This is a genomic window from Staphylococcus nepalensis, from assembly GCF_002442935.1.
GTDB classification, from domain to species: domain Bacteria; phylum Bacillota; class Bacilli; order Staphylococcales; family Staphylococcaceae; genus Staphylococcus; species Staphylococcus nepalensis.
On record NZ_CP017466.1, the window covers coordinates 1,672,474 to 1,787,816 of the forward strand.

The following is a 115,343-nucleotide window of genomic DNA, read 5'->3' on the forward strand; positions in this document are numbered from 1 at the left end:
TCAAACAATGCTGCAACTGTTGCGCTTGCCACACCATGTTGTCCAGCACCAGTTTCTGCTACTAATTTATTTTTCCCCATTCTTTTAGCCAAAAGCGCTTGCCCAAGTGCGTTATTAATTTTATGCGCACCTGTATGGTTCAAGTCTTCTCTTTTTAAATAAATTTTTGCTCCACCAAGTGATTCTGTATAGGAAGCTGCGTAAGTGAGTGGTGTTTCTCTGCCTACATAATCTTTTAAATAACCATTAAGTTCATTTTGGAATGAAGGATCATTTTTAGCTTCTGTATAAGCTTGTTTCAGTTCTTGAATTGCTGGCATTAATGTTTCAGGAACATATTGACCGCCAAAATTACCAAAGAACCCAAATGCATCCACTTCAGTTTGTATATGCTTAACCATAATTAATTAACTCCTTTTACAAGTTCTATAATTTCGTTCATTTTTTTACTATCTTTGGTGCCGTCGGTTTCAATACCACTTGCGATATCATAACCGCTATGTTTTAAGTCGCGCTCTTGCACACTTTGTATATTTTTATAATTCATACCACCCGCTATTAAAAAATCTACATCTTTAATTGCATTGAGCATGTCCCAGTTGTATGATTTACCAGTACCGCCGTAAGAAGTTGACGGGGTGTCTATAATAAATTGATCTACAAAGTCTTTATAAAACTGGATAGCTTTTATCAATATTTCTGAATTTTTTGCTGGCAACGCTTTGATGATTTTAATACTTTTCTTTTTTTGACGAATAAATGCTATTGTCTCAAGTGATTCATTTCCATGTAATTGAATCGTTGTCATATCTGTACCATCAATAAGTTTTGATAAAGTTGGGTTGTTTGGATTTACTACAATTACTACTTTTTCTTTATCATTTGGTACAATCTTGGTAAGTGTTTGAATTTTTTCAATATCTACAAAACGTTTACTTTGTGGAAAATGGATAAACCCTATAGCATCGATATTTAAATCTTTAGCTTTGTTTACATCTTCGAGTGTTTTAAATCCACAAAATTTTAATTTCATACTTTCACCTTTTCTAATTTAAGTCCTGGTAAAAATTGGCTTAAGTCACCACACTTCATTAAAGATTCACCGATGAGCAAACCATCTATACCAGCATTCACAATATTCTCAACATCTTGCTGATTGCGTATACCACTTTCAGAAATATAATAATATCCATCTTTTTTATTTTCTAAAATTTCATTTGTATGCAAAACATCAGTTACAAATCTTTTTAAATCTCTATTATTAACGCCTATTAATTTAGGATTTAATTTATAAGCACGTTCTAGTTCTTCTTTATCGTGGACTTCTACTAATACTTCTAAATTTTGTGATGTCGCGTAGTTGTATAGCGTACTTAACTGTTCATCATCCAATACATTTACAATTAATAAAATGATTGAGGCACCAGCTTTTTTAGCAACATCAATTTGGATAGGGTCCACTACAAAATCTTTACATAACACTGGTAAATTCGTTAATTTTGTCAGCATTTGTAGACGTTCATAACTGCCACCAAAATAATGTTCATCGGTTAAAATTGAAACTGCGTTAGCACCATGAGCTTCATAATCTTTGACTTGCTGTGCTAAGTCTCTACCAGGAAGTTCATTTAATGTCGGACTTTTAGACTTAATTTCTGCAATAATGGCTAATTGATTCGATTGTTTTAATTGTGTTTCAAATGTTTGTTTATGAGATACATCTACCTCATTAAGTTCTGCTAATTTTGCTTTATAATACCCTTCACTTAATAAATCCTTTTTATATGCTACAATTTCATCCAATATAGTCATACGTTTTGCCTCCCATTTTATTATATTGTTTTAAAGCTTCGCCGTTTTCAATTAATACTCGAGCTTTATCAACACCTTTTTGAATTGTTGTCGCTTTATTTGCAACATACAAAGCAATACCTGTGTTTAATAAAACGACATCTCTTTTAGCACTGCGATCTTTGCCATTTAATATTTGTTTCGTAATTTCCAAATTGTCTTGTGGTGTGCCACCATACAAATCGCTATTAGGCGCATAATCTAAACCTAAATCTGTTGCATTCAATGTGTAAGATTGAATTGTTTTATCTTCTGTTACTTCATATATTATATTGTCTCCAGATAACGTGGCCTCATCCATACCATTTGCACCATGTAATACGATAGCTTTTTTTCTTCCTAAATCTGCTAATGTTTGAGCAATCTTACTTAAATTACTTGGTTCATATACACCCATAACTTGATAATCTAATTTAAATGGATTAATCAATGGACCAGTAATATTAAAAATAGTTGGATTGCTAATCGCTTTTCTCAGAGGTTGTATATTTTTCATTATTGGGTACGTTTCGGTTGCATTTAAAAATACTAATCCAACGTCTTTTAATTGCCCTTCTGTTTCCCTAACGCTGCGTGTCTCAATATTCATCTCATTTAATAAATCTGTGCTTCCTGATGAAGATGTCACGCTTTTATTACCATGCTTTATCACTGGTACACCTGCACTTGCTAACACAAATGAAACTGTGGTTGAAATATTAAAACTATTTGATTTATCTCCGCCTGTTCCACAAACACACATGCTATCAGGACAATAGGGTTGTTCTGAGTACATAGAGCTAATGAGACTATGCGAAATATAAGTCAATTCATCTTGAGTTAGCTCTCTTTCTGAAAATGCTTCTAATAATTCTAATTTAACTGCTTCTTCTAAATCGTTCGCAATCAATAGTTCTATAAATTCATTCATTTGAGTTTGATTAAGTGGTTTATACTGTTTTATATGACTTTGCAGACTCATTATAATTGACCTCCTTAATGATATTTAAAAAGTTTTTTATAATTTCTTCACCATATTCCGTTGCAAATGATTCAGGGTGGTACTGAATTCCATAATGCAAGCCATTTCTGTGTTCAAATGATTGAACGCAATCATTTGTTTTAGCAGTTATTTTTAATGGTTTAGGTAACGTCTCAGGGTCACTGATTAATGAATGGTACCTCATTATTTCTGAATATTCAGTAATATCTCTATATAATTTAGAGTCACTTACAATTTGCATCGTATCTTTTTTACCATGTTTTATTTTTTTATTTTGTATTACATCGCCACCGTAATAACATGTTAATGCCTGTGACCCTAAGCAAACACCTAATATTGGTTTCTCTTTATAATGCTCAATAATATCCATTAAAAGATTTGTATCAAGAGGGTGGCCTGGACCAGGAGATATAATTAATCCATCAATTTCTAAACCAAATATTTCAGGGTCATCTGGATATTTAATCACCATATCTTCTGTTTTGCCTATAATATTCACTAAGTTATACGTAAAAGAATCATAATTATCAACGACTAAGATCATGGTGACACCTCCAGTAAACTTTTCGCTTTAAGTTTCGTTTCTTCTAATTCTTTCTCAGGTATTGAATCATATACAACACCACAACCTGCTTCTACATTAATATATGTTTCATCGATCATCATTGTGCGTATGGCTAATGCAAAGTCTAAATCATGATTGCAATTGATGTATCCTATACCTCCGCTATACACACCGCGTTTTTGAGGTTGTGCTTCATAAATTCGTTGAATTGCCCTTAATTTCGGCGCACCTGATACTGTACCTGTTGGCAATAAACTTGCAATAACTGTCATTGGTGAATAGTTAGATTTTAGTTTTCCAGTTATTTCACTCACAATATGCATTACATGCTCATAACGTTCAATTGCCATTAACTTTTCAATTTTAGAACTAGCTATTTCACTTACTCTGTGAATATCGTTTCGGCCTAAATCAACAAGCATGCTATGTTCACTGATTTCTTTTTCATCGTTGATTAATTGTTGTTCATTTTTATAATCTTCTGCTTCAGTAGCACCTCTTTTTATCGTTCCAGCTATGGGATTAGTAACAACAGTTTGTCCTTTTACCTTCACAAAACTTTCTGGTGAACTACCTACGATAATCGGTTCGTCTAAATTTAAATAATACATATAAGGACTGGGATTCTGGCGTTTTAGGTTTTGATAAAGTTGGTAAGATAACGATTGTATATTTACACCAAACTGATGCTTATATTTATAAATAATTGAAGGGACAACTTGGAACATATCACCTTGTTGTATTAATGACTTCATATCGCTCACTGTTTTTATAAATTGTTCTGGTGCAATATTCGATTCAATTTGTTTTTCATTTATCTCATTCTTTATAGGAGAAGGGTAAATATTGATATCCTTTAATGCTTCAACACGATGATTTACACGTTGTGCTAACTGTTGTTCACTATCATTAGAAAATAAGTCTGTTGCTATGACATAGAGATGTTCTTTGTAATGGTCAAATACATAGACGTCTTCGACCATATAAAATTTTGCATCGTGCTGTGGATGGTCATCTAATGCAATCTGTTTCAATATTGGAAATTCATGTCTAACTAAGTCAAAACTACATGAACCTACAAACCCTGAAACAAATGGTAATAAAGCTAAATCTTCATCTTCTACATCAGCTTTATATTGGTCTATAAATGCTTTTAATTTATCATAGGGTTGCTCAGTTTCTATTAGCGTCTCTTTATCACTGTAATGTATCATCATATTTTCATTATCCAATGTAAGTGATCCATATACGTCAAATATCACAATTGAATAACGTCCTTTAAGTTTAGATTGGTCTGTGCTTTCTAAAATAATTTTGTGTTGTTTCAATCTTGCTAGTGCTTCTGGAGTTACTTCAGCATTTATTTTTTGATATTGCACCTTCATTTTATATTCCTCCTCATAAAAAAATCAGCGTCCTTAAATATTAATTAAGGACGCTGACGCGCGGTACCACCTAAATTAGTAGACATATGTCATAAACTATCTACCCACTCATTTGAATCTTCACTTGTAATCCAACAAAACCCAATTTCAGTATATGTAGGTGTTAGTTTTCATCAGCCACTAACTTTCTGTACGCTACCTTTCATAACTTACTTCATTTTGTTTTCTTTTTTAAATATAAAAAACACCACACTAACGCATGCTGTAAGGACGCGTTACCGTGGTGCCACCTTAGTTAACAAATTTATTGTTCACTTTAAATATATTAATCTGTATCAACATTTAAAAGCCCAATTCACAATATATGTTGTGCTAATTTTCATCGACCATTAGCTTTCTAATTGCTACAAATCACATACGCTACTCTATCTTTCAAATGACAACTTGTGTTTGTTGTAAAATGAATTAATTTAAATAATACAAGTATCATTTTCATTTGTCAACTTATAATTTAAAAACGCTCTTATTTTTAAAATAATATGCTGAGTTAACATTGTAACTAAACTGGTGTAATTAAATTTGTAAGTTTAACTTTAAATGGCAACTTAATCCAAATTATATTATAAAAATCATTCTAAATAAGCAATACTTGGATGTCACTCATAGTTGCTTATACTACGATGATTTAAACCGTTATTGAATAATCATTAACATAAATTCTCATAAATTTTTACTTATTTTAATAAAAAGTATTGAAAATAGCACATATTATTTTAAAATGAGAGTGAACGTTCTCTTTTAAAGGTGGGATATAATGACAAAATTAACTAAAAAACAGGAGCAATTAATCTACAGTGCCAATCAACTTTTTGATAAGCAAGGTTTTAGCGCAACAGGCATTGATCAGATTATCCAAGCATCAAATGTTGCAACGATGACTCTATATAGAAATTATAAATCTAAAGATGATTTAATCGTCGCGGTTTTAAAATATAGAGAAGATGTGTATATGAACTTCTTAGAAAATAACAATGATAAAAGCTTAAACCATATGATCGAACAGCATTTAGAATGGTTAAAGCGCAAAAATACAAACGGGTGTTTATTTTTAAAAGCTATGGAAGAATTTAGACATTCCAATCAAGATATTGTAGATATAGTCAGTCACCATAAAATAAAGGTGGCAAAATTAATAGAAGAAAAGTTAGAAAACGAAAATTATCGTAACATAAAAGATTTAGCTAAAAAGTTACTATTCATATTGGAAGGCAGTACATCAATGATAGAACATATGGATTTTGCAGATGTTAAATCTATTACGATGAGTCTTTCAAAAGGAGTGCTAAACAATGAATAATAAAATAATTATTTCTGGGACTTTAATGATTGCCGTTACTTACGGTTTAGCAAGGTTCGCTTTCGGACTATTATTACCCAATATTTCAAATGACCTCAAATTAGGTAGTGGTACTATGGGTATGATAAGTTCCGCAACTTATATTGCTTATTGTCTCGCTATTGCGATTTCTACTTACTATTCAAACCAAAAAGACCCAAAGATGTTTGTTAGTTTAGCTGGTTTAACTTCTATTTTAGGTATTTTTATCATATCCGTATCTCATGAAGCAGTTCTATTGTTCTTAGGTGTTTTTATTGCTGGTATGAGTACAGGATTTGGTTCACCTGCTTACGGTGAGGTGGTTCAAAATAATTTGGATAAAAACACGCAAAACAAAGCTAATACATGGATAAACGCCGGTACTGGTTTTGGTATCGTAATCTCTGGACCTATCGCTTATATATTGTCTGATAATTGGAGAATTGTTTATTTAATATTTGGAATTATAGCAATTATCGTTTTATTAATAAATTATCTTTATATACCTAAACATATTTCTTCTATAAAAAATTTTAAAACCCAAACACAGCCTTACAGTTTGAAACCATTACTACAAAAAAGCATGTCTATCAACATCGCTTCTTTGATTTTAGGTTGTGCGTCTGCTATTTATTGGACTTTCTCTAAAGATTATATTGCAACCGTACCTTCTAATTCAGATTTCATTACATCTTCTTTTTGGATATTGGTTGGAGTATCGGGCATCATCGATTGACTGCATTCGAGATGATTAACTATGTGATCATAATAACTATTATATATGTTTCAATGCCATAGATAATTAAACAGATAGTTTTGTTATCTATTTCATGTTTTAAAATCAAACACGTATTGCGAATTAGCTTCTCCTACTATACAATGTTACTATTCTGAAAATTTTGATAGAGGTGGTCAGCAAAATGCAACAAATACTTTTCGTAGGTTTAGGTTTAATCGGTGGTAGTCTTGCGAGTAATTTAAGATATTACCATAATGATATTGAAATCACTGCTTATGATGCAGATGCCTCCCAACTAGAAAAAGCGTTATCTATTGGGATTATTGATTATCAATCTACCGATTATAAAACTTGTGTGGAAAATGCAGATATTATTATTTATGCCACACCCGTACAACAAACAATTAAATATTTACAAGCACTACCAAACTATCAAACTAAAAGCAATGTGATTGTTACTGATACTGGCAGTACTAAATCAACTATATTACAATATGAGCAGTACCTTTTAAACCATGATATTCACTTGATTGGCGGTCATCCTATGGCTGGAAGTCATAAATCAGGCGTGCTTAACGCAAAAAAACATTTATTTGAAAATGCTTTTTACGTGTTAGTACATGATGAACCAGGCAATAACCAAGCATTTGATGAAATTAGATCATTACTGGATACAACAAAAGCAAAATTTATTGCAACAAATGCAAAAGAACATGACTTTGTTACAGGCATCGTCAGTCATGTCCCCCATATTATTGCTTCGAGCCTTGTGCATTTAAACGCAAACCATGTCAATCATTCTTCATTGGTGAAAACTCTGGCTGCTGGAGGGTTTAGAGACATCACAAGAATTGCTAGTGGCAGTCCAATTATGTGGCGCGACATCACCATCGAAAATAAAAATACTATTGTTGATATCCTGAAAGAATGGAAAACACAAATGGAACATGTCATAAGCCTTGTGGAAGAAAATGACCCTGAAGACTTATATCATTTTTATAATGATGCGAAATTATACAGAGATGAACTTCCACTAAAATCACAAGGTGCGCTATCTATAGAGTATGATTTATATGTTGATATTCCGGATAAACCAGGTATGATTAGCCAAGTTACACATATCTTGAGTTTACATAATATTTCTATAAGCAACTTAAGGATTTTAGAAGTGCGCGAAGATATATATGGAGCTTTACGCGTTAGCTTTAAAAACCCTGAAGACCGTAAAAAAGGTGCTGAAGCGCTAAGTGATTTTGATACTTATATTGAATAGTTAATCAAAAATTTTCTGATTTTAATTTAAGACATAAACGTTATTCAACGATTGACCAAATCATGTCATTTGGCCAATCGTTTTTATATACCTCAGCCTATTTAATCTTATACAGCTTTATTCATTACGTGATAGTAAAATACCAAGGACGCTTCTATCTATATCATAATATTGCGCCATATCACATCATATTTTTTCCCTATGAAATGCTTAGTTATACCAATAGTCACTTGGTTATGGTACATTCTTATATTGCGCTCACTTTGGTACATCCGTATAGAATATGTTTTGCATAGTTTCAATCATTCACATTTTATGCCCTGCCATAAGACCTAATCGACCATGTTTGGTGCCCGCGTCTGTATAAGATATTGCCTTAGATACACTACCTTTACCAAATTTCTGATGTAAAGCGTCGATTGTTTTAGCTAATTTTTCAGTTCTTTTACTTTCATACTCATCTATAAATAAATTTAACTGTTTATCTTTTTCATCTATAAATTGAGTAAGTGAAATACTTACTGTTCTATACAATACTGTGGGATCACATAGTTTATCTGCTAAGCGTTCTACCGCTTCAAAAATAATACGCTCTAAATTTGTGGGTTCTTGTAATGTATATTGTTTCTCCACGCCGCCTTGGTTACTATAACCAAAAGAAAAGTGAATCGTCTTAGCTAGTTTATTTCTTGCTCTAACACGGCTTGACACATCTTCAATTAATTCTTGCATCACAACTTTAACTTCATGATAATGGTAATCGCGCATTAATATTTGGCTTTTACAAATTGAAGGGTTCGTTACGTTATATTTATCTCTAATTTTACTTCGGTCAATTCCGTTTGCATGTAAATGTAAATCAACGCCAATAATACCAAAATCTCTTTTTAAATATTGATATGGATAATGTGCTAGATCTCCTATAGTAAAGATGCCTCGCTTATTCATTTTTGCTTCAGTCTTCTTACTAATTCCCCAAAAATCACTTAAAGGTGAAATAGGCCAAAGTTTATGAGGTATATCTTGATATCGCCACTCAGCAATTAAATGATCTGTATATTTGGCTTCTATGTCCATTGCTACTTTGCTCAGTAGCATATTCGACCCAATACCTATTGAACAATGTATACCCGTTTCTTCTAGAATTTCATATTGTAATTTTTGACAAAAAGAATGAACTGTACTGCTAAATCTACGATAACTTTCTGTGACATCCATAAAGAATTCATCAACACTATATTGATGCAAATCTTCTGGAGCGATATAACGTAATGCAATTTTAGATATTGCTACTGAAACTTCCAAATATTTTCTCATACTTGGATTAATAATATAAATATCGTTTCTATGCGGTATCTCGAATAACCTTGAACCTGTTTTAATACCTAACGCTTTTAATGGCCCTGTAGCAGCTAACACAACTGAACCTTGTTTCTTAGTATCTGCAACAACTGCCAACTTTTCTTTCATAGGGTCTAGCCCTTTTTGGATACAAGAAACGCTTGCAAAAAAACTTTTTTGATCAATACATAATATGACCCTTTCCTCTAACAGATTGTAATCATACATATGACACTCCCCCTTAGTCATTTTTATTATATAAGAACACGTGTTCTATTTCAATATTTTTAAGAACAATTGTTCCTTTAACTATTTTTATAGTTTTGAGGATTTTCATGATATAATATAAAAAATAGACATATTAGGAGGAACTTAAATGCCGATTGTAAATGTAAAACTATTAGAAGGACGTTCAGATGAACAACTTAAAAATTTAGTATCAGAAGTGACTAAAGCTGTAGAAAAAACAACAGACGCCAATAAAGAAGCTATACATGTAGTCATTGAAGAAATGAAAGCTTCTCACTACGGCGTTGCTGGTGTTAGAAAATCAGATCAATAATTTCTTATAGTATAGAAAAACAGGACAAAAATCACATTTTCATCCCATTCCTTACTTCCCGCATACTAGAAGAGACCGAGACATGATTAATGTCTCGGTCTCTTCTTTTTTAAATTTTAAATATATTATTATTCATTTAAAAACTTTTGTACTTCTTCCTTATTTTTCGCTTTATCTATTTCTAAAGCACTTCCATCCATCGGTGTTTGAATATCTTGGTATGTGTTTTGTAATGGCAACGTAATAGAATCAACATTTTTATCTCCACGTATACCAAAATTCAAACCAGTTTGAATCAGCGCAGAATCTGGCATATTAGTATTTAAGTAACCTCTTAGTATACCTGCAACACGAGGTAATTTAGGCAATGTATCTAGACTCGCTAATTCTTGTTTAAGTGATTGCATGACTTGTTGCTGACGTCTTACACGACCAAAGTCACCTTCTTCATCGTGTCTAAACCGAGCATAACCTAATAATTCTTTACCATTTAATCTATGGTGGCCTTTTTTAAGGGAAACACCAATATTTTTGGACATATCTTTTTCAACGTCAATTGGTACACCATTAGGTTCCAATTCATCAATCATTTTTTCAAATCCAGTAAAATCAAGAATGGCATAATATTCTGGGTCAACACCTAAATTTTTCTTTAATGTCTGTCGTAATAACTCAGGACCTCCAATAGAATATGCTGAATTAATTTTATGTTGCCCATTACCTGGTATATCCGCATAAATATCACGCATCACAGACATCATCTTCATTTTTTTATGAATATAATCATACTGTGCAATCATGATAGAATCAGTTCTAGAAATACCGCCTTGTTCTTTATCAGCACCTAAAACCATAATTGTAATCTTACCATCATTTTTTTTGGCACCGTTAAATTTGTGTTTTTTAAGTGTCTTACCGTGGTCTTCTGCATATTCAATCCCTGATTTATAACCATGAATAGAATATCCGACAATAATCGCTAAAATAATAATGATTATTAAAATAATAAATGGAAATTTTTTTAGCCGCTTCTTTTTGCTTCTACGCATTGTAGATTGTTTTTCTGTGTTTTCACTTTCTTTACTTCTCTGTTTATCCTCATTCATATGTAATCAACCTTATATCTTCAAAATTGCACTGCTATGTACTATAATTAACATATATTAAAGTTATATAAAAACTGCCTAAAAATCAAGTAATATCTTAATATTTGGTACTAAGGTCTAATATGGAAAGGATGTTAAGCATGAATATAAATAAAGCATACTTCGCTGGAGGTTGCTTTTGGTGTATGGTCAAACCTTTCGACACGTTTGAAGGCATTGAAAAGGTAACTTCTGGTTACATGGGAGGACATAAAGATAACCCCTCATATGAACAAGTTAAGACAGGTGACACCGGACATTATGAAACAGTCGAAATAGAATACGATGTTGCTCTGTTTTCATATAATAAATTATTAGAGATATTCTTTTCTGTAATAGATCCAACAGATGAAGGCGGTCAATTTCAAGATAGAGGTTCACAATACAAAACAGCTATCTTTTACACAAATGAAGACCAAAAAGCAGTAGCAGAAGATTATGTAGAAAAATTAAAACAAACAATAGATAAAGATAAAGCAATCGCTACAAAAATATTACCTGCTTCTACATTTTATGAAGCTGAAGCTGAGCATCAAGATTTTTACAAAAAAAATCCTGAGCGCTATGCGCAAGAGCAACAAGAACGCCAAAAATACAAATAAACAAATATTAAAAACCGGGTACATCTTAAATTTCAAAATGGCCCGGCTTTTATATATTTAAGATATAATTTACTGTTGACGTTTCATTTCTAAAGGGATTTTATGTTTTTTCTCTACCTTATTACCATTATATAAATCCATAATCGTCTTGATACTTTCTTCACCCATTAAATTAGGTTGTTGCGCAACTGTAGCAAATAATTTACCGCTTTCCACAGATTTAATAGCATCTTCATTACCATCAAAACCAATGACTTTGATATCTTTGTTTCCTATGGCTTCTACTGCACCTAAAGCCATTTCATCATTTTGTGCAAAAACGGCTTCCATATCAGGATGAGCTTGAATCATATTTTGTGTTACGTTTAACCCTTCAGTCCTGTTGAATTTAGCACTTTGTTTAGACACTACATCGAGTGATTTGTCAGCAATATTATGGAAACCTTTACCACGTTCTCGCGTAGCACTGGCGCCTGGAACACCTTCAAGTTCAGCTACTTTTGCGCCTTCGCCTAACTCATCCACAATCAACTCACCACCCATTTCACCCCCCTTGATGTTATCTGAAGCAATAAATGAAGCTACTTCGCCTTTTGCTACATCTCTATCTAATGTGATCACTGGTATGCTTTCATCATTCGCAATTTGAATACTACCAGATATTGCGTCTGAATCAGTTGGATTTACGATTAAATAATCAACTTTTTGTTGAATCAAATCATCTATATCATTAGCTTGCTTCGCCGCATCATCTTGTGCGTCAGCAAATTTAACTTTAACACCTTGTTTCTTAGCTTCTTTTTCAATACCGTCTTTAACTTTTACAAAAAAAGGATTATTTAGTGTAGAGATACTCACCCCAATAATGATATCCGATTTTTTCTTATCTGATTTACCGTTATCATTTTTTTCCAATGGTGATTCTAGTGAACAACCAGCTAAAAATAATACTAAAGCTAACGCGCTTATAAATAGTCTTTTCAATATCAGCACCCCCCCAATTACTTATTTTTTCTATCAATTAATACAGCAATAATAATAACGATACCTTTAACAACTTGTTGATAAAAAGAAGATACCCCTAACAAATTCAAACCGTTATTCAATACACCAATGATTAATACCCCTATTAACGTTCCAACAATACGACCTTTACCGCCTGTTAAAGAAGTACCACCTAGCACAACAGCTGCAATAGCATCCAATTCATAGGACATCCCTGCGGTTGGCTGCGCTGAATTTAAACGAGAAGTTAAAATAGCTCCCGCCATAGCTGACATTAACCCTGCTAAGCTATAAATCATTATTTTAATTTTGTTGACTTTGATACCGGAAATAAATGCAGCTTTTTCATTTCCTCCCATAGCATACGTTTGTCTACCAAATACTGTTTTATGTAACAATATATATAAGATAATAAAGGTGATAAACATGGTAACTGCTGGTACTGGTATACCTAGGAAATAGCCTCTACCAAACAATTGAAAAGCATAGCTGCCATTTAAATTCGTAACAGGATTACCATCTGTAATAACAAGGGTTAAACCTCTAAAGACAGTCATCGTCGCTAATGTTGCAATGAACGGCGCCATCTTGCCAATCGTTATTAATAATCCATTAATAGCACCTGATATAGCACCAAAAAGGCACCCGATTAACAGTGCTAAAATTGAGTCTATGCCAGTAACCATTAAAATCGCAACAACAGCACTAGATAATGCTAATGTTGAACCTACTGATAAATCAATACCTCCCGTTAAAATGACAAAGGTCATCCCAAACGCAATTAAACCATTGATTGAAACTTGTCTTAATAAATTAAATAGATTAGAAGGCTCTAAAAAAGCACTATTTAGTATACTTATAATAATAACCAATAAAATCAAACCAATAAAAGGTATGATTTTTTCTAAATACGAATAAGAAAATGATAATTTAGACTGTTTCATTATTTTCCCCTCCTGTAGCTAAAGTCATAATATGTTCTTCAGAGATAGACGCGCCCTCTAATATACCTGTAATTTTTCCTTCGTGTATCACTGCTACTCTATCGCTCATACCTATAATTTCTGGTAATTCTGATGAAATCATAATTATAGACATGCCACGGTCTGTTAGTTCGTTCATCAATTGATATATTTCGCGTTTAGCTCCTACGTCAATGCCTCGTGTTGGCTCATCTAAAATCAAAACATGTGGTGCTGTTGCAATCCATTTAGCTAAAACGACTTTTTGTTGATTACCACCTGATAAATTAACGCAAGCGTCCTCTTTTTTACCTTTAATATTCATGCGTGCAATCATTTGATCAGAATATTGTGCCATCGTACTTTTAGTTAAAAAACCTGTTTTTGAAAAACTTTTTAAAGCAGGTAACGTAATGTTTTCTAGAATTGAATCTTGTAGCACTAATCCTTCTTCTTTTCTATTCTCAGTGATAAAAGCAAGTCCTTGTGAAATAGATTGATTGGGGTTCTGAATTTGAATTTGTTTATCATTAAGTTTGACAGTCTTATTTCCCTTATCTAAGCCGAATAAGACACGCATAATTTCTGAACGACCAGCGCCCATCAAACCACTAAATCCGAGTATCTCTCCTTTGTGTAAATCAAAATGGATAGGCTTTAATTGATGCTCTACTGAACTTAAATCTTCTACAGAAAGGACAATATCTTCTTGGTGATAATGCCTATCAGGATACTGATTGTCTAGATCTCTTCCTATCATGGATTTTACGACTTCAGCATGAGTGGTGTCTTTTGTCTTTGTTGTTAAAATAGATTGGCCATCTCTCATAACAGTAATACCATCTGAAATACTAAATATTTCTTCCATTCTATGAGAAATATATATAAAAGAAACGCCTTCATTTTTCAAACGATTAATCTGTTCAAACAGAGTAGCTATTTCATTATTCGTTAAAGCAGCAGTAGGCTCATCCATAATGATAATTTTTGGCTTTTCCATCAACGCCTTACTAATTTCTAACATCTGTTGCATACCGACTGATAAAGTACCTGCCATTCTATTTAAATCAATATCAATATTTAATTTTTTGAAAACTGACAAAACACGTTGTTTCATCTTTTTATTATCTACAACACCTAAAAATTTGGTTTCCTCTTTTCCTAAAAATAAGTTTTCAAGCACAGTCAAATTTGGCCAAATATTTAATTCTTGTTGGATAAAGGATATACCATTTTGTTCAGCATCCATCGTATTTTTAAAATGAATCGGTTTCCCATCTTCTAATACGCTGCCACTATCAGCCTTATACACGCCGGTAAGTATTTTCATAAGCGTACTTTTACCAGCTCCATTTTCACCCATTAGTGCATGAATTTCAGCATCATTTATTTCAAAATCAACGCCGCTTAATACATTATTTTGCCCAAATGATTTGTATATTTGATTCATGTTTATCATAACTGCTCCCCCTTAAAATAAAACACCGCTTGTTAAAATTACATTGGCATAAGGTTTAGCTTCGCCCGTTCGGATAACTGCCTTAACCTCGTTACTTAACGTTTTTAAAGATGCATGCGATTCAGTTGTGATATCAATGTTCCAAGATAATAGCTTTACATATAATGCGCTGTTTTGTTTTATCATTTCATTAGCAATGATTAATTGTTCGATTTCCATGTGTTCTTTAATTAAATCGAATACTTCTTCGAATGAAGGTTTTCCAAATGTTAATGCTAAATCTATCTTTTTCACGCCTTCTGGCACCGGAAGACCACAATCAGCAATCATTATTTTGTCAGTATGTCCCAAATCACTCAATACTTTAGATATTTCACTGTTTAGAATACCTGTTTTATACATTTAATCTCCCATTCGTTATATAATATATTATGTAACGGGTTACATAATTGCAGTTAAAACCTTATGCTCCCCCTTCGTTTAGGTGATAATACAAGTTGCTTATCATAATCATTCGTTTTTAAATTCAATAATTTTGATACAGCTTTTTGGCCTAAGACATATGCAGATTGATCAATTGTTGAAATGTTTGGAAATGTCATTGTCGAAAATGGTATATTATCATAACCTACAATTTGAATATCTTCAGGTACTTTAAACTTAAATTGTTGAATAATCGCCATCGTTTCAATCGCTAAAATATCATTGCTACATATGATACTATCAATTTTCAAATTTTTAATTAACGAAATAAATGCCTGCTCATTTGTTAGCTGTTCAGATTCATAATAAAAATACTTCACATTATATTGCTTCAATATTGATTCAATACCGTTGATTCTTGACTTAAAGGTATTAATTTTTAAATCCAAATGGATAATCAATATATTTTGTGGTTTGCCTTCTAAAATAAGTTGCGCTTGTAATTCTCCTCCTTCGAAATGGTTTGCAGAAACGCCACTAATGACATCATTAACGCGATCTACAAATACACATGGCATATTTTGAGATTTTAATAATTTTTCAACTTGCTTATCAGCAAATGCTGTAGTAATCACTCCAACACAATTATAAGAATTAAAAGTAGAAAGATAATCTCTAGCTTTATTAGCATTATTATCACTATTACCAATTAATACTTGAAAGCCTTGTGATAATGCTATATCTTCAACGCCTCTCGCTATTAATGTAAAAAAAGGATTGCTAATATCTGGCAATAATAGACCAATCATTTTTGACTTACGTTTATACAACGTGCGTGCCGCTTCATTAGGTTGATAGTTAAGTTCACTGATGGCACATTCAATGCGCTTTTTCGTTTGTTCTTTTACATATCCATTATTATTTATGACTCTAGACACCGTTGCTACAGAACAACCTGCTAAATTTGCTACTTCTTTAATTGTCGTTATAAAAATCACCTCTATTTGTGTAACCGCTTTCATATTATCACAAATTTTTCTGTTTTGATAGTTTATTCTAGTGATTAATTATTATATTAATAAGAGATGATTTAAGTCATTGGTTATGAAATAAAATAAAAAGTTATGTCTAACATAGCATTATTTATACGCTATTTAATAGGATAAAGAAACTTGATTCACATTTTCTATAGCCTTAATTTGTCCGTTTGGATCAAAATATACTTTGACAGAGAATTGGTTAAACGGATTATCATCATATATCATCGTACCATTATTATAGTTTTTGTCTCTATTTCCATGCACTTGAGTAAACGCTTGAATATAAACATTGTTAGGAATAACAAAAAATCGTTGCACTTTATCGTTTTGATAATAAATTGCTATATTCCCATATTTTTGTGTTTTAAGGTTATTAATTTTTAAATGTTCTTCACTATTTCCATAATATCGTTCCACTTTACTTTTACTCATGCCTTTAGATATGTGCATATATTGATTTCTAACATCACGATTCATAAAATTTTCACTAAATGCTTGTGATAGCACATCAATTTGAGGAGAAGGATATTGTGAATTGTGTTTATTTTTAGTTTCATTATTTTGAGATGGTTGATTAACGCTTTGATAATTTATCTGCTTTGTCTCATATAATGATTTAATTGAAAGTACTAACGCTACTAAGAGAACTATTAATACCAAGCTAATTATAATTTTTTTCATTTTTTCACCCCACTGCACCCTTTGCAAATAATTAATATTTATATATTACTATATAACTTTAAAACCTTAAATGTATTTTCATAATTTTATAAATCATGGCTACAATAGTATGTTTTTAAATGTAAAAATACTATTTAAATTCAAAAAGAAATAAAGTAGATAAAATGTCAATTATTATTCAAATAATATCGAATCACACTGTTGAAAGCGTTTTCTGTTGATGCTATTATATATATACCTTAAACAGAGGGTAAAGAGAAATTCATATATAGTTAGGATCAAATGATATTTAGAAAGTAATATAGTTAGTTTATTAAAGTAGTTAATAACTTCTCCGGCGTTAACTACCAAAACCATTAAAAACTATAACTCCTAAAAACAACCAACCATCATTAACGGGATGCGTTGGTTGTTTTTATTTTATTCTTTTTTTCTAATTACACGCATAACTTTTATCATACTGAGCCATAGTGAATGTCTTTTACGATAGACTAAAAATCTCGGTTGCCAGCTAGGATTAAATTTCTCTTTATAACGTCTTAATCCTTGAAATCTATATAAACCATTAAAATGTTCAAAAATTCTGCCAGCCAGTCTTTCACCAAAGAATGAAAACGGAACTTTACCTACATTAGATAATGTGGCCATACCCATATTAAAATATTTATAATTATTGTTTTTAGACCACAACAACATATGAATATATAAACTATCCATCAAAGGCAATGTTACATCTGATTTCCAACGTATTAAATCAACAGAAAGCGTTGCGTTATAATTTGTAGGCATAAAAGTACAGAAGCCAAGTATAGCTCCGTCCATATCTTTAATCATTGCTATAGGTGCCTGGGAAAGATAATGCTCATCAAAATTACCAACAGAAAATTGCATTTCTGTTGATCCAACTAACCAATCGTCACTTATTTGTTTTAATTCATCTAAAAACGCTTGCGAAAATGGAGGATCTAGTATTTCAAATGTACAACCTGAGTCCTCTAACTTATTTAATGTAGCTCGTAAGCCACGCTTTTTTTTGCCTGAAATAGTAAAAGCTGATAAGTCTATGAGCGCTTCTTCACCTAATTTGAAAAATTGATTCCCAAAATCATGATAAATAGACATATATCTATCAGTAACTTGATAGAAAATGATATCATAGCCTAAATAGTGCGCTTCACTATATAATTTTTCAAGCAACTTATGAAACGATGTAGCATTTCCAATTGGGTCTCCTAAAACAATATATGTGTTGCGCTTACGCTGATACATCACGAACGCATCTTTAGTATCATTAAAGAAAAACTTTTTATCGCCGCTATATATGAGGTGACTTAAGTAATTACCGCCATAATTATCAATAATGGCTTTACATTGTGCTAAACCATCATCATTGCTTGAAGATTTAAACTTCGCTTCAAACCACCATACAATCACACTCACAATAATGACTACTGTGATAATCGTAAACCAAAAGTAATACCTTAATATTGATGAGTCCATTTCTAAGTGATAAATATCCAAAGTATAAAATGTACTTCTTATAATATTGTGATTCACAAATAAAACGAATGCCCCTATTAATAAACTGACCAATAACTTAGTATATCTAAATTGGCGTTTAATAACACGTGACCTTTTATAAAATACGACTAACATAATGAACATAGTTGTTAACCAACCTAGTAATATTAAAGAAGGATACGTATAAACCGTTACACAGAATATAATAATGATTGAAATAATAGAAAACAAAATGGCTCTTTTGGATAAATAGTAAACGCCTATAACGTTTAATAATAATAATAAACAAGCACATGTATGGATAGAGACAGTGATATAGTAAATGGCATGATAATCACTATATAGTCCATCATAAATAATTGTAATATTATTGAAGAAAAACAATAGACTTGTAAACGTAAGTAATATCGCAATCGAAAATGCTGGTATTCTTGCTAAAATATCTTTTTGATATGAAGCTAATAATGAAGACATATCTTTAATAGGAACCATCAATTTAGAATCATCCCAATAACGTTTAGCTGTATCTCGGAATTCAAAAGTTGCTAAAATTAATGCAATTAATACTGGAAACAGATAATACACTAATCTATAAAGTAATAACGCTAAGACAATTTTCTCTTCTGGAACGTTTAAACTTTTTAATCCTAATAATACGACCAAATCAAACGTACCAAACCCTCCAGGTATAAAACTGATTAGCCCTGACAGTGCGCTAATGACAAATATACCTATAAACACAGATAAGTTCACTTGAACACCAACAGTATATAATGACATATATAATACTAATGCCGCGATAATCCATTCAATGCTAGAGACAATTGTACAATATAAACCTATCAATTTATGCTTTTTGTTTACTGGTCTTATAATTGTAGAAATTATAAATATAGGTAAAAACAAGGCAGCAATATACATTACCCATTTAATCCAAGGAAACGGATTAAATATGTGCTTCACATCAAACACATGAAATACTACTAATATTGAGAGCATACTTAAACCGGTCAACATAGATATTAAAACAACAGAAATAGAATGCAATAACTCTTTTTTATCTTCAGCAGTATCTTTATACAAAATAAATCTTACACTAGCCCCGATAACACCACCAAACCCTAATACAGCATTTAAAGCATTGACAATATAGCCAATGCGAATAGCCTTAGGTAATGAAACCTTCAGATTTAATGATCTAGCTAAAATCACATCATACATAGATAATATAAGTATAGCCGTACCGCCACTCAAAAATAGCACGATCAACCAAACACTATTAAGATCTCTAATAGCGTATATCGTTTCTTTCAAATTGATATGAGCTAACTCTCTATATAAAGTAAATACAACAAAAATAAATAATGAAATTGCAAAGATTACTTTCAAAATAGACAATACTTTATTTCTTGATTGCTTTGACATGTGTTCACATCACTTTTCTATATTCATATATTATTTAAAATATAGCACGATTCTTATTTTTAATAAATAATTTATATAGCAAATACATATTACAATATTGTTAGTTTTAACATATATACTTATAGCAACACATCTTTAATAAAAGTACTTTGATACTGTGATTTAAAAACGATAAAACTGCATTGGAAATTGAGATTTCCAATGCAGTTCTTTTTCAAATATTTTCTTAATTTTAACTTAACGTATTTCTTCATCCGAAGTGATTTCGTACTCGCCTGCATCATCACCATAATATTTGTTATAGCGACGTTTATACATTGTATATAAATGAGATACAAGTACTTTTAATATTGCATACGCAGGTATACCTAAAATAACACCAACTATACCTAATAAATTACCTGCACTTAATAAGATAAAAATAATCGTAAGTGGATGAATTTTTAATGTTTTGCCCATAATATTTGGGGAAATAAAGTGACCTTCAATAAATTGAACTGCTGTCCATACAATTACTAATTTTAATAACATGAATGGTGACGTAATTAAAGCAATAATAATAGCTGGAGATATCGCAATCGTTGGGCCGATGTACGGTACTACACTTGTTACAGCAGCAATTGAAGCTAAAATTAAACTGTAATCTAAACCGATGATGCTATATCCAATAAATAATAAAATACCAATACAAAATGACACGATAATTTGACCTTGGATATAAGAACCAACTTGGATACTCATTTTATCTAATAAGTCATGAAAATCTTTTCTAAACTTAGGCGGCATTAAATTTGTTGAAAATTCTTTAAAGCGGTGACCGTCTTTTAACATAAAGAATAAAACAAAAGGTGTTGTTGCAATAACAACGCCAACATTAACTAAAGCCTCAGCAAAATTTTTAACTTTAGAACCAAAACCGTTAAAGTAATCAGAAACCATCGAAGGTAGCTTTTTAGCTAATGAATCTAACTGATCTTGTATTTGAACATAAAAATTAGAAATTAAAGAATACTTCGTTACACTATCAATAAATTTATTTACTTTATCAACATAATACGGAAAATTATTCCCAAAACTTTTAAACTGTGCTCCGATTACTGGTATTAATAAATTAATAGCTAGTGCAATAACACCAACAATAACTAAAAATAATATAATAACTCCCCAAAGCCTTGAAATATTATAGCGTTCCATTAAATTCACTAAGGGATTAAATAAGTAATATAAAATAATAGATACTATGATTGGTGCGATAATCGTATTAAAAACAATAATAAATGGTTTGAAAATATAAGAAACTTGGTCAAAAATAAAAATTGCACAACCGATAAATATTAATATAAGTAAGGCAAAGGCTAAATCTTTTCCACCTATAAATTTCATAAAACGCGATTCAGGAAAACTTAAATTCAATTTTCTTTTTTTTGAATGATTATCTTGCTTTAATTGCTCTTCATTCGACATAAAATCACCATACCTTAAATTTTTTCAAAATATACAAATCATTTAGAACATAATGATGAAACTATGTATCTTTATACCTCTATACATGTAGTTCCATATTTAAAATAACTAATTTTAATCATAACACAATGTACATTTTTCAAACATATATATTTTGTCACATTTGATTTACAACTAATCATATTCTTAATAAGCGTAAAAACTATAAAGTATTTTATAAACGCATTGCTTTATTTTAAATGATTGAGAAAAATAAGCAAATATTTAAGTATTCAAAAAAGCAGTAATACGAAATCATAAAGTACTACGGATTTCATATTACTGCTCATATATGGATAAAATTTCACAAACATACAATAAATGCATTAAGAAAATAGTTTTACGCACATTCAAATATGATACATGAATTATTTCTTTTTCATGCCCCAACTCTCGATGCCGAATAAATTAATTTCCAACTCTTCAGGTTTAAACACAGGTTTTTTGCCTGCTTTACGTTGACGTTGATAGTCGTTCATTACTGCGAAAGCTATATTAGACAAACCAATAATAGCAACTAAGTTGACAATTGCCATTAGACCCATAAACACATCTGCTGTACCCCATACAGTTTCAGTTTTAACCACTGATCCTACAAATACAAGTACTACCACTAAACATCTAAAAATGAATAACACCGATTTATTTTTCCATAAGAATTCCATATTAGATTGGCCATAATAATAGTTACCAATAACAGAAGAAAAAGCAAATAAAGTAATTGCAATTGTTAAGAAAATACCCCCTGCATTACCTAAATGTTCATTTAGTGCTGATTGTGTTACTGCCACACCTTGTGCTGCATTTTCACCAAATTCTAATCCTGTATATAGTAAAATCATAATTGCCGTAGCGGTACACACTAGCATAGTATCAAAGAATACACCTAATGATTGAATTAACCCTTGTTTAACTGGGTGAGGCGCAGCAGCTGTGGCAGCGGCGTTAGGTGCCGAACCCATACCAGCTTCGTTTGAGAACAAACCACGTTTAATACCTTGAAGAATTGCTGCACCAACAGCGCCTCCAGTTACTTGTTCAAATCCAAATGCACTTTTAATGATTGTTCCAATCATCGGGATAATTTGATCATAGTTAAGTATTAAAATGACAGCAACTAAACCAATATAAACAATTGCCATAACTGGCACAATGATTGATGATAATGTCGCGATACTTCTAACACCGCCAAATATAATAATCGCTGTAACAATAGCTAATATAATACCCGTCACTATAGGACTTATATTATATTGCGTTTTTAATGACTCAGCAATGGTATTAGATTGCACTGTATTAAACACAAATGCAAACGTTACAGTAATTAATACTGCAAAGACGATACCTAACCATTTTTGGTTGAGTCCTTTAGTTATGTAATATGCAGGCCCACCACGAAACCCGCCATCTTCATCAGGTACTTTATATACTTGTGCTAAGGTTGCTTCGATAAAGGCACTCGCTGCCCCAATAAATGCAATGACCCACATCCAAAACACAGCACCAGGTCCACCTAACACAATCGCAGTGGCAACACCTGCAATATTACCAGTACCAACACGAGAACCAGCACTTATTGCAAACGCTTGAAATGGCGCAATACCTTTTTTTCCATTATCTAATGTTTCAGGTTTTTCTCCAATCGCTCGAAACATTTCTGGTATCCATCTTAATTGTACGAATTTAGAACCAATAGTAAAAAATATACCAGCTGTAATTAAAAGTCCAATTAAATATTGTGACCAGATTAAATCATTTCCGACTTGAACAAACGTTTTGAACCAATCCGGAATCAAACTATCAAAATTGCTCAATTTAATCCCTCTCATCTATCAAATAAATTTTTATAATAAAATCAAGAGATTTATAGCATATGTTCTGTGCACAGAAAACGTTAAATTATTTATGTACACAGGAAAATGAATGAATAAGTTAAGTACAAATCGTAAAGCTTTGTGCAACACTATTTCACGTTACTATAAATCTCTTGTTTTATTTTTATGACAACTTAATGGTATTTTATCATTATATTGTTGTATTTACTAACAGAAATTTTAAAATTACCTTATTTGATGATTAAGTTTTCCACTTCACCAAATTCTTTTACATCGACGATAAAACTACCATTTGTATATTGTTCTGATAAATGAATGTCTTTGATATTGCCACTTTCTTCGTGTCGTTTAGAAATTATGGTATAAATCGTATCATCAGGATGAATTATATGAGCTGCGACGATACGATGTGGTGATTTTTTAAGTTCTTTTAAAAGTGTAATACCACGTTGTGCACGTTTCGCTTGTTGTAATACTTTAAATCCTATACGTTTTAATGATCCACGTTGCGTCGCCATTAATATAGAACTACGTTCATTAATAACTTGCGTTAACACGACATAATCTTCATCTTTAAGGTTGATAGATTTCACCCCAGCTGCTCTAAGACCAGTGTCTGATAACTCATCGCTATTATAAGTTAATGACATACCTTTATATGTTATAGCAGTAAGTATTTGGGCGTCTTCTATTCTCATTACGTCTATGATTTCATCATCACCTTTTAATTTCATGGACACTAACGGCTTATTATAACGTGATGTTTTGAACATAGAAACATTACTTTTCTTAATCATGCCATTGCGTGTAGCTAAAATATAAAATGCTTCGGGCTTGAAATCACTTTCGCAGAAAGCATCAATGACATGTTCGTCTTCGTCTATTGGGACGATTTGTGAAACGTGTTGCCCTAAATCTTTCCACTTAATTTCTGAAAGTTTATGCACTGGTATATAAAGGTATCTACCTTTATTAGTGAACACTAACGCGGTATCTAACGTGTTAGCTTCTTGATATTTAAGCATCATATCGCCATCTTTAACCCCAAGTTCTTCTACACCGCTGGCGTTAAAACTACGTAAAGAAGTTCGTTTAATATAACCATGTTTTGTAATGCTCACCATCACATTCTCACTTGGTACCATAACTTCTTTATCAATTTTAATTTCACTGATTTCTGCTTCAATTGAAGATAAGCGTTTTTGCTTATATTTATTCTTAATTTCATTTAATTCGTCTTTGATAACATTTAATAAAGCATCGTGATTATCTAATATATTTTTTAAATACGCTATTTTAGCCTTTAATTCATCATGTTCTTCTTGTAATTGCACGATATCCGTATTCGTCAAACGATATAATTGCAATGTTACAATTGCTTCAGCTTGTGCTTCTGTGAAATCAAATTCAGCTACTAAATTGTCTTTAGCGTCTTTTTTGTTTTTAGAATTTCTAATAAGTTTAATCACTTGGTCTAAAATAGATAGTGCTTTCATTAGACCTTCTACAATATGCATTCTACTTTCTGCATTATCTAACTCAAAACGCGTACGCTTCGTCACCACATCAATTTGATGATTAAGATAACTATCTATAAACTGACGTACACCCATAAGTACTGGTCTACCTTCACTAATTGCAACCATATTAAAGTTATATGAAACTTGTAAATCTGTATTTTTGTACAAATAATTCGCAACCGCTTCGCTGTTAACATCTTTCTTTAATTCAATAGCAATACGTAAACCAGTACGATCAGTTTCGTCACGGACTTCTACAATACCATCAACTTTTTTATCTGCACGTAACTCATCCATTTTTTTAACGAGCGCACTTTTATTAACTTCGTATGGTAACTCTGTGACAATTAATTCTTTTCTACCGTTTCGTAATTCTTCAACGTTTACTTTTGAACGAACTACAATTTTACCTTTTCCAGACTCATACGCTTTCTTAATACCATCTATCCCTTGAATAATACCACCTGTTGGAAAATCAGGGCCTTTAATATATTTCATTAATTGACTTACTGTGATATTAGGATTGTCAATAAATTTTAAAGTGGCTTGTATCACTTCAGCTAGGTTATGTGGCGGTATATCAGTAGCGTACCCTGAAGAAATACCTGTACTTCCATTGATTAACAAATGCGGCAAGCGTGCTGGTAAAACCATTGGTTCCATAGTTGTATCATCATAGTTCGGCATAAATGGCACTGTGTCTTTGTTGATGTCCCTTAATAATTCTTCAGAAATCCTGCTTAATTTCGCTTCAGTATAACGCATCGCTGCTGCTGGATCGTTATCTATACTACCATTATTACCTTGCATTTCTATCAATACATGGCGTAATTTCCAATCTTGACTCAGACGGACCATTGCATCGTAAACTGACGTGTCACCATGAGGGTGATATTGTCCGATAACGTCACCAACCGTTTTCGCACTTTTACGGAAGTTTTTATCAAATGTATTACCGCTGGAATACATTGCGTATAAAATACGTCTTTGAACAGGTTTGAGACCATCACGAACGTCTGGCAGTGCACGCTCTTGAATGATATATTTACTATATCTACCAAATCGATCGCCAATAACATCTTCTAGCGACAAATCTTGAATTATTTCACTCAATTTATTTCCTCCTCATCGGAATAATCCTGTTCTAGTATTTGAATTTCATTATTATCTAAAATACTTTGATCTTCTTGAAGTCCAAATTCAACATGTTTTTCAATCCATTCACGTCTAGGAGCTACTTTATCTCCCATTAATGTTGTTACACGTTTAGATGAACGCAATTCATCATCAACTTGAACTCGAATAAGCGTTCTTGTCTCTGGGTTCATTGTCGTTTCCCATAATTGATCCGCGTTCATTTCTCCTAAACCTTTATAACGCTGTAAACTAAATCCTTTACCTAATTTCTTTTGAAGTTTTTCTAATTCTTCATCTGTCCAAGCATACTCTATTTTTTTAGAAGCCCCTTTACCTTTTTCTAGTTTATATAACGGTGGTAAAGCTATAAACACTTTCCCAGCTTCTACTAAAGGTTTCATATATTTAAAGAAAAAAGTTAATAGTAATACTTGGATATGAGCGCCATCTGTATCGGCATCTGTCATAATAATAACTCTATTATAATTGCTATCTTCTATTTTAAATTCATTACCGACACCAGCGCCAATAGTATGAATAATTGTATTGATTTCTTCATTTTTAAATATATCTTCTAAACGTGCTTTCTCAGTATTAATCACTTTACCTCTAAGTGGTAAAATTGCTTGATATTTACGGTCACGACCTAATTTAGCAGAGCCACCAGCTGAATCCCCCTCTACCAAATAAAGTTCTTTTTTCTCTGTATTTTTACTTTGTGCTGGCGTTAACTTTCCTGATAACAATGTATCTTTACGCTTATTTTTTTTACCCGAACGTGCATCTTCCCTTGCTTTACGAGCTGCTTCTCTTGCTTGTTGGGCTTTCAATGCTTTTTTAACGAGGGTTTTAGATAATTGCCCCTTTTCTTCAAGGTAATATGGCAATTTTTCAGATACAACAGAATCTACAGCACTTCTTGCTTCTGGTGTACCCAATTTAGATTTAGTTTGACCTTCGAATTGTAACAACTCTTCTGGAATACGAATTGAAATAATAGCTGTCAAACCTTCTCTAATATCATTTCCATCTAAGTTTTTATCTTTTTCTTTTAATTCATTTATACGTCTTGCGTAGTCATTAAAGACACGTGTCATTGCTGTTTTGAAACCAACTTCGTGTGTACCACCATCTTTAGTACGTACATTGTTAACAAAGCTTAAAAGACTTTCTGAATATTGGTCATTATATTGAAATGCTACTTCTACTTCTATGTCATTCGCATTTCCCGCAAAATTGGCCACATCATGTAATACTTCTTTACCTTCATTGACATAGCTTACAAACTCTTTAATCCCATCTTCATAATGGAATACATCTTCTCTTTCTTTGCCCGCTCTTAAATCTTTAAGCGTTATTCTTAAATTTTTAAGTAAAAATGCAGATTCTTGTAAACGTTCACTAAGGACATCGTAGTTAAAAGATGTGGCTGACTTGAAAATCTCAGCGTCTGGTTTAAAAGTTACTTTAGTACCAGTTTTTTTAGTTTTTCCTAGTTTTTCCAGGCCTGTAGCTGGTAAGCCACCATGGCTAAATTTCTGCTTATAGATAGCGCCATCTCTATAAATTTCTACTTCCAGCCATTCACTTAATGCGTTTACTACTGATGCACCCACACCATGTAGCCCACCAGACGTTTTATATCCACCTTGTCCAAATTTTCCGCCTGCGTGAAGTATTGTAAATATAACTTGGACTGTAGGTTTCCCTGACGTATGAATACCTGTTGGCATACCACGTCCATCATCTTCTATAGTGATACTCTCATCTTTGTTTATCGTAACTAAAATTTCACTACCAAAGCCGTTTAATACTTCATCGACGGAATTATCGACAACTTCATATACTAAATGATGTAAACCACGTTTATCAGTAGACCCAATATACATACCGGGTCTCTTTCTTACGGCTTCTAACCCTTCAAGAACCTGAATGGAATCATCCGAATAATTATTTTGTTTATTCATTGCCAATCGTTTCGCCCTCCTACAAACGTACGTTCGTTTTTAAAACTATACATTAGTTATTCTTATATAAATCTTGATAAATTGCAAGTATCAAATTTATAATCGAACCGTGTTTTACTACTCTTATAAATTTTATTCGTCTAACTATGGTCTTATGTGGTAAAATAATTCTAATGTCATTAAAGGATGTGGATTATGTATGGTGATGATAATTATCATGTTAATACTAAGTTATCTCATTGGTGCTTTCCCAAGTGGCTATGTAATAGGTAAGTTATTTTTCAAAAAGGATATTAGACAATTCGGTAGTGGGAACACTGGAGCGACGAATAGCTTTAGAGTATTAGGTAAACCAGCAGGGTTCCTAGTTACTTTTTTAGATATATTTAAAGGGTTTATCGTTGTATTCTTCCCACTATGGCTTCCAGTTCATGCAGACGGTGCTATTAGTACATTTTTTACAAATGGACTCATCGTAGGAGCATTTGCGATTCTAGGTCATGTTTACCCGATTTATCTTGGGTTTAAAGGGGGAAAAGCAGTTGCAACCAGTGCCGGCGTTATACTTGGAATCAACCCTATCTTATTAATCATATTAGCAGCAATTTTCTTTGGTATATTATATTTAACGAAATATGTATCACTATCAAGTATTATCGCGTCAATCTGTTGCGTAATTGGTGCGTTACTTATTCGAGATTATATTCTCCTTGTGGTGAGTATGGCTGTGGGTGTGTTATTAATATTCAGACATCGCACAAATATTGTTAGAATTTTTAAAGGTGAAGAGCCTAAAATTAAATGGATGTAACTATTACACGTGTCACGAGCAATCAATAAGTAAATAGTAACAAAATATTACTTAGGCTGGGACATCAACCAATGTCTCAGTCTAAAAATATAATATTAATCAGAAACAACTCATTTGAAAATATGCTAATATCGCACTTTTTAAATTGAGAAGCCAATATCTGAGCGGAACAAGGAAGTCTTATGATGAGATTGGATTTTTGTTCCGCTCTTTTTTAAATCATCATTATAGCTGTAAATGCGTAATAATAAATCAATTTGTTTTAAAGAAAATTAAGATTAAATATGTTATACTACTTTTATTATTACTCAAAATTGGGTAATACAAATAATACTAATTTTTTAAATTAGTAACCAATTGTCACAAGCTATAACTTGTGAAATGAGAGGGGACTTTTATTATGGATATAAAACTTTCAGATAACGCTGTATCTTGGTTTAAAGATGAACTTGATTTACCTGAAGATAACAAAGTCTTACAATTTTTCGTTCGCTATGGTGGAGAATTCCAATTAAAACAAGGATTTAGCCCTGCATTCAGTGTTGATCAAAAAGACGATGTAGAAATTGGTTACGAAAATCATTTTGATGGTTTAGATGTAGTAATTGCAGAAAAGGATTTATGGTATTTTGAAGACCATGATTTATTCATAGACATCAGTGATAGCGTGGATGAAATTTCTTACAGTGCTAAATAATTTTAATAGCTAAAATAAACTCAACACAGTTTATTAATCATATATATGAATTATATACTTAAAAAAGAAGCGGAACAGAAATCATATTTGGGATTTCTGTTCCGCTTTTATATTTCAGCTCTAGCCGTCTACTGTCTATATAGTATGCGAGGTCAAGACGTTATCTATGTCCGGCCTCCTTTTTGTTGATTTGTATAAATTTTTTAGTGTTATAAGTATTAGTGTACATCCCCAAAATACACTCCCGTAAAATTTATGTATATTCATGCACAATTCATATACTTATTTTAACTATGATAAACCATTCACAACCTCTAAATCTTCTCCTGCTTTATTTCGCTTTTCCACTTCTGAATATACTGCATGCCATTCAGGAAAATACTTATCTAATCGAATAGGCTTAAAGTTATCTTTTCGTATACAAGTTAACACTGTAGAGCCAGTAGTAGCTAGTTCTCCATCATTATTATATACTTCATAATAATATATAGATCTTAAGCGTGTATATTTTTCGACCCACGTTTTAATCTTCACTGTTTCTGGATACTGAATTGTTTTAATGTACTTAATATTTAAATCTGTAACTGGTGAAATGATGCCTGAATCTTCCATATCTTTGTAACTAAAACCTAATTTTGAAATATAATCTGTTCGTGCTACTTCAAACCAAGTAGGATAATTACCGTGATATATCACACCCATTTGATCAGTTTCAGCATAGCGTGAAGGAATTTCTGTCATACTATAAATCATTATAAACGTCCTCTTTTCAATTGTTCATATCATACTATATAAATAATAACATAAAAAAGGGGTGGAACAGAAATCACATTTTCTAAAATGATTTCATTGCCCACCCGGTAAGAATGATTGGAAAAGAATATAAGCGCTTAGTCCTAGCATAAGAACTACGCATCCTTATAAACGACCAAATATTAATTTAATTGTTTCTCATCCCAACCATTTACTATTCAGTCATCCATGAAGCTAAACTATTTTATATACTAGCCTCACTTATTTATTTGAATCAATAGCAAATCATTTATTCGTTTGCTAATTTATTTCTTAATACCAGTTGTAAAATACCGCCGTGACGATAATAATCAATTTCTACATGTGAATCGAAACGCGCAATTGCTTCAAAATCAATGACTTCACCGTTTTCTTTTTTAGCAGTTACTTTTACTAAATCATGCGGTTTTACATTTTCATCGATATCTACAGAAATAATTTCTGTACCATCTAATCCTAAGCTCTCTGATGAATCACCATCTTTAAATTGTAATGGTAAGACACCCATCATAACTAAGTTCGAGCGGTGAATACGTTCATAGCTTTGAGCGATAACCGTTTTAACACCTAATAAATTTGTACCTTTAGCAGCCCAATCACGTGAAGAACCCATACCATAATCGTTACCAGCTAGCACTACTAATCCAGTACCATCTTCTTTATATTTCATAGCTGCATCATATATAGGCATTTGTTCACCAGTTGGCCAGTAAGTTGTAAAACCACCTTCAGTACCTGGTGCTAATTCGTTTTTAATACGAATATTCGCAAATGTACCACGTACCATTACTTCGTGGTTACCACGACGAGAACCGTATGAGTTAAATTGACGAATCGGTACGCCATGATCTAATAAATATTTACCTGCTGGCGTATCCTTACCGATAGCACCTGCTGGAGAAATGTGATCAGTCGTAACTGAGTCGCCAAATTTGCCCATAACACGTAAATTATTTAATGATTTAATCGCTTCTGGTTCTTTTGATAAATTTTGGAAGAATGACGGGTTCTGGATATATGTTGATTCTGGATCAAAGTCATATAACGGTTGATCTGTCACGTCAATTTCGTTCCACATTTCATTATTGTTGTAAACAGTTTCATACTCTTCTTTGAATAATTTAGGCGTAACGACACTATCTACAGTGTCAGCTACTTCTTTAATTGATGGCCAGATATCTTTTAAGTAGATATCTTCTCCGTCTTCACCTTTACCTAAAGGTTCATTTTGCAAATCAATATCAACCGTACCTGCAAGTGCGTAAGCAACTACTAATTGAGGAGAAGCAAGATAGTTCGCCTTAACTAGTGGATGAATACGTCCTTCAAAGTTACGGTTACCTGATAAAACAGAAGTTACAAGTAAGTCTTCTTCAGCAATCGCTTTTTCGATTTCTTCTAATAGCGGACCCGAGTTACCAATACACGTTGTACAACCATAACCTACTAAGTTAAACCCAAGTTCATCTAAATATGCTTGTAATCCAGAATCTCTTAAATACCCTGTAACAACTTTTGAACCAGGCGCTAATGAAGTCTTAACGTATTCAGGTACTTTCAAGCCTTTTTCAATTGCATTTTTCGCTACTAACCCAGCACCTAACATAACATATGGGTTTGATGTGTTCGTACAAGATGTAATCGCAGCAATTGCTAAATCACCAGTCGTCATTTGCGTTGTAGATCCATCTTTAAATTCAATGGTTGCTGTCTTATCAAATTCACTTTCGTCAAAACCATGCCCTTGGTTACCCGCTGGCGCAGTAACAGATTTTTCAAATTCTTCTTTCATATCACTTAAGAAGATTAAGTCTTGTGGACGTTTTGGACCTGATAGTGAAGCTTCAACTGTAGATAAATCTAATTCGACTACGTCAGAGTATTCTGGTTCATCTTTATCCGCAGTAAAGAACATGCTATTTTCTTCTAAATATTTTTTAACTAATTCAATTTGTTCTTCTGAACGACCAGTTAAGCGTAAATATTTTAAAGATTCTTCATCTACTGGGAAGAAACCGCAAGTTGCACCATACTCAGGGGCCATGTTTGCAATTGTTGCTCTATCAGCTAATGGTAAATGTTCTACACCTGGACCAAAGAATTCTACAAACTTGCCGACAACACCTTTTTTACGTAATTCTTGAGTAACACGTAATGCTAAATCAGTTGCAGTTGCCCCTTGTGGTAACGCATTAGATAATCTAACACCAATTACTTCAGGAATTGGGAAATAAGATGGTTGACCAAGCATTCCGGCTTCTGCTTCAATACCACCAACACCCCAACCTAATACGCCTAAGCCGTTAATCATAGTTGTGTGAGAGTCAGTTCCAACTAATGTATCAGGGAAAGCCACTATTTCACCGTCAACTTCACGTGCATGGACCACATTAGCAAGATACTCTAAGTTAACTTGGTGGACGATACCAGTTGCTGGTGGTACCGCACTGTAATTATCAAATGCTTTTGTAGCCCAATTTAAAAATTGATAACGTTCATAGTTTCTTTCAAATTCTAATTGCATGTTTCTTTCTAGTGCATCTGGATTTGCATAGCTATCGACTTGAACTGAATGGTCAATAACTAAATCTACTGGCACTTCTGGGTTAATCTTGTTTAAGTCTCCCCCAACATCATTCATAGCTTTACGTAATGACGCTAGGTCAACTACTGCAGGAACACCAGTGAAGTCTTGTAAAATAACACGCGATGGCTTAAAAGGTACTTCACCCTCTGTACCTTTATTGAATTCAGACAACGCTTTGATGTGTTCTTCAGAAATAACAAATCCATCTTCTTGTCTTAATTCAGATTCTAATAATACTCTAATCGAATATGGCAATTTTGATACTTTAGTTAACCCTTGTTCTTCTAAAGTATTTAAATCATAATATGTGTATGATTTTCCATTTAGCTCGAACGACTTTTTCGCTTGCTGTTTTAAATTAGAAGCCATATAAATCCCCCTTGAAATTTTTAGTAATTATATGCCGTTAATTAAATTGTATAATTATATGTAACTTAAAACAACTACCTACTATTATAAACATCTATAATTTAGATTTGAATTTACAATCAGTATGTATAAGTAAAACTTATCGTAAGTGTTTCGTGTAATAAGTTAATATTATTAAATGAGAATGATTATCATTGTTTTTAATAAGGACATTGTCTTGGTTTATAAACATATTTATAAAAGCAAAAAGTGGGACAGCAATCACATTTAAAAAAATGTTTTCTGTCCCACTTTCTTTAGATATAACTTTATTTCTTGGATTTTTCCGTATCTCTTAGAGGCGCTCTTCTATTAATCATTTCATCTTCAAAATCCTCTTGTTGATATTGTACATAGTCTTGAAGTCTATGCTTATTAGGCGTCAATGTTAAACCTAAGAATTTACGTTCTTTATTGGCATCTTTGTAGAATGAAGTCATCATCATTATTACTACAAAAGAGAATGGTAACGCACTAATAATGGCCGCACTTTGAATTGCATTTAATGCGTCAGCGCCATTGCCACCACCTGCAAATAGTAATACAAATGCAATTAGTGATTGCGCAATACCCCAAGTTACTTTAACAACATTTGATGGTTCTAATGAACCAAACGAGGTTTGCATACCTAACACAAACGTTGCAGAGTCTGCAGAAGTAATAAAAAATGAAGCGATTAAAACAAGCGCAATTAATGATAAAACAATGCCAAATGGTATCTCATTAAATACACCAAATAGTTGTGTTTCAGCTGTCATATTGAATAATTCAGGATTCTTTTTACCTGTTTCAATACCTAGAACACCAAATACACTAAACCATACAAAACTTACTAAAGCAGGTACTAAAAGTACACCTGCGATAAATTCACGCACTGAACGTCCTTTAGAAACACGTGCGATAAATATACCAACGAACGGACTCCAGCTTAACCACCAACCCCAATAGTAAAGCGTCCAACTAGACATCCACTCACGTTTTTGAGGGTTTTGGGCAGCCGTGTCAAATGTATTAAATAAGAATGAATTTAATAAGCTACCTGTTGAGCTTGTCATCATATTTAAAATCAAAATGGTTGGTCCAATGATTAAAGCTGCAATCATTAATATTGCACCTAAACTAATATTTAAGTTACTTAAATACTGAATACCTCGACTTAATCCAGACCATGCACTCATAATAAACAGTATTGTAACTACTACAATAATAATTGCTTGTACCCAAATAGTATTTGGAATACCGAATAAGTAATTTAAGCCACCGTTAATTTGTAGTGCGCCCATACCTAAGGACACAGCAACACCGACAACTGTAGCAAATACTGCTAACACATCGATTACTGTCCCAATTGGGCCTTCTACTTTATTACCTAAAATAGGGCGTAATGTTCTAGATATCAGTCCTGGTTCACCTTTCCTAAACTGTGCATATGCAAGCGCTAGGGCAACTACACCATAGATTGACCACGCATGAAAGCCCCAGTGGAAAAATGTTGAACGTAACGCTTCAGTATACGCGGCAGTAGTTTTAGGATCTGCATTTGGAGGCGCAGCAAAATCTGCCATAGGCTCAGCAGCACCATAGAATACAAGACCAATTCCCATACCGGCACTAAACAGCATCGCAAACCAAGACACTGTATTAAATTCCGGTTTATCATTTGGTTTACCTAGCTTTAACTTACCGATAGGACTAAATATTAGGAAAACACAGAAGAAAACAATAAATGTCGTAAGAATTAAATAATACCAACCTAATTTGTCAGTGATCCATAGTTTTATTGTATTTGTAACAGTGTCAAATTGTTCCGGAACTATTGCACCAATTAAAACAACTATACCAGTAATAATTGCGCTATAGATAAAAACAGGCGATATCTTCTTACCATTCGGTTGATTTTCAGAAGAATTCACAATAAATTACTCCCTTTCATATTATATTAAGTTTTTAAATCAAAAAAGAAAATTGGAAAAATTAATTACTTTTCTATAATTTAGTTTAATCATTCATAAGAATAACAAACATCTATGTTAATATCAAATTCACTTTCAAAAAGTATTTTCTTAATTTATTAAATATTGTATAATAACTTTTATATTAAATTAAGAGAGGTAATTAATATGCTACAAGAATTCAAAGAATTTGCGTTAAAAGGTAATGTTCTAGATTTAGCAGTAGCTGTAGTTATGGGGGCAGCTTTCAACAAAATTGTAACCGCTTTAGTTTCATACATTATTATGCCTTTAATTGGTTTAATATTTGGTACAGTTGACTTCGCCAAGAGTTGGTCTTTTATGGGGATTAAATATGGTATGTTCGTGCAATCAATTATAGACTTTATTATTATTGCCTTTGCATTATTTATTTTTGTTAAAATTGCGAACACTTTAATTAAACAAGAAGAAGAGGAAATCGAAGAAAACACAGTGTTACTAACAGAAATTCGCGATTTATTACGCGAAAAAAATTAATTTTACACAGCGATATTATTTAAATTTTAGAGTCAAAACATTTCAAATCCCTTATCCATTTTAGCAACAACACTATCATGGATAAGGGATTTTAATTAATTTAATGACATAAAACGCGCTGACGAGCCAGAGATTATCAGCTATTTTTTAAACATTTTATTGCTTTTTAAAGCGGGTTGTACTTTGATACTGTTCTGTTTTCACTTCTAAAATAAGCGGAATACGCTGTTTTAATTCACTCACATGAGATATAATACCCACCATTCTCCCAGAAGATTTCAGACTTAACAGCGTATCTAAAGCTGTTTCAAGTGTTTCTTGATCTAATGTACCGAATCCTTCATCAATAAACATAGAATCTAAAGCAATCCCCCCTGATTCTTGTTGTACTACTTCACTAAGCCCTAAAGCTAATGCAAGAGAAGCTTGGAACGTTTCCCCTCCTGATAAAGAAGTGATATGTCTTTTTTTATTAGAATGCGAGTCAAAAACATCTATTTCTAAACCACTGTATCCTTTGGAGGTTTGTTCCCTTCGTACCAATTGATATCTTTGTCCAGTCATTAATGATAATCTTTGGTTGGCGTGCGCTAATATACGCTCCAAATAATATATTAAAACAAAGTTTTCTAAAGTTAATTTTTGTTCATTTTTGCCTGATAAAATTTCTGCTAATTGGAAAATCTCTTGTTGTTCTTGGAGTTCTTTGTCCAGATTATCAATAATTTTATTGATTTGTTCTATTTTCTTTTGATTGAACTCTAATTTGTAATGATGTTGACTCAATATTGAACTTGCGTAGTCTAATTTATGCTTTGCTTGTTCATGTGATGATTTCAACTCTGAAATATCTTGCAATGCTTTGTTGTCAATTTCTGATTTTAGCTGTGCAATAATAATTTCAAGATGTTGTTTTTCTTGATTGTATTTATTTATTTCTAATTCGATTTTGGATTTGTTTGGCACTTCATTTATAGTATGCTCTACTTGCTTAAGTGATGAAAAGCCAATTCTGTTCATTTCTTCATCAATTTTGTTATTGGAATCTTCAATGTCCCTATTTAAACTCTCTAATGTCGTTTTAAGATGATCTTGATCATTTAGCTCTAACGATAATTTATTACTGTCTTTTTGAATCTGTTGTTCTAAGCATTCATATGTTTTTTGGTAATCATTTATTTCCCCTAATTCCTTTTCATAAGCCTTGATAAATGTGTCAACGTTTGTATATGCTGTGGCGCTTTCAAAATCATTGATAGCGGTTGTAAATTCATCTAATTCAAATTGCTTCGTTTTGAGATTTAGTTCAAATTCATGAATTTTTTGGTTTAATGTCATTACTTTGTCTTTAAGCTTTGTAATTGTTTCGTTTTCGGTTTCTAATTGTATTTTAGTTTTTGAAACTTCCCTCATACATTGTTCAAGTGCTTTATAATTGGTTTTTTCTAACTCGTCCAGATTAAATTTATTTAACTGCTCAAGTATATAATGGATTTCACTATCCAATTTAATTTTTTGTTCTTTTAAATCTGTATGTTTTTGTTCCAGTTCGGCTATTTTCTCATGTCTTGTTGTGAGTTCATCAAAATCTATATGTGTTTCTAATGTATGAACTTCATTTCCACAAACAGGACACGTGTCTCCTTGAGCAATTGCTGCTTGTATTTTCGAGATAATTTCTTGTTTATTATTTAAATCAATATTTGTTTTATCAATCTTTTGATATCCCTCTTCCACTGTGCTTAAGTTAACATCAATTTGTTTTTTTCTAGCTGTTTTGTCAGCTTTTTTTTCTTGTAATTTAAGATATTCATTTTTGTGTTGTTCATTTTGCTTATATGTTTTAATATCGTTATCCAATTTGTGTATTTTTTCATTGAGTTGTTCAATTTTTTTATAATCGGGTTCCCTCCCGTTTAATTGCGCTATATAAGTATTAAGCTGCTTCTTTTCTTTTTTATAATCATCTTCAAGTTTTGTATATTCATTTTTTAAACTTCCAATTTTTAAGTATGCAGTTTTATATTTATCATACTTGTTATAAAATAATTTGCAGTTTTCTATAAATATCTTAGATTTTTCTATAGATTGAGTTAAAGATTGGTGATTTTTGAATTGTTTTTTATTTTTTTCTAATTGTTCGTTTAAATTTGCTATGTAAGCCGCTTTTTTTGAAATATTTACTTTTATTTCGTCATGTTTTTTTAGTAATTTTTCTTTAGTATCAAATAAATTTGCTAAAGGTCTTACTTCATTAATCTCTTTTAACAGTTTCATTTGATTTTGGATATTATTTTCTTCTGATAACAATTTATTGTACTCTGTTTGTTTTTGTTCAAGGTTTGTCATCGCTTCTTGAAGTTTTAGATTGGTATTTAATTGGCGCTCAATCTTTTCAAATGTTTCTTTACATTTATCTCTTTTAGCAATTAAATCATTTTGAATAGTCTCACCTATTATTTTAAATTCTGGTAATACAGATTTAATTTTATTAGTCTGTCTTGCATTTATTGCTTTATATTCATTTAAAGTGTCCATATTAAACGTTTCTAAATCTTCCCAATCTGTCTCAAGCGCGTGATATCGCTTTTCAATTTGTATTCTTACTTTTTTTACGTCATCATTTAGCATTGCTTGTATTTCTTCGAATCTTTGACTATTAAAAAGCGTTCTTAATATTTCTTGCTTCTCTATACTTTTAGATAATAAAAATCGTTTAAACTCACCTTGAGGCAAGATAAACAATTGTCTAAACTGTTCAGTATTGACTCCCAATAATGCTTTAATAAATTGGTTACCAGCATTTACTTTGCTTTCTCGTAATTCAAATACATCTTCCAATTGGTATATAGCAAGTTGACCGAGCGTTTTATTTTTATTTCCTTCTTTTATAAATGAACCTTGGCGATTAATTTTAAAAATTGTGTTTCTTAATTTAAATTCGAATTCTACAGACATTGGTGTTTTACCGTCTGCAAAATGACTTCGTAAATCACTCTCACTTCTATCTTTAGTGGATGCTTCTCCGAACAATGCAAATACAATAGCATCAAATATCATTGTTTTCCCAGAACCCGTCTTCCCACTAATTAAAAACAACTGGTCGTCATTAACTTGTTGAAAATCAATAGTTTCATCCAAGAAAGGACCAAAGTTTTTTAGCTTTAATGTTAAAGGTCTCAATGAGTTTGGCCTCCTTCAAGTAATTCGTTTAATACTTTACCGATTTTTTTATTTTGAACACTAGTTAAAGTTTCATTCGTAATATTTTCATAAAATTTATTAATAATTGTTTCATCATCTAATTTTTGAATTTCAATGTTTTCGTGATGAATGGGTGTATTAAACTCAAAAGTTTTGTTTGTAAGCGCTAATGCATTAGGATAAATTTGTTTTAAATGCATCATTGGATCACTGACATGTGACATATGCTTCAGCTTGAAATGTAAGTAATTATATTTGTCTTTTATCTCTAGTTTTTCTTGGATTGCATCATCATAATTTCCTTCAACTACCTCCAATTGCCTTAAAGGGGTTAAAGGTCTAAATTTACTTTTAATTTCATTATCAATTATTTCAATTACTCTGTAACCTTTTGGTTGTGTAGATTCTGAAAAAGAATATTGTAATAATGAGCCACTGTAATGTACAAAATTAGAATTGATACTAAAAGGATGATGTAGATGACCTAACAATACTTGATCGAAACGTTGAAATGAACTTTCTTCAACTGATTCAACTGTACCAATTGTTAATGGTCTCTCAGATTCAGTTCTAATTCCGCCTTGGACAGTAAGGTGACCTACTAACATATTCGTCTTATCTCGATCCAAATGCTGCGTCATATATTCAATGGATTTCGATAAAGCTTGCTGATGCGTTTCAATCATTTTATCACCAAAGAAATAACTTGTTTCATTAACTGTAGAAAATGGTAAAGTATAAAAATCAATATTCCCTATTGAAACAGGACTTGCCATATCTTCAAGCGAAGTCCGAATATAAAGTTGAGATTTCTCAAACCATTTTGAACCATAATTGAGTCTTTCTTTACTGTCATGGTTGCCATTAATCATAATTAATGGCATATTCATTTCTAAATTTAATGTATTTATTGTACTTTCTAATAATTGAATTGCTTCTTTGTTAGGGTAACTTGTATCATATAAATCACCTGCAATTACAATCACATCAGGTTGTTCATCTACCATTGCTTTTATAAATGATTCTAATATATAAGATTGGTCTTCAAGCAATGATTTTCCATTCAAAATTTTGCCTAAGTGCCAATCTGCTGTATGTATCACTTTCATATTACCACTCCTGTAAGAACCTTTGTTCGCTTTTATATTACAATATGCCTCATTATCACACAAGTATAGTTTCATGATAAAAAAATAGGCTACTTAACCCCTACGAAACAAGGAAATTTAGCAGCCTCTTAATACCAAATATATTCAATTTCTGGGATGTAGTTATTTCAAACTCAATCTATTAAAGTTCTTTTAATTTTTTTATATTTATATAACATGGCTAATCTCCATGGTACAATCATGCAAAATGCAAGTAAGAAGAACATACCAGCAATTTCCCCTGGATCAATTTGATTACTAACAAATATTTTGATTATAGTTCTAATTAGTAATAGCGAAATTAAAATGATAGGAAAAGCTTTGGAACGCTTCATATATATTTCACTACCCTGTGTTTCAAATTTAGATGTCCATATCAATACTGTTGAAAAAAGAACACCTAATATAATACATTCTATGATTTCAATACCTGTTAATCTAAAGTAAGGTACCACATACATAAGTGCACCTGTTGCCATGAAGAAAGGAGGTAGAACGATTTTCTTTTCATTTACTGGGTATTCTTGTGCTTTCATTCTTACAAAAATAACGCCAATACCCATTAAAAAAGCTACTACTATAGAAAATACTAAATATAACATGCTTACACCTTCTTTAAGTTACTAGCTTAACTCTCACCTTGAATAGTATATCACTTAACCATTTAATATTCAGTATTTTTAAATTAAAACATCGCATGTTATATTTTATTGCATTCTTCAACATGTATGGATTGGCTCAAAACAATAAACAGAGCTGTTTATACATTAGTTATCTTAAAATAACATGCTCAATCACGGGAAGTATATTGGAAGATGAATCCAAAATAAAATAAGCCTTGTTAAAGACTTATCTTATCTTTCATTATTTAAATAGCGCGTGTACTATCGCATGCTGATAACGCATTTTCTAAAGTGTATCTAAGGTAGTTCATATCATGCATTTGCATTGCATTATGATATCGTTTGAATTCTTCATCGGTAGAAAAGTTAATATGCATATTTGCTAGTCGATCTAAAACTTCTTTATCTTCCATGTCATAAGCACTCTTCACTTATTTATACCTCCCTTATATATACAAATTATAACAAATTTGATTTTACAATCAAATATTTAAAAAATAAATATCATACTTTCACTATTTAAAGTAATTCATATTCATTTAAAAAAGTCTAAAAAGAGAGACCTAATATTAAAAAATAGACAAAGATTTAAAATAATATAAAATACTAACATGTGGTTATTAGACCCTTTTCATATACAAGCATATGGCATTTTTATAATCAGCCAAAATTTAACAAGGTTCAAAAATTGTGAAACAAAAGTCTATTTTCGTGGACTTACACATGAACAGCAAAAAAGTGAGCGAAATATAAAATAACGCATTTGAAACTACAAATGTGAATAAATGCTTTATGCTACCAAATTAAAAATAAGGGCTGATGACTACTTGTCGAAAGTAGTATTCAGCCCTTTTATGACGCACTATTTTTTCTTCTTGAATGCGTCGTCTTGATTTTTGTTCATCATTGTCATCATTTAACCCGAACATTAAAAAACGCTTCAAAATCAACGCTTTAAGTTTAAATACTTAAAACATTTGAAAACTGTTATGACAGGCTTTCAAAACTTATTTTAAAAGTTTTGTTGCCAATCTGTTGCCAATAATTGTTTGCCATATAACTTTTATGTGTTCGTATCAACAATTCTATAACGGAACAAACATTCCCTTCCTCCTTCAAAAATAACGTTATCCGTTAGGAATAATCAGTTGTTAACGATAAAATAAATACTACTATAAATGTTATTGTTGGTAATCCAAAAAAATATAATACCGGCAATAGCTTGCACTATATTATTATCTATTGCCGTAAGTGGCGCAACTGCATACATAACAGCAACCAAAATTATTGCAGAAATAATTATTGCCAATATCAAACTAATACCAATTTGTGATAATGCGCCACCCAAAACAAACAAAACATTCACTCCTTAATACTATGTAAAAAACAAAGGGCAATCCCTTAACAAGCTAAAATTACTTTACTACCATTATAATGGTAGAAACTAGTCACAAATGCAACTATAACATAAAAAAAGAGACAGTTTTTAACTGTCTCATTCCCTTAAAATTCTAATAAATTAATAATGTATATTAATCTGATTGAGCTATATAGGCAAAGTTAGGAGTACTTAAAACCTAATACAAATTTAACATATATATTTAAGAATTTAAATATGTTATGAAAACTTTTTAGTTATTATTAAAATAGATCAGTGAATTCAACTTATTTATTTGATATTATATACTTTAGGATATATTTAATGAGGTGTTTTATATCAAGTATTACATGACTTTAGTATCTGCACTATCAACTTTTGTAGCATACTTAATACCAATTTTATCTTTCAATAAGTTTTTTAACGGTACGTTATACCTTTTTAATGGACTTGTACTGCTGGGTATTATTATATTGATAAATATTTTATCTCTTATTCATGGGGATCGTTTAGTAAATGCTTTACTTCTATTTTTTAGTTTTATAGCTACATTGATTTTTACTTTTCCAATATGGCGTCCGGTGGTTCTAGTTAGTTTTTAATTATGTTATTTCAAAGGGTAAAAGAAATTTTATTCTTTGAAATAATTTTAGAATTTATATTTAAATATAGTTCGTTAGACTTTAAGGTGTTTAAATCAACATCAAATACTAATTTAAAATTCTTTATGTTATTCTTTTTTATACTACCTATCGAATTTGCTTCTAAAAAATTATTACTTTTTTTATTTAGTACGTTAGTAATATCCATAGCGGGGATTAATAAGCTATTTTTATTACTTATAGCAAACTGATTACGTTTTATAATAAAATCCGCATCCTTGTAATTTGCAACTCTGATTGTAAGGACAATATATTTCCCATTTGCTTTATATGTATTATTATCCGTTTTAATTTCTTGCTTTTCTTCAACACTCTTTACTTTATAACCTATATTATTGAGTTTAACTTCATTCTCTTTATTATATACAGCATTTTGCATATATGGAGGTGGACTATAGGCATTTTGCTTATTAAGTTCATATATTAATAATACAACACCAACTATATAAACAATCGCAATAAGAACAATCAAGACCCTTTTTGTGATAATTAACCCTCCTTGATTTCTAGTATTTTAAATCTCCTAAAGTATATATATGTATTCTTTCAATAACTTAAGAGTACAAATTAGAATAGACAATCACCTAGTGTGATTGTCTACTATACTAGCATAAAATTATGCTTTACTTCTTAATTTATTTACTACTAAAAATCCAATCCCTAAAAATAATGCCAATCCGCCAAACAAAATATTATTAAAATCATTTTCTACACCAGTTTCTGGTAACATATCATTTTGACTTTTAGTTACTTCTTTATGATTATTGTCTTCTGTCACGGAATTTTCATCGCTATTGTAAGTATCAATATTTATAGAACCTGCTGATTGAAAATTTTTGATATCATTATCTCCAAATCGTAAATTACCAGTTTCTTTATCAACCTTGATAATTTGTAAACCACCAACACCTGTACTTTGAACAGCGGGAACTTCATAATACTGTCCTTTATCTTCTACTTGGCCAGTAGCTTTCAAACCATTTTCTACATAACCAAATTCTTCAGAAACCTTATCAACAGCATCACTTTTCAACTTATCTTCATTAATAGCTGCATCAGCAACATCATTGCCTAGTAATAAAGCACCTGATAATAAACCTACACTTAATGGAAAAATTATTTTTTTCATTTTAAATCCCCCAATATATTTTATTTTCATGTAACACAACATAACATTAATTTTAATTAATTTAAACCGATAAATCAGATAAAAAATTATTAATGAACTTAAATTTGAGCAAATAAAAAAGAGAGACACATAATCAGTGCCTCTCTTTTGAAGTATTGAAATAAAGGTATAATAACAAATTAACATGTGGCTAATTAAAAATCAATAGCAAAACATCTTATAAGCTTGCATTGCCCAACCATTGTCGTCACCAGAAAATACTTTTCCAACTTTCCAACAATCGAAAATGTAAGATTATCAAATTCATGTTACAAACTTCGTTTGTGAATAAATCTTTCACATTAATTGCTGGATTTATTTATGTAAAAAATAACCACCCATTGACATGCTTAGGTGATTGGCGAAATAAATAATTGGAGTTTTATATATGCATGTATTATATATTTTAACACAAAATTAAAAGACAGCTAAATAATAACTGTCTTTTAAAAACTGTACTATTTTATAGGCTTAAAATTTATTAATGCGTTCCCTTAACATTAATATATTATTTATGCTAACACAGAAATTGAAAAACAAAAACACCAACTAGTTGAGTGAGTGTTAGTATGATTGCCATTCTATACTATTTATTCTAACCTTTTTTCTTCCCACATAATCACTATTATCTTTTACAACATACATAGTGGTCGGAGAATAATAATCTTTATTTCTTGCTTTTCTTAAACCTAATAATATATCTTTACCACTGTATTTATCTATAAAAACTATATCTAAATTTTGCGGATTTCGATCGTGACTATTTATTATTATACATAATTTAATATTTTTATCGATAAAACAACTATGTAAAAAATTATAACTTAATATTCTGTCTTTAATTTCTTTATATCTTTCATGTAGTTTTATATTTTCTATAGCAACTTTACCTTCTAATATATTTTGAAGGATATTTGTTGCTCTTCCATTTATAACTTTATGTAAACCTAACAAATGAGGTAAATTAAATTTATCAAATCTTATCTCTAATTTATCTAGTTTTCTATCAGTAACATTTAACACTAATTTTTTTTGAGTGAATTTTTCTATAAAATCATTGAGGATGTATTGAAAATTAATATCTTCTTCACTATTTAATATGTAATATTTATTATCCTCCAAAAAATCACTCTTTCATAAAAATATCCCTACTCTTTAAGCAGGGATTATGTATATGAGCGCGGGTAAGAAGGGTGTCACTTACCAGGACCAACGACTAGTTACAAGGCCACAGTCAAGGCTATACAATGCACTCCTAATTGTATATAACTATATCTATATAACATAGTTACCACACAGACTAACTTACAGAGCTAAGAGTTAGGAAGAAAGAACAGGATTGAGAATTAACTTTCTTCATCAATAACTATAGTACTTTTATTATCTTTTGTAAATAAATTAGCCAAACTTTTTCTTCTATTTGGATAACTTTTGTACATATTATAAACATAATTACATAAAAAAATACCCAACCAGTGACATGCTTGGGTGGGATCAAATTAAAGTTTTTAAATGTTTAACAAGAATATGGTGACGCATGTAAAAACATTGTACCACATATTATAAAAATGATATTTTTGAAAGAAATGCCAATGAATAATTTCTTTATACTAACTAGTTGAGTGAAGTTTGTGGGGAACTTCACAAATATATTTTGGTAAATATTGTTACATTTGACAAGAAGTTTCACAACACTTATCGTATAAAGTTAACCACCCATAAGGGCGGCTATGTCTTAGAGAGTATGTCTGAATACACACCCTAGGGCATATATTAGACCTACTCTATCTGACAACACCCTAAGGTGTGCTATATAATAATACAATACAAACTAGTTGTTGTAAACATAAAAAACAGATCGAGCATATAAGAACTTTTTCCCTATTTTTATTTTCGTATAATAATTATCATAAAAAAGTGGGCAAATTCATGCAAAATTGCTAACAATTGCAATCTAGCACATTTAGTTTAAGCCTTGTAATTCCAATATATTCAACTATCGCTCAGCGTGTTATTAACATATTATTTTATATCAAACTTTTGTACCATTTGTTGTTAATTTAGACTGTGTTACTATATGGACATGATACGACCTCAACCGTATCAAATAAATATAATACTATTCACAAGCTCGCTTTTACATAAGTGGGCTTTTTTATTAAGGAAGTTTTATTTATGGGAAATTTTATGATGTACTCATCTTATGTTATTTTTTGTATTATTTTTTTATTGATAGTTTTTACTTTAATATTTAAAGTTAATAAAACGATTAAATGGATTATATTGGGGACGGTAACAGCGCTTTTAATTTCGCTTATATTCTTGTATAGAACTGGATCAGATATTAGACGTGAAAGCATAAGTCCACTTCAATATGGCGAAATCCAAACTAATAATCTCATATAATTAAGTTAGTTATTCTATATATTTTACGTAGTTATTTTAACTTTTGAGCATAAAAAGTGGATAGATTAACGTAATCTACCCACAATTTCAGTCTGGATAAATGCCAAACTATAATAAATACAGAATTTCAACACAAATATTATATTAACATCATTAAAATAATATTTAAATTCAAAAGTAATAAAAAATAACCACATCAATTAAGATGCGGTTACTTATTAGATAAATCTTCATTGTGTTTTAAAATATCAGTTGTAGAACTAAAAATATACCTTAATAAAAATCCTATAATACCAAAAATATTAATAAAAGTTGCTGAGGCAAAAAAGATAATTAATTTAATATCATAGTGTGGTACACTAACAGGAAAAACCCAGATTTTAAAACTTAAACCTTGTAAATATAACATTACAAATAAATTCAAAGATAATACAAGTGTTATCAATCCAAATATTAATAATGATATTTTTCTAATATTGTCTTTAAAATCGATTTGCTTTTTAGCTGAATCTCTCAAATGTTTTTATAGTCATAAAAATCTTTAATATCGTCATGTGCAGTTTGAGCATCTATATCTATTTTGCTCGCATCAGAATTATTTATATCATTTATTAAATTATTAAATGTATTTGAATCCAAATCCGTTCTATCCATTTAAAATTCTCACTTTATTCTTTCGTTCTTTAATTTGTTTAATTGTCTCCATGCAAATGGCTTAGAAATCTTAAAAGCAGTTGCAACTTTATAAGATAACTCATTAATTTCTGACTCAGAATAAGCAAAGATATCTTTCGGTATCACTTTTTCTATTACATCTATAGGAGCCAATAACTGTGCTGAAAATTCGTTAGCTTCATTTTCTAATTGAGTATTTGCGTTATCGTATTCATTTCTATACAAGATACTATATTCTTTATTAGGTTTATACATCGGCCAACCCCAATGTAAAACTATATGTCCTAATTCATGAGCCATTGTAAACCGTCTTCTCCCATTTGAGTGTTTTGCATTTACAACTATTTCTGGCAAACCTATTTCATTAATTCGACTATAACCGCTAATTGAATCGGGAAAATCGAATGTACTCATATCACTATACAAAACTTTTATACCAAATGATTCAATTGCTTTTTCTAAATCATCTAATATATTTTTAAAACTAAATTCTTTATATTCATTACGAAAATCATTAGTCCTTTTTCTAATATTTTCCATTGACATCCCTCCTTTAATTATATTATATAATATATTAATACCTTTTTGTAAAATTTTTTGAACTTTAATACAAAAAAATAACCACCCAGTGACATGCTTGGGCAGTATATAAATTATTGTCAATAAGGAGTTATCACAGCATGTTTTAATATTTTATCATAAATTATAAGTTTGGCCACCCATCATAAAAATAAAAAGCACTCTATAAAAGAGTGCTTCATGCGTAAAAATATAATAGAATTAGTGAGTCATTAAATGAAAAGTGACCCTATTTGCAATATAACATATTTTAATCATTTTAGCTAATAGACTTTTTAATATACTTCTACTATTCTTAATCTTTCGTGCCATACCCAACCGTTGTTTGAAGATGAATATACTCTTGCCCAACCGTTTAGTATTTCGAATATATAGAATTGATCGTAACCAGCACTGTAGCTTTCGTTTGTTAAGTGCCAATCATAATTACCGTTACTACCTGTACGTTTTGTAATAGTAGCACCGTAACTATCAACACGACCTCTAAAGTATGCACTATCAGACCAATTTAAATCATCGGGTGGAATGGAACCAATCGCTAAATCATTTAACACATTGTCATATGCGCTTACATCATCATGCAATTCACTACCACCGCCCGGTTTATAAACCTCGTTTATGCGTAATCTTTCATACCAAACAAAACCGTCATTATCCGGCGAATATACTCTTGCCCAGCCGTCACGAATTTCATAAATATAAAATTGATTATAGCCGGGATCGTATGATTCGCTAGTGACAACCATTACATTATTATGGTTTGGTCTACAAATTGAAACACCTGCGTTATCTGCTGTTGCTCTAAAGTATGGTTGATTAGACCATGTTAATTTTTTAGGTGGTACATTACCAACTTTAAGTGTAGCGTTGTTTTCGTTTGTTTTAACTGGTTCCGGTGTGATGTTTGATAAATCTACATCTTCATCTACGAAATCGGGAACAATGAAATGCGTTAATCCAGCGTAATTATCCGTTCTTAATTTTGCCGGGCTGTTTGCTAACGTATCATAGTTTTGTTCTAAGATAACAAATGTTTCTGTACCTCCACTGTTATCCCATACTAAACCAGTATGGCCCCATTTATCATAAATACCTTCAGTATATACTGCGATTGTACCGATAGGTGGCACATAGTCGGGCGTATTTTCTACAAGTTTCCACCCTTTAGGCAAAGCAACCCATGTTAAATCTATTGCGTTACCCCATATTCTGTAACCATTTGTTACGTGGTCTGCATAGTCTACAATCAAGTCCATACACTGGTACGCTGCGAAATTATCGAAATCGATATACTGACCTTTTAGGCTGTGCATATACTCTATAGCCTCTTTGTAATCTACATTTGTTTGTGGGCTTTCTGTTGGTTTTTCTGTAGTTGTTTCTGATAATTCTTTAGAAGGCTCACTATCGCTTTCTTCTTCTACGCCGTCAATGTATTTAGTAACTAATTTGTCTAAATTGCTAACATCACGACCATAACCAGCGTATTCTAACAAGTTACCCGGGTCAACTTTACCTACTTGAATATCTTGATGTCCGGGCATTTCCGTTTTGTAATCAATGCCCCAATAGTTACATAAATAAGCTAAGACACGTGCTAAATTATCTAATGATTTTTGAGAACGTGTTTTATCTGTGAAATATGAACCTTCAGCACCAAATGCGCCATCGTTAGCATCTACGCCATACCATTGGTTATCTTTGATTGCACCATATAACACATGCCATGCTTTTTCTGTAACTGGAATACAAACAATACATTCTTCGTCGTCAACGAATATATGAGCGCTTGCCACGATAGACCAATCAATATTATATGAGTTTTTATAATAATCAACATTATTTTGTGCTGTAGTATCTATATTACCTGTGTCGTGTGCTACTGCAAATTTCGGGTTACCTGTTGTTAATGGTTGCCCACTACGTCTCGTTCCGATTGGTAACCAATCATAACGTACTGGTACGCCATTCCATTTTTCTTGTGCCATTTATAAAAATCTCCATTAATTTTTTATATTAAAGAACCGACTATATTTATAGCCGGTTAATTATTAACTATTTAACATTGCCTCCACCTTGTTTTTGGTGGTCTTGTTTAGTGTTTCCACTACGTTTTTTGCCTGTTTCCCATAATCCTGTTGCCATTAAACCACTTATGATAATTTTGCGTCAATTTGCCGAAGGTTACGAATTAGATTATGAATATCTTATGTTCAAAGCCGGTTACCTAGATGAACCACGACACACTAGCGACGATGAATATTTTATGTTTAAAGATAAAGAAGGCTTTGATAGTTTGCCAGAAGAAGATAAAGAAAAAATATTACTTACTTTACGTGAACAAGCCGATTTTATGATTTCTAAATATAAAAAAAGATAAAGGGTGTAATAATTGGAAGAATACAGTAAAAATATTAAATTTTTAAGAACTCAAAGAGGCATGACACAACAAAAACTAGCCGATAAAACGGGTCAAACTAAACAAGTTATATCAAATTTAGAACGTGGGTACAGTGCGCCAAATAATAAACAACTTTTGAATTTAGCTCATGCACTCGATTGCACTACTAACGACATTTTGGGAGATGTTGAGGACGATAAAAGAAACTATCAAGCAATCATGTTCAAAGACAAAGAAGCATTTGATGAATTATCAAGCGAAGAAAAAACAAGAATTATACAGTCGTTGGAAGATCAAGCCGACTATTTAATAGCGAAAACTATTAAACAAAAGAAAAACGATGATAAATAAAGCATCGTTTATTTTTTGAACTTTAAGGGGAACTGACGTTCTATATGAGGAGGATTTTATGTTTATTGATGATGTGGTAAATGATTTAGCTTACGAATTAAATAGTAATAATGTTGAAAAGAGTATTGAAGGAATTTCTGACTATTTAAGTATTATTGTTGTATACAATGAACATATAAGTTGTGTAATGAAATTTAAAGGTTATCACGTAATTTACATTAAACAAGATGAAAAGAATAAAATGTGGGAAGATTTTACTCATGAATTAGGACATTTTATGTTACATGACACCGATCAACGTGATATGAATGATATGTACAATCAGAAACAAGAAAATGAGGCTGACAAATTTAGTCTGTTGTTTCGTATGCCTCAAAAAGAAATTGAATTACACGAATTGTTTACTGAAAATGATTTAATGACTTTTTATGAAGTTGGGCATAACATAGCAAGACAACGTTTAATCAGTTTATGTAATTATTACTGCAATGACGAAACAAGGGTTTTTAAATGACTGTTCATAAAGACCCCAACACAAATAAATGGTTTTATTCTGTACGTGTTGAAAACGTACATGGCGAAAAGGTACATAAGAAAAAACGGGGGTTCGCAAAAAAGAAAGATGCTTTAATTGCCCAACAAAGATTTTTAGAAACATACGATACGGAAATTGAAGAACAATACACATTTCGTGAAATAGCCGAAAGGTTTATGCGTTATTCAAAAGGACGCAAAAAAGAAACCACAATTTACAATCAAAATAATTTAATCAATAACATTTTGATTCCACATTTTAAAACTACACCTATTAAAAATATCAAACCTAAACATATCGATGATTTTTATCAATCTATATTTGATAAATATAGTAATTCAATGTTAGGTAATATACGACGTAATTTGTCTGCTATATTTAACTTCGCTGTTAACTTCTACAATCTCTCACGCAATGTTGTGAAAGTTGTATCACTGCCAAAACATGAAGAACGACGTAAGCAAGAATACTGGACGATTGACGAATTCAACCATTTTATAAAAGTAGTAGACAATATAGTGTATAAAACATTGTTTATGGTCTTGTTTTGGTCCGGCGCTCGTAAAGGCGAAATATTAGCTCTACGTTATTGCGATATTGATTTTGAAAATGAAGAAATAGAAATAAACAACTCGTGGAATGACAAAACAATCACGACGGTTAAAACTACACCATCAGAACGCACTATAACGATACCTAGCCACGTAATAGAACAATTAAGGGAATTGGAACAATTTCAAATTGAGAAGTTTGAATACGTTAATAACGATGATTTTATTTTTACAGTTAGAAGTATAGCAAAACCAATGACACTTGCTAATGTTAATAAACAATTTAAAATTGGCATTGATAAAGCAAATGTTAAACCAATTCGGGTACACAATCTGCGCCATTCACATGCAACGCTATTAATTAATAACAACGTACAGTTATACACAATATCAAAACATTTAGGACATTCAGATATAACGACCACTGCGAACACATACGGACATTTATACCCGAACACTGAAAAAGAATTACAATCCATATTAACTAAGGCATATAATGATAGTTGGTAATTTTGTTGCCAATTTGTTGCCAATAAATCAAAACCACCCGTATAACGGGTGGTTTGTTCTGCGGCTATAAGCCTTTGTTACTGACCAGCCCTGATAAGGGCTCTGAGAAGATCAGCCATATGTACTACTTTCCCAGCAACCCTTAAAAGGGTTGTTTATTTTTTCTTTCTAGTTTCTTCGCCAGTAAATGGGTCTATATATTCGACAAGCGTTAATTGCTCTGCAACGATATCCTCTTGTAATTGATTACGAATATAATTTTCTATAACTTTTTTATTTCTTCCAACTGTATCAACGTAAAACCCTTTACACCAAAATTTTCTATTTCCATATCTATATTTTAAATGTGCATGTCTATCAAAAATCAATAAACTACTCTTCCCTTTTAAATATCCTACAAATTGGGAAACACTTAATTTTGGTGGAATACTAACTAACATATGAATATGATCTTTACATGCTTCAGCTTCAATAATTTCTACACCTTTTCTTTCACACAACTGTCGCAATATTAATCCAATATCTTTCTTTATTTTTCCATAAATAATTTGCCTTCTATATTTAGGAGCGAAGACAATGTGATACTTACAATTCCATTTTGTATGTGCTAAACTATTTGTGTCTGATGACATAAATTGCATCTCCTCATGTTGTTAATTTTGGTTGGCTGACCAAATATTATTTTAGCACGTAGAGATGCAATTTTTAATACAACGGTATAACCATACTGCACTATACGCATAGCGTATGGTTTTTTATATAAATAAAATGACGGGGTTTACTAACACTACTGAAAGTGTCGTAAACCCCGTCATTATGCGTTATTTCTTCTTCTTGAATGCGTCATCTTGATTTTTGTTCATCATTGTCATCATTTGATTTATTTTCTTTTGAGATGGTTTTTGACCCATTTGCATCATCATCATTCGTAGCATTTCTTCATTAATTGGTGGGTTCTTTTTCAGATAATCCATCATATATTTTCTTGCAAGGAAAAATCCACCGACTAGTCCTAGAATTAGTGCTAACACGATTAATAAAATCGCTAACCAAGTTGCCATTGTTTCACCCACTTTCCTATCCTAATGAATTTTACTAAAATAAGTGCTCCTTTTCAAGAGCTACTCAATTAAGTTATACTTCCAACCTTATGTATTATATCAATTATAAATTCAGTTTGTAAATATAATCCAAATTTTATTTATAATAAAAAATTGGTATGAGAGCTATCGCTCTCATACCAAACTTTTTTATATTTGTTTAAGCTTTAACTACTTAAAATGTTTGAATTTGGTTTAATACATTTTCTTTAGTGAAACCATATTTTTCGACTACTAAATCACCAGGAGCGCTTGCGCCAAATCCGTCGATACCGATTACTTTACCTTCAGTACCAACATATTTATGCCAACCAAGTGGCGAAGCCATTTCAATAGCAACACGTTTAGTAATAGATGGCGGTAAAACAGATGCTTTATATTCATCTGTTTGTTGATCAAATGCGTTCCAGTTTGGCATAGAAACAACACGTACACCCTTACCTTGTGCTTCTAAGTCTTTAGCAGCTTCAATAGCTAAATTAACTTCTGAACCTGTTGCTAATAACAAGAATTCTGGCGCTTTATCTGATTCAAACACTACATAAGCACCTTTACGTACACCTTCTTCTACAGTTTCTTTAGGCAAGTCCATTGTAGTTAAGTTTTGGCGTGTAAGTACTAATGATGTCGGTGTTGATCCTGCTTCTAGTGCTATTTCCCAAGCTACACGAGTTTCGTTACCATCTGCTGGACGGATAACATTCATATTAGGGATGGCACGTAAACCAGCTAATTGTTCAATTGGTTCATGTGTCGGTCCATCTTCACCCACTGCAATGGAATCATGCGTAAAAATAAATGTTGAATTTAAGCCCATGATTGCAGATAAACGAAGCGCTGGTTTTAAATAGTCACTGAATACGAAGAATGTTGCACCATATGGATGTAAACCACCGTGTGCAGCCATACCATTTACTGCGGCAGCCATAGCGAATTCACGAACACCAAACCAGATATTTTTACCTTCAGGTGTATCTTTATCAAAATCAACAGCATCTTTTACATTTGATTTGTTTGAGCCAGCTAAGTCAGCTGAACCACCAAAGAATGAAGGTACTGTTTTACTTAACGCTTGAATAACTTCTCCAGAATCTGCACGTGACGCACCACTGTGGCCAGCTTCAAATTCTGGTAATGCATCAGCGTAATTAGCTGGTAATTTACCACTGATTGCCAATTTGAATTCTTCTGCTAATTCTGGATATTTTTCACTGTATGTTTCAACAAGTTTGTTCCAGCTTTCTTCTTTTTCGTTTGCACGTTTTAGCATTGATTGTTGAAAGATTTCATAAACTTCATCTGGAACGTTGAATCGTTTTTCAGGATCTAAACCATAATTTTCTAAAGCTAATTTTCTTTCATCTTCACCTAATGGCGCACCGTGCACACCATGAGAATCTTGTTTGTTTGGTGCACCGTAACCAATAATTGTTTTAACTTCAATCATTGTTGGTACATCCGAAGCTTTTGCTTCTTCAATTGCTTTATCAATTGCTTCGATATCGTTACCATCTTCAATTAAAATGTGTTTCCAACCATATGATTCAAAGCGAGTCTTAACATCTTCAGAAAAAGCTTTGTTTAAATCTCCATCTAAAGAAATATCATTTGAATCATATAATACAATAAGTTTATCTAATTTCGTATGACCAGCTAATGAAGCCGCCTCATGTGAAATACCTTCCATTAAATCTCCATCAGAAGCTAGTACATAAGTGTAATGGTCTACTACATTAGCATCTTCTTTGTTAAACTTACCAGCAAGATGTTTTTCAGCCATAGCCATACCTACAGACATAGCAAAACCTTGACCTAATGGACCTGTAGTTACTTCCACACCATCAGTATGTCTGAATTCAGGATGTCCTGGTGTTTTTGAGCCCCATTGTCTAAATTGTTTTAATTCATCTAATTCTAAACTACCTGAAACATGTAATAAACTATAAAGTAATGCAGAACCATGACCAGCAGACAATACAAAACGATCTCTATCGAAGAAATCTTTTGATTGGGGGTTGAAATTTAAATGGCGTGTCCATAAAGTATATGCCATTGGAGCAGCACCCATTGGTAATCCAGGGTGTCCTGAGTTTGCTTGCTCAACAGCATCGATACTTAAAGCTCTAATCGTATCTATTGCTAATTGATCTTTTTCTTTATTCATCTAAATGACTTCCTTTCTTATAGCAAGATTCATTACCATTATACATTATTTGACGTTTGTTTAACAAAAAATTGATTTAGTTGTTATCTTTTTTGTCTTTTGAATCTAATATTTTTTTAACTTTTTCAGGTGTTACATCGTTACCTTCAGGATCAATTACTCTAGTATTTTCAATTTGTTTTTTAAAATTATCTCTGAAAGAGTCTAAATACGCTTTTCTTAATTTAGATCGTTCTTTAGCCTCAGATTCAGTTAATCCTTCTTCTTTTTTCTTTTTTGCTAATTCATTTATACGCTTGATATCTACGGCATCGTTTTTAGCCATACTAAACCTCCGTAATTCATAATATAAAAAATATAACAAAAAAGTGAACGAAACGAAATAGTTCCGCTCACTTTCATATGTACCAGACAATTAATTTACTCCCAAATAAATTAATGTTTGATATTTCTATTTTGCTCTTGCCAAAAATGGCTTATTGCTCTGTTCGCTTTTTTCCACTGAATCCATTTGATATTGTTCGTTTTGAATTGAGTTGTTTTGGATTTGATGATCTGTCATTTCGTACGTTTGTTCCGACTCAGCATTATTATGTGCACTTAAAATAAATATAGAACTTAAAATCATAGTAACTAATAGGACTACGAAGTAAGGCTTTATTTGATGTATATATAATTTGAACATTATAAGTCACTCCTAGAACGTTTGTTTGTGTCTAAACTCTAACAGAACATCTGTTCCTAGTCAACCTTGAAACGAACAAACGTTTGTAAAAAAGAATCATGCATGCTATAATAAAAACAAATTAACGTAGGGAGTGCCTATTATGAGAGAATTAACAAAACGACAAAATGAAATTTTTGAATATATCAAACAGACCGTTCATTCAAAAGGATATCCACCAAGTGTTCGAGAAATTGGTGAAGCTGTGGGTTTAGCTTCAAGCTCTACCGTACATGGACATTTATCAAGACTAGAAGAAAAAGGCTATATAAAAAGAGATCCAACCAAGCCCCGTGCAATAGAAATTGTAACTGAACAACTAGGCGAATCTGCAAATATGGAATCAACGATACATGTACCAGTAATTGGAAAAGTAACGGCAGGTATTCCTATTACTGCCGTCGAAAATGTTGAAGAATACTTTCCATTACCAGAACATTTTACTTCTACGCATAACAGTGACATTTTCATCTTAAATGTTGTTGGTGATAGTATGATCGAAGCTGGTATATTAGATGGAGATAAAGTTATAGTCAGAAGCCAAACAATTGCTGAAAACGGTGATATTATTGTTGCAATGACTGAAGAAAATGAAGCTACAGTCAAACGTTTTTATAAAGAAAAAACACGTTATCGTTTGCAACCGGAAAATAGTACAATGTCTCCTATTTATTTAGACCAAGTCACTGTTTTAGGCAAAGTCGTTGGGCTTTTCAGAGAAATTTAATTATTTTATTTGTAAATAAAGACACTCTCAACAAAAATAAGAGGTTGCGCGTTGAGCGCAACCTCTTATTTTTCGTCATTCTTTTCTAAAACGTCTTTAACTTTTTCTAGTATATCTTCTGTTTGATCTTTTTTATTTGTTGTCATAATATCTCATCCTCACAGGTTACAGATACCCTCATTCAACAAATCGTAAACACTATCCAGTGTAATTTTCAGTCCAATAAGGTTGTCTTTGTTCATTAAAATCAACGCCGACACCTAATGTTCGAAATTCTTTTTTAAGAATGTTCTTTCTATGTCCTAAAGAATTCATTAAACCTTGATGGGCATAAATACTACTTTGTTGACCATAAGCTAAGTTTTCTCCGGCTGCATTAAAATCGTGTCCATCACTTTCTAAACGATCAAACGGAGAATCTCCACTCAAATTATCATGATTAAAATAGTTATTTTCTGCCATATCAGTACTGTGCTTACGTGCTGTATCAGAAATAGTTGTTGAATAATCTAAAGTATTTAAACCATGTTGCACTCTTTCAGCGTTTACTAAGTCAAAATTTTGCAATTCAAAGCTCTTAGCTAAATTATCCGACGGCGCCCCATATTGTTGTTGAAGTCTATTTTCCATTTCTTCACTAATTAATAATAATGCTGTTAAGTGGTTTTGGTTATGTTTGTCATAAAATGCTGTAGTATAAATATTGTCTTTTTTAAAATTGTCAAATTCACTATCTTGCACGTCTATATTTATATGACCTTTTTGTTTTGTTGATATAGGGTCACCTAATCGATCTCTAACTGTATCTTTCGGAGAATTATATTTTATTTTAGATTTAGAAGAAATAACATTTTGATTACTATACAAACCATTTACTTTATCTTTAATATAACTCACCATAACAAAACTTCTGTAATCGTCAGAATAATACGTATGCCAATTCGTACCATATTCGTTTGAAGTAACACGCTTTGCTTTACCTAATTTTTCTTCTACTTCTTCCTTAGACATATTCATTTGAATATTATTCAAAGCAAAATCTTGTTCATCAGGTACTTTTAAGGTATTTTCAGTTAAAGGCTTATCAGATGACCAACTGTCTACTTTTGATTTAAATTGTTGCTGCAACGATTCTAGCGGTGCAAATTCTTTAATTGGAGTAATTAACACAATTAACAGAAGTACAATTACATATAATAAAAATCGTTTAATTTTTTACACCTACTATATTATTAGTCTCTATCTCCATTGAAAATAGAATTTCTAACTATGACATAATCCACTTTAGTTAATGAATTTAAATCGTTACCCCCTGCATATGAGATTGAACTCTGTAAATCTTGTTGCATTTCAACTAATGTATCCATTAATGAACCTTTATGTTCAACAAACATTTTTTTACCTTCAACGTTTTTATGTTCACCTTTTTGGAATTCAGATGCACTACCGAAATACTCTTTATATAATTTACCATCTAATTCAACCGTTTCGCCAGGAGATTCTTCATGAGCAGCAAATAATGAACCTATCATTACCATAGATGCACCAAATCGAATTGATTTAGCAATATCACCATGCGTTCTAATACCTCCATCAGCTATGATTGGTTTACGTGCTGCTTTACTACAATGATTTAAAGCAGCTAATTGCCAACCGCCTGTACCAAATCCTGTTTTGATTTTAGTAATACAAACACGGCCAGGCCCAATACCTACTTTCGTTGCATCTGCACCCGCATTTTCTAATTCTCGAACTCCTTCAGGCGTCCCAACATTACCTGCAATAACAAAGGAATCAGGAATATGTTTTTTAATATGTTGAATCATATGGATTACAGCATCTGAATGACCGTGTGCAATATCAATTGTAATATATTCAGGAATTACACCATCGTTTGCCATTTTTTCAACAAATTCAAATTCACGTGCTTTAATGCCAACTGAAATAGAAGCAAACAAGCCTTTGCTATGCATTTTTTTCACAAAAGGTATACGTGCTGCTTCGTCAAATCTATGCATAATATAGAAATATTCGTTTTCAGCAAACCATTCTGCCAAAGTTTCATTCATCACTGTTTGCATATTTGCAGGCACAACAGGTAATTTAAATTCTTTTGGTCCGAATTCCACTGCAGTATCACATTCTGAGCGACTATTCACAATACATTTATTTGGTATAAGCTGGATATCTTCATAATCAAATATTTTCATAATTATATAAACCCCTAATATTTAATAGTGAAACAGTATTTAAAGGTAAGATTTTTAAATGAATTCAACAATTATCTAAGGAAATAATCCTATATATTAGGATTATTTCCGAACAATAGCATTTTATTTATCTTTACCAATAGATAATATACATGGTTTCACTCTAAATGTAAATGAACTAAAGTCTGATTTTACCAACTTGATTTTTTAACACCAGGAATTTGGCCTTTATGTGCATAATCTCTAAATGCAATTCGTGACATTTCAAACTTTCTTAATACACCTCTTGGACGCCCACTCACCTTACATCTGCGTGTTAGTCTTGTAGGTGAAGCATCTCTAGGCAATTTTCTTAATGCTTCGTAATCGCCTTTTGCTTTTAACTCTTTTCTTAATTCATAATATTGAGCAACTAAGCGTTCTCTTTTTTCTTCTTTAGCAATTTTTGATTTTTTTGCCATATCTTTCTCTCCTTTAAATCGTAATCGTTACGTTTTAAATATTAACATATGCTTTTCATAAATCAAACTAAAACGATTTGGTCATTGAAAATTATTTTTTAAAAGGGGTATAATAGTTAGGTATATTAGGATATCTTCAAGTTAAGTAAAGCATTTTTCATTGAATATATTGATTAATTATGGTATCATTTTAAAACGTAATGATTCCTGTTAAGAAAGAGGTGTTAATTTTGCGCGTAAATATTACATTAGCTTGTACAGAATGTGGCGATCGTAACTACATCAGTACTAAAAACAAGCGTAACAATCCAGAACGTATTGAACTTAAAAAATTCTGCCCACGATTAAATAAATACACTTTACATCGTGAAACTAAATAATTCTGTGCTTTCATTATCTTTTTAATACGACACTTAAAAATAAGAGCTAATCCGTAATGGGTTAGCTCTTATTTTATTTAAAATCTTACAGTTTTGGTCGTGCATGCTTGCCTGAGGTATGAGGTATGGTTCAAGCCTATAGTCTCTCACTCATATACTTCCCTGGCGTCAACACGTTACAAAATCGTTATAAAATATGGAATTTAGTACAAAAAGGCTTTTTCGTATAATTTAATAAACACCGCTAAACTAAATTAACATGACAACTTATATGTATAAATTATGATAAGGGGCAACTTACACTACCGATGGGCACTTCAGTTTTAATTTCTATTAATGATACACCGCGCTATGTAACTGGGTTGAAACAATACATTAAATCACACAACAAAGCGTTAATTAACAATAATATACTTAAATATCACTATTAAATGCATTTAAGGTCTTCTAATAAATCATAACTACCCTTATAATGAAATAAGTATATAAAATATATTGGAGGGAATTTTTATATGGAAAATCGTCACATTACGGATGAACAAAAAAAACACATTATTGATTCAATAACTGAAAAAACAAAAGATAAAAGTGTGTGTAACTGCGAGCGTCCTGATATTGAAATTTTAGATGGTCATTATTTCCTACCATTGTTAACTGCTTCCTTAGGTAATGATCCAACGCCGTTAATAACATTATTATGTAACAATTGTGGAAAAATGCATTTCTATTCGCAAAATTTCTTAGGTATAAAGACAAGATAATTCAAATTAAAATAAATGACTTACACGCTTAAATCTAATGTGCCCTGTTCAGCATTACATTTAAGCAGTTACGATTAATTAAATGATGTTTACAGTTAAAGACAAACCAAATGACTTATGACATTTGGTTTGTCTTTTTATATTTATTAACCTATCTAATAACGTAAATTAAACATGCCCTTAGATAAACATATGCATTGAATATCCCAAAAATTCAAACATAAAATGCACCTTCCATTTTGAAATGAAGGTGCATCTTTATTTTAAATAGGCATGTTTATATCTTAAACGCGCATTTTAAAACTTTTATTGTAAATTGTTAATCATAAGCGTGCAATGATTAATCTGCAATTTCTAAATCTACATCATTTATGTCGATACCTAATGCTTTCGCCACACCTTTACCATATTCACTATCCGCTTTATAACAATGGCGAATATGACGATGTTGAACTTCTAATGTAGTACCTTGCATTTCATTAGCTGTATTTTCAAAAATTCGCGCTTGCTGTTCTTTAGATTGTATTCTGAACAAACGTCCTGGCTGTTCGAAGTAATTATCGTCATCTTCTCTGAAGTCATATTCATATGCTTCACCTTCAATTTTTAGTCCAGGTTTTTTAAATTCAGGTTGATCTTCGAATGAACCATCACTGTTTGGATAATAATGTGTGCCGCCGCCTTGATTATTATCTATAATTCTCATTTGACCGTCACGGCTAAATGGACAAATATTTTCAATGCCAACACCCTTAGGTTGGTTAACTGGTATTTGCCAATGATTGACGCCTAATCTGTAGCGTTGTGCATCGCCATATGAGAATAATCTACCTTGTAACATTCTGTCTGGAGAGAAATCAATCCCAGGTACAATATTAGTTGGGGCGAAAGCAGCCTGCTCAACATCTTGGAAATAGTTGTCTGGGTTGCGATTTAATTCAAATTCTCCAACTTCTATTAAAGGATAGTCTCCTTTATACCAAACTTTTGTTAAATCAAATGGATTATCTTTATGGTTGCGCGCTTGTTCTTCTGTCATGACTTGAATATACATTTTCCATTTTGGATAATCTTTGTTTTCAATTGCTTCGAATAAATCACGTTGTGATGATTCTCTGTCTTCCCCAACAATTTTTGCCGCTTCGTCAGGTTGTAAGTTTTCAATACCTTGTTGCGTTCTATGATGGAATTTCACCCAAACACGTTCACCTTTATCATTGTACATAGAATAAGTATGAGATCCAAAACCATGCATATTTCTAAAACCTTTAGGTATACCACGGTCTGACATTAAAATTGTTACTTGATGTAATGCTTCAGGTAAAGAAGTCCAGAAATCCCAATTGTTTTGTGCACTTCTCATATTTGTTCTTGGGTCACGTTTAACAGCGTGGTTTAAACTAGCAAATAGTTTCGGGTCTCTAAAGAAGAATACTGGTGTATTATTTCCTACTAAATCCCAATTACCTTCATCTGTATAGAACTTCAACGCGAACCCACGAATATCTCGTTCTGCATCAGCTGCGCCTCTTTCACCTGCTACAGTTGAAAAACGCGCAAACATTTCAGTTTGTTTGCCTACTTCAGAGAAAATGCTAGCTGAAGTATATTGTGTAATATCGTTTGTAACCGTAAAAGTACCAAAAGCACCTGACCCTTTTGCATGCATACGTCTTTCCGGTATAACTTCTCTATCAAAATGAGCCATTTGCTCTAAAAAGTACCAATCTTGCATTAATAATGGTCCTCTAGGGCCGGCTGTCATACTATTTTCTCTATCTGAGACTGGTGCGCCAAAGAGGCTCGTTAATTTTTTCCTGTTACTCATCAAAATTCCCCCGCCTTTACTAATCAATAATAATTATTACCTAGTACTTATTTTAATCTATAATTTTTCTAAAAGCAACTAACAATATACATATAAATACTAATTTTCAAAATATTTGAAAATTTATAGCAAGACAGTCATAAAAAGCATTGCTTGTACAGCTCAAAAGCATTAGAATGGATAATATATATTTAAAATTTAATAGAACATAGGAGACTGTATTATGGCACAAAACAATATGAACCGTGGTCTTAATTCTCGGCACATTTCAATGATTGCAATTGGTGGTGCAATTGGTACAGGCCTATTTGTTGCTACTGGTAGCGTGATTTCGCAAGCAGGACCTGGTGGCGCAATACTTGCCTATTTAATCATTGGTGTGATGTTATATTTCTTAATGGCTTCGATTGGTGAACTAGCTACATTTTATCCTGTTTCAGGTTCTTTCAGTTCCTATTCAACACGTTTTGTAGATAGCTCCCTCGGTTTCACTATGGGGTGGCTATATTGGGCAATTTGGCTGTTAGTTACAAGTGTCGATGTTATTATTTCTTCTAGTGTAATTTATTATTGGGATTTCTTCCAATTTTTTAGTCCTGTCACTTGGAGCATCATCTTCCTTGTCATTCTTTTCTTACTTAATATATTCTCAGTAAAGGCCTTTGGTGAAACAGAGTTTTGGTTATCACTCATTAAAGTTGCAACCATTATTATTTTCATCGTTATTGGCGTATTAACAATTATAGGCATTTTAGGCGGTCAGACATATGGCTTGAGTAATTATGTAACAGGAGAAGCACCTTTTGTTGGTGGCATCTCTGGTTTCTTAGGGGTTTTACTTGTAGCTGGATTCTCAGTTGGAGGCACAGAAGTCGTTGCTGTAACAGCTGGCGAATCTTCAAACCCAAGTCAGTCTATGCCCAAAGCAATTAGACAAGTCTTTTGGAGAATTTTATTATTCTATGTTTTATCAATTGCGGTCATTTCAGCGATAATTCCTTATACTGATCCATTATTATTGAATGAAAGTGAATCTGTATCACAAAGCCCATTTACAATAGTGTTTGATCGTGTAGGTATCGCATTTGCAGCATCAGTAATTAACGCAGTAATTTTAACTTCATTATTATCTGCTGCAAACTCTGGAATTTATACAACAAGTAGAATGTTATTCTCAATGGCAGAAGATAAACAAGCACCTAAATTTTTAAGTAAACTTAATAAGACTACAAAATTACCTATAGTATCAATATTTGTGACGTTTATCATTGTCTTGTTTGTAATTATCTTAGCTCAATTTAAATCAGACATTGTATTTTCATTGCTAAATATCATTGGGTCTTTAGTCATTGTTGTTTGGGCATCTAGTATAATAGCCCAAATCAGACTGCGTTCTGCAATTAAAAAACAAAATAAAAATCCTGATGATGTATTACCTTATAAGGCACCGTTCTATCCTTTCGGACCAATTATAGTAATCATTGCTTTGTTATTCCTATTTGTAGGAAATTCACTTGGTGCAATTTTGGCTGGTGATATCGGCGCGTTAATCCGAAACTTATTACCAATGGTTATATTAGCTTTAATTTACTTTATCCATAAGTACATTAGAAAAACTAAAATTGTTAAACTCGAAGAAATTGATTTAAAAAACCACGATTATAATTAGATACTTAACCACTAATACAAGTATCATACTATTCACCCCAAAAGTTAGACTAGAAATCTAATTTTTGGGGTGAATTTTTTGCTAATAACATAGTAATTGTATTCCCTACTTTTATATAAATTAACCTTGGTTACAAAAGAAATTGCTTTTTCAGAAGTTGGTGTTATTTTCAGTATATAGAAAGTATAGTATAATAAGATTAATAATTTAATTACTTAGAGGTGGAAATTATGATTGGACAAACAAATCTATTTGACGATATTTTAGAAACTGATGAGCGTTTTGTTATTGTTGTACAATCACTTGAAGAAAGACATGACCAACTAATCAAAAGAACATTACGAGAATACCCAAGTTTAGACCGCTCACAAATGGAAAGTCTTTTTAGCCATCTTAAAGAATTGTTTTCAGAAGAAGCATTTGAGGATAACCAATCTGCATTCTCGATTACGGTTTACACTAATTTAGACTACGCTGCAGACAATGTTTATGCACACGTAAAAAGACATCGCGGCAAAAATGAATGGACCCATACCGCTAAATAGTCAAATCATCGTATGTATGACATCAAAATATGCAAAAACACAAAAACGAGGTAACGGGATCACATTTTCTATGTAGATTTCGCTACCTCGTTTTTTATTACTAGCAAAGAAATGAATATAAATACTACCAAATTAATGATGTTTATTGCAATATAATTCAATATTAAATGGCAATCATGCCACTTTTAGTTCCCCGTTTAATTAATGAGATTGGCCTTTTATATTGCCATTAAAACATTATAGTTTGCGTGCTTATTTAATCGCGCAAGAAATGCATTTAAATAATCATTATTTGGGAAACGGCACTCTAAAAGATAACATGGGTCGCCTATTACTTTATAGTTATTCATAACAAAAATGCTCTCTTCCTGAATAAAATCAAGATATGAATTATGAGAAATTTTATGAGTATAAATATTAATAAATACATGGACTTTACAGTCTAATGCTTCTTGGTTTAAAGCAATCGTGTATCCAGTAATAACGTTGTCATCCTCTAATTTTTTCACTCTATTTGTTGCTGCTTGACCAGTTAGATTTACTTTTGCTCCTAAATGCTTCATTGAAATTTTACTGTTATTTTTTAATTCGCTAATTATTTTTTTGTCTAATTCGTCCATTTTTATCACTCACTTTCAATTTTCAAGTATTTAGTTAAAAACTCTTTGAAATTTATATTTAAACACATAGACCATCCAATTAAGATAAATATATACAAAAATTTGGAGGAATTATTTATGAACATAACACATATAAGAAATGCTACAAGCATCATTGAGTATGCAGATAAAAAGTTTTTAGTTGACCCGATGTTAGGCGAAAAAGGGGCTTTTGCAAGTTTTCCTGATGCTCCTGGAGAAGAGTTAGAGAATCCACTTGTCGACTTACCTATATCTCTAGAAGACATCATTAAAGATATTGACGCGATTATTTTAACACATTTGCATATTGACCATTTTGATGAAACGGCACAAAAACATTTACCAAAAGATATCAAGGTATTTGTACAAGACGAAAACGACGCAGAAGAAATTAAAGGTGTTGGCTTTAAAGATGTAGAAATATTAACCGAGTATACAACGTTTGAGGGTGTTAAACTAATAAAAACGCCTGGTGAGCATGGTAGAGGTGAAATTTTAGAAATCATTGGTTCTGTTTGTGGCGTTATTTTTGATCATCCTACAGAACAAAGATTATATATAGCAGGAGATACCGTATGGTATAGCAAGATTAAAAACGTAATAAAACACTATGAGCCTGAAGTTATCATTGTAAATGGTGGCGACAACCAATTTTATGAAGGCAGCTCATTAATTATGAACGAATATGATGTATATAAAGTAGCAAAAGAAGCACCTAATTCAAAAATTATTGTAGTGCATATGGAAGCAGTAACTCATTGGAATTTATCTAGAAACAGATTAAAACAATTTGTAAATGAAAAAGGATTAGAAGATCAAGTACTAATCCCAAATAACGGTGACAGTTATCATATGTAGAAAGGAGCTATTATGAATAACAAAATATGGTCGAAAGATTTTGTGATATATTCTATCATAAACTTTTTATTGATACTCGTATATTTTTTACTAAACTCTACCATCACTAATTATGCGCAAACTGAATATAATTCATCTAGTATAATGATGGGCTTTATAGCAAGTGTTTTCATAGTAGGTGCGCTAATTGGTAGAGTACTCACTGGATTTATTAAAATAACGAAGAAAATATTTATTTTAAATATGGTGATTTATTTCGTATCAATTATTTTATATTTTGTGAACTTAGACGAATATTTTTTAGTGTTTGTTCGATTATTACATGGGCTTTCTACGGGTATCACTACAACGATAGTAGGTACTATTGTTGCCTTAGTAATCCCTCAATCGCGTAAAGGCGAAGGGATTAGCTATTTTGCGTTAAGTACTGCACTGGCTACAGGATTCGGTCCATTTATTGGAATATCTTTAACACAGAATTCTAGTTTAATGAATATTTTTTATGCCAGTTTGATCTTTGCGATATTAAGTTTACTTATGTCATTTTTAATCAAAGTGCCTTATAACGAAAATAAGAAAGAAATATCTATAAAAAACTTAATGAATAAATCAACAATACCAATTGGATTTATTATATTTTTGAGTGCATTTTCTTTTTCAGGTATAGTATCGTACATTAATTTGTACGCGATCCAAATTGATTTAGTACAAGCAGCAAGTTCTTTTTTATAATATATACAGTTTCAGTATTAGCGTCTAGACCTTTCACAGGTAAAATTGCTGATATTTATGGAGCAAATAAAATTATGTATCCAGCCCTTATATTCTTTTTTGTTGGCTTACTTTTACTAAGTATCAGTAGCGATGACTGGACGATGTTATTGTCAGGACTATTTATTGGGCTTGGTTTTGGTAACATTTCTTCAATCACTCAAACGATCGCTGTCAGTGAAGCTAAGCCAGAAAATGTAGGACTAGCTACTTCAACATTTATGATTTTTATGGATTCAGGAAATGGATTAGGACCTTATATATTAGGATTTGGAATTCCCATTTTGGGTTATGCGGGAATGTATAAAATCCTTGCGGTTATTATTCTATTAACATTTATTTTATATTACTTTTTACATGGAAAGAATACTAAAAAATTCATATAATATTTTGAATGTTGAAATAAGTATTAAAAAACATCGACTTGTATGCTTTATAAATCATTTATTAAACATAAGTTCGAAACTTTACTATCGAATTTTTCATTTATCAGTATACTGAAATCTATACTGATAAATAGAATGATATCGCTTTGGTTTCTATTAGTCTTATTTAAATTTTATGATTGTAGTTAATGATTATAATTTACAGTATAGAAAGGATATCAAATATATGAGTTTACAACAGAAAAATATCAATAAGAATTCAAGTGATTTAAAACGTATAGAATCATTACTTAAGAATTCTTTTTCAGAAGTAGAAAGATTCCCAATGGACTTAATTTTATATAAACTAGAAAAAGGCATTGGTAATTTATTAGCTATTTATGACGATGATCATTTTATAGGTTTCACTTATTTAATCCAATATAATAATTTAACATATGTTCAATATTTAGCTGTAGACAATAAACACCAATCTATGGGCTATGGAAGTAAAATTTTACAGTTTATCAATGAAAAATATGGAATGAACCCAATCATTCTTAATATAGAAATAGTTGATTCAACATTTGAAAACTATTCACAAAGAAAAAAAGAAAAGATTTTTATAAAAAAATGAATTTAATGAATCTGGACTTATATTTAAAGATAGATGGGGGACTTACGAAGTTATGGTGAATAACGAATTTACGATTAACAAAACTGATTTTATTAACCTTATGAAATATTTCGTAGGAACTTCACTTTTTTTATATTTAGAAATATCAATTACAGATAATGAATAATTCATAAAGTATTAATCTTAAAAATTTCATATATATTATTCCCTTATACGTGAGTATAGTATTGATATAAAATAAGCCCCAAAAAGATTTCTAACTAATGAAATCTTTTTGGGGCAAAATTTTGGGATTTGCATCTTATTCCTTCACATATCAAACTTTGGCTATCTTGCTATGCTTCATTTATTTTAATTTAATAATTTTTTTAAACTGTAAGGAATACCGTTATAGTCATTTGTTAAAGTCACTTCATCAGCAACAGCTTTCACGTCATCATTAGCGTTCCCCATAGCGATTGCTTTACCAACAACTTTTAACATTGATATATCATTTGAACTATCACCAAAGCCAATAACTTGAGATAAATTCAAACCTAATTTATTACTAAGATCAGTTATTGCATTACCTTTAGAAACGCCTTGTGCCATAAATTCTAAGAAATAAGGTTTACTTGTTGTGACATCAATCGTTTCGTTAAAATGACCAGCTAAATCATTTCTAATACTCGTAATTTTAGGAATATAATCAATACCCATAACTTTAGGTACATACTCTTGAATATATGATTTTAAATCATCTACTGCTTTCATTGGTAAACCTGTCAGCTCTGATTCAATATTCATATATTCATGTTCACCTTCATATACGATATAGCCATCTTGGTAAGTCAACACGAATAATTGGTTATCTCTACAGAAATCTACAATTTCATCAAAGTCTGATTTTGATACTGTACGACTAACTTCAACTGTTTCATTTGCTACGTTTACTGTCTTACCGCCATTATAACTTATAACATAACTGTTAAATTGATCTAGTTTTAATCGTTTTGCAGTTGGTAACATACCTTCAGTTGGTCTGCCTGATGCTAGCACAACTGTATAACCTTGATGTTGTATATCAATTAAATAATTGGCCGTATCAGTACTCACTTCATTGTCTGAAGTCATTAATGTATCATCCATATCCATAACTATTAACTTATATCCCATCTTCCTAATCTCCTTTCAACGTCTACTCAACTATAATACAACAAATTAATGACGTTGGTACAATACTTCAGATTCTACACCCGTCACATTAATAGTAACAAGTTCTGAACGACAATGGATAAATTCACGTTTAAGTTCTCTTACTAATTCTCCGCTTCGTTCAGGCGCTATCATTGTTAAAACAGTTGGTCCTGCGCCACTGATAACAGTAGCATATGAATGATACCGTTTCGCAATCCGTTTAATTGTTTGAAATTCAGGAATTAAATGTTGACGATAAGGTTCATGAAAACCATCTTGTTCCATCATTTTACCTGCTAATTCATAGTTATGTTGAATCAATGCACTAATCATGGTATTACTAATTGCACTATTTCTAACGGCATCCTTATGCGAAAAAGTCTCTGGCAATGCATTTCTCGAAAGTGTAGTACTTAATTCATTAGATGGTATTGTGATGATCATGTCTGCTCTAGGTGGATCAATATACGATACGTCCGTCACTTTCGTTTGTGGATCATAATACCCTAATACGAGCCCTCCATAAATCGTCGGTGCCACATTGTCAGGATGTCCTTCAAACTCGGTAGCTAACTGCAATAATTCATATTTAGAAAGCTCTATATCTCCAAAGTAATTTGCTATGTAAAGTGCACCAACCAATGCAGAAGCAGACGAGCCTAGTCCTCTTGCTAATGGGATTTCACTCCTCATTTCTATATCTAAGGGAGGTAAAGTAACTTCATATCTATTAGCAACTTGCTGTGCAATTTGGTAAATATAGTGTGTTTCATCAATTGGTAAACCTTCAACATTGGGCCCAATATGTTTAAATGACCACCTATCACTATTATTGATTTGTACATTTAGATATAAAAATTTATTTAATGCCATACCTATAGAATCAAAACCGACACCTAAATTTGCAGTAGATGCCGGGATTTTTAAACTTAAGCTTTCACACATGCTATAGTGCTCCTTTAATATATTCTAGAATGCTTTCTCTATCATTTGGTAAAGGTTTAATTGGATCGTCCAATAATGAAATAGCTGTATCTGGATCTTTTAATCCATTACCTGTAAGCACTGATACGACACGTTTACCTTTAGGTAATTTACCTGCACGATGTAGCTTAATTAAACCTGCAATTGAAGCATTACTAGCAGGTTCACTGAACACGCCTTCTTTTCTAGCCATTAATTGATACGCTTCTAAAATTTCTTCGTCTGTGACACTATCTATTAAGCCTTCAGATTCTTCCAACGCACTCGTTGCTTTATCCCAACTTGCTGGGTTACCAATTCTAATTGCAGTAGCAACTGTATCTGGCTCTTTCACTACTTTATTTTGTACAATAGGCGATGCGCCTTCAGCTTGAAAACCATATAAATTAGGTAATTGTGTGCCATGTGCATCATGATACTCTTTAAAGCCTTTCCAATAGGCAGAAATGTTACCCGCATTGCCAACTGGGATGGATAAAATATCAGGTGCTTGACCATCTAATTGTTGGATTACTTCAAATGCACTTGTTTTTTGTCCTTCAATACGGTATGGATTAACAGAATTAACGAGTGCAATCTCACCATTTTTAGCAACTTCTTGTACAATTTCGAGTGCTTCATCAAAATTCCCTTCTATAGAAACAATTTCAGCACCGTACATCACTGCTTGAGACAATTTACCTAAAGCAATTTTGCCTTCTGGAATGACTACGATTGCTTTCAAACCTGCTCTTGCAGCATATGCAGCTGCGGAAGCAGAAGTGTTACCAGTAGAAGCACAAATAACAATTTTTTTGCCTTCCTCTTTCGCTTTGGCCATAGCCATAACCATACCTCTATCTTTAAAGGATCCTGTTGGATTAGCTCCTTCGTATTTCACATGTAATTCAATACCCAGCATTTCTGACATATTTTTACAATAAATTAAAGGGGTTTGGCCTTCATTCAAGCTCACTTTAGGGGTATCAGATGTAACTGGTAAATACGCTTTAAATTCTTCTACAAGTCCTTGCCAATTTTTCATAAATTTTAAACTCCTTCAACTGGGTAGATTTTCTGAACAACATAACCTGATTCTTTAATAGCAGATACTGGTGACTCATCAACACCAATAACAACTATACCGGCAGTACGAGCATCACGTTCAGCCACAGTTAATGATTTGTGTACAGGTAATTCTCCTTTTAATAATGTTTCTACTTGATTTATATCTTCACCATCTGTTTGTACTACAACATAATAACTTTCTTTACCTTTAATTGTAATAGTCTCTTCTTCATCGTTCATCATTTCTTTTGTCTTTTCTGTTTTTAATTCAAAATGAGGTGGCAACGTATGCAAGTTAGTATCAAAATTAAACGTGACATTTAATAAATCACTTACTACCGCACTACCAGTAGCTAAACTACCTGCGCCTTTACCATAGAACATCGTTTCCCCGACTGCATCGCCAATCACATAAATCGCATTGAACTCATCTTCAACTGCTGCAAGCTGATGGTCCTTATTGATGAACGTTGGCGCCACGGATGCGTTTCCTTGAGCATTTTCATACGTCCCTTTACCTATTAATTTGATTTTATAGCCAAGTTGGTCTGCAACTTTAATATCTGACAATGTCACGTCACTAATACCATGTCTATCTACCTCATCTAAATTAATTACTTGATTGAATGATAGATATGAAGTGATGACAACTTTTCTAGCTGCGTCAATACCTTCAACATCATCAGTCGGATCTGCTTCAGCAAATCCTAAGCGTTGTGCCTCTGCTAAAGCATCTTCGAATGACGTTTCTTCGTGTGTCATCTTACTTAATATAAAGTTAGATGTTCCATTTAAAATACCCATAAACTTACTAATATTATTGGCATTTAAGCCATTGTTTATAGCATTTACAATTGGAATGCCGCCCGCAACACTTGCTTCATATTTTAAGGCAACGTCGTTTTCTTGCGCTAAACTCTCTAATTCATTTAAATTTACAGCTAATAAATCTTTGTTAGCTGTAATAACATGTTTCTTTTGGCTTAACGCACGTTTCAACCATTCTACTGTGGGTTCAACTCCCCCAAGTACTTCGACAACAATATCAATTGAAGTGTCATTTAATATGTCATCAATATTTTCAGTTAAATGATATTTCGAAACATTAATAGGTCTTTGTCTAGTCTTATCACGGACTAAAATATGTCTAATATTAATGTCCTTATTCATAGTGTCTTTAATTTGTTCTCTATTTTCTTCTATTATTTTTACTACACCAGAACCTACAGTTCCTAAACCAAGTAGTGCTACGTTTAATTCTTTCATGTCTTCATTCCTCCGTTTGTTCTTCTAAAAAATACAATTGTACAGTTGAAAAATACTTGAATATGGTATAGTATAAATTCATTCATTCTTTTTGTAAAGCCTATGAATATTAAAAGCGTATATTTATATTATCACTCCTGTGATAAAAACTAAACTAAATTTTCTGATTTTTTAGAAAGGTTGTATGACATTATGAAAGTATCAAAATTTGGAGGAAGTTCTGTTTCCAATGCAGAACAAATTAAAAAAGTATTAGACATCGTTAATTCAGATGAAGCAAGAAAAATTGTAGTTGTATCAGCACCAGGAAAAAGGTATAAAGAGGATGTAAAAACAACCGATTTATTGATTCGTCTATATGAAAAAGTAATAGAACAATTGGATCACGTTTCTAAAAAAGAAGAAATCGTTCAACGCTACGCTGATATTATTGACGAACTTAATATGAGCCATACTTTATTAAAAACAATAGACGAAACATTAGAAAACTATATCAATACATTAAAAAACAAACCTTCAAGGTTATTAGACGCATTGCTTTCATGTGGCGAAAACTTTAATGCTCAACTGATTACAGAATACAATAATAGTCAAGGCATACCAACACGTTATGTTTCTCCTGGAGAAGCTGGTATTACTGTTACGGATTTACCACAAAATGCTCAAATTTTAGACCAATCATATGAAACACTTTATAACCTAAGATCGTATAAAGAAAAATTAATCATCCCAGGATTTTTCGGTATTTCAAGACAAAATTACGTAGTTACATTCCCACGCGGAGGTTCAGATATTACTGGGGCAATTGTAGCTAGAGGTGTCAGAGCAGATTTATATGAAAACTTCACTGATGTTTCTGGTATTTTTAAAGCTAACCCTTCTATTGTAAAAAATCCTGAAGTTATTAATGAAATTACTTATCGAGAAATGCGAGAGTTATCCTATGCAGGATTCGGTGTGTTTCATGATGAAGCGTTACAACCATTGCATAAAGATAGAATCCCAGTGGTAATTAAAAATACAAATAAACCGAACGATACTGGAACGTATATTAGACATAATAGAGAAATCGATTCAACGAGTGTCGTAAGTGGTATTAGTTGCGATAAAGATTTTACAGTGTTAAATATTAAAAAATATCTAATGAATAGACAAATTGGTTTCACACGTAAAATATTGGCAGTGTTAGAAGATTACGATATTTCATTTGACCATATGCCATCAGGTATTGATAACATCAGTATCATTATGCGTTCAAAAGAAATACAGAACAAAGAAGAAAAAGTACTTAATGATATACGTAAGCATTGTGATGTTGACGAATTAAGCATTGAACATGACTTAGCAGTATTAATGGTAGTTGGGGAAGGTATGCATAGAATTGTTGGCACAGCTAACACGATTACGCATGCACTTGCAGAAGCTAATATCAATCTAAAAATGATGAACCAAGGTGCGTCAGAAATTTCTATGATGTTTGGTATTGATGTAACTGATGCTGAAAGAGCAGTAAATGCGACTTATGAATATTGTTATACTAAAAAATGTTTAAACGTTTAAATAACAGCATGTAAAAAATAAAAAGCAAAATCCTTCAAATCGTATAGTTTCATTTGAAAGCTGATGAATACTATTGAATGATTTGAAGGATTTTTAAATGGCTCTGTTCTCAGAAATAAGTGCTTGATTGATACGTTCGTCTCCAACCACTAAACGTAAAATAACAAATTGATAATAACTTAATGAATCTATGACATTTCTGTAATTAGGCAATTGATGATAATCAATCGGATCTAATAACTCGTACATTAAAACAATTTCTGGTTTAATGTAATCGACATCCCACTTAATAGAATGGAAATAAATATGTTTTTCAGGTAAACGAATGTTGTGATTCCATCTAAACATCCATTCATCGTTTTCGACGTCATAAACAATAACTGTCATTACTAATTCATCATCTGCATATATATTAGCATGGGTCACATCTGAAAAATGAACGTTTGAAAAGTCAGGTGTCTCATTTTTACCGTCATGTAACTTTATTATATTATCTTTAGGTATGAACTTTAGAACTTCACCAAGAAATTTCCTTTCCACACTGATATCAACCTTATCGTTTAAGTTAAATTCATCATGAAGAAAAAGTTGTTTCGCAATTTCACCATTATATTTAAACAAATCAGGTACATTTTCAGTTAAATTATTTACAACGTCTTTAATTTTACTACTATTACTAACTGCCAAATCTGTACCTCCAATCAAAAGTAAGCGTTTCCATTAACAATTATTATAGTATTAGTAAGTTTATTTTTCAACGTAAAATATTTAAAATTGTGAAATCAAACACAAATTTATTTAAAATTTACCAATATAGCTATAGTCTTGTCTATCTTGTTGCTTTAAAGTATCTGGTCTATTAACAAGTAATAATTCTTGAGTACTATTAGATATCGCTAGTTGAATTTCAGCAATTTCTGGCAAAGTTTGATATAATGCATTATCTACCATATATGGGGCAGTAGCGAAATAATAACGAATATGATACTTCTCAAATGTTTGGATAACATCAGTACCAGTAATAATATGTAAAGCGTTGTTTACTTTTCCGTTAGGCATAATAATATTAAAATTTGTATATTTTGCCACGTATTTTATAATATCTGTCGAAAAACTAATGATTGAAATTTTGGTATGCGCTTCATATAGTTCATCAATGATTTTATAAGATACTGGATGATTATCAAATGCAATCACTTCATTATTATTTATATTTTCGATAGTATAATTAATATATTTTTTCATAATAGTCAAATCTTTGTCCTCCAAATAGATTTTTCGAAAATAAATGTAGTATGTAATATACGTATTACCTAAATAAGCGCTAGTTACTTCTTTATATTTGTGGCTTATTTCATTTTTTAAATGCACGCTACTTCACCTTGAATTATAGGCCATTACACCTTATAATTTAAGATTAAAACTGTATGCTTATCACCCACTATTAATTAGTTAATAGTATTTGTGCTAATAGAAATAAAAGAGTAAAATATACTTTGTTAAAAAATTATTAAGATTAGGATGATATCAATGTTTTTTCCGATTATTTTAGCAATTATTATTGTAATACTAATTTTAGTTATTATTATAGAACGAAGAGTGATGAATCATAAACTTGAAACTGAAACTTATGCTAAAGACCAATTAGTAAATAAAATAAGTCTCATCACTCGTGAAAACACGTACTTGAAAAACCAAATGCTTGAAAAAAATGCTAGTAATGACACGCATCATCATGGTTTAAGAAAAGCAAAACAAGAATTACAAGAGATATTATCACAATATCAAAAAGAAGGGGCCATTTCATTCTTTGATATTATTACCACTGGTAACTTAGCTGTTAAACATCCATTATTTGAATATGCTAGAGCATTTGATTATATTGTCATTACAGAAAAAGGTTTATTTAATATTAATGTGAAAAACTGGAAACAAAAGACATTTTACCATTTCACTGTGGATCCATCTACTGCGTTAGAAAATAATCAGGAAGATACTGTAAACCAAACTGTAGGCCGTTATATAGCTGATCAATTTCATAGTCAATTCCAATCAACGCGCCCTACAACGTACACATTTATTGAAAGAATCAGAAACAATTCTGTTACGTATGATTTTTATAATTACGACCCATATGAACAATCTTCAAAAAATACAAAAGCATTAGAAGATAGAATTGCAGAAAAATTAAATCATAGAATCCATAACATCGGTTTAGTTTACTTCACAGATGGAAGTGTAAATTTAATTGATGGCCCTACAGAAAGACAAGATTTTGTAGAAACAGTGTCTTCTAAATCCTCACTAAAAGAAGTCATTGGTGAAACTGTGACTCATGCACCTGAATCATTGTCTGAAGAACAATATAATGCATTACTTTCACATTTTCATTAATCAAATATTAATAAAACACTCTAAATTATTAATTGAAAAAGGCTAGTACTCAATTTTAAAAGTTGAGCCACTAGCCTTTTTTATATTTTAAAATAGTAAAAATTAAATTAACTCCAAATATTTTCTTTATTATTTTTTGCTTCTTGTTCCGCCTTTTCAAATAAGTCTCTATATTTGCCATTTGGAGCATAATATTTTTCTCTAGCCAATCCTTTTCTTACTAGTTCTTCGTTAAATAGTGTCTCTTTATCTAACCAAACGTAAGCAAGTGTTCGCCCATAATGGTCTTCTTTTTCTTTATCATATTCTAAATGTATATCTTTATCAGTTAAATGTGCTTTAGAGTAACCAGAAGCTGCCTCTCCATATGGCTGCACAGACGTGTTAGGTTTAACCGTTTCTGGCGTATCTATGCCTATTAACCTCACTCTCATTTGTTCGTTATCATTACTTCTTGCTACAAGCGTGTCACCATCTACCACACGCTCTACATGTACTGTTTCAGTTTGTTCTGGACCAGAGGCATCATTTGAATCATTGAATGAAAACGGGCCGGTGCCATTGATAAATTGAAATACGAGAACACCTAAAATAACGATACTCACAACTAATATAGTGATTTTCTTTGTCGATTTCATTGTTGCACCTACTCCTTAAGCATATTCCAAATTATCATATAGAATATAAAACTATACGTCAAGATAGCTATACAAAAACAAATGTATTATTTACGCAATAAATATTTACTACTTTATAATGTCTACATGATTGTTAAATAATATGATGGTAATTTATTTTATCTTATCTGTTTTCTCGTGCTATAATAAACAACGATAGGAGTGAAACACTTGAGCATATTTAAAGAAAACATGATTACAGTTATTGCAATTGTTATAGCAATCATCGTTGGATTGATATTACAATACCAATATCAATTTCCTCCCCTTGTGTCAGCCGCTGTAGCTATATTTCTAGGCATTTTCATTGGATTTATTGTCTTTGTCATTCAAGTTATTGTAACTAAAATTAAGAAAAAATAGTATTTCCTGCCGCACAATTGAGTCGGCAGTTTTTTTGGCATCTAGTTAACATAATATTATTATAGTTTTGTAAACATACTTTATCTATGATTGTTTATTATACTTCAGCATTTTTTCTACTTCCAATTTTCCTTTCATTAAATAGCCTACTTTAATATAGTAGTATTTTAATTGCTTCCATTAAACTTTTATCAAAAAAGTAAATATACACATTACTTGTAATATTTTGTTATAGTGTAACTGAATCGTAATGTGATTCAAAATTTCTATTTGGAGTGATATAGTATGAATAAAATTTCAAAGATTTTTGTAGCAGGTACGGTTACGCTTGGAACTGCATTAGGTATAAATATTTCTAATGAAGAAGAATCACATAACGAAGCGCAAGCAATAACGACGCAACCTTGGTATACTTATAGTGGATATACTTCAGAGGGTGGTGATTTTGTATTAGATCAATCTTTTTTTAATGGGTTAAAAGCTGGAAATATGACATTTAATGAAATTAAAGTCAACAGCAAGTACCATTCTGGATCTAGCAGTAAGGTGATTTACGATCAAACTTTTCAGCAAACAAATGGTAAAACCGCAAATAGTGTAACATTTAGTATACAAAATAAATCAGTAAGTTTAAAAGATATACGTGTGCAGTATGGTGAAAATTATAAGTACCAACAGCCAATAAATGGAGATAAAGAAACTAGTAGTGACGGACTTTATGGATACCAAGTTGGCGACGGTAATATTGTTTTCCATGTCAGTGATGGTTATGTAACAAGTGCTGTGGTTTCTTAATAGTTCACTTTATAAATCAACGCTAATGACACTTCACAAACAAATATTTTACATTGTTACTCACTATATAATGCAATTAACAAACATATCTGTACGCCACGCACCGCCCCTCGCTATCGCTAATTAGTGAGGGCTTTCATTTGTAGTTTAGCCGCCTATTTGCTCATCTCATCTTCAGGTTTGCAAAGGTAATATACATATGATGTGACAACCCAATTACGTGCTGCTGTGATCATGATATGAATTAGAATAACTGTCGCTTTTTAACCCTCTTTTTGATATACCAACTGATGTTTGCAGTGATCAAAAACGATTATGTTAATCCTTTAGAAACATGTCCGCTTCTGATAAATTTCAATATATTAAACAGAATTTAAAATCTTTAATTTTAATATAATTAAGTATGTCCTAACAGCTATTACACCATTCTCATCGTTAATTGAGCGTTTATAAAGTTATCGTAAAAAGGACAACATGCTACTGCATGTCGTCCTATATGAGTGCCGTCCAAAAGACGTTGCCTTTACATTAAACTTTGTATACCTATAGTATAATTGCTATCATTTTTTAAGCTTAAATTACTCAGCAACTGAATATGAGGGTTGTGCCTGGCATATGAACTGCAAGTGTAATCCCAATTAGAAAAAACTGTCTGATTTAAATTAAACTTTATATAGTATGACCATAGTTATTTGAAAAGTCATTTACAATACTACTTAATATGAATGTTTATTTGTTACATTGACACAACAATGTAACATAATTAATTTCTCACAATATCTTTACTCGTTTCAATAATAAATAAAACAAGTAAAGTCAGGCAAACAGAACCAACAAGCGTTGGGATAATAAAGAACATGTCTGTCGAGTTTGATATAGCCTCACCTGTAGAATTTAACATGGTTACTCCAATGAATGCGCCAATTACTGCTGAAATCGTGCTAATAATAAGGTTAGTCATTTTATTATTAGTTAACCAAATTGAAAATGTCACCCCAACGATTACACCTATTACGATTGTAATAATAAAATCCATCAAATCCCTCCTATAGTATAGTGTTTCTATCTGCGTATACCATTTATTTAAACACACCTGAACATGGTACGATGCCTAACATTTATAAGAATACAACTTACATATTCTGCTTATAAATTCAATAACCTCAAAAAAGTATATTAAACACATAAAACTAAAATTTTGGTTTTAGAAAAAGTTTATTTTCTAAATTAAATAATAAGCAAACGCCCTACCTTCAGCCTACGTATTGCTCAAAAAAGTTAAACCATACAGTGAACAGTAACCAAACGTACGCTTTTTACATTTTCATAAATTTAGCTCTACGCATCCAAAAGTAAAATAGATATATTAAAATCTTCAGTGATTGATTTAATGGATATTTCGTTATCTGCATGTAATTTTATTATTTTACGACGTTGGGGGTCCACCATCGCTTGAAACACATTATAGTTTTTATATTATTCATTAGCATTTAGATACTTAGGAAGGTTCATCTTCACTATTTCTTCCCAACCGTCATCCATAAATCCTTGTACAACAGAGTGCGGCTGGCCAAACTCTGTTTCTTTTTCTTCATCCCAACCAGAATGTATCAGTATAAATTCTGTTGTACTATCATCTATTTGTTTAAGTTGGAATGTTATGGTCCAATCTTTTCCCAAATTAAAACTTAAGCTATCTTTAGGGTTTAGTTCTGTTACTTTACATGGGGATGCCCCATATTCTCCAGCGTAAAGCGTAAATTCTTTGCCTAACTTAGCTTCAAAATCATTTGGCATCCACCAAGAAGTTATACCTTCTGATGTTCGAATGGCGTGCCAAACTTTATCTTTACTTGCTTTGAGCATAACTACTTTTTCTATTTGTGGCATTTTATTACTATTGTTTATCTATGATACCTCCGTGTTTGATGTAACACCTTTTAGTGTTATATTCAGCATAGTTATTTTATTTAAATATATAATACTTCTTTCAAAAACTATACTATTTCCCTATTATTATTCTATTTATAAAAAATAATTTTAAAAAACTTATCTATTAAACTTATCAAAATTAAATATTGTATTTTTCTTTAGACAAAATTGTATTTGGCGAAAGTATATCTTTTTAAAACCTTCATTGATAGATTATAAAATAGTCCTATTTAATTTTTCTTCTAATAATGACCAAGCTTCATAAAAATGCTCATCTAAATGAATCGGTCTAAAACCAAAATCAAGATACATATTAATCGCTTGGTAACTCGTCGTTTGAGAAGTTAAATAAACTTGGTTATGATATTTGGCTATAAGTTTCATTGTGGCAGATAATAGTGGTTTAGATAAATGTTTGCCTTGGTATTCAGGTATGATTGCTACCCAGTGAATACGACCCATTGTATGGCGTTCATCTGTTAATCGTCCGTACCAAGCGGTTGCAGTGCCAATGACTTCTCCTTTAGCATTTTCTATAAATAAACATCGTTGTTCCATTTGGTCTAAGTAGGGACCAAATTCATCATTAAAATGGCATAACGCTTGGTTTATAGTATTAAATTCGTTAACGCTTGTTTCTACATTAGCCCATTTTAATTGTTCACCTTTTTGAAAATGGCGAATTTTATAACCATTGGGTAATCCGTAATCTGGTATATGACCTAATTGATCTCTTAGCATCTGTAATTTAAAATATTTCATCATTATCTAACTCCTTATAACTCCGATCAAATTAAAACTTGTGTTTTTAAAATCATTTAGCATTATGCTAAAAAATATAAATGTTGTACATAAAACAAGAGACTAAGATATAAATAACTTCTTAGTCTCAAATATAGCTATGGATTATGGTTGTTATAATAAGTCAACGCGTTAACACGCGCTTTATTCAATCCGAGTCGCTTTATAAACCGCAAACACAACAGTTTAAAAATGGTTTTTGATTAAATTTCTTTAATAAAAGTTAATATCGCATGAAATTCTTCTTCATCCGATGAAAATGTGCGCTCTTCGATTTCACGTATTGTACTATTTAATAATTTATATTCTGAAACTTCTTCATCTTTTAAATATGCGTTGATGCTACTTTCTAATTCTTTTAAAGAATGTGCTTTGATAGTGCTTAATTTTATTTCTTGCATTTAAATACATCCCCTTTTTGTAATTGTATATTTCTATTATTTAAAAAACACAAAATCTCATGATTAAAAAATAATTCCAAACATATATACATTATACACTTTATCAATGAATTTAATCTTATTTTTCAAAATTATATTACATATCACGCATGATTTAGAATCTAATAAATATGTTAAAAATACATATTTTTAACATGACACATAAATACAATCTAAACCACTTATACAAACAAAGGTAGGTGCAGAAAATTAGAAAAAATTATTCAAGACAAAGAAGTATTGTAAAATTTGCACATACAAATTGCACCCAAATACTAATATTGATAAAAAAGGCGCAAAAAAAGCAATCCGAATTTATTCGTATAGAAGAAGATTCGGATTGCTGATATTACTAGTGTTTTGCCCCTTTTGCTTAGCACCTAGTATTGTTTTAAATATTGTTCTCTTTCCCATTCAGAAACTTGGGTCCTGTAATAATCCCACTCAATTGATTTAGAATTGATAAATTGATTATAAATATGGTTACCTAAAGCTTCTTTAATAGAATCATTTTCTCTCATCGCTTTGATAGCTGTATATAAAGTTGAAGGTAAATCTTGAATACCCACTGCTTCACGTTCTTCACGATTCATTTCATAAATATTTTGATTTACGGGTTCAGGTACTTCTAATTTATTTTCAATACCATCTAAGCCTGCTTGCAAGATAGCTGCTAATGCTAAGTATGGATTAGCTGCAGGGTCAACAGAACGGACTTCCACACGTGTTGATAAACCACGTGAAGTTGGTACACGTATTAATGGAGAACGGTTTTTACCACTCCAAGCAATATAGCAAGGCGCTTCATAACCTGGAACTAAACGTTTATAAGAATTAACTAAAGGATTACATACACCTGTTAAACCGCGTGCATTTTTAAGAATTCCGGCAATAAAGTGGTAAGCATCTTTAGTCATTTGCATATCACCTTCAGGATCATAAAAGGCATTTTCTTTACCTTTAAATAGTGACATATTAAAGTGCATTCCGCTTCCATTTACACCGAATAACGGTTTTGGCATGAAAGTTGCATGTAGATTATGTTGACGTGCGATTGTTTTGACAACTAATTTGAACGTTTGAATGTTATCACATGCAGTGATTGCATCTGCGTATTTAAAATCAATTTCATGTTGACCTGGTGCCACTTCATGGTGACTTGCTTCAATATCGAAGCCCATATCTTCTAACTCTAAAACAATGTCACGACGACAGTTTTCACCTAAATCTGTAGGTGCAAGGTCGAAATAACCGCCATTATCATTTAATTCTAATGTTGGTTCACCTTTCTCATCTAATTTGAATAAGAAGAATTCTGGCTCAGGTCCTAAATTTAACTCAGAAAAACCTAAGTCTTGCATATTTTTTAATACACGTTTTAAGTTTGCGCGTGGGTCACCTTCAAATGGTGTACCGTCTGTTTTATATACATCACAGATTAGACGAGCCACTTTGCCTTGACCAGCTGTCCACGGGAAAATAACCCAAGTGTCTAAATCTGGATATAAATACATGTCTGATTCTTCAATACGCACAAAGCCTTCGATTGAAGATCCATCAAACATCATTTGATTATCTAAAACTTTTTCTAATTGGCTAACTGGCACTTCTACGTTTTTAATTACACCTAAAATGTCAGTAAATTGTAAACGTAAGTACCTGACATTTTCTTCCTTAGCGAACTTGTGAATGTCTTCCTTTGTAAATGAACGTTTTGCCATTATAATGTCCCCCATTAATTTTATTTGATAAATCGAGATAAATCTCCACGATTTATCGGAATCGCTTCTCGTTGTGGTTTCTGTGTAGCATCAACTATCATTTGTTTTCTTGTTTCTTGTTCATTGTCAGATAGGTGATCTTGTTCGTTGTTTAAAATTTGTTTGATTCCTTTTAAGTTAAAACCTTTTTCATTCAGTCTTTTTATCTCTAAAAGGCGATCCAAATCATTTAACGAAAAAAGTCGTTTATTTCCTTCTGATCTTTCTGGCTTAATCAGTTCATGTGTTTCATAATAACGAACTTGTCTAGCGCTTAATTCGCTTAATTTTGTAACAACACTCATAGAGAAGACTGGCATGTTGCGTCTTATCGTATCTTTTGACTCCAATCCAATCACCTCTATTTTTGAACTTGTATATAATTTAGCATAATTAATAAATGATTTCAAAAATATGTTAGGTTTTCTAACATCAGCAGTTAATCCTTGATACGAACAGTTTTAAGCAATGTTCTTTATTTTATAACATTGAATATTCCAAAAAATCTTAAAATTAAATAAAAAATCCACATGATAATCCCGTTTCACTCAAAATATAAATTACATAAGTGAACACGCGAATCATTGTGGATTTAATTTATCTTAAATTTGTTGTTGTAATTTTTGTGCAGCTCTTGTCACAGCTAGTTTAACATGTTCATATGTCAAACCGCCTTGCACATAAGCTTCATATGGTGGTCTAATGGGACCATCCGCTGATAATTCAATTGAAGACCCTTGAATAAAAGTACCAGCTGCCATAATCACATCGTCTTCATACCCTGGCATATATGAAGGTTCAGGACTGAAATGTGCATTGATAGGAGATGCTTCTTGAATACTTTGACAAAATTGAATCATTTGTTCTTTTGTATCAAATGCAACTGTTTGAATTAAATCTGTTCTCAGTTCATTGTATCTTGGTGTTGTGCGCATATTCATTTTTTCTAATAATAAGCTTGTAAATAACGCGCCTTTTAAGCTCTGGCTTACAACATGAGGTGCTAAGAAAAACCCTTGGTACATTTCTTGCAAGGAATATAATGAAGCACCGGCTTCTTTTCCAATACCAGGTGCTGTTAAACGATATCCACATCTTTCAACTAATGCAGCTTTTCCAACAATATATCCGCCGATTTTAGCCAGTCCGCCGCCCGGGTTTTTAATTAATGAACCTGCCATTAAATCAGCACCACATTCAATAGGTTCACGTTTCTCAACAAATTCTCCATAACAATTATCAACAAAGACAATCACTTCCGGATGTTTCGCTTTGATTTGATTAATAGCTCTTTCAATTTTTGCTAAATCAATAGATGGTCGTTGATCATAACCTTTAGAACGTTGAATCGCAATGACTTTAGTTTGAGGTTTAATATTATTTAAAACAGCGTCAATATCAATGTCATCTTGTTTTAAATCCACTTTACTGTATGCAATACCATGTTCTTTTAAACTTTCTATACCATTGCCATTGATGCCTATCACTTCTAATAATGTATCATATGGATTACCAGTAATATATAATAATTCTTCCCCATGTTTTAAGAGGCTTTGTAACGCAATAGTTATAGCATGTGTGCCAGATATAATCTGTGGGCGCACGATTGCGTCTTCTGCTTTAAATGTATGTGCATAAATTGCTTCTAAATGATCTCTACCAATATCATCGTAACCATAACCTGTGGTGCCGAGTAAATCACTTTCTGTTGCTTTAACAGCATGAAAAGCATCTAACACTTTTTCTTGATTTCTATAAGCTGTTGCTTCTATTTTCTTAAAATAGGGATCTAACATCGTTTCAGTGTCTGCTATTAATTGCTCTATCTTCTCCATTACCCATTCTTCTTTCTATTCTTTTTTAAAACCTTTCACTTCATATGTTGCATCATCTTCATTAAAATTCAATTCTGAGACGAGTGTATGCTGTTTTAAGAAGTATAACCTATCAGCATTGTTGCTTGGCACACTTTCTTCATAATAAGTGAGCGCTGCTTTCACTTGCTCAATCAGCATTTGTTTCACTTTGTCTTTATCTTCATCATTTTTACTAGAAACAAAAACGGATGGTAAGTTCGTTGTGGGCAGTGTCCCCTCATGTAAATCTTTTTTATTAAATATAATTGCTTGTGGGATATGCCCCATGTCTAAGTCATCAACAATTCGATTGACAGTATCATATTGAACACGGTATTCTGGATGGCTACTATCAACCACATGCAATAACAAATCTGCGCCTTTCGCTTCTTCTAAGGTAGATTTAAAAGCAGCGATTAAAGTTGTGGGCAGTTTCTGTATAAAGCCAACAGTATCAGAAATAATTAAATTAAATCCCTCGTTAATTTGAATCTGTCTCGTTTTAGGATCCAATGTAGCAAATAATAAATTTTTTTCATAAGTCACTTCATCAGCTAATACATTAAACCATGATGATTTACCGGCGTTGGTATAACCAACAAGGGCTACTTGGAACACATTATTCTGTTCACGCTTATTACGATATCGTTCACGATGCTCAACAACTGTTTCTAATTGATGTTTGATTTCATTCATCCGCGTTCTAATGTGACGACGGTCCATTTCTAATTTGGTTTCACCTGGACCTCTTGTACCGATACCGCCACCTAAACGCGACAAGCTACGACCATGGCCTTGGAGGCGTGGTAATAAATAATCTAATTGCGCAAGCTCTACCTGTAATTTACCTTCCTTACTTCGCGCTCTCAATGCAAAGATTTCTAATATCAACTGTGTTCTGTCTATAATTTTGACATTCAGGTTACCATTCAATGTTTTTGACTGTGCCGTCGTCAATTCATCATTGGCTACTACAACGTCTATGTCATTCATTTCAACATATGCTTTTATATCTTCTAATTTTCCTTTACCTACGTAGTATTTATTATCAAAATGATTTCTATTTTGCGTAAACTGCGCTTGTACATTAAGTTGGCACGTTTCTGACAATGAAGCTAGTTCTTCCATTGTGGATTCAAAATCAAATACTTCATCGGATTGAGCATGAACTCCGACTAAAATGGCTGATTCTAATTCTTTTTTAGTCGTATGTGTGTGTTGTTGGCTCATAACATGCACCTCTTTCAAAGTTTTCTTAGCTATTCTATCATAGTGTTAATATAAAGACTATAAACTTAAATTATGTTAGATTAATAATAAGAGGTGACGCAATATGACTATATACGATATAGAAGTTCAGAAACCAAATGGAGAGACTTATAAATTAGAAGCATATAAAGATAAAGTACTGTTAATTGTTAACACTGCAAGTGAATGTGGTTTCACACCACAGTTTGAAGGCTTGCAAGCGTTATACGAAAATTATAAAGACCAAGGTTTCGTTGTTTTAGGTTTCCCATGCAACCAGTTTGGTGGTCAAGAACCAGGGACAGGGGAAGAAGCTACACAAAGTTGCAAAATCAATTATGGTGTGTCATTTCCAATGCACGAAAAAATTGACGTTAAAGGGGAAAATCAACATCCTTTATACCAATTCTTAACAGAACAACAAAATGGTTTCTTCAATGAAAAAATCAAATGGAACTTCACTAAATTTTTAATTGATAGAAATGGTAACGTAGTTAAACGTTTCTCTCCTCAAAAAAAACCAAGTCAAATTGAATCTGAAATTGAATCACTGCTTTAAACTTAACCAATTATGAATTAATTAAAAAAGCTACGCTTGATTATTAAAAATCAAGGGTAGCTTCTTATTATTTAAAGTATGCAAAATAAATTGTTAGAAAAATTATGCTTCGTCAACTGTATCATCAATTGTAAATGTACTGATTGCATGTTTATAAATTAGATGTTGCTTACCTTGTGTTAATAAACAAACTAAGCTATCATCATAATCTTCAATAATCCCCTTCATTTGAAAACCATTAACTAAAAAAACAATGACTTTAGTTTGATCATTTTTAAATTGTCCTAGGAATTTATCTTGGATGTTTTCTGTTGTATTCATGTTATGTACTCCTTTTATTTATTTGGACTGAAACTTCATCTAACATCAATGAAAGTGACATTTTCTCTCTATCTAACCATACTACGTCGAGCTTGTTTTTGAACCAAGTCATTTGTCGTTTTGCATAATTTCTAGAATGCTTTTTCAATTTATTTGTTGCTTCATCTAGATTAGACTCATTTTTAATTACAGGTAACATCTCTTTATATCCGATAGCTTGCATACTTTGACAAGTTTCAAAACCATCTTCAACGAGTTGTTTCACTTCATTAAGTAATCCGCGTTCCAACATTATATCTACACGTTTATTAATTCTTTGATATAAAGTTTCGCGTGACATTTCTATCCCTATTAATAATGTATCATAATTCACCGTATATTGTTGACTTTTCTTACGAGAACTTAAAAGTTTTTTTGTTTTTAAGTAATATTCTATCGCTCTACGTACTCTTTTTCGATTGTTTGGGTGGATATTGTCAGCTGAGGCTTTATCAAACGAAGCTAAATAACCATGCAAATGTACATTAGAAAGTGAATCTAATTCACTTAAAGTTGCGTCTACGTATTTTTGTCTTTCTTCTGAAATAGTCTCATCTTCAAAGGCGTAATCATAAATTAATGATTGAATATATAATCCAGTACCACCTACAATAATAGGTATACGCCCTCTATTGATAATTTCTTTTATTAATCGCTGTGCGCTTTTTTTGAAGTCATATGCAGAAAATGTTTCATTAGGTTCGAGCATATCTATCATATGATGCGGTATGCCCTCCATCTCACCTTCTGTTATTTTTGCTGTTCCGATATCCATATGTTTATAGACCTGCATGGAATCTCCGCTAATAATCTCACCGTTGAATTTTTTGGCTAGTTCAATACTTAATTCTGTTTTACCTACAGCCGTAGGACCCACCAACGCAACTATAAAAGGCTTGTCGCTATGCACTTGTATCAACTCTCTCTATTCTTTTTTAAAATTTGTTTCTCTATCCAATCATACATATGATGCCAAGTCGTTATGCTATCTCTTTCAAAAAGTACTTCATGCCTTTTATTTTTATATAAGTGAACTGTAATATGTTGAATATTACCCTTCTTATATAGTCTACCTAAATGTCTAATCCCTTTTCCATAATTACCTATGGCATCTTCTTTTCCTGAAATAAGTAAAATAGGCATTTCTGATTGCATTTTTTTTATATTTTTTAAACGGCTTGTCAGCAACATATGTTTGACAGTTTCATAAATTAATTGGTTTGAGACTAAAAATCCAGTATAAGGGTCTTTTTCAAATTTTTTAACTTCTTCAACATCGCTGGATAACCAATCATTATTAGATTTGTTGTTTTTAATATTTTTATTAAAGGATTTGTACATGATTTGATTTAACCATTTTAAACGACGTCGTTTCCCTGTTATTAAAGTGACTATTTTCAAACATATTTGTATTAACTTTCCTAAAAATTTTGGGTATTGCATTGTCCCAGATAAAATCATACCTTGTGCAACATCTGGATATTTCTGTGTAAATATTCTACTAACAATAGACCCCATAGAATGACCTAAAATAATATAAGGCGTATTTGTATCATTTGAATACAATGTTTGAGCAATTTCATAAGTATCGTCAGCTATATGCTCCATATTATCTATATGACCACGTTCAAACACTTCAATATCCTTACCATGACCTCTATGATTATGGCGTAACACATCATAACCTTGCTGATTCAGTGACTCAATAAGTGAATCATACCTGTCCATATGTTCTGCCATACCATGAAGTAGGTGGACGATGCCTACCCTTTCTTTTTTAGCTTTATTCAATTTAACTTCCAATGTTGTCCCATCTGCAACTGTGATTTTAAATTCATTTACACCCATGTTATAGCCTCCAAATCACACTTCGATTCACTCATCATATATTATACAATATACCTTCAAAATGTATTGTTTTCAAATACAATGCTAGTATGTATTTGAAAATGTGTAACCTTAAATTTTCTAGTTTTAATATCGTACTAGAACAGAAACCGTATTTTTTCAAACGATTTTGCAGTCCGACGCAGACAAAAATAACTAAAAAATACAAATTATTATAGTTCAACCATAAATCGTATTAAAGTTAAAATGGTTACATCGACTAAAGCTCATTGCAAAAAGGCCGCTAACTCAATTAGTTCAGAAATAACACTTTACATTTTATGGTAATCATGCACTATCAATCTCATATTTAAAACCCAAGGCGTTTATCTATGTTCTAACTTAACTCATAAAAAGCACCATGCTTTTTGTAGCATAAAACGATGATGAAATAAACACATTTTTAACTGCGGCATATCTGAAAGAATAACATGGTCTTGAAACTTAATGTTCAAGACACACTCGCAGCAATAATACAAAGTATCATTATAAAATAAACCCCAAAAAGATTTCGTTAACTAGAAATCCTTTTGGGGCTAAATTTTGGGATTTATATCCCAGACAGTTTTATTTTGAGTGTAGGCATTTATACTCCCTAACTGGCTCTCATATCAGTCGTTTAAATATTATATTTCTTATTCTTTTACTGCGGGTTGATTGTTGCCTGTTTGTGCTTCGTCAATGGCAGTTTGAAGTTCTTTTGTAAATAGTTCTTTTTGAACGTCTGTGTAGCCAAGTAACTCAGCCATTACATTAATAACTTGATCTTTATAATTTAATACATCGTCAATTTTGAAATATAGTTTGCCTGTACGGCGAATAAAGAAATCTGTTGGACGGTGAACCATTTCATTTTGAATAGAATAAATCAATTCAGTATAAATATCTAATGGCAAACCAGAATCTTGATATTGTGCTGTTTGTGCAATTTTGAATAATTCTTCTGCATTTGAACCATATTTAGTAGCAAAATGACGTGCAGTTGCGTCATCAATTTGATAAGCTTTTGCATCTTCTACTTTTTTATCTATGAAGTCGCTAAAGTTAGCACTGCCACCAACATCTCCACCTGAAATAGGTAAATGTTTGGTAGCACATTTATCAAATTTCATACCATATTCTGTTTTTAAGCGTTTAGATAATAAATCTACAATTTCTAACGCCATATGACGATAGCCTGTTAATTTACCACCGGCGATAGTTAATAGTCCTGATTTACCTTCCCAAACTTCGTCTTTACGAGAAATTTCTGAAGGGTCTTTTCCTTGTTCTAAAATCAATGGTCTTACGCCAGCCCATGAAGATTCAATATCTTCATCAGCTACATTTACATCTGGGAACATATAATTAATTGCCTCAATTAAATAATCTCTATCTTCTTGTGTAGCTAATGGCGATGTTTTATCATTATCATAGAAAGTATCTGTTGTGCCTACATAAGCTTTGCCTTCACGAGGAATAGCAAAAATCATACGTCCATCTTTTTCAGTGTCAAAATACACTGCTTGACCTAATGGGAATTTAGATTGATCAATAACAATATGCACACCTTTTGTTAAACGTAATTGTTTATTATTACGTGCATAATCGCCACTACGTACTTCATCTACCCATGGCCCACTTGCGTTGATTACTTTTTTAGCTTTAATTGGGTAAGTTTCTCCGCTAATTTGATCTTCGGCGTGAATACCATTTACCTGTTCGTTTGAATCATACGTGAAGTGTATTGATTTAGTATGGTTAATTACGGTTGCACCTTTTTCAGCTGCACGCTTCATTACTTCAATTGTTAAACGAGCGTCATCAGTACGGTATTCCACGTATGAGCCGCCACCTTTTAAGCCTGATTTTTTAACAAGCGGTTCTTTTGCTAATGTTTCTTTAGCATTTAACATTGTTTTACGTTCTGATTTTTTTACACCTGCTAATCTATCATATAAAGCTAGGCCAATAGAAGTAGTGAATTTGCCCATTGAACCGCCCTTATGCATTGGTAATAGCATGCGTTCTGGTGTTGTTACATGAGGACCATTTTCGTATACAATCGCACGTTCTCGACCAGTTTCAGCTACCACACCAACTTGTAGTTGTTTTAAATAACGTAAACCGCCATGAACTAATTTTGTTGAACGTGAACTAGTGCCTTGTGCAAAATCTTGCATTTCAACTAATGCAACCTTCATACCTCTTTGTGTTGCATCTAAAGCGATGCCTGCACCTGTAATTCCGCCACCAATAATCACAACGTCAAATGTATCATTTTTTAACTCTTTCTTAATCTGTTCTCTTTTCAAAGTTGATAAACTCATAAATCTAGCGCCTCCTAGTAATAATAAAAAAAGAGAGACCTATCCCATACATATATTATTGTACGAACAGAGTCTCTCATTTCTCATCTCGGTATTATTAACTTACCCTTATTATAGCATAAAAAACTAAATAAAGTCTAATTCTTTTATGCTTCATCTAATTTAAAGACTTGTGTTGCTTCTACAGCTTTTTTCCAGCCTTTATATAATTTATTTCTTTCTTCTTCTTCCATATCTGGATTAAACTCTTTCTCAAGTTTCCAACGATTAGCAATTTCATCTTTGCTATCCCAGAAGTCGACAGCTAAACCTGCTAAATAAGCTGCACCTAGAGCTGTGGTTTCGTTGATTTCAGGTCGTTCAACGCTCACATTTAACAGGTCTGATTGGAATTGCATGATAAAGTTGTTTTTTACAGCACCTCCGTCAACGCGCAGATTGTTGACAGTAATATCAGAATCTTTTTCCATTGCTTCAAGTACATCACGTGTTTGATAGCATAATGATTCTAATGTAGCACGGATAAAATGTTCTTTTTCTGTACCACGAGTTAAACCAAAGATAGCACCTCGCGCGTCAGCATCCCAGTATGGCGTTCCTAATCCAACGAAAGCAGGCACAACATAAACACCTTCAGTTGATTCTACACGTTCTGCGTAGTTCTCTGATTGTGGTGCAGAGTTAATCATTCGCAAGCCATCTCTTAACCATTGGATGGCTGAACCTGAAACAAAAATAGAACCTTCCAGTGCATAGTTAACCTTACCATCTAGGCCATATGCAATGGTTGTTAATAGTCCACTTTTAGATGCTACGGCTTCTTCGCCTGTATTCATCAACATGAAGCCACCTGTGCCATATGTGTTTTTAACATCGCCTCGTTCAAAACACGCTTGACCAAATAATGCTGCTTGTTGGTCGCCTGCGATACCAGCAATTGGGACTTCTTGGCCAAAGAAATGATAGTCAATTGTATTTGCATAAACTTCGCTAGATTCTTTAACTTCAGGTAACATAGAGTTTGGAATTTCTAAAATGTCTAGTAATTCTTGATCCCATTCTAAATCATGGATGTTATAAATTAATGTACGGCTTGCATTCGTGTAATCAGTAATATGTGCATTACCACCTGATAATTTCCAAACTAACCATGAATCGATGGTACCGAATAATAAATCTCCATTATCAGCTTTTTCTCTTGCTCCATCCACGTTATCTAGTATCCATTTAACTTTTGTTCCTGCAAAATAAGGATCTAATAAAAGGCCTGTTTTTTCACGGAATTTGTCTTCTAAACCTTGTTCTTTTAAATCTTGACAGATGCTTTGTGTTTGGCGTGATTGCCACACAATTGCATGGTAAATGGGTCTAGATGTTTTTTTGTCCCACACGACTGTAGTTTCACGTTGGTTTGTAATACCGATGCCTGCAATCTGCTCTGCGCCCACGTTTTCTTCATTTAAAACTTCAGCCATAACTGCTAAAACTGATGTCCATATTTCGTTTGCATCATGTTCTACCCATCCTGATTTAGGAAAATATTGTTTAAATTCGCGTTGTGCGACTCCTTTTATTTTACCTTCTTGGTCAAAAAGAATGGCTCTTGAACTCGTAGTACCTTGATCGATTGACAAAATATATTTTTCCATAATTATTATCTCCCTCTTCTAATGTTAGTAAAACGAATTACTTATGTAATCCAAATTTACATGCATACTTTCACTGTACCCATTTTTAACTGATTCACACAACAAACATCTAATGGTAAACCAACTAAAATATTATCTGTTAACAGTTTAACGTATATTCTATATAGATTAAATATAATTAATATATAGATTCAATGCCTTTTGCATTTTTTGCTTTATTTAAAGTGACACCTAACACAAGTGTAATAATCAATAATACAATTGCAATTACTGATAACGTATCAAATGCACCTTTATAGAATAATCTATAAATTACAGCACCAATCATACCACCAGTTATTGGTCCTAATACTGGCACGATTGCATATGACCAATTAGAACCACCCTTACCTGAAATCGGTAAAATCGCATGAGCAATACGAGGCCCCAAATCACGGGCAGGATTGATCGCATAACCAGTTGGTCCACCCAAACTTAACCCAATTGCGACGATTAAGCTACCAACGATTAATGGATTTAATCCATCAGCTATTTTATTCATACCAATGAATAATAGACCCATAGTTAAAACGCCAGTACCAATAATTTCACTCATAAAATTGGCGAAATAGTTTTTAATTGCAGGCGCTGTAGAAAACACAGCCAACTTAGTATCTTGGTCTTCTGTTGCTTTCCATTGCGCTAAATACATTAACCAAACTAAAACGCCACCAACAACACCGCCAAGTATTTGACAAATAATATAACCAGGTACCATTCCCCAACTAATTGCTCCGTCCATCGCAAAAGCCAAGGTGACAGCGGGATTCAAATGGGCGCCAGAAATTTCTCCTACTGCATAAACGCCCATCGTTACGCCTAGACCCCATCCTGTAGCGATAACAATCCAATCTGCACCATTACCATTACTTCTTTTCAAATTGACATTGGCAACAACGCCGCCGCCTAATAACACAAGTATTGCTGTTCCCAAAAATTCAGCAAAATATACACTCATAAAGACTCCTCCTAAAATAAGACAGGGAGATCCCTACAATTATATCCAGTTTCGAACCACCGGCTTAATGACTGTAGAAATCTCCCATCTCTGTTCTAAATATTAACTTGAGTTCATCTTACACCGATGTTGTAAGCGTTGTCAAATCTTTTCGTGAAAAACTTGTCACAATTTAATTTGATTGTACGCCGCTATCATTGATACTAAATTGGCCTGTTAAAGCGTTTATTTCTGCCGTTAAGCCATAAGGTATCATATGTTTAGGCTCATTGTGGCCAAATGATAAATTATAAAAAACTGTCATTTTAGGATTATTACATTTTGAGATAATTTCTAAAATTTCTTTTTTGTAACTTTCATAGTATATATTGTTAAAAGGTTTCCCAAAGAGCATACCATTTATGCGTTCTAAAATTCCTTTCTTCAACAATTGCTCTAAATATGCTGAGAACACTTTTGGTGTCGGTGTATCTTCTGATGTTTCTAAAAATAATATGGCGTTATTAAAATCTTCTAAATCAGGAAAAAACGAGGTGCTCATTAAATCCACAAACGTTTCTAAATTACCTCCCACAAGTTTGCCACTAACCTTTTGATTACCATTTAATACTTCAAGCCCTTTTTGCTTTAAAATGGGTCTTGAAATAGCTTTGTTTTTAATATCCCATTCTAACCCGTAAGGCCTAATATAGTTTGCTGTTTTTATTTCACCTATTTCATTTGAAGTAAACCAACATTTTCTAATATTCTCTACCGTATAAGAATCCATTTCGACATTTTCTGCAAAATCAGTTAATAATGCCTGGCCATAGAAACTGACTACGTTCATTTTATAAAACATTAAATGTATCGTTGTAGTATCTGAATAGCCACTAAATATTTTAGGATTTGCAGCAATAGTTTTTAAATCGACGTAAGGTGAAATTCGTCTAGCATCCTCTCCACCAATACAAGAAATAATGGCTTTGACCTCTTGGTCTTTGAGCGCTTCATTTAGATCTTCAGCGCGACATTCTGGATGCTCACGGACATATGCTAAGCCCTTAAGCGCATGCGGCATCACTTTTACATTTAATCCAAATTCATTTTCTAAGCGTTGGATCCCTTGATTAGTCCTCCATAAAATTTCAGCTTCGCCAGCTAAACCAGAAGATAAAGAAACAATCGCTACAGTATCGCCTTTCTTTAATTTACTAGGTTTTATTATGATGATCATCTCCTTAATAGGTAGTTATCATTATTTAGACCGAAAATAGATTCTTATAAAAAACTCCCTCGCCATCATTTTGATACGTTTCAATATCTCATGGAGAGGAAGCAGCACGATTAATGAATTTTATAATCTATACACTTTGTTTTTATTTAAGCACATTCATATCTTTATTTACCATAATAAGCGGTCGCTCGTGGTGATATGTTTAGCGCCATTCTCAATTGCAATATCGACTTCTTCTTTACTATTAATCAATCCACCAGCGATCACTGAAGTATTCGTTTCTTCGTTAATAATCCTAATCGCTTTTGTAGCGACACCTGGTAACACTTCAACAAAATCAGGCTCCACACGTTTAATTAATTCTATACTTCTAGACAGCGCATGGCTATCTAATACAAATACTCTAAAAACAGTTATAGTATTTAATGATTTCGCTTTATTAATCACTTTAGTTTTCGTTGAAACAATCCCTTTCGGGTGGTAATTTTGGATAATATATTCACAAGCATACTCATCATGGCTCATGCCTTTTATTAAATCGATATGCATATAAGTTTCTATATGATGTTTATTTAATAAATCCATAATGCTTTTGACATGCCCAATATGTGCATCCAACATCACACATTCTTTATAATCAGTCTTCGTCAATTTTTCTAGATCTTTCATTGACCTTACTGCTGGTAAAATATGTGGTTTCAATACGACGCCCTCCTTAAATAATGCGTTTAAACAAGCGCTCTAATTCATAATTTGAAAAATTAATGATAATGGGTCTTCCATGCGGACAAGTAAACGGGTCTTCTGTTTCTCTTAATTGATTAACTAAATCAGCCATTTCATTATTTTTTAAATAATGATTTGCTTTAATAGATTTTTTGCAACTCATCATAATTGCAGCTTCTTCACGAATTTTCTTAACATCTACTTTTTTATGCTCTAGTACGTATTCGATCATATCTTTTATAATTTCTTCCGCTTCTTGTTTTGGAAACCAAACTGGATAGCTATCAACAATGTAGTCATGCCCACCAAATGGTTCTAAATGTACGCCTACTTTATCCAATTCTCCTTTATATTGGTTGATAATCATCAGCTCATCTTTTGAAAAATGGAAGGTCAATGGAATCAATAGGTTTTGGCTTTCATTTGCAACATCACCAATTTTCTCTCTGAAATATTCATACTTTATGCGTTCTTGAGCGGCGTGTTGATCAATCATAAACATGCCATTTTCATTTTGCGCTATAATATAAGTCCCATGTACTTGGCCAACAATTTCCATATAAGGTACTCTACGAGACGACGTACCCCCCACAGGCTCTTTGATATCCTTATTGATATTGCTTTCTGAAAAATGATTTCCATGCGTCGTTGTTTCTTCATTATTACTTACGCCTTCTGTCTCCATATCATCAAGTATTTCGTTTTGTGCTTTTTTGTATTCATCATAATCATTTGCGGATTCTTGAATACTATCAGGAAAGGTATCCGTTAAATTGGAATAGTTCAATTGATGTTCATCGTTTAAAACGTTATTGTTTTCAGATGATACGTTATGGTGCTCTAGTGTGTTATGGTTCGGGGTATTGTGTTGTTGACGTTTTTCAAATTCCATTTTCTGTTGTTCAAACTTATCTAACACTTTATGCTTCTTCGTCATTTTATCCATATCATTTTGAGGGATTAAAATTCTATTTTTAAAAGCTTCATGAATTTTTTCAACAATGAGTTCATAAAGTTGATCCTCTTTTGATAATCTAACTTCTAGCTTGGTCGGATGAACGTTTACATCTACAAGTATAGGGTCCATTTCAATGTTGATATAACATATTGGGTACCTACCAATCATCAACAAAGTATGATATCCCTCTAAAATCGCTTTATTTAATAAAAAGTTTTTAATATATCTCCCGTTAATAAAAATAGAAATATAGTGTTTATTACTTCTAGAATGCTCTGGTCTAGCGAAATAAGCATCTAAATGATAATCACTTGTATCTCCAGTAACATGGACTAAGTCTTTCGCAACTTTCATACCATAAATTTCTGCCATAACTTCATTGGTTCTACCAGATCCATTTGTTTTTATAATAGTCTTGCCATCTGAAACCAACGAAATACGAATATCTGGATGACTCATCGCCATTCGATTAACAATATCTGTTATTTTACCGAGTTCGGTATATAGACTTTTAATATATTTTAAGCGTGCTGGCGTGTTATAAAATAAAGATTCCACTAAAATATCTGTGCCGCGCTTGGCTTTTGCTGGCTTTTGGTTTAAAACCTCGCCATTTTCTACATAAACTTCTTGTCCTTCTTGGTTATCTGTACAAGTTTTTAAAGTCACTTTAGAAACTGACGAAATACTGGCCAATGCCTCACCACGAAAGCCTAACGTACGAATATGAAACAAATCGTCGTCTACATCTAATTTGCTTGTTGCATGTCGATGAAATACTAAATCTAAATCGTCGATTTCTATACCAGTTCCATTATCAACCACACGAATAGAAGCCACACCAGATTGTTCTACTTCTATATTAATTTCAGTCGCTTGTGCATCTATGGCGTTTTCTAATAATTCTTTCACGACAGAACCAGGTCGTTCAACCACTTCTCCAGCTGCGATTTTATTTGCTAATGATGTCTGTAACTCTTTTATTTTACCCATTGGATGACTTCACCTCTACTTTAACTGATTTTGCAATTCACTTAGTTTTACTAGGGCTTCTATTGGCGTCATAGTTGATAAATTTAATTGTTTAATTTCACTTTCTACTTCACTTTGTTTCACAGGGGTTTCAAACAAATCAAATGCAGCTTGTTCAAATTGAGATTGAGTGTCATCCTGTACTTTTTCTTTATAAGTCATTGCACTTTCTTCTACTGAATCATCTTCTAGAGGTTGTGCATCTATCCCATTTTTAATGAGATTTACTTCTTCATTCGTCGCTTGTTTTTGCGTATTATTCTCTTCAAAAGCATCTAAAATAACCTGCGCACGTGAAATCACTTCGTCAGGTAAATCAGCTAATTTAGCTACTTGTATACCATAACTATCATCTACAGCGCCATCTTTAACTTTATGCAAGAAGATAAGTTCACCTTTATATTCATTTGCAGCCACGTGTACATTTTTTAAACATGATAATGACTGATCTAACGCTGTTAATTCATGATAATGCGTTGAAAACAAAGTCTTAGCATGTGAAGTATGTGCAACATACTCAATCATTGCTTGTGCTAACGCTAAGCCGTCATAAGTAGATGTACCTCTTCCGATTTCATCAAAGATAATCAAGCTATTTTCTGTGGCATTTGCAAGTGCCTTTTGTGCTTCAAGCATCTCTACCATAAATGTACTTTTACCGGAAACAAGGTCATCGGCTGCACCAATTCTCGTAAATATTTGGTCAAATACTGGTAGCGTAGCTGATTCACATGGTACATAAGCACCCATCTGTGCCATGATGCTTATGATAGCTACTTGTCTCATGTAAGTAGATTTACCAGACATGTTAGGGCCAGTAATTAAGTAAATAAAGGTGTCTTGATCTAATTTACAATCATTTGGTACATAATCATTGTGGTCCATTACACGTTCTACAACTGGATGTCTAGAATTTGTCAATTCTAACGTTTTATTTTCACTAAATGAAGGTCTAGCATAATTGTATTTTTGTGCTATTTCAGCAAAACTTTGTAAACAGTCAAGTTCAGAAATAACTTTCGCTTGTTTTTGTAAACGTTCGGTGTAGGTCTTGATTTGTTCACGTAATTGGACAAACAGTTGATATTCTAATTCTATTGCTTTATCTTCAGCGCCTAATATCATGTCTTCTTTTTCTTTTAATTCATCAGTAATAAAGCGCTCCGCATTTGATAATGTCTGTTTACGATGATAACCATATGCCGCAGGGTCAAAGCCATGTAAATTGGCTCTTGTGATTTCAATAAAATATCCAAAGACTTTATTAAAACTAATTTTCAGCGATTTAATTCCTGTTCGTTGACGCTCCTTAGTCTGTAGTTCAGCTAACCAAGACTTACCATTTTTAGATGCTTCCAAGTATTCATCAAGTGTCTCGTTAAATCCTTGCTTGAATAATCCACCTTCTTTCACAGAAATTGGTGGTTCTTCTTTGAGACTGTTTTCTAATAGTGCTAGTAATTCATCTAAAGGCTCTAATGCATTAAATTGTGCTGTCGTTTTGGTATCTAAGCTGTCTAATAACTGTTTAATATTGGGTATTTCAGAAATGGAATGTTTAAGTTGAATTAAATCTCTCGCATTTACATTGCCATAACTTACACGACCAACCAAACGTTCAATATCATAAACTTGATTTAAATGTTCTCTTAAGGTATCTCTCTCTATAAAATAATCAATAAACTGTGTCACTGTATCTAGTCGTGATTCAATTTGGTTTTTGTGAATTAATGGTCTATCAATCCATTGTTTTAATCTTCTAGCGCCCATTGGCGTTTTAGTTTCATCCATCAACCATAACAGTGTACCTTTTTTACTTTTAAGCCGTATACTTTCTGTTAATTCTAAATTACGCTTTGCATAAAAATCCATTTTCATAAAATCGACAGCTTCATATTGAACTACGCTTTCAATATGGGATAAATCTCGTTTTTGCGTATGGAAAACATAATCAAGTAATAGTTGCGTAGCGTTAAATAGTGGTAGGTCATTATTTGTATTAATGTTATATTGTGCATCAGATATTTCAGATAAAACCGTAATTGTTTCTGTTGTTAAGCTAATTTGTCTTTTTAATACCTCACTAATCGGTGCGTTTACAACTATTTCATTTGGATTAATTGTTGTAATTTCATTGATTAATGTAGCATTATCATCAAATGATGTAACTTTTAATTCACCAGTGGATACGTCACAATAACTTAGCGCATAAACTCCATTAATTTGGACAAAGCTCAAAATATAATTGTTCTGTTTTTCGTCAACGCCGCCTTGATCCATGACTGTCCCTGGTGTAACAATTCTTACGACTTCACGCTTTACCATACCTTTAGTTTGTCTAGGGTCTTCCATTTGTTCACAAATAGCAACTTTATATCCATTATTGATTAATGTTTCAATATAACCATCTGCAGAATGATACGGCACCCCACACATAGGAATCGGATTTTCTTTTTTAGCATCACGTTTTGTTAAAGTTATTTCAAGTACTCTTGAAGCTTCTTTGGCATCTTCATAAAACATTTCATAAAAATCGCCTAACCTAAAAAATAATAAACAATCTTGATATTGTGACTTTATTTTTAAGTATTGTTGCATCATTGGAGTTTGATTCGTCATTTAATATTTCACAATCCTTCTATTAGTTTCTTACTTTGATTTATACTTATTGCAAACTATCAATTTCTTATGTACGATTCGTCATTACGTTATTTTAAAAGCTTATTACTTTATATGGCTTATTTCTATATCTTTTACACGCTACGTTTTTGTAGGAACACAATTATGATTAACATTTTACAGCTCATTTAACTCTTAAATTTTAACATAACTTTAGCTTTTACGCCTATGCTTACAAGTTATATAAGTTTCTAAGCTATTATCAATTTGATATAACAAACAAACGAGATTAAGCCTCATAGTCATATAAAAGTATTTAATTACAACATTGCATTATAATTAATACTTTTATATGTCCAAAGTAATGAAACTTAATCTCGTCATATTTATAAGAAACGTTTTAAAATATCTTTTCTTTTCATAGTCATCAATATGATATAACTGATGATGGCACCAATGACACTTGATGCGATAAATGCTACCATGAGTGGCTTAACAGCAAAATCCGTAAAGCCAAGTATCCACGCTAACGGTATACACATGATACTGCCAATAATACCTGTCCCTATTACCTCGCCAATCGCTGCCATAAAGAGATGTTTTCGATAATAATAAAATCCACTTGCTAATAATACGCCAACCATACTACCAGGAAATGCAAAGAAACTACCTGTTCCGAAAAGCATTCGGAGTATCGACGATATAAACGCCTGTGCCAAACCAAACCAAGGTCCAACAAATACTGCACATAAAACATTGATTAAATGTTGTATAGGTGCTGCTTTTATGGGCCCTAATGGAATGACTATAATACTACTTAGAACTATATTAATAGCTATAAATATGGCAGTTAATGTTAATTTTCTAGTCTTCATAGCGTTCATTTCCTTTCTACAAGCAGATTACGTATTAATCTTCGCCTTGTTGATTCTGATTTAAACGGTTTGACATCGTGCTGATCATCATTTGTAATAATTCATTTGCTTCAGATTGTGATTCTCTAAATTCTTCTACGATAGGTATAACATTGACGTCTTGCTCAATGTCTTCAATCTTACCTTCAGATTGGCGTAATGCTTCATGTTTGCCATAGTTCTGTAGGTTAACAGATTGTTTTTGGGTTCTTTTTAAATCTTTCATACGCGTTTCAATATTTTTATTGTGATGGATTTGTTGTTCTATAGCTTGATAATCTTTTACTGTATCTAATGACTTAATGCGTTGGCTTAGTAACTCCGCTTCAGCTAATATTTCATCTTTTTCATACATTATTGTGTCACCACTGCTTTGTCACTAACACTTAAAAATGTGCCATTTAATGAAAATTGTTTAGCTTCATCAATTTTGACATCCACAATTTTTCCAATCATATCTTTGGGTGCTTTAAAATTAACAAGTTTATTTTTATTTGTATAGCCTGCTAGTACAGTGTCATCTTTTTTACTAGCACCTTCACAAAGCACTTGTACAGTTTGCCCTTCATATTGGTTCATAGCTTGTTCTGAATATTGAGCTACTTTTTGATTTAATTGTTGTAAGCGTTCTTTTTTCACATCTAAAGGAACGTTATCTTTCATTTTAGCTGCTGGTGTACCATCTCTTTGTGAATAAATATAAGTATATGCATGTTCAAACTCAACTTCGTCATATAGCGTTAATGTTTCTGCAAATTGCTCATCTGTCTCATTTGGATAGCCGACAATAATATCTGTAGTTAACGCAACGTTAGGTATTCTAGTTTTTATTCTATCTACTAAATCTAAATAGCTTTCTCTAGTATATTTACGACCCATTATTTTAAGTACAGCATTATTTCCTGATTGTACTGGTAAATGAACATGTGGCACGATATTTCCACCATTAGCGATAACTTCGATCATGCGGTCAGTAAAGTCCCACGGGTGACTTGTTGTAAATCGAACTCTTGGTATATCAATTTTTGAAATATCTTCCAATAGATCACCCAGTCCATATGTTAAATCATCGATATCTTTACCGTATGAGTTTACGTTTTGACCTAATAATGTAATTTCTTGATATCCTTGGCGGGCCAAATCTCTGACTTCGTCAATAATATCTCCAGGTCTTCTACTACGTTCTTTCCCTCTAGTAAATGGAACGATACAATATGTACAGAATTTGTCACAACCATACATGATATTTACCCAAGCTTTAATATTACCTTTTCTAACTTTTGGTAAATTTTCTATGACATCGCCTTCTTTAGACCAAACTTCGACAACCATTGCTTTTGATAAATAAGCTTCTTCAAGAATTTCAGGTAATCGGTGTATATTATGTGTACCAAAAATCATATCTACATTTTGATATGATTTTAATATTTTATTAACTACAGATTCTTCTTGTGACATACAACCACAAACACCGATAACTGTCTCAGGTTTCTCTTTTTTTAAATGTTTTAAATTTCCTATTTCACTAAAAACTTTGTTTTCTGCATTTTCTCGGATAGCACACGTATTGATTAAAATAACGTCCGCTTCATTTATCTCCTCTGTTGGTTGATAACCTAAAGCCCCCAAAATACCTGCCATAACTTCTGTATCATGCGCATTCATTTGGCAACCATATGTTTTGATTAAAAAGGTTTTACCTTTCCCCATATTACGGTATTTTTCATCTATTTGGAAATCACGATTATAGTGTACTTCTTCTTTACCACGTTTACGTGCTTCTTTTAAACTTGGTGGTTGGTAAACATGTTCAAAATACTTACTATAATCTTTTGTCTTCTTATCGCGTTCGGCTAAAACATCTATAGAAGTACGCTTTCTTTGTTCTTCATTCACGCTAACAAAACCCTTTCTATATCATAAAAACTATGAACAAACGTCTAAACATATGCCTTATTTCCGTATATTGCAGCCGAGTTGTTCAAAGTTCCATAACTTTATCTATAATCATTACTTCATTATATTAAATTTAACTCTAAAGTGCAAAAAGTCTTATAAATAAATAAAAACCGATTCAACAGCTTTTGTGTGTCGAATCGGTTGAATTTGTATTGTATATTCTTAAATTTCGTCATATTTCCCAGTGAGTGTCTCAATCGTAATACCTTCAGGGACATGGTAAAACTTAACTTGACTTATTGTACTTGGCACTTCTAATTCAACCATACGTTCGTTTAATTTTTGAATTAAGATTAAACATTCATTCATCTCGCCTTGTACTGTTGTTTCCAATGGTCCAACTCTATAGGATAGACCAGAATCATCAATGACTTTGATTGCTTCATCTACGTAAGGCACAACGTCTGCACCATTAGCAGTTTTAGGAATAATTTGAACACTCATTAAAGTATCATGCATACCGCTTCAGCCCCTTTTAATCATTTGTTTATATTTCAGTTTATCAAATAAGAGGATAAAGGTATACATATTAACTACCAAACTGTTTTATATTTATCTCTACATTCATTAAAAATCTTCATTTATTTGTGTCATCATCATCATTTTAGCAACCATACCGCCATTTGATGCAGCATCTATTAATTGGCCTGCAAAGTTATCTTTTGTTTCTCCAGCTATATATATACCTTCAACAGATGTTTCTCCAAAAGGTGAAATTTCAATTTTGTCATTTTCATCACGCTTTATACTTAAGTTTTCTAAAAAACTGAAATGTGTATCCCAATCCATCTTAGTAAATGCGCCCTCAACTTTGACGGTTTTCTCATTAGCTAACTTAATAGCGTCTAAGTCGCCATTATCTCCAATAAATTGAGTAATAGGTTCCGTATATAAATCGATGCCTTTTTTATCAAGGATGACTTTGTCTTCTAAAGCAATGTTATTTTCACCATTTGTAAAAACGATCAGTTTTTTTGAAAAATTGCTTAACAGTTTAACCATATGAATCATCATTTCATCCGCATAAATAATGGCCAATGTTCTATTGCGCATTTCATAACCATCGCACCAAGGACAATAAAATATAGATTGCCCATAAAACTCATTAAAGCCTGAGATATTAGGTCCTTTTTCCCTTAATCCCGTAGCAATTAATACTTGTTTTGCTTTAAAGGAACGGCGTTGCGTAATAACTTCAAAGCCTGTTGCACATTGCTGAATATCTAATACACTATCTTCTAAAAATGACACATCTTCATATTTGGCAACATCTCGCTTAGCCTTTTGCTTAAACTCAATTGGTGAAATGCCATCCTGTGTTAAGTAACTGTGCGACTCATTAGTCACTCTATTCCGTGGTTTGTCTTCATCTATCACTAATGTACGTTTCATACCTCTACCAAAGTTTAATGCTGCGCTTAAACCAGCTGGTCCTCCACCAATAACGATTACTTCATAATCCATTTCATTCCTCCTTTAAGCCTTTTATAGATTCTTAATATCTACAAAATATCTAATAATATAAGAACTTAGTATTACACTAAGTTCTTTAAAGTTTTTCGTTCTAGATTATTTATTAAAGTACTTTCGGCTTCGTCCATTATTGTTTTAATTGGGCAACCATCGCCATGACTAAAACTATCTTCTAACAAACTTTGTTTACCATCTATTGTTACGATAATTTCATAAATTGAAACGTTTTGCCAACCCTCTTTCAGTTGGTAGCCACCCTTAGCACCACTATTGGCTGAAATAATATTCGCTTTTACTAGACGTGTTAATATTTTAGATAAATAAGTAGTAGACACTTTTAATGCTGAAGCTAAATCTTGGACAGGAATTCTTTTTGAATCTCCATTACTTTTTATCATAAATAATAATGCATGTAATGCATAATCTGTTGCTTTTGAACATTTCATGAGTGATCAACTTCCTATTATAGATATTATAAGTCTATAATATCTTATGAAGATGTCTTTTGCAATAATTATTTACGATGTGCATTAAAATTAGCTGTTAAAATTTAGTTGAATCCTTGTTGATAAAAATTCATGGCTAAAATAATTGCTTCAGTAAATTCACTCATGGTTGAAGACCAGTTGTCTCGATTTTCCCTATCATAAAGGTTGTACTTCTTATTTTTAAAGAAACTTTTTCTAAGCTTAGCTGTAAGTTCTAATTGTACGCCAGCTTTGTTTTGGTTACAATTAACAAAATTATCATCATGCATACCAGAAATATGAGCTGGCGCATCTTTAACAATAATGTCGATTTCAGATAGTCGCTTTTTAATGTGTTTTATTAAACTTTTATCTTTCCCTCCAATATATACTTCTGGTGTGTCACCCACACAACCATGCACAGAGATAGTGTATCGATGATTTTTAATCATTTCCAACAGTTTAGGTTCATCAAAATGCCTAGACGTGACATGAAGTTTATTATTTTTATTTTTTCGTACGCCTTTAAATGTGTAAAAACTATAGTTCCCTTTTTCGCTAATAGATTGAGCAATTTCAGTAGTACCACGTTCAATAGCGCCGCCATGGACTGCAGTTATTATGACTGGATGTTTCATTTGTCTTGTACTAATTTCCCAATCTATACCTTCAATTGTATGAGACAATAATTCACTCATTGAATTAAATTGGTCTATCATGTCGTTCCCTCCAAAATATCTAACGCTACTTAACTCATATGATACTATAAACTTTACTATTATATAAATTAATTTCATTAAAAAAGCTGATCCTATACGATATTGGAAAACTTCTTAATCCATTAACGTAAGTAATCAGCTTACATATACATATTATTATTTATTTATCTGTTTCAACTCTAATCATGGCGCTTATTTTCTCCGATTTAAACAAATTGTTTTGTTAATTCCTTAAACTGGTTCTCATCAAGATGTATGTCTTTTTTAGCTAATGCTGTACCTTCTATCACTTCTATTTGTGATTCATATGAAGGTGTTTCTGTATCTTGGTATACAATCCCTTTAAGTAATGAATCATATTCAAGCACTTTTTGAGTGACTTTATTTTTATCTGTCATATCGTAATCTTCTAAATCTTCAATACTAGTAAGATTTTCTTTAAACCAATCATAAGTATTTACTTTATTATATGTTACGCATGGTGAAAAGACGTTAACAAACGAAAAGCCGTCATGGTTAATCGCATCTTCTAACATTTTAGTCAATCCTTTAATATCACTAGAAAATCCTTGTGCTACAAACGTTGCACCTGAAGACAAAGCAAGTTCTAATGGCGCAACGTTTTTCTCAATATTACCTTTTGGTGTTGATTTAGTGACAAATCCTTGTGCGGATGAAGGAGATGTTTGGCCTTTAGTTAAACCATAAATTTGATTATCCATGACAATATACGTCATATTCATATTTCTACGTAAGGCGTGAATCGTATGACCCATACCTATGGCATAGCCATCCCCATCGCCACCAGACGCGATAACAGTTAGATCTTTATTGGCCATTTTCACACCTTGAGCTAATGGTAATGAGCGACCGTGAATGCCATGTACGCCGTAAGAATTAACATAGCCAGACAAGCGACCTGAACAACCGATGCCTGTTATAATAGCAACTTCTTCAGGCTCTAAACCCACATTGGCAGCTGCCTTTTGAATGGCTGCTTGAACAGAGAAATCCCCACAACCAGGGCACCAATTGGGCTTCACGTTATTTCTAAAATCTTTAAATGTTGCCACTTATACCAACTCCTTCAAATTTTTAGCAATTTCTAATCCTTTAGTTTCAATTTCTTTTGGTAAGAACGGCGTACCGTCATATTTAGTTTGATTAACTAATTTGTTCCCAACATTCACATTCATTTTTAATATATTAGAAAGTTGTCCTTGATAATTATGCTCAACCACTATCACTTTGGAAGCTTTATCAACTGCTGCTTGTATTGTTTTGCTTGGGAAAGGATGTAATTGTCTAATTTGTAAATGGTTTACATTTAAACCTTGTTGTTCTAATCTTTCCTTACCTTCTTGTATCGCACCTTTAGTTGAAATAAAGCCTAGATAAAGAATATCTGCTGATTCATGCGGCGCGTCGCTTTCTACTGGATCGTTTATTAACAAATGTTCTGTTTTGCGCATCCGTTTTTCCATTTGTTGTTGTCTATTCTCTGCTGCTTCGCTTGTCTTGCCTTCTTCGTTATGTTCGACGCCCGTAACATGATGAATGCCACCTTTGACACCAGGTAGTGGTCTTGGCGATATCCCGCTCTCAGTTAATGCATAACGCTTAAAGTATGTTTTGTCATCTTCGTCGCGTTCTATATCGGACTGAATGGTTTCGCCACGATTTATTTCAATTTGGTTATAATCTAAAGCATCTACTGTTTGTTTACCTAATGACAATTGTAAATCGCTTAATACAATAACTGGACATTGATATATTTCAGCAAGGTTGAAAGCTTCTATTGTTAGATAAAATGCATCTTCAGCATCTGTAGGTGCTACAACAATTTTAGGTATATCACCGTGTGTGCCATAAATCATTTGCATAAGATCTGATTGTTCTTGTTTAGTTGGTAATCCTGTAGATGGGCCACCTCTTTGTGTATTGATAATTACAAATGGCGTTTCTGTCATACCAGACAGTCCAATCGCTTCCATCATTAGAGAAAGCCCCGGACCAGCACTTGCAGTAAAAGCACGCACGCCAGCATAGTTAGAGCCAATGGCCATATTTGCAGCAGCAATTTCATCTTCAGTTTGTACGACTGTGCCGCCTACTTTAGGTAAGTTTGCAATCATATATTCCATAATTTCAGAGGCAGGTGTAATTGGATAAGCAGCCATAAATCTTGAACCTGCTGATAATGCCCCTAATCCAATTGCATCATTACCAATCATGTAAAGATGTGGTGAATGATTTGTTTCTTCTAATACGAAATCGCCTTTAACTTCATTTAATTGTTCTGTCATTAAGCGGTGACCTTCATTCAACGCTTCTATATTCATCTCAACGACTTTGTCGCCTTTTTTATTAAACATATTTGTGACTAGTATTTCAAACGCGCGAATATCTAAATTCATTAATGCACAAGTCGCGCCTACAGCAACCATATTTTTCATCAAAGTAGTACCTAATTCTTTTGCAGTTGCCGTAAAAGGTAAATCAACAAGTTGCGCACGACAGTCTTCTGGCTTTTCTGGTTTAGCCTTACTATCAGCAATAATAACACTATCTTCGCGCATTTCATGATGATTTAATTCAATCGTTTCTTGGTCAAATGCTATTAATATATCTAAATCATCACTAATCGCGTGTACAGGTGATGTAGATACTCTAATTTTATTATTAGTATGTCCGCCTTTGATTCTACTTGAAAAATGACGGTATCCGTATAAATAATATCCTTTACGGTTCATAGCAGTGGCGAAGATTTCTCCAGTGGATTCGATGCCTTCACCTTGTTGACCGCCCACTTTCCATGATACTTGAGCTTTCATATCATCTAGCCTCCTAGTGGTTATAATAATTCATATTTCATCATACCAAAAAAAACCACCCTTTTACTACGAAAAGCGCGGTTTATTTAAAAATTCATACTAATGGACGATTATTTTAAAATGGGTGATCGTCATTAATAAGAATACGTTCTATGTGCGTTGTTTTGCCTTCTTTATTCAAATCTATAATCACACCAGACAAGACACTACGTCCTTCATCAGGCACTACATGCCGTTGAGGTAAACTGGTAATAAAGCGCGTGATGACTTCATCACGATTAATACCGAGAATGCCATCATAATAACCTGTCATGCCAACATCTGTGATATACCCTGTTCCCCCAGGTAAAATTCTTTCATCTGACGTTTGGATATGTGTATGCGTACCAACGACCGCACTGACTCTATGATCTAGATACCACCCCATTGCATTTTTCTCTGAAGTTGTTTCTGCATGAAAATCAACAAATATATAATCAGTTTCTTTTTGCGCTTCAGCTATCAATGCATCCGCCTTTTTAAAAGGGTCATCAATATCTTGCATAAATGCCCGACCCTGTAAATTTATAATCGCTAATTTAATTTCATTAATTTGAATAAAACGCATGCCAACACCTGGCGCTTCGTCCGGAAAATTGGCAGGACGCACCATACGATTAGCATTTTCTATAAAATCATAAATTTGACGTTGTCCATAAGTGTGGTTACCCATAGTTATAAAATCAACGCCTTCTCTTAATAATGACTTATATAATTTTTCAGTCAAACCTTTGCCATGTGCAGCATTTTCTGCGTTTACAATTGTAACGGTAGGACGGTATGTTTGCTTTAGTTTGGGTAAATAATTAGTAATAGCCTCTCTACCTATTTTACCAACAATATCACCAATAAATAATATTCTCATTTACGTGTCATCCTCTCTTAATGCTAGTTTAATTGAATTTATGAGTGATGAAAAGGTGCTTTCAAAAATATTTATAAAAATTCATTTGTTTTAAAAGGTTCGTTAGTGGTAATAATGATAGTAGTTAAGTATCATTTCAAAAAAATTAGGAGTTGTAAGTAAGATATGTCAATCAATATTGATCCACAGCATTTTGCTGATTTAGTTGTTTCAGCTAACCCTGCCAATAGCGAAAAACCAGAAGATATCGCAAAAGAAAGTTTAGAATTATATATCAATGCGTATAGACTCGCCGAACGCTACGCAAATATTTCCACTAATTGTTACGACACCGCTGAAGTAATTAAAGAAGTAAATAACGCAGATCTAGAACTAAAATAATTATATTATTTTAAATGAAAACACTTAGGTCATAAATATGCTAAAAATCAGTAGAAATTCATTTTGAAAATTGAATTTTTACTGATTTTTAGATTAAAGAGGAAGTGCCGTGGGGCACACTATATTTTTAGTTGTCCCGCCTCAGTAAAGATGATAATAAAATAAATGGGCCAAGTTCACACACAAATGCTGTTATGCTACTCACTTAATAAATTAAGAAGTAGCACTTCAGGAAAAATAGCATGGGCGAAAGACTAAAGGGTTGAAAAGTGCCCCAAATGAGAATATATGTTCAAAATCGTAGAATTTTAAATACAGAAATACACCTTCATTCAAAATGAAGGCGTATTTTATTTTGAATACGGGAATTGATCCCCTCAATTTTTTTATGATATCTTTATTTTTTTGATGTTATTGTGTTACGGAGAACAATTAAATTAAAAAACTGCCAACAAAGCGATATAACTCTGCTGACAGTCAATGACTAACTTGGTTAAGTTAATCATCCATTATTTTGCGTATTCAATTGCTCTAGTCTCACGAACAACTGTCACTTTTATATGTCCAGGATATTGAAGTTCATCTTCAATTTGGCTCTTAATATCTCTTGCTAAGCGATGTGACTTTAAGTCGTCGATAGTATCAGGCGATACAATAACTCGAATTTCTCTACCTGCTTGGATTGCGAACGCTTTTTCAACACCTTCATAGCTTTCAGAAAGTGTTTCTAGTCTTTCTAATCTTCTAATATAATTCTCTAATGTTTCTTTACGAGCACCTGGTCTTGCAGCCGACAATGCATCTGCCGCAGCGACCAAGATAGAAATAATAGAAGTTGGTTCTACATCTCCATGGTGAGAATGTATAGCATTAATGACTGTATCATTTTCAGCATATTTTTTAGCTAATTCTACACCAATTTCAACATGGCTTCCTTCAACTTCATGATCGATAGCTTTACCAACGTCATGAAGTAAACCAGCACGTTTAGCTAATGTAACATCTTCTCCTAATTCAGCTGCTAACATACCACTTAAGTGAGCAACTTCTATAGAATGTTTCAGTACATTTTGTCCATAGCTTGTACGATATTGTAAGCGACCTAAGATTTTAACTAAATCTGGATGCATGTTGTGTACGTTAATTTCAAATGTGGCTTGTTCACCAGCATCTCTAATAATGTCGTCTACTTCTTTTCGAGCTTTTTCAACCATATCTTCAATTCTTCCAGGATGGATACGTCCATCTGAAACAAGATTTACTAATGCAGTTCTTGCAATTTCGCGTCTAATTGGGTCAAAACCTGAGAGAATGACTGCTTCTGGTGTATCGTCTATGATTAAATCAATACCAGTTAACGTTTCTAGCGTTCTAATGTTTCTTCCTTCTCTACCAATGATTCGACCTTTCATTTCGTCATTTGGTAAATTAACAACAGATACTGTAGATTCTGAAGTATGTTCTGCAGCTAATCTTTGAACAGTAGTTGCTAATAGTTCTTTTGCATTTTTATCGACTGTTTCTTTTGCTTCTTTCTCTTTTTCCTTAACAAGTATTGCAATATCATGTGACAATTCTTCCTCAACTCTTTGAAGTTGCTCATTAGCGGCTTCTTCTTGAGAGAGACCAGAGATGCGTTCTAACTCTTGTTCATGCTTATTTATTAATGACTGAACACTACTCTCTTTTGCATCTACTTGTTGTTGTCGTTCTTCAAGTTTAGACTCTTTTTGCTCTAAAATCTCATCTTTTTTATCTAGTAGATCAGATTTTCGCTCTAAGTTTTCTTCTTTTTGAAGAAGTCGTGCTTCTTGCTTTTGAAGATCACCACGTCTTTCACGAAGCTCATTTTCACTTTGTTCTTTTAAGATTTGATTCTCTTCTTTAGCTTCAAGGAGCTTTTCCTTCTTAACATTCTCTGCTTCTTTATTACCTTGTTCGATAATATCTTCTGCAGTTTGTCTTGCTTGTAATTGCTTTTGATGCAATACTTTTCGGGCAACAACGTACCCTACAACAACTCCGAGAATAATACCTAGCAAAATGAGTAGGAGGTTTAATAAATTCACACAAACACCCCCTTTTTTTCTAGGATTTTGCTCTGTATATCAAATTTAATTCAATATGATTATATGAAGTTATATAAGAATCATACAATGTAATTGTACGGTCTTAAACTAAGAAGTGTCAAGGTGTGCAACTACATTAATTCAATATTTGAATAAGTCCCTAAACACTAAACTTGTTTTAGTTATTGCTGTTACTTATTTCATCTCATTTTTATATCGTAAATTTTTTTATTTAATTTTTTTCAAAGCTATATATAATCATAAAAAATAAGCGTATATTTAAATATACACGCTTATTTTATCAAGAAAATTTATTATATTTAAAATTTTAAATATAATTTACTCTTCTTTTTCATCAAGCAGAGTACCTTGTGTTTCTTCTTGCTCTTTTTCTTCTACATCTCCATCAAAAATACCTAATGTTTCGCGTAATTTTTGATCAATTTCCTCTTTGATTTTAGGATTTTCTTTTAAATAAAGTTTAACATTTTCTTTACCTTGTCCCATACGTTCACCATTATATGAGTACCAAGCGCCAGATTTATTCACAATTTCATTTTCAACGCCAAGATCGATTAGCTCTCCTTCTTTAGAGATACCTTTACCGTACATCATGTCTACTTCTGCCACTCTAAATGGGGGTGCGACTTTATTTTTAACTACTTTAATTTTTGTTCTATTACCAACAATTTCTTGCCCTTGTTTTAGTTGTTCAGCACGACGTACTTCTAAACGCACTGAACTATAGAATTTCAATGCACGTCCGCCTGGCGTCGTTTCTGGATTACCAAACATAACACCGACTTTTTCACGGATTTGATTGATAAATACGGCTGTTGTATTTGATTTAGAGATGGCACCGGATAATTTACGAAGCGCTTGTGACATTAAACGTGCTTGCAAACCAACATGCGTATCTCCCATTTCACCTTCAATTTCGGCTTTTGGTGTTAAAGCTGCTACGGAGTCAACAACCACAATATCTACTGCGCCACTTCTAACAAATGCTTCTGCAATTTCTAAACCTTGTTCACCGTGATCTGGTTGAGATAAATATAAGTTTTTTATGTCGACACCTAATGCTTCTGCATAAACTGGGTCTAACGCGTGTTCCGCATCAATAAATGCTGCAATACCACCATTTTTTTGTACTTCGGCGATTGCGTGTAAAGCTACAGTAGTTTTACCAGAACTTTCTGGACCGTAAATTTCAATTATTCTACCTTTAGGGTAGCCACCCACGCCGAGCGCATTATCTAGAGTTACTGAACCACTTGATACACTTGAAACTTTACGTGCTTCGTTATCACCAAGTTTCATTACTGCACCTTTACCAAATGATTTTTCCATATTTTTAATTACTGTATCTAAAGCTTTTTGACGATCATTATCCAAAACGCTGGACCTCCTAAATGAGATTTATCTCTGTAAAATATCTTAACCATACTATACATTGATTTTAATCTTTCCGCAAGTATTTTGCGAATATTTGTTCGCTTATTATAGTACGCATTCTCTTAAATAGAGAACATACGTACTAAAATTCAAAGTTTTCATTTTCACATTTTATTGTTTAAAATAATTCAATAATCTTATTAACACATGATTTTGAGTCCTATTTTTAATTAAATTCCTTTTTTGAGGCATTTTAAACGACTCAATCGCAATATGCTCTTTTTCTAAAATACCTAAATATACTGTGCCATTTTTTTGGATAACTGAAATGCCTGTTTCAACGTCATACAATGATTTGACTATCCCCGCTGTAATTGAAAGTTGATGCCCAATATCTTCAGTAGTATTAACAAACTGTTCGTGATGCGGCAACATACCTACTAGTTTGTTAGATTCATCATAATCCTTCATTCTAGAATACAATATCCCATCTGTCACTCCATCGTATATGGCAAACGATTGCGTCATATTATCCATAAATGATGCTTCTAATGTAATATCATCTGAGCCATAATAATATTTACCGATACGTGACAATATTTCTTGTTTGACTTGAGCGATGCGTTTCTCACATGCTTGTTTTGTATCACCGTTCGCTGTTAATCGAATATTCACCTCATGTGTTCCTGCTAATGGCGCAATTGTGGGATTAGTTTGTTTATCAATTAAATCGATTAATATGGTTTCAACTTTAGATTCACCTATACCTGCAAAACGTAATAACTCTGAGAAAATAGTACTTTCTCCGTTTAAGAAGTGAGGTAGTAATTCATTTTTAGCCATCGGTTGCATTTCTTTAGGTGGGCCAGGTAATAAAGCGATGCGTTTATCATTTTGTTCAATAAGCATCCCTGGCGCCATACCCACTTTATTATCTAGCACTTGAGCTCCATCTATCACTAATGCTTGTTGTTTATTGTTAGGCGTCATTTCAATATTTTGTTCTTGGAAATATTGTTCTATATATTCAAGTGATTTTGCATCAGTAATTAACTTTCTATCTAATATTTCAGCCACAGTATGTTTTGTTAAATCATCTTTTGTTGGGCCTAACCCTCCCGTAAGAATAACAGCATCATATTGATTTAAAGCTGCTTGCACAGCCTTTTTTAATCTTTCTGAATTATCCCCAACCACGGTGTGTTCGATGACATTATGACCGATATCGTTTAATTTTTTTGATAAATACTGGCCATTTGTATTTGCAATTTGGCCGAGTAGTAATTCAGACCCAACTGCTATAATTGATATGTTCACAATTTTGCCTCCTCGATAGCAAGTAACCTTTTCTTCAATACGCTTTTTAACCCTTTATATTAATTATAAATCTAAATTAGTTCAAAACCTAAGATTTCGTTTTTATATACATCAATGCTTTCGCTTTTGTTTATATTTTTAGAATAACAAGCATTTTCAGCATCAAAAAACTGGAAATGTGTTGATAAAGACACTTTCCAG

The 115,343-nt window shown here is 32.2% G+C and carries 109 protein-coding genes (1 of these 109 running past the window's edge); 27 read left to right on the forward strand and 82 right to left on the reverse strand.

Going from position 1 to position 115,343, the window contains the following annotated elements; all coding sequences use genetic code 11:
* The 6 genes in view from trpB to BJG89_RS07950 are tightly spaced (at most 2 nt apart) and all read right to left on the reverse strand, a layout consistent with a single transcriptional unit that may run on beyond the window.
* A protein-coding gene (trpB, locus tag BJG89_RS07925) for a tryptophan synthase subunit beta (protein WP_096809835.1) crosses the window boundary here: on the reverse strand, positions 1 to 401 show its 5' portion. It extends 814 nt beyond the left edge of the window; the window shows 401 of its 1,215 coding nt (coding positions 1–401); its start codon is at positions 399 to 401; the stop codon falls past the left edge of the window.
* Between the two features lie 2 nt (positions 402 to 403).
* On the reverse strand, positions 404 to 1,033 hold the full coding sequence (locus BJG89_RS07930; protein WP_096809837.1) for a phosphoribosylanthranilate isomerase: 630 nt from the start codon (positions 1,031 to 1,033) through the stop codon (positions 404 to 406).
* Positions 1,030 to 1,812 carry an indole-3-glycerol phosphate synthase TrpC gene (trpC, locus tag BJG89_RS07935; protein WP_096809839.1) on the reverse strand — a complete coding sequence of 261 codons (783 nt, stop codon included), beginning with the start codon at positions 1,810 to 1,812 and terminating at the stop codon, positions 1,030 to 1,032. The genes BJG89_RS07930 and trpC overlap by 4 nt, the downstream gene beginning before the upstream one ends.
* The gene (gene trpD / locus BJG89_RS07940; protein ID WP_096809842.1) at positions 1,796 to 2,812 is read right to left on the reverse strand and encodes an anthranilate phosphoribosyltransferase; all 1,017 of its coding nucleotides are present in this window, start codon (positions 2,810 to 2,812) and stop codon (positions 1,796 to 1,798) included. The genes trpC and trpD overlap by 17 nt, the downstream gene beginning before the upstream one ends.
* A complete protein-coding gene (locus BJG89_RS07945) occupies positions 2,781 to 3,377 on the reverse strand; it encodes an anthranilate synthase component II (protein WP_096809844.1) in 597 nt (198 codons plus the stop codon). Before BJG89_RS07945 ends, trpD begins: the two co-directional genes overlap by 32 nt.
* Positions 3,374 to 4,783: an anthranilate synthase component I gene (locus BJG89_RS07950; protein ID WP_096809846.1), complete on the reverse strand. Its 1,410-nt coding sequence runs from the start codon at positions 4,781 to 4,783 to the stop codon at positions 3,374 to 3,376. The genes BJG89_RS07945 and BJG89_RS07950 overlap by 4 nt, the downstream gene beginning before the upstream one ends.
* Positions 4,784 to 5,597: 814 nt before the next feature.
* Between BJG89_RS07950 and BJG89_RS07955 the strand changes: the two genes are divergently transcribed.
* The 3 genes from BJG89_RS07955 (at position 5,598) to BJG89_RS07965 (ending at position 8,173) form a co-directional block, all read left to right on the forward strand.
* Entirely contained in the window at positions 5,598 to 6,140 is a 543-nt protein-coding gene (locus BJG89_RS07955; RefSeq protein ID WP_096809849.1) for a TetR/AcrR family transcriptional regulator, read from the forward strand.
* The gene (locus tag BJG89_RS07960) at positions 6,133 to 6,897 is read left to right on the forward strand and encodes an MFS transporter (RefSeq protein ID WP_096809851.1); all 765 of its coding nucleotides are present in this window, start codon (positions 6,133 to 6,135) and stop codon (positions 6,895 to 6,897) included. The genes BJG89_RS07955 and BJG89_RS07960 overlap by 8 nt, the downstream gene beginning before the upstream one ends.
* Before the next feature lie 184 nt (positions 6,898 to 7,081).
* The gene (locus BJG89_RS07965; protein WP_096809853.1) at positions 7,082 to 8,173 is read left to right on the forward strand and encodes a prephenate dehydrogenase; all 1,092 of its coding nucleotides are present in this window, start codon (positions 7,082 to 7,084) and stop codon (positions 8,171 to 8,173) included.
* 306 nt (positions 8,174 to 8,479) lie between these two features.
* Here BJG89_RS07965 and BJG89_RS07970 read toward each other — a convergent pair whose 3' ends face one another.
* Positions 8,480 to 9,742, reverse strand: a complete 1,263-nt coding sequence (locus BJG89_RS07970) for a Y-family DNA polymerase (RefSeq protein WP_096809855.1) — start codon at positions 9,740 to 9,742, stop codon at positions 8,480 to 8,482.
* A 148-nt stretch (positions 9,743 to 9,890) separates the two neighbouring features.
* Here BJG89_RS07970 and BJG89_RS07975 point away from each other — a divergent pair, with 148 nt between their 5' ends.
* A complete protein-coding gene (locus BJG89_RS07975; protein ID WP_096809857.1) occupies positions 9,891 to 10,076 on the forward strand; it encodes a 2-hydroxymuconate tautomerase in 186 nt (61 codons plus the stop codon).
* A gap of 128 nt (positions 10,077 to 10,204) precedes the next feature.
* On the opposite strand, the gene BJG89_RS07980 is transcribed toward BJG89_RS07975, so the two are convergent.
* Positions 10,205 to 11,182: an LCP family protein gene (locus BJG89_RS07980; RefSeq protein ID WP_096809860.1), complete on the reverse strand. Its 978-nt coding sequence runs from the start codon at positions 11,180 to 11,182 to the stop codon at positions 10,205 to 10,207.
* Positions 11,183 to 11,322: 140 nt separating this feature from the next.
* Between BJG89_RS07980 and msrA the strand changes: the two genes are divergently transcribed.
* A complete protein-coding gene (msrA, locus tag BJG89_RS07985) occupies positions 11,323 to 11,823 on the forward strand; it encodes a peptide-methionine (S)-S-oxide reductase MsrA (protein ID WP_096809862.1) in 501 nt (166 codons plus the stop codon).
* A gap of 69 nt (positions 11,824 to 11,892) precedes the next feature.
* Here the strand turns inward: msrA and BJG89_RS07990 are convergent, their stop codons facing one another.
* The 11 genes from BJG89_RS07990 to parE all read right to left on the reverse strand — a co-directional run bounded on the left by BJG89_RS07990 (position 11,893) and on the right by parE (position 28,301).
* Positions 11,893 to 12,807 (reverse strand): D-ribose ABC transporter substrate-binding protein, encoded by a 915-nt coding sequence (locus BJG89_RS07990; protein WP_096809864.1) that lies wholly within the window; start codon positions 12,805 to 12,807, stop codon positions 11,893 to 11,895.
* Positions 12,808 to 12,824: 17 nt separating this feature from the next.
* Complete coding sequence (locus BJG89_RS07995) at positions 12,825 to 13,772, reverse strand: ABC transporter permease (RefSeq protein WP_096809866.1); 948 nt, start codon at positions 13,770 to 13,772, stop codon at positions 12,825 to 12,827.
* Positions 13,759 to 15,249: a sugar ABC transporter ATP-binding protein gene (locus BJG89_RS08000; RefSeq protein WP_096809868.1), complete on the reverse strand. Its 1,491-nt coding sequence runs from the start codon at positions 15,247 to 15,249 to the stop codon at positions 13,759 to 13,761. The genes BJG89_RS07995 and BJG89_RS08000 overlap by 14 nt, the downstream gene beginning before the upstream one ends.
* A 12-nt stretch (positions 15,250 to 15,261) precedes the next feature.
* Positions 15,262 to 15,651, reverse strand: coding sequence for a D-ribose pyranase (gene rbsD / locus BJG89_RS08005; RefSeq protein WP_096809870.1), 390 nt, complete (start codon positions 15,649 to 15,651; stop codon positions 15,262 to 15,264).
* A 53-nt stretch (positions 15,652 to 15,704) separates the two neighbouring features.
* Positions 15,705 to 16,694 carry a LacI family DNA-binding transcriptional regulator gene (locus BJG89_RS08010; RefSeq protein WP_096809872.1) on the reverse strand — a complete coding sequence of 330 codons (990 nt, stop codon included), beginning with the start codon at positions 16,692 to 16,694 and terminating at the stop codon, positions 15,705 to 15,707.
* A gap of 132 nt (positions 16,695 to 16,826) precedes the next feature.
* A complete protein-coding gene (locus BJG89_RS08015; RefSeq protein ID WP_096809874.1) occupies positions 16,827 to 17,393 on the reverse strand; it encodes a hypothetical protein in 567 nt (188 codons plus the stop codon).
* A gap of 420 nt (positions 17,394 to 17,813) precedes the next feature.
* A complete protein-coding gene (mprF, locus tag BJG89_RS08020; RefSeq protein ID WP_096809876.1) occupies positions 17,814 to 20,339 on the reverse strand; it encodes a bifunctional lysylphosphatidylglycerol flippase/synthetase MprF in 2,526 nt (841 codons plus the stop codon).
* Positions 20,340 to 20,576: 237 nt separating this feature from the next.
* On the reverse strand, positions 20,577 to 21,803 hold the full coding sequence (locus BJG89_RS08025) for an AI-2E family transporter (protein ID WP_096809879.1): 1,227 nt from the start codon (positions 21,801 to 21,803) through the stop codon (positions 20,577 to 20,579).
* A gap of 407 nt (positions 21,804 to 22,210) precedes the next feature.
* Positions 22,211 to 23,656 (reverse strand): glutamine transporter AlsT, encoded by a 1,446-nt coding sequence (alsT, locus tag BJG89_RS08030; protein WP_096809881.1) that lies wholly within the window; start codon positions 23,654 to 23,656, stop codon positions 22,211 to 22,213.
* Positions 23,657 to 23,907: 251 nt separating this feature from the next.
* Complete coding sequence (gene parC / locus BJG89_RS08035) at positions 23,908 to 26,310, reverse strand: DNA topoisomerase IV subunit A (protein WP_096809883.1); 2,403 nt, start codon at positions 26,308 to 26,310, stop codon at positions 23,908 to 23,910.
* Positions 26,307 to 28,301: a DNA topoisomerase IV subunit B gene (gene parE / locus BJG89_RS08040; protein ID WP_170006944.1), complete on the reverse strand. Its 1,995-nt coding sequence runs from the start codon at positions 28,299 to 28,301 to the stop codon at positions 26,307 to 26,309. Before parE ends, parC begins: the two co-directional genes overlap by 4 nt.
* A gap of 202 nt (positions 28,302 to 28,503) precedes the next feature.
* Between parE and plsY the strand changes: the two genes are divergently transcribed.
* Positions 28,504 to 29,112, forward strand: a complete 609-nt coding sequence (gene plsY / locus BJG89_RS08045) for a glycerol-3-phosphate 1-O-acyltransferase PlsY (RefSeq protein ID WP_096811216.1) — start codon at positions 28,504 to 28,506, stop codon at positions 29,110 to 29,112.
* Positions 29,113 to 29,512: 400 nt separating this feature from the next.
* Positions 29,513 to 29,809 carry a HesB/YadR/YfhF family protein gene (locus BJG89_RS08050; protein ID WP_096809887.1) on the forward strand — a complete coding sequence of 99 codons (297 nt, stop codon included), beginning with the start codon at positions 29,513 to 29,515 and terminating at the stop codon, positions 29,807 to 29,809.
* Positions 29,810 to 30,100: 291 nt separating this feature from the next.
* On the opposite strand, the gene menI is transcribed toward BJG89_RS08050, so the two are convergent.
* From menI to BJG89_RS08065, 3 genes are all read right to left on the reverse strand, one after another.
* Positions 30,101 to 30,562, reverse strand: coding sequence for a 1,4-dihydroxy-2-naphthoyl-CoA hydrolase MenI (gene menI, locus BJG89_RS08055; RefSeq protein WP_096809889.1), 462 nt, complete (start codon positions 30,560 to 30,562; stop codon positions 30,101 to 30,103).
* A gap of 289 nt (positions 30,563 to 30,851) precedes the next feature.
* On the reverse strand, positions 30,852 to 33,557 hold the full coding sequence (acnA, locus tag BJG89_RS08060) for an aconitate hydratase AcnA (RefSeq protein ID WP_096809892.1): 2,706 nt from the start codon (positions 33,555 to 33,557) through the stop codon (positions 30,852 to 30,854).
* Positions 33,558 to 33,865: 308 nt separating this feature from the next.
* Positions 33,866 to 35,509, reverse strand: coding sequence for a BCCT family transporter (locus BJG89_RS08065; protein WP_318270804.1), 1,644 nt, complete (start codon positions 35,507 to 35,509; stop codon positions 33,866 to 33,868).
* A gap of 207 nt (positions 35,510 to 35,716) precedes the next feature.
* On the opposite strand from BJG89_RS08065, the gene mscL reads away from it, so the two are divergent.
* Positions 35,717 to 36,067 carry a large conductance mechanosensitive channel protein MscL gene (mscL, locus tag BJG89_RS08070; RefSeq protein WP_096809895.1) on the forward strand — a complete coding sequence of 117 codons (351 nt, stop codon included), beginning with the start codon at positions 35,717 to 35,719 and terminating at the stop codon, positions 36,065 to 36,067.
* 156 nt (positions 36,068 to 36,223) lie between these two features.
* Here mscL and sbcC read toward each other — a convergent pair whose 3' ends face one another.
* The 12 genes from sbcC to BJG89_RS08130 all read right to left on the reverse strand — a co-directional run bounded on the left by sbcC (position 36,224) and on the right by BJG89_RS08130 (position 49,898).
* Positions 36,224 to 39,250: an exonuclease subunit SbcC gene (sbcC, locus tag BJG89_RS08075; protein ID WP_096809896.1), complete on the reverse strand. Its 3,027-nt coding sequence runs from the start codon at positions 39,248 to 39,250 to the stop codon at positions 36,224 to 36,226.
* Positions 39,247 to 40,380, reverse strand: a complete 1,134-nt coding sequence (gene sbcD / locus BJG89_RS08080; protein WP_096809899.1) for an exonuclease subunit SbcD — start codon at positions 40,378 to 40,380, stop codon at positions 39,247 to 39,249. Before sbcD ends, sbcC begins: the two co-directional genes overlap by 4 nt.
* Before the next feature lie 173 nt (positions 40,381 to 40,553).
* The gene (locus BJG89_RS08085) at positions 40,554 to 41,021 is read right to left on the reverse strand and encodes a CcdC family protein (RefSeq protein ID WP_096809901.1); all 468 of its coding nucleotides are present in this window, start codon (positions 41,019 to 41,021) and stop codon (positions 40,554 to 40,556) included.
* Between the two features lie 266 nt (positions 41,022 to 41,287).
* The gene (locus BJG89_RS08090) at positions 41,288 to 41,473 is read right to left on the reverse strand and encodes a hypothetical protein (protein ID WP_096809903.1); all 186 of its coding nucleotides are present in this window, start codon (positions 41,471 to 41,473) and stop codon (positions 41,288 to 41,290) included.
* A 713-nt stretch (positions 41,474 to 42,186) separates the two neighbouring features.
* Positions 42,187 to 42,399 carry a hypothetical protein gene (locus BJG89_RS08095; RefSeq protein ID WP_096809905.1) on the reverse strand — a complete coding sequence of 71 codons (213 nt, stop codon included), beginning with the start codon at positions 42,397 to 42,399 and terminating at the stop codon, positions 42,187 to 42,189.
* A 633-nt stretch (positions 42,400 to 43,032) separates the two neighbouring features.
* A complete protein-coding gene (locus tag BJG89_RS08100; protein WP_096809907.1) occupies positions 43,033 to 43,554 on the reverse strand; it encodes a DUF4352 domain-containing protein in 522 nt (173 codons plus the stop codon).
* A 144-nt stretch (positions 43,555 to 43,698) separates the two neighbouring features.
* Positions 43,699 to 44,211, reverse strand: a complete 513-nt coding sequence (locus tag BJG89_RS08105; RefSeq protein WP_157772544.1) for an LPXTG cell wall anchor domain-containing protein — start codon at positions 44,209 to 44,211, stop codon at positions 43,699 to 43,701.
* 603 nt (positions 44,212 to 44,814) lie between these two features.
* Complete coding sequence (locus BJG89_RS08110; RefSeq protein ID WP_096809911.1) at positions 44,815 to 45,372, reverse strand: PBECR4 domain-containing protein; 558 nt, start codon at positions 45,370 to 45,372, stop codon at positions 44,815 to 44,817.
* A 1,495-nt stretch (positions 45,373 to 46,867) separates the two neighbouring features.
* Positions 46,868 to 47,173, reverse strand: coding sequence for a hypothetical protein (locus BJG89_RS14805; protein WP_096809914.1), 306 nt, complete (start codon positions 47,171 to 47,173; stop codon positions 46,868 to 46,870).
* A complete protein-coding gene (locus BJG89_RS14470) occupies positions 47,170 to 47,310 on the reverse strand; it encodes a hypothetical protein (RefSeq protein WP_157772545.1) in 141 nt (46 codons plus the stop codon). Before BJG89_RS14470 ends, BJG89_RS14805 begins: the two co-directional genes overlap by 4 nt.
* A gap of 9 nt (positions 47,311 to 47,319) precedes the next feature.
* On the reverse strand, positions 47,320 to 47,871 hold the full coding sequence (locus BJG89_RS08125; RefSeq protein ID WP_096809916.1) for an ImmA/IrrE family metallo-endopeptidase: 552 nt from the start codon (positions 47,869 to 47,871) through the stop codon (positions 47,320 to 47,322).
* Positions 47,872 to 48,185: 314 nt separating this feature from the next.
* Positions 48,186 to 49,898: a peptidoglycan recognition protein family protein gene (locus BJG89_RS08130; RefSeq protein ID WP_096809918.1), complete on the reverse strand. Its 1,713-nt coding sequence runs from the start codon at positions 49,896 to 49,898 to the stop codon at positions 48,186 to 48,188.
* 110 nt (positions 49,899 to 50,008) lie between these two features.
* Here BJG89_RS08130 and BJG89_RS08135 point away from each other — a divergent pair, with 110 nt between their 5' ends.
* Genes BJG89_RS08135 through BJG89_RS08150 form a run of 4 tightly spaced genes read left to right on the forward strand, consistent with a single transcriptional unit; the run spans position 50,009 to position 52,258 of the window.
* On the forward strand, positions 50,009 to 50,290 hold the full coding sequence (locus BJG89_RS08135) for a hypothetical protein (RefSeq protein ID WP_157772546.1): 282 nt from the start codon (positions 50,009 to 50,011) through the stop codon (positions 50,288 to 50,290).
* Between the two features lie 12 nt (positions 50,291 to 50,302).
* A complete protein-coding gene (locus BJG89_RS08140) occupies positions 50,303 to 50,662 on the forward strand; it encodes a helix-turn-helix domain-containing protein (protein WP_096809923.1) in 360 nt (119 codons plus the stop codon).
* A gap of 58 nt (positions 50,663 to 50,720) precedes the next feature.
* A complete protein-coding gene (locus BJG89_RS08145) occupies positions 50,721 to 51,176 on the forward strand; it encodes an ImmA/IrrE family metallo-endopeptidase (RefSeq protein WP_096809925.1) in 456 nt (151 codons plus the stop codon).
* A complete protein-coding gene (locus BJG89_RS08150; RefSeq protein ID WP_096809927.1) occupies positions 51,173 to 52,258 on the forward strand; it encodes a tyrosine-type recombinase/integrase in 1,086 nt (361 codons plus the stop codon). The genes BJG89_RS08145 and BJG89_RS08150 overlap by 4 nt, the downstream gene beginning before the upstream one ends.
* 155 nt (positions 52,259 to 52,413) lie before the next feature.
* Here the strand turns inward: BJG89_RS08150 and tnpA are convergent, their stop codons facing one another.
* The 5 genes from tnpA to sosA all read right to left on the reverse strand — a co-directional run bounded on the left by tnpA (position 52,414) and on the right by sosA (position 56,207).
* The gene (gene tnpA / locus BJG89_RS08155) at positions 52,414 to 52,890 is read right to left on the reverse strand and encodes an IS200/IS605 family transposase (protein WP_039069888.1); all 477 of its coding nucleotides are present in this window, start codon (positions 52,888 to 52,890) and stop codon (positions 52,414 to 52,416) included.
* Between the two features lie 189 nt (positions 52,891 to 53,079).
* Positions 53,080 to 53,319, reverse strand: coding sequence for a YneF family protein (locus tag BJG89_RS08160; protein ID WP_019467986.1), 240 nt, complete (start codon positions 53,317 to 53,319; stop codon positions 53,080 to 53,082).
* Between the two features lie 214 nt (positions 53,320 to 53,533).
* Complete coding sequence (gene tkt, locus BJG89_RS08165; RefSeq protein WP_096809929.1) at positions 53,534 to 55,522, reverse strand: transketolase; 1,989 nt, start codon at positions 55,520 to 55,522, stop codon at positions 53,534 to 53,536.
* 76 nt (positions 55,523 to 55,598) lie between these two features.
* Complete coding sequence (locus tag BJG89_RS08170) at positions 55,599 to 55,847, reverse strand: DUF896 domain-containing protein (RefSeq protein WP_096809931.1); 249 nt, start codon at positions 55,845 to 55,847, stop codon at positions 55,599 to 55,601.
* A 126-nt stretch (positions 55,848 to 55,973) separates the two neighbouring features.
* A complete protein-coding gene (gene sosA / locus BJG89_RS08175; RefSeq protein WP_096809933.1) occupies positions 55,974 to 56,207 on the reverse strand; it encodes a DNA damage-induced cell division inhibitor SosA in 234 nt (77 codons plus the stop codon).
* Positions 56,208 to 56,349: 142 nt separating this feature from the next.
* Here sosA and lexA point away from each other — a divergent pair, with 142 nt between their 5' ends.
* Positions 56,350 to 56,973 carry a transcriptional repressor LexA gene (gene lexA / locus BJG89_RS08180; RefSeq protein WP_096809936.1) on the forward strand — a complete coding sequence of 208 codons (624 nt, stop codon included), beginning with the start codon at positions 56,350 to 56,352 and terminating at the stop codon, positions 56,971 to 56,973.
* Between the two features lie 198 nt (positions 56,974 to 57,171).
* Here the strand turns inward: lexA and BJG89_RS08185 are convergent, their stop codons facing one another.
* The 3 genes from BJG89_RS08185 to rpsN form a co-directional block, all read right to left on the reverse strand.
* A complete protein-coding gene (locus tag BJG89_RS08185) occupies positions 57,172 to 58,185 on the reverse strand; it encodes a CAP domain-containing protein (protein ID WP_096809938.1) in 1,014 nt (337 codons plus the stop codon).
* A 20-nt stretch (positions 58,186 to 58,205) separates the two neighbouring features.
* Positions 58,206 to 59,183 (reverse strand): GMP reductase, encoded by a 978-nt coding sequence (guaC, locus tag BJG89_RS08190; RefSeq protein WP_096809940.1) that lies wholly within the window; start codon positions 59,181 to 59,183, stop codon positions 58,206 to 58,208.
* Positions 59,184 to 59,374: 191 nt separating this feature from the next.
* Positions 59,375 to 59,644, reverse strand: coding sequence for a 30S ribosomal protein S14 (rpsN, locus tag BJG89_RS08195; protein WP_096809942.1), 270 nt, complete (start codon positions 59,642 to 59,644; stop codon positions 59,375 to 59,377).
* 230 nt (positions 59,645 to 59,874) lie between these two features.
* Between rpsN and rpmG the strand changes: the two genes are divergently transcribed.
* Together rpmG and BJG89_RS08205 are read left to right on the forward strand one after the other, a co-directional pair.
* The gene (gene rpmG, locus BJG89_RS08200; RefSeq protein ID WP_017724369.1) at positions 59,875 to 60,024 is read left to right on the forward strand and encodes a 50S ribosomal protein L33; all 150 of its coding nucleotides are present in this window, start codon (positions 59,875 to 59,877) and stop codon (positions 60,022 to 60,024) included.
* A gap of 512 nt (positions 60,025 to 60,536) precedes the next feature.
* Positions 60,537 to 60,785 carry a hypothetical protein gene (locus BJG89_RS08205; RefSeq protein WP_096809944.1) on the forward strand — a complete coding sequence of 83 codons (249 nt, stop codon included), beginning with the start codon at positions 60,537 to 60,539 and terminating at the stop codon, positions 60,783 to 60,785.
* A gap of 340 nt (positions 60,786 to 61,125) precedes the next feature.
* Here BJG89_RS08205 and BJG89_RS08210 read toward each other — a convergent pair whose 3' ends face one another.
* Positions 61,126 to 62,613 (reverse strand): catalase, encoded by a 1,488-nt coding sequence (locus BJG89_RS08210; protein ID WP_096809946.1) that lies wholly within the window; start codon positions 62,611 to 62,613, stop codon positions 61,126 to 61,128.
* A 223-nt stretch (positions 62,614 to 62,836) separates the two neighbouring features.
* Here BJG89_RS08210 and BJG89_RS08215 point away from each other — a divergent pair, with 223 nt between their 5' ends.
* Both BJG89_RS08215 and BJG89_RS08220 read left to right on the forward strand, forming a co-directional pair.
* On the forward strand, positions 62,837 to 64,282 hold the full coding sequence (locus BJG89_RS08215) for an amino acid permease (RefSeq protein WP_096809948.1): 1,446 nt from the start codon (positions 62,837 to 62,839) through the stop codon (positions 64,280 to 64,282).
* 230 nt (positions 64,283 to 64,512) lie between these two features.
* The gene (locus BJG89_RS08220; protein ID WP_096809949.1) at positions 64,513 to 64,827 is read left to right on the forward strand and encodes a hypothetical protein; all 315 of its coding nucleotides are present in this window, start codon (positions 64,513 to 64,515) and stop codon (positions 64,825 to 64,827) included.
* A 218-nt stretch (positions 64,828 to 65,045) separates the two neighbouring features.
* Here BJG89_RS08220 and BJG89_RS08225 read toward each other — a convergent pair whose 3' ends face one another.
* Complete coding sequence (locus tag BJG89_RS08225; RefSeq protein WP_096809952.1) at positions 65,046 to 65,447, reverse strand: Lrp/AsnC family transcriptional regulator; 402 nt, start codon at positions 65,445 to 65,447, stop codon at positions 65,046 to 65,048.
* A 117-nt stretch (positions 65,448 to 65,564) separates the two neighbouring features.
* Between BJG89_RS08225 and BJG89_RS08230 the strand changes: the two genes are divergently transcribed.
* The 4 genes from BJG89_RS08230 (at position 65,565) to BJG89_RS08245 (ending at position 68,099) form a co-directional block, all read left to right on the forward strand.
* Positions 65,565 to 66,326, forward strand: coding sequence for an MBL fold metallo-hydrolase (locus tag BJG89_RS08230; protein WP_096809953.1), 762 nt, complete (start codon positions 65,565 to 65,567; stop codon positions 66,324 to 66,326).
* A gap of 12 nt (positions 66,327 to 66,338) precedes the next feature.
* A complete protein-coding gene (locus BJG89_RS08235) occupies positions 66,339 to 67,058 on the forward strand; it encodes an MFS transporter (RefSeq protein ID WP_096809955.1) in 720 nt (239 codons plus the stop codon).
* A 44-nt stretch (positions 67,059 to 67,102) separates the two neighbouring features.
* Positions 67,103 to 67,483, forward strand: a complete 381-nt coding sequence (locus BJG89_RS08240) for an MFS transporter (protein ID WP_232514226.1) — start codon at positions 67,103 to 67,105, stop codon at positions 67,481 to 67,483.
* A gap of 226 nt (positions 67,484 to 67,709) precedes the next feature.
* Entirely contained in the window at positions 67,710 to 68,099 is a 390-nt protein-coding gene (locus tag BJG89_RS08245) for a GNAT family N-acetyltransferase (protein WP_157772547.1), read from the forward strand.
* A gap of 351 nt (positions 68,100 to 68,450) precedes the next feature.
* On the opposite strand, the gene BJG89_RS08250 is transcribed toward BJG89_RS08245, so the two are convergent.
* Genes BJG89_RS08250 through BJG89_RS08265 form a run of 4 tightly spaced genes read right to left on the reverse strand, consistent with a single transcriptional unit; the run spans position 68,451 to position 72,572 of the window.
* A complete protein-coding gene (locus BJG89_RS08250; protein ID WP_096809962.1) occupies positions 68,451 to 69,254 on the reverse strand; it encodes a Cof-type HAD-IIB family hydrolase in 804 nt (267 codons plus the stop codon).
* Positions 69,255 to 69,299: 45 nt separating this feature from the next.
* A complete protein-coding gene (gene thrB, locus BJG89_RS08255; protein ID WP_096809964.1) occupies positions 69,300 to 70,220 on the reverse strand; it encodes a homoserine kinase in 921 nt (306 codons plus the stop codon).
* Position 70,221: 1 nt separating this feature from the next.
* A complete protein-coding gene (gene thrC, locus BJG89_RS08260; RefSeq protein ID WP_096809966.1) occupies positions 70,222 to 71,283 on the reverse strand; it encodes a threonine synthase in 1,062 nt (353 codons plus the stop codon).
* Between the two features lie 5 nt (positions 71,284 to 71,288).
* Complete coding sequence (locus BJG89_RS08265; RefSeq protein ID WP_096809967.1) at positions 71,289 to 72,572, reverse strand: homoserine dehydrogenase; 1,284 nt, start codon at positions 72,570 to 72,572, stop codon at positions 71,289 to 71,291.
* Positions 72,573 to 72,764: 192 nt separating this feature from the next.
* Here BJG89_RS08265 and BJG89_RS08270 point away from each other — a divergent pair, with 192 nt between their 5' ends.
* Entirely contained in the window at positions 72,765 to 74,132 is a 1,368-nt protein-coding gene (locus BJG89_RS08270; RefSeq protein WP_096809969.1) for an aspartate kinase, read from the forward strand.
* A gap of 93 nt (positions 74,133 to 74,225) precedes the next feature.
* Here the strand turns inward: BJG89_RS08270 and BJG89_RS08275 are convergent, their stop codons facing one another.
* Both BJG89_RS08275 and BJG89_RS08280 read right to left on the reverse strand, forming a co-directional pair.
* The gene (locus BJG89_RS08275) at positions 74,226 to 74,819 is read right to left on the reverse strand and encodes a hypothetical protein (protein ID WP_096809971.1); all 594 of its coding nucleotides are present in this window, start codon (positions 74,817 to 74,819) and stop codon (positions 74,226 to 74,228) included.
* Between the two features lie 111 nt (positions 74,820 to 74,930).
* The gene (locus BJG89_RS08280; protein ID WP_232514227.1) at positions 74,931 to 75,377 is read right to left on the reverse strand and encodes a sugar phosphate isomerase family; all 447 of its coding nucleotides are present in this window, start codon (positions 75,375 to 75,377) and stop codon (positions 74,931 to 74,933) included.
* Between the two features lie 285 nt (positions 75,378 to 75,662).
* Here BJG89_RS08280 and BJG89_RS08285 point away from each other — a divergent pair, with 285 nt between their 5' ends.
* A complete protein-coding gene (locus BJG89_RS08285) occupies positions 75,663 to 76,526 on the forward strand; it encodes an NERD domain-containing protein (protein WP_096809973.1) in 864 nt (287 codons plus the stop codon).
* A 107-nt stretch (positions 76,527 to 76,633) separates the two neighbouring features.
* Here BJG89_RS08285 and nucI read toward each other — a convergent pair whose 3' ends face one another.
* A complete protein-coding gene (gene nucI / locus BJG89_RS08290) occupies positions 76,634 to 77,164 on the reverse strand; it encodes a thermonuclease NucI (protein ID WP_096809975.1) in 531 nt (176 codons plus the stop codon).
* Between the two features lie 210 nt (positions 77,165 to 77,374).
* Here nucI and BJG89_RS08295 point away from each other — a divergent pair, with 210 nt between their 5' ends.
* Both BJG89_RS08295 and isaB read left to right on the forward strand, forming a co-directional pair.
* Positions 77,375 to 77,566: a hypothetical protein gene (locus tag BJG89_RS08295; RefSeq protein ID WP_096809976.1), complete on the forward strand. Its 192-nt coding sequence runs from the start codon at positions 77,375 to 77,377 to the stop codon at positions 77,564 to 77,566.
* 285 nt (positions 77,567 to 77,851) lie between these two features.
* The gene (gene isaB / locus BJG89_RS08300) at positions 77,852 to 78,361 is read left to right on the forward strand and encodes an immunodominant staphylococcal antigen IsaB family protein (protein ID WP_096809978.1); all 510 of its coding nucleotides are present in this window, start codon (positions 77,852 to 77,854) and stop codon (positions 78,359 to 78,361) included.
* Between the two features lie 763 nt (positions 78,362 to 79,124).
* On the opposite strand, the gene BJG89_RS08305 is transcribed toward isaB, so the two are convergent.
* From BJG89_RS08305 to hflX, 8 genes are all read right to left on the reverse strand, one after another.
* Positions 79,125 to 79,397 (reverse strand): hypothetical protein, encoded by a 273-nt coding sequence (locus tag BJG89_RS08305; protein ID WP_096809979.1) that lies wholly within the window; start codon positions 79,395 to 79,397, stop codon positions 79,125 to 79,127.
* Between the two features lie 440 nt (positions 79,398 to 79,837).
* The gene (locus BJG89_RS08310) at positions 79,838 to 80,251 is read right to left on the reverse strand and encodes an SRPBCC family protein (RefSeq protein ID WP_096809981.1); all 414 of its coding nucleotides are present in this window, start codon (positions 80,249 to 80,251) and stop codon (positions 79,838 to 79,840) included.
* A gap of 255 nt (positions 80,252 to 80,506) precedes the next feature.
* A complete protein-coding gene (locus tag BJG89_RS08315; RefSeq protein ID WP_232514167.1) occupies positions 80,507 to 81,058 on the reverse strand; it encodes a GNAT family N-acetyltransferase in 552 nt (183 codons plus the stop codon).
* 239 nt (positions 81,059 to 81,297) lie between these two features.
* Positions 81,298 to 81,495, reverse strand: coding sequence for a hypothetical protein (locus BJG89_RS08320; RefSeq protein WP_096809983.1), 198 nt, complete (start codon positions 81,493 to 81,495; stop codon positions 81,298 to 81,300).
* Between the two features lie 419 nt (positions 81,496 to 81,914).
* Positions 81,915 to 83,255, reverse strand: a complete 1,341-nt coding sequence (glnA, locus tag BJG89_RS08325; protein WP_096809985.1) for a type I glutamate--ammonia ligase — start codon at positions 83,253 to 83,255, stop codon at positions 81,915 to 81,917.
* A 20-nt stretch (positions 83,256 to 83,275) separates the two neighbouring features.
* Positions 83,276 to 83,644, reverse strand: coding sequence for a MerR family transcriptional regulator (locus BJG89_RS08330; RefSeq protein ID WP_170006890.1), 369 nt, complete (start codon positions 83,642 to 83,644; stop codon positions 83,276 to 83,278).
* Between the two features lie 252 nt (positions 83,645 to 83,896).
* Positions 83,897 to 85,129, reverse strand: coding sequence for a methionine gamma-lyase family protein (locus BJG89_RS08335; protein ID WP_096809987.1), 1,233 nt, complete (start codon positions 85,127 to 85,129; stop codon positions 83,897 to 83,899).
* Between the two features lie 15 nt (positions 85,130 to 85,144).
* Positions 85,145 to 86,380: a GTPase HflX gene (hflX, locus tag BJG89_RS08340; protein WP_096809989.1), complete on the reverse strand. Its 1,236-nt coding sequence runs from the start codon at positions 86,378 to 86,380 to the stop codon at positions 85,145 to 85,147.
* 103 nt (positions 86,381 to 86,483) lie between these two features.
* Between hflX and BJG89_RS08345 the strand changes: the two genes are divergently transcribed.
* Positions 86,484 to 86,957 carry a glutathione peroxidase gene (locus BJG89_RS08345; protein WP_096809991.1) on the forward strand — a complete coding sequence of 158 codons (474 nt, stop codon included), beginning with the start codon at positions 86,484 to 86,486 and terminating at the stop codon, positions 86,955 to 86,957.
* Between the two features lie 102 nt (positions 86,958 to 87,059).
* Here BJG89_RS08345 and hfq read toward each other — a convergent pair whose 3' ends face one another.
* The 20 genes from hfq to BJG89_RS08445 form a co-directional block, all read right to left on the reverse strand.
* Complete coding sequence (gene hfq / locus BJG89_RS08350; RefSeq protein ID WP_096809993.1) at positions 87,060 to 87,278, reverse strand: RNA chaperone Hfq; 219 nt, start codon at positions 87,276 to 87,278, stop codon at positions 87,060 to 87,062.
* 1 nt (position 87,279) lies between these two features.
* Positions 87,280 to 88,227 carry a tRNA (adenosine(37)-N6)-dimethylallyltransferase MiaA gene (miaA, locus tag BJG89_RS08355; RefSeq protein ID WP_096809995.1) on the reverse strand — a complete coding sequence of 316 codons (948 nt, stop codon included), beginning with the start codon at positions 88,225 to 88,227 and terminating at the stop codon, positions 87,280 to 87,282.
* Positions 88,228 to 88,232: 5 nt separating this feature from the next.
* A complete protein-coding gene (locus tag BJG89_RS08360; protein WP_096809997.1) occupies positions 88,233 to 89,165 on the reverse strand; it encodes an alpha/beta hydrolase in 933 nt (310 codons plus the stop codon).
* A 674-nt stretch (positions 89,166 to 89,839) separates the two neighbouring features.
* Complete coding sequence (locus BJG89_RS08365; RefSeq protein ID WP_096809998.1) at positions 89,840 to 91,513, reverse strand: glycerol-3-phosphate dehydrogenase/oxidase; 1,674 nt, start codon at positions 91,511 to 91,513, stop codon at positions 89,840 to 89,842.
* 146 nt (positions 91,514 to 91,659) lie between these two features.
* Positions 91,660 to 93,162 carry a glycerol kinase GlpK gene (glpK, locus tag BJG89_RS08370; RefSeq protein ID WP_096810000.1) on the reverse strand — a complete coding sequence of 501 codons (1,503 nt, stop codon included), beginning with the start codon at positions 93,160 to 93,162 and terminating at the stop codon, positions 91,660 to 91,662.
* Between the two features lie 178 nt (positions 93,163 to 93,340).
* Positions 93,341 to 94,159 (reverse strand): MIP/aquaporin family protein, encoded by an 819-nt coding sequence (locus BJG89_RS08375; protein WP_096810002.1) that lies wholly within the window; start codon positions 94,157 to 94,159, stop codon positions 93,341 to 93,343.
* Positions 94,160 to 94,331: 172 nt separating this feature from the next.
* Positions 94,332 to 95,366 carry a S66 family peptidase gene (locus BJG89_RS08380; protein ID WP_096811220.1) on the reverse strand — a complete coding sequence of 345 codons (1,035 nt, stop codon included), beginning with the start codon at positions 95,364 to 95,366 and terminating at the stop codon, positions 94,332 to 94,334.
* Positions 95,367 to 95,543: 177 nt separating this feature from the next.
* Positions 95,544 to 96,077, reverse strand: coding sequence for a glycerol-3-phosphate responsive antiterminator (locus tag BJG89_RS08385; RefSeq protein ID WP_096810004.1), 534 nt, complete (start codon positions 96,075 to 96,077; stop codon positions 95,544 to 95,546).
* Between the two features lie 13 nt (positions 96,078 to 96,090).
* Complete coding sequence (gene mutL, locus BJG89_RS08390; protein ID WP_096810006.1) at positions 96,091 to 98,052, reverse strand: DNA mismatch repair endonuclease MutL; 1,962 nt, start codon at positions 98,050 to 98,052, stop codon at positions 96,091 to 96,093.
* Between the two features lie 15 nt (positions 98,053 to 98,067).
* Entirely contained in the window at positions 98,068 to 100,710 is a 2,643-nt protein-coding gene (mutS, locus tag BJG89_RS08395) for a DNA mismatch repair protein MutS (protein WP_096810008.1), read from the reverse strand.
* A gap of 386 nt (positions 100,711 to 101,096) precedes the next feature.
* On the reverse strand, positions 101,097 to 101,585 hold the full coding sequence (thiW, locus tag BJG89_RS08400) for an energy coupling factor transporter S component ThiW (protein ID WP_096810010.1): 489 nt from the start codon (positions 101,583 to 101,585) through the stop codon (positions 101,097 to 101,099).
* A 34-nt stretch (positions 101,586 to 101,619) separates the two neighbouring features.
* Positions 101,620 to 101,979 carry a YlbF/YmcA family competence regulator gene (locus BJG89_RS08405; RefSeq protein WP_096810012.1) on the reverse strand — a complete coding sequence of 120 codons (360 nt, stop codon included), beginning with the start codon at positions 101,977 to 101,979 and terminating at the stop codon, positions 101,620 to 101,622.
* Complete coding sequence (gene miaB, locus BJG89_RS08410; protein ID WP_096810014.1) at positions 101,979 to 103,520, reverse strand: tRNA (N6-isopentenyl adenosine(37)-C2)-methylthiotransferase MiaB; 1,542 nt, start codon at positions 103,518 to 103,520, stop codon at positions 101,979 to 101,981. Before miaB ends, BJG89_RS08405 begins: the two co-directional genes overlap by 1 nt.
* A 225-nt stretch (positions 103,521 to 103,745) precedes the next feature.
* Positions 103,746 to 104,042, reverse strand: a complete 297-nt coding sequence (locus BJG89_RS08415) for a thiamine-binding protein (protein WP_096810016.1) — start codon at positions 104,040 to 104,042, stop codon at positions 103,746 to 103,748.
* A gap of 108 nt (positions 104,043 to 104,150) precedes the next feature.
* Positions 104,151 to 105,047: an NAD(P)/FAD-dependent oxidoreductase gene (locus BJG89_RS08420; RefSeq protein ID WP_096810018.1), complete on the reverse strand. Its 897-nt coding sequence runs from the start codon at positions 105,045 to 105,047 to the stop codon at positions 104,151 to 104,153.
* 71 nt (positions 105,048 to 105,118) lie between these two features.
* Positions 105,119 to 105,502: an RrF2 family transcriptional regulator gene (locus BJG89_RS08425; RefSeq protein WP_096810020.1), complete on the reverse strand. Its 384-nt coding sequence runs from the start codon at positions 105,500 to 105,502 to the stop codon at positions 105,119 to 105,121.
* 104 nt (positions 105,503 to 105,606) lie between these two features.
* Entirely contained in the window at positions 105,607 to 106,242 is a 636-nt protein-coding gene (locus tag BJG89_RS08430; protein WP_096810023.1) for a poly-gamma-glutamate hydrolase family protein, read from the reverse strand.
* Between the two features lie 206 nt (positions 106,243 to 106,448).
* Entirely contained in the window at positions 106,449 to 107,315 is an 867-nt protein-coding gene (locus BJG89_RS08435; RefSeq protein ID WP_096810025.1) for a 2-oxoacid:ferredoxin oxidoreductase subunit beta, read from the reverse strand.
* The gene (locus BJG89_RS08440; RefSeq protein WP_096810027.1) at positions 107,316 to 109,076 is read right to left on the reverse strand and encodes a 2-oxoacid:acceptor oxidoreductase subunit alpha; all 1,761 of its coding nucleotides are present in this window, start codon (positions 109,074 to 109,076) and stop codon (positions 107,316 to 107,318) included.
* 115 nt (positions 109,077 to 109,191) lie between these two features.
* Positions 109,192 to 109,980 (reverse strand): TIGR00282 family metallophosphoesterase, encoded by a 789-nt coding sequence (locus tag BJG89_RS08445; RefSeq protein WP_096810028.1) that lies wholly within the window; start codon positions 109,978 to 109,980, stop codon positions 109,192 to 109,194.
* A 165-nt stretch (positions 109,981 to 110,145) separates the two neighbouring features.
* Here BJG89_RS08445 and BJG89_RS08450 point away from each other — a divergent pair, with 165 nt between their 5' ends.
* Positions 110,146 to 110,361 carry a hypothetical protein gene (locus BJG89_RS08450; RefSeq protein WP_096810030.1) on the forward strand — a complete coding sequence of 72 codons (216 nt, stop codon included), beginning with the start codon at positions 110,146 to 110,148 and terminating at the stop codon, positions 110,359 to 110,361.
* Positions 110,362 to 110,870: 509 nt separating this feature from the next.
* Here the strand turns inward: BJG89_RS08450 and rny are convergent.
* From rny to BJG89_RS08465, 3 genes are all read right to left on the reverse strand, one after another.
* A complete protein-coding gene (gene rny / locus BJG89_RS08455; protein ID WP_096810032.1) occupies positions 110,871 to 112,430 on the reverse strand; it encodes a ribonuclease Y in 1,560 nt (519 codons plus the stop codon).
* 339 nt (positions 112,431 to 112,769) lie between these two features.
* Entirely contained in the window at positions 112,770 to 113,825 is a 1,056-nt protein-coding gene (recA, locus tag BJG89_RS08460; protein ID WP_096810034.1) for a recombinase RecA, read from the reverse strand.
* 171 nt (positions 113,826 to 113,996) lie between these two features.
* Positions 113,997 to 115,142, reverse strand: coding sequence for a CinA family nicotinamide mononucleotide deamidase-related protein (locus tag BJG89_RS08465; RefSeq protein WP_096810036.1), 1,146 nt, complete (start codon positions 115,140 to 115,142; stop codon positions 113,997 to 113,999).
* Positions 115,143 to 115,343: the final 201 nt, after the last annotated feature.

Excerpts from the sequence above, each read along its gene's own strand:
- BJG89_RS08000 (WP_096809868.1), bottom strand. The coding sequence starts at position 15,249 with ATGATAAACATGAATCAAATATACAAATCATTTGGGCAAAATAATGTA.
- BJG89_RS08365 (WP_096809998.1), bottom strand. The coding sequence starts at position 91,513 with ATGAGTTTATCAACTTTGAAAAGAGAACAGATTAAGAAAGAGTTAAAA.
- menI (WP_096809889.1), bottom strand. The coding sequence starts at position 30,562 with ATGATTTATAGTATGACAGAAATTCCTTCACGCTATGCTGAAACTGAT.
- isaB (WP_096809978.1), top strand. The coding sequence starts at position 77,852 with ATGAATAAAATTTCAAAGATTTTTGTAGCAGGTACGGTTACGCTTGGA.
- rpsN (WP_096809942.1), bottom strand. The coding sequence starts at position 59,644 with ATGGCAAAAAAATCAAAAATTGCTAAAGAAGAAAAAAGAGAACGCTTA.
- BJG89_RS08450 (WP_096810030.1), top strand. The coding sequence starts at position 110,146 with ATGTCAATCAATATTGATCCACAGCATTTTGCTGATTTAGTTGTTTCA.
- glnA (WP_096809985.1), bottom strand. The coding sequence starts at position 83,255 with ATGGCAAAACGTTCATTTACAAAGGAAGACATTCACAAGTTCGCTAAG.
- BJG89_RS08425 (WP_096810020.1), bottom strand. The coding sequence starts at position 105,502 with ATGAAATGTTCAAAAGCAACAGATTATGCATTACATGCATTATTATTT.
- tkt (WP_096809929.1), bottom strand. The coding sequence starts at position 55,522 with ATGAATAAAGAAAAAGATCAATTAGCAATAGATACGATTAGAGCTTTA.
- msrA (WP_096809862.1), top strand. The coding sequence starts at position 11,323 with ATGAATATAAATAAAGCATACTTCGCTGGAGGTTGCTTTTGGTGTATG.
- BJG89_RS08130 (WP_096809918.1), bottom strand. The coding sequence starts at position 49,898 with ATGGCACAAGAAAAATGGAATGGCGTACCAGTACGTTATGATTGGTTA.
- BJG89_RS08015 (WP_096809874.1), bottom strand. The coding sequence starts at position 17,393 with ATGAAAAAAATTATAATTAGCTTGGTATTAATAGTTCTCTTAGTAGCG.
- BJG89_RS07970 (WP_096809855.1), bottom strand. The coding sequence starts at position 9,742 with ATGTATGATTACAATCTGTTAGAGGAAAGGGTCATATTATGTATTGAT.
- nucI (WP_096809975.1), bottom strand. The coding sequence starts at position 77,164 with ATGAAATCGACAAAGAAAATCACTATATTAGTTGTGAGTATCGTTATT.
- BJG89_RS07930 (WP_096809837.1), bottom strand. The coding sequence starts at position 1,033 with ATGAAATTAAAATTTTGTGGATTTAAAACACTCGAAGATGTAAACAAA.
- BJG89_RS08405 (WP_096810012.1), bottom strand. The coding sequence starts at position 101,979 with ATGTATGAAAAAGATGAAATATTAGCTGAAGCGGAGTTACTAAGCCAA.
- BJG89_RS08335 (WP_096809987.1), bottom strand. The coding sequence starts at position 85,129 with ATGGAGAAGATAGAGCAATTAATAGCAGACACTGAAACGATGTTAGAT.
- BJG89_RS08305 (WP_096809979.1), bottom strand. The coding sequence starts at position 79,397 with ATGGATTTTATTATTACAATCGTAATAGGTGTAATCGTTGGGGTGACA.
- BJG89_RS07945 (WP_096809844.1), bottom strand. The coding sequence starts at position 3,377 with ATGATCTTAGTCGTTGATAATTATGATTCTTTTACGTATAACTTAGTG.
- BJG89_RS08125 (WP_096809916.1), bottom strand. The coding sequence starts at position 47,871 with ATGGAAAATATTAGAAAAAGGACTAATGATTTTCGTAATGAATATAAA.
- BJG89_RS07980 (WP_096809860.1), bottom strand. The coding sequence starts at position 11,182 with ATGAATGAGGATAAACAGAGAAGTAAAGAAAGTGAAAACACAGAAAAA.
- BJG89_RS08250 (WP_096809962.1), bottom strand. The coding sequence starts at position 69,254 with ATGGGATATAAGTTAATAGTTATGGATATGGATGATACATTAATGACT.
- BJG89_RS07955 (WP_096809849.1), top strand. The coding sequence starts at position 5,598 with ATGACAAAATTAACTAAAAAACAGGAGCAATTAATCTACAGTGCCAAT.
- thrC (WP_096809966.1), bottom strand. The coding sequence starts at position 71,283 with ATGAAAAATTGGCAAGGACTTGTAGAAGAATTTAAAGCGTATTTACCA.
- BJG89_RS08445 (WP_096810028.1), bottom strand. The coding sequence starts at position 109,980 with ATGAGAATATTATTTATTGGTGATATTGTTGGTAAAATAGGTAGAGAG.
- lexA (WP_096809936.1), top strand. The coding sequence starts at position 56,350 with ATGAGAGAATTAACAAAACGACAAAATGAAATTTTTGAATATATCAAA.
- trpD (WP_096809842.1), bottom strand. The coding sequence starts at position 2,812 with ATGAGTCTGCAAAGTCATATAAAACAGTATAAACCACTTAATCAAACT.
- hflX (WP_096809989.1), bottom strand. The coding sequence starts at position 86,380 with ATGAGCCAACAACACACACATACGACTAAAAAAGAATTAGAATCAGCC.
- BJG89_RS07965 (WP_096809853.1), top strand. The coding sequence starts at position 7,082 with ATGCAACAAATACTTTTCGTAGGTTTAGGTTTAATCGGTGGTAGTCTT.
- mprF (WP_096809876.1), bottom strand. The coding sequence starts at position 20,339 with ATGTCAAAGCAATCAAGAAATAAAGTATTGTCTATTTTGAAAGTAATC.
- sosA (WP_096809933.1), bottom strand. The coding sequence starts at position 56,207 with ATGTTCAAATTATATATACATCAAATAAAGCCTTACTTCGTAGTCCTA.
- BJG89_RS14470 (WP_157772545.1), bottom strand. The coding sequence starts at position 47,310 with ATGGATAGAACGGATTTGGATTCAAATACATTTAATAATTTAATAAAT.
- BJG89_RS07950 (WP_096809846.1), bottom strand. The coding sequence starts at position 4,783 with ATGAAGGTGCAATATCAAAAAATAAATGCTGAAGTAACTCCAGAAGCA.
- guaC (WP_096809940.1), bottom strand. The coding sequence starts at position 59,183 with ATGAAAATATTTGATTATGAAGATATCCAGCTTATACCAAATAAATGT.
- BJG89_RS08235 (WP_096809955.1), top strand. The coding sequence starts at position 66,339 with ATGAATAACAAAATATGGTCGAAAGATTTTGTGATATATTCTATCATA.
- BJG89_RS07975 (WP_096809857.1), top strand. The coding sequence starts at position 9,891 with ATGCCGATTGTAAATGTAAAACTATTAGAAGGACGTTCAGATGAACAA.
- BJG89_RS08105 (WP_157772544.1), bottom strand. The coding sequence starts at position 44,211 with ATGAAAAAAATAATTTTTCCATTAAGTGTAGGTTTATTATCAGGTGCT.
- BJG89_RS08160 (WP_019467986.1), bottom strand. The coding sequence starts at position 53,319 with ATGGCAACTTGGTTAGCGATTTTATTAATCGTGTTAGCACTAATTCTA.
- BJG89_RS08310 (WP_096809981.1), bottom strand. The coding sequence starts at position 80,251 with ATGCCACAAATAGAAAAAGTAGTTATGCTCAAAGCAAGTAAAGATAAA.
- BJG89_RS08280 (WP_232514227.1), bottom strand. The coding sequence starts at position 75,377 with ATGAAAAAATATATTAATTATACTATCGAAAATATAAATAATAATGAA.
- mscL (WP_096809895.1), top strand. The coding sequence starts at position 35,717 with ATGCTACAAGAATTCAAAGAATTTGCGTTAAAAGGTAATGTTCTAGAT.
- BJG89_RS08145 (WP_096809925.1), top strand. The coding sequence starts at position 50,721 with ATGTTTATTGATGATGTGGTAAATGATTTAGCTTACGAATTAAATAGT.
- BJG89_RS08430 (WP_096810023.1), bottom strand. The coding sequence starts at position 106,242 with ATGATAGACCAATTTAATTCAATGAGTGAATTATTGTCTCATACAATT.
- mutL (WP_096810006.1), bottom strand. The coding sequence starts at position 98,052 with ATGGGTAAAATAAAAGAGTTACAGACATCATTAGCAAATAAAATCGCA.
- BJG89_RS08420 (WP_096810018.1), bottom strand. The coding sequence starts at position 105,047 with ATGGATTATGAAGTAATCGTTATTGGTGGAGGACCAGCTGGTTTAAGC.
- BJG89_RS08050 (WP_096809887.1), top strand. The coding sequence starts at position 29,513 with ATGGATATAAAACTTTCAGATAACGCTGTATCTTGGTTTAAAGATGAA.
- mutS (WP_096810008.1), bottom strand. The coding sequence starts at position 100,710 with ATGACGAATCAAACTCCAATGATGCAACAATACTTAAAAATAAAGTCA.
- BJG89_RS08085 (WP_096809901.1), bottom strand. The coding sequence starts at position 41,021 with ATGTTATATTTAGTATTTTCTATAGTAGTAGCTTTTTTAATGGGTATT.
- BJG89_RS08025 (WP_096809879.1), bottom strand. The coding sequence starts at position 21,803 with ATGTCGAATGAAGAGCAATTAAAGCAAGATAATCATTCAAAAAAAAGA.
- BJG89_RS08225 (WP_096809952.1), bottom strand. The coding sequence starts at position 65,447 with ATGGACGAATTAGACAAAAAAATAATTAGCGAATTAAAAAATAACAGT.
- BJG89_RS07995 (WP_096809866.1), bottom strand. The coding sequence starts at position 13,772 with ATGAAACAGTCTAAATTATCATTTTCTTATTCGTATTTAGAAAAAATC.
- BJG89_RS08285 (WP_096809973.1), top strand. The coding sequence starts at position 75,663 with ATGTTTTTTCCGATTATTTTAGCAATTATTATTGTAATACTAATTTTA.
- hfq (WP_096809993.1), bottom strand. The coding sequence starts at position 87,278 with ATGAATACAACAGAAAACATCCAAGATAAATTCCTAGGACAATTTAAA.
- glpK (WP_096810000.1), bottom strand. The coding sequence starts at position 93,162 with ATGGAAAAATATATTTTGTCAATCGATCAAGGTACTACGAGTTCAAGA.
- BJG89_RS08270 (WP_096809969.1), top strand. The coding sequence starts at position 72,765 with ATGAAAGTATCAAAATTTGGAGGAAGTTCTGTTTCCAATGCAGAACAA.
- BJG89_RS08320 (WP_096809983.1), bottom strand. The coding sequence starts at position 81,495 with ATGCAAGAAATAAAATTAAGCACTATCAAAGCACATTCTTTAAAAGAA.
- sbcD (WP_096809899.1), bottom strand. The coding sequence starts at position 40,380 with ATGAAAGTGATACATACAGCAGATTGGCACTTAGGCAAAATTTTGAAT.
- BJG89_RS08220 (WP_096809949.1), top strand. The coding sequence starts at position 64,513 with ATGATTGGACAAACAAATCTATTTGACGATATTTTAGAAACTGATGAG.
- BJG89_RS08205 (WP_096809944.1), top strand. The coding sequence starts at position 60,537 with ATGGAAAATCGTCACATTACGGATGAACAAAAAAAACACATTATTGAT.
- BJG89_RS08440 (WP_096810027.1), bottom strand. The coding sequence starts at position 109,076 with ATGAAAGCTCAAGTATCATGGAAAGTGGGCGGTCAACAAGGTGAAGGC.
- trpC (WP_096809839.1), bottom strand. The coding sequence starts at position 1,812 with ATGACTATATTGGATGAAATTGTAGCATATAAAAAGGATTTATTAAGT.
- BJG89_RS08210 (WP_096809946.1), bottom strand. The coding sequence starts at position 62,613 with ATGAGTAACAGGAAAAAATTAACGAGCCTCTTTGGCGCACCAGTCTCA.
- BJG89_RS08315 (WP_232514167.1), bottom strand. The coding sequence starts at position 81,058 with ATGATGAAATATTTTAAATTACAGATGCTAAGAGATCAATTAGGTCAT.
- parE (WP_170006944.1), bottom strand. The coding sequence starts at position 28,301 with ATGAATAAACAAAATAATTATTCGGATGATTCCATTCAGGTTCTTGAA.
- BJG89_RS08230 (WP_096809953.1), top strand. The coding sequence starts at position 65,565 with ATGAACATAACACATATAAGAAATGCTACAAGCATCATTGAGTATGCA.
- BJG89_RS08215 (WP_096809948.1), top strand. The coding sequence starts at position 62,837 with ATGGCACAAAACAATATGAACCGTGGTCTTAATTCTCGGCACATTTCA.
- BJG89_RS07960 (WP_096809851.1), top strand. The coding sequence starts at position 6,133 with ATGAATAATAAAATAATTATTTCTGGGACTTTAATGATTGCCGTTACT.
- tnpA (WP_039069888.1), bottom strand. The coding sequence starts at position 52,890 with ATGTCATCAGACACAAATAGTTTAGCACATACAAAATGGAATTGTAAG.
- BJG89_RS08360 (WP_096809997.1), bottom strand. The coding sequence starts at position 89,165 with ATGGGTGTAAATGAATTTAAAATCACAGTTGCAGATGGGACAACATTG.
- BJG89_RS08265 (WP_096809967.1), bottom strand. The coding sequence starts at position 72,572 with ATGAAAGAATTAAACGTAGCACTACTTGGTTTAGGAACTGTAGGTTCT.
- acnA (WP_096809892.1), bottom strand. The coding sequence starts at position 33,557 with ATGGCTTCTAATTTAAAACAGCAAGCGAAAAAGTCGTTCGAGCTAAAT.
- BJG89_RS08345 (WP_096809991.1), top strand. The coding sequence starts at position 86,484 with ATGACTATATACGATATAGAAGTTCAGAAACCAAATGGAGAGACTTAT.
- thiW (WP_096810010.1), bottom strand. The coding sequence starts at position 101,585 with ATGAAGACTAGAAAATTAACATTAACTGCCATATTTATAGCTATTAAT.
- BJG89_RS08170 (WP_096809931.1), bottom strand. The coding sequence starts at position 55,847 with ATGGCTAAAAACGATGCCGTAGATATCAAGCGTATAAATGAATTAGCA.
- BJG89_RS08415 (WP_096810016.1), bottom strand. The coding sequence starts at position 104,042 with ATGCATGATACTTTAATGAGTGTTCAAATTATTCCTAAAACTGCTAAT.
- BJG89_RS08245 (WP_157772547.1), top strand. The coding sequence starts at position 67,710 with ATGAGTTTACAACAGAAAAATATCAATAAGAATTCAAGTGATTTAAAA.
- BJG89_RS08375 (WP_096810002.1), bottom strand. The coding sequence starts at position 94,159 with ATGAGTGTATATTTTGCTGAATTTTTGGGAACAGCAATACTTGTGTTA.
- BJG89_RS08150 (WP_096809927.1), top strand. The coding sequence starts at position 51,173 with ATGACTGTTCATAAAGACCCCAACACAAATAAATGGTTTTATTCTGTA.
- BJG89_RS08010 (WP_096809872.1), bottom strand. The coding sequence starts at position 16,694 with ATGAAAGCGGTTACACAAATAGAGGTGATTTTTATAACGACAATTAAA.
- thrB (WP_096809964.1), bottom strand. The coding sequence starts at position 70,220 with ATGTGTGAAAGCTTAAGTTTAAAAATCCCGGCATCTACTGCAAATTTA.
- rbsD (WP_096809870.1), bottom strand. The coding sequence starts at position 15,651 with ATGTATAAAACAGGTATTCTAAACAGTGAAATATCTAAAGTATTGAGT.